Source organism: Sphingopyxis sp. GC21 (assembly GCF_025727575.1).
Classification (GTDB): domain Bacteria; phylum Pseudomonadota; class Alphaproteobacteria; order Sphingomonadales; family Sphingomonadaceae; genus Sphingopyxis; species Sphingopyxis terrae_A.
The window spans coordinates 738787-854129 of the sequence record NZ_CP095845.1; the positions used below are offsets into that span (position 1 = coordinate 738787).

Sequence of the window (115343 nt, forward strand, 5' to 3'; positions counted from 1 at the left end):
ATCGGCATTTTCGGTACGGTGCAGGATGTCACAGCAACGGTCGAAAATGCCCGCAGCCTGGAAGCCGCGCGCAGCATCGCCGAGGAAGCCGCGAACACCGACATGCTCACTGGGCTGCCCAACCGGCGCTCGACACTCGCGCTGCTCAATCGCGCCTTGCTGGCGGCAGGCGAGGGGCGGACGCAGCTCGCGGTGGCGATTTTCGACATCGATCATTTCAAGCAGATCAACGATCATCACGGTCACGCAGTGGGCGACGAGGTGATCCGCTGGGTCGGGCAGCGCGCGAAGGCGACGCTGCGCGAGGAAGATGTCGTTGGCCGTTATGGCGGCGAGGAATTTGTGTGCATCTTTCAGGGGCCGAGCGCCCGGTCGGCGGAACTGGTCGCCGAGCGCATTCGGGCATCGATCGAAAAGGCCGATGTCGATGCCGAAGGGCCGGCGCATGTCACGATCAGCATCGGCCTTGCGGCCTATGCCGCCGACGCCAGCGTCGAGGAATTGCTGCACCGCGCCGACAAGGCGCTCTATCTCGCCAAGCGCGAAGGGCGCAACCGGCTGCGCATGGCGGCCTGATCCGCGGACAAAAAGAAGGGCACGAGGGATGTCCCTCGCGCCCACCTTTAATCAATCGCGCTGCGATCAGTTGGCTTCTTTTGCCGTCGCTTCCGCGGGCGCCGGATCGGCTGCCGCTTCGGCGGTCGCCGCGGGCTGCGCTGCAGCCTTGGCTTCGGCAATCGCCGCCGCAAACTGCTCGGCGGTGAAGCTCGTGGCCAGACCCTGCTGCGACTGGAAGAAAGCCGACTTCGGCAAGCGCATGTCGCCTTCGGCGGTCGTCAGCACGACGGCGTCGGCTTCAACAACCTTGACCTTGCCAACGATAGCGGTGCCCTTGGCGCTGCGGATGTCGGCGCCGGGGACGAGCGCGGCGTTCAGCGCCGCGGTGGCGGCGGCGGCCTGCTGGTCGAGCCAGGCGGTGAGCTGTTCGAGGGTCAGCGTGATCGCCGGGCCCTTGTCGGTTTCCATGAACGACGTCTTGGGCAGTGCGACCGACTTGCCATCGACAGTGATGACGACGTTGGGGTCGGCGACACTGGCAATCGGGCCGATCGCCTTGCCGGCCGAGTCATAGACCGTGGTGCCGGGCGCGAGGTTGATGGTCGGCGCCGCGGCGGGCGCGCTCTGCGCGAATGCCGGCGCGCCGGCGGCCATTGCGAGGCCGAGAGAGAGGGACGTGACAATGCCTGCGATCTTGCGCATAGCTTCTTTTCTCCTTGGTGGTTTTCGGATTGACATGGACCTTGAACGCATGCCGCGACGCGAAGGTCATGCCAAAGCTGCCGAACCGTGGCAGAGCCGCGACGAAGCGAGCCGCGGCGCGCAATCGGCACGGAATATTCGCTGCGGGACGACGTCATGGAGCCGGCGGGCCTGATGCAAAGCTTATATTGAGGGACGACAATTGACAGTGGCGGGCCCCGATCCTATATCCGCCTCACACCTTTCCGTCCGGGAAGCGGCCTGACTTTGCGCAGCAGGCGGCACGAATAGGGCGGTCGGGATTTCGAGATGCGTTGGAAAGCTGCGGTAAACCGGCAACGGTTGCCTGCGGCTTTTTTGCGTGTCTATCGCGCTCGCGAGTCGAATTTTTACAGGCGAGACAATCCTTTATGGCGACCAAGGCGAAGTCGGTGGGCAAGGCCCTCGAAGCAACCGCAACCAAGCGAATCCGCAAGCTGTTCGGCAATATCCACGAAGCCGTGGAAATGCCCAACCTCATCGAGGTGCAGCGCGAATCCTATGAACAGTTCCTGCGTTCCGATCCGTCGGTCGGTTACGTCTCGGGCCTTGAAAAGACGCTGCGCAGCGTGTTTCCGATCCGCGACTTTGCCGGGACCGCGGAGCTGGACTTCGTCCATTACGAGCTCGAAGAGCCCAAATATGACGTCGAGGAATGCCGTCAGCGCGGCATCACCTATGCAGCGCCGATGAAGGTCACGTTGCGCCTGATCGTCTTTGAAGTCGACAGCGAAACCGACACGCGTTCGGTTCTCGATATCAAGGAGCAGGACGTCTACATGGGCGACATGCCGCTCATGACCGAGAACGGCACCTTCTTCATCAACGGCACCGAGCGTGTCATCGTCAGCCAGATGCACCGTTCGCCGGGTGTGCTGTTCGACCATGACCGCGGCAAGACCCACTCGTCGGGCAAATATCTCTTTGCCGCGCGCGTCATTCCGTATCGCGGTTCGTGGCTCGATTTCGAATTCGACGCCAAGGACATCGTCAACGTCCGTATCGACCGCAAGCGCAAGCTTCCGGTGACCAGCCTGCTGTATGCGCTGGGCATGTCGGGCGAAGAAATCCTGAACTTCTTCTACGACCGCATGATCTTCGAACGTGCGGCCGATGGCTGGAAGATTCCGTTCGTCCTCGAAAACTGGCGCGGCGCGAAGCCGGCGTTCGATATCGTGGACGCCAAGACCGGCGAAGTCGTGTTCGCCGCTGGGCACAAGATCAGCCCGCGCCTCGCCAACAAGGCGGCTAAGGACGGTCTTGAAACGCTGCTGATCCCGACCGAGGAAATCTTCGGCCGTTACAGCGCCTATGACCTGATCAATGAATCGACCGGCGAGATCTACATCGAAGCCGGCGACGAAGTGACCGCGGAAAATCTGGAAAAGATGGACGCCGCCGGCATCGACAAGCTGGTGCTGCTCGACATCGACCACAACAACACCGGTCCGTGGATCCGCAACACGCTGAAGGCCGACAAGGCCGAGGATCGCGATCAGGCGCTGAGCGACATCTATCGCGTCATGCGCCCCGGCGAACCGCCGACGCGCGAAACCGCCGACGCGCTGTTCGCGGGCCTGTTCTTCGATCCCGAACGCTATGACCTGTCGGCGGTGGGCCGCGTCAAGCTCAACATGCGCCTCGGCCTCGACGCAGAGGACACGGTGACGACGCTGCGCAGCGAGGACATCCTAGCCGTGGTCAAGGAACTGGTGAATCTGAAGGACGGCAAGGGCGAGATCGACGATATCGACAATCTCGGCAACCGCCGCGTCCGTTCGGTCGGCGAACTGCTCGAAAACCAGTATCGCGTCGGCCTGCTGCGCATGGAGCGTGCGGTCAAGGAGCGCATGTCGTCGGTCGACGTCTCGACCGTGATGCCGAACGATCTGATCAACGCGAAGCCGGCGGTTGCTGCGGTGCGCGAATTCTTCGGCTCGTCGCAGCTTTCGCAGTTCATGGACCAGACCAACCCGCTGTCGGAAGTCACCCACAAGCGCCGCGTCTCGGCGCTCGGGCCGGGCGGTCTGACCCGCGAACGCGCGGGCTTCGAAGTCCGCGACGTCCATCCGACGCACTATGGCCGTATCTGCCCGATCGAAACGCCGGAAGGGCCGAACATCGGTCTGATCAACAGCCTCGCGACGTTCGCGCGCGTCAACAAATATGGCTTCATCGAAACCCCGTACCGCCGCGTCGTCGACGGCAAGGTGACGAGCGAAGTCGTCTATCTGTCGGCGATGGAGGAATCGAAGCACACGGTCGCGCAGGCGAACGCCGATCTCAACCCCGACGGCAGCTTCGTCGAGGAGCTGATCTCGGCGCGTGAAGCCGGCGAATTCCTGATGGCGCCGCGCGAACAGATCACGCTGATGGACGTGTCGCCGAAGCAGCTCGTTTCGGTTGCGGCCTCGCTCATTCCGTTCCTGGAAAACGATGACGCCAACCGCGCGCTGATGGGATCGAACATGCAGCGTCAGGCCGTGCCGCTGCTGCGGGCCGAAGCGCCCGTCGTCGGTACCGGCATGGAAGGCACCGTCGCACGCGATTCGGGTGCGGCCATCGCGGCACGCCGCGGCGGCATCATCGACCAGGTCGATGCGACGCGTATCGTCATCCGTGCGACCGACCTTGTCGAACCCGGCAAGTCGGGCGTCGACATCTATCGCCTCCAGAAGTTCCAGCGGTCGAACCAGAACACCTGCATCAACCAGCGTCCGCTGGTGAAGGTGGGCGACGTGATCCGCACCGGCGACATCATCGCCGACGGTCCGTCGACCGAGCTTGGCGAACTGGCGCTCGGCAAGAATGTGCTCGTCGCGTTCATGCCGTGGAACGGCTACAATTATGAGGACTCGATCCTCATTTCCGAACGCATCGTGAAGGACGACGTCTTCACCTCGATCCACATCGAGGAATTCGAAGTCACCGCCCGCGACACGCGCCTCGGGCCGGAGGACATCACGCGCGACATTCCGAACGTCGGCGAAGAAGCGCTCCGCAACCTCGACGAAGCGGGCATCGTCTACATCGGCGCCGAAGTCGGCCCGGGCGACATCCTGGTCGGCAAGATCACGCCGAAGGGCGAAAGCCCGATGACGCCGGAAGAAAAGCTGCTGCGCGCCATCTTCGGCGAAAAGGCCAGCGACGTGCGCGACACCTCGCTTCGCTTGCCGCCGGGCGTGTCGGGTACGGTCGTCGAAGTCCGCGTCTTCAACCGTCACGGCATCGACAAGGACGAACGTGCGATCGCGATCGAACGCGAGGAAATCGAGCGTCTGAAGCAGGACGCCGACGACGAGCGCGCGATCCTCAACCGCGCGACCTTCTCCAGTCTCAAGGAACTGCTGGTCGGCCAGGCTACCAGCGCAGTGCCCAAGGGCATGAAGAAGGGCGACGTGCTGACCGAAGATCAGCTCGCCGAACTCGATCGCGGCGACTGGTGGAAGCTCGCGGTCGTCGACGACAAGGCGCAGGCCGCACTCGAAGCGATCAAGGCGCAGTATGACGACGCGATCAAGCGGATCAACGCGAAGTATGAAGACCGCGTCGAAAAGCTGCAGCGCGGCGACGAACTCGCGCCGGGTGTGCTCAAGATGGTCAAGGTCTTCGTTGCCATCAAGCGCAAGCTGCAGTCGGGCGACAAGATGGCCGGCCGTCACGGGAACAAGGGTATCATCAGCCGCATCCTGCCGATCGAGGACATGCCGTTCCTCGAAGACGGCACGCATGTCGACGTGGTGCTCAACCCGCTGGGCGTGCCGTCGCGTATGAACGTCGGTCAGATCCTCGAAACGCACCTCGGCTGGGCATCGCGCGGTTTCGGCCGCCAGATTACCGCGGCGCTCGAAGATTGGCGTGCGGCAAACCCGAACCCCGAAGCGGGCGCGCCGCCCGAAGCGGTACGTGAGGCGCTGCTCACCGCCTATGGCGACGATTATGCCGAAGACATCAAGGGTCGCAGCAATGATCAGATTGTCGAGATGGCGGGCCACCTGTCGCTCGGTATTCCGTTCGCGACGCCGGTGTTCGACGGCGCGCGCGAAGGCGATGTGTCGACGATGCTGGAACGTGCCGGTCTCGACCGGTCGGGTCAGGTCGATCTGTACGACGGCCGCACGGGCGATCGTTTCGACCGCAAGGTGACGGTGGGATATATGTATATCCTGAAGCTCCATCACCTGGTCGACGACAAGATCCACGCGCGCTCGATCGGGCCGTACAGCCTCGTCACCCAGCAGCCGCTGGGCGGTAAGGCGCAGTTCGGCGGCCAGCGCTTCGGTGAAATGGAAGTGTGGGCGCTCCAGGCTTATGGCGCCGCCTACACGCTGCAGGAAATGCTGACGGTGAAGTCGGACGACGTGATCGGCCGCACCAAGGTTTACGAAGCGATCGTCAAGGGCGACGACACCTTCGAGGCCGGCATTCCCGAAAGCTTCAACGTGCTCGTCAAGGAAATGCGCTCGCTGGGCCTCAACGTCGAACTGTCGTCCTATACGGACGAAGACGATAAAGATGGTCCGGACGCTCTTCCCGAAGCCGCCGAATGATTTTCCTCACCCCCTTCCGCCGGCGGTGGAGGGGGAAGAGTGGAGCTAGAATATGAACCAGATTACCAACTTCATGAACCCGGTCGCGAAGCCCGAAACCTTCGACATGATCAAGATCGGCATCGCGAGCCCGGAGCGCATCCGCTCGTGGTCGTTCGGCGAAATCAAGAAGCCCGAAACGATCAACTACCGCACGTTCAAGCCCGAACGCGACGGCCTGTTCTGCGCGCGCATCTTCGGTCCGATCAAGGATTATGAATGCCTGTGCGGCAAGTACAAGCGCATGAAATACAAGGGCATCGTCTGCGAAAAATGCGGTGTCGAAGTCACGGTGACCAAGGTCCGCCGCGAACGCATGGGCCATATCGAGCTCGCCGCGCCCGTCGCGCACATCTGGTTCCTGAAGTCGCTGCCCTCGCGCATCGGCCTGCTGCTCGACATGCAGCTCAAGCAGCTTGAGCGCGTCCTCTATTTCGAAGCCTATATCGTTCTCGAACCCGGCCTGACGCCGCTCGAGAAGTTCCAGCTTCTGACCGAGGACGAACTGCTCGACGCGCAGGACGAATATGGCGAGGACGCCTTCTCGGCCGGCATCGGCGCCGAAGCGATCCGCGTGCTCCTCGAAGGGCTCGACCTCGAACAGGAACGCGTCGATCTGATGGAAGAGCTGGCGACGACCAAGTCGGAGCTGAAGCCCAAGAAGATCATCAAGCGTCTGAAAGTCGTCGAAAGCTTCATCGAATCGGGCAACCGTCCCGAGTGGATGATCCTCGAAGTCATTCCGGTCATCCCGCCCGAACTGCGCCCGCTGGTGCCGCTCGACGGCGGCCGCTTCGCGACGTCGGATCTCAACGACCTGTATCGCCGCGTCATCAACCGTAACAACCGTCTGAAGCGCCTGATGGAGCTGCGTGCGCCGGACATCATCGTCCGCAACGAAAAGCGCATGCTGCAGGAAGCCGTCGACGCGCTGTTCGACAACGGCCGCCGCGGCCGTACGATCACCGGTGCCAACAAGCGTCCGCTGAAGTCGCTCAGCGACATGCTCAAGGGCAAGCAGGGCCGCTTCCGTCAGAACCTGCTCGGCAAGCGCGTCGACTATTCGGGCCGTTCGGTCATTGTGACCGGTCCGGAACTCAAGCTGCACCAGTGCGGCCTGCCGAAGAAGATGGCGCTCGAACTGTTCAAGCCGTTCATCTATGCGCGCCTCGACGCCAAGGGTCTGTCGATGACCCTCAAGCAAGCGAAGAAGTGGGTCGAAAAGGAACGCAAGGAAGTCTGGGACATCCTCGACGAAGTCATTCGCGAGCACCCGGTCCTCTTGAACCGCGCCCCGACGCTCCACCGCCTCGGCATCCAGGCGTTCGAACCCGTGCTGATCGAGGGCAAGGCGATCCAGCTTCACCCGCTGGTCTGCGCCGCGTTCAACGCCGACTTCGACGGCGACCAGATGGCCGTGCACGTCCCGCTGAGCCTCGAAGCGCAGCTGGAAGCGCGCGTGCTGATGATGTCGACCAACAACATCCTCAGCCCCGCGAACGGCAAGCCGATCATCGTTCCGTCGCAGGACATGGTCCTCGGCCTCTATTATCTGTCGATGGAACGCGAAGGCGAACCGGGCGAGGGCATGCTGCTGGCCGACATGGCCGAAGTACACCAGGCGCTTTACACGGGCGCGGTTACGCTGCACTCGAAGATCACCAGCCGCGTTCCGCAGACCGACGAAGCCGGCAATGAATATCTGCGCCGCTTCGAAACAACGCCGGGCCGCATGCTGATCGGCGAATGCCTGCCGAAGTCGCACACCGTGCCCTTCGACGTCGTCAACCGCCTTCTGACCAAGAAGGAAATCGGCGACGTGATCGATCAGGTCTATCGTCACACCGGCCAGAAGGAGACGGTGCTGTTCGCCGACGCCATCATGGCGCTGGGCTTCCGCCACGCGTTCCGTGCCGGCATCTCGTTCGGCAAGGACGACATGATCATCCCCGACGCCAAGGAAAAGCTGGTCGACGAGACCCGCGCGCTGGTGAAGGATTTCGAGCAGCAGTATCAGGACGGCCTGATCACGCAGCAGGAAAAGTACAACAAGGCGATCGACGCCTGGTCGCAGTGCGGCGACAAGGTCGCGAACGCGATGATGGACGAAATCCGGGCGACGCCGAAGCTCGACGACGGCCGGCTTGCTCCGGTCAACTCGATCTACATGATGGCGCACTCGGGCGCGCGTGGTTCGCCGGCGCAGATGAAGCAGCTTGCCGGCATGCGCGGCCTTATGGCCAAACCGTCGGGCGAGATCATCGAAACGCCGATCATCTCGAACTTCAAGGAAGGCCTGACCGTTCTCGAGTATTTCAACTCGACCCACGGTGCCCGTAAGGGTCTGGCCGACACCGCGCTCAAAACTGCGAACTCGGGTTACCTGACCCGCCGTCTGGTCGACGTGTCGCAGGATTGCGTTGTGATCGAGGATGATTGCGGTACGACCCGCGGCATGGAAATGCGCGCGATCATCCAGGGCGGTTCGACGATCGCCTCGCTGGGCGAGCGTATCCTGGGCCGCACGACGCTCGAGGATGTTGTCGACAAGGACGGCAATGTCATTGCCCCCGTCGGCACGCTGCTCGACGAACCCACGGTCGCCAAGATCGAGGAAGCCGAAGTGCAGGCGGTGAAGATCCGCTCGCCGCTGGTCTGCGAAGCCAGCCTGGGCGTCTGCGCCAAATGCTACGGCCGCGACCTTGCGCGCGGTACGCCGGTGAACATCGGCGAAGCGGTCGGCGTCATCGCGGCGCAGTCGATCGGTGAACCGGGCACGCAGCTGACGATGCGGACCTTCCACATCGGCGGTGCTGCGCAGGTCAACGAACAGTCGAACCTTGAAGCGATTTCGGACGGCACGATCGAATATCGCGACATGGAAACGATCGTCGACCAGCGCGGTCGCCGTCTGGCGCTGTCGCGTTCGGGCGAAATCGCGGTCATCGACAGCGAAGGCCGCGAACGCGCGACGCACAAGCTGCCCTATGGTGCGCAGATCATGCACAAGAATGGCGAGAAGGTGAAGAAGGGCGACCGGATTGCCGAATGGGATCCGTTCACCATGCCGCTCATCACCGAAAAGAACGGCATCGTGAAATATCAGGATCTGGTCGATGCCAAGACACTGACCGAACAGGTCGACGAAGCGACAGGTATCGCCCAGCGCGTCGTGATCGAATATCGCACCACCGGTCGCGGCAAGAAGGAAGACCTTCAGCCGCGCCTGACCCTGCTCGACGATGCTTCGGGTGAAGCCGCGCGCTATCTGCTCGCGGTCGGCACGATGATCTCGGTCGAAGACGGTCAGGAAGTGAAGGCGGGCGACGTTCTGGCCCGTGTCACCCGCGAAGCGTCGAAGACGCGCGACATCACCGGCGGTCTGCCGCGTGTTGCCGAGCTGTTCGAAGCGCGCATTCCGAAGGACAATGCGGTCATCGCAAAGCTTTCGGGCCGCATCGAATTCGTCAAGGATTACAAGGCGAAGCGCAAGATCGCGATCGTTCCGGAAGAGGGCGATGCGGTCGAGTATCTGATCCCGAAATCCAAGGTGCTCGAAGTGCAGGAAGGCGACTATGTGAAGCGCGGCGACGCGCTGATCTCGGGCTCGCCGAACCCGCACGACATCCTCGACGTGATGGGTGTCGAAGCGCTGGCCGAATTCCTCGTCGCGGAAATCCAGGAAGTCTACCGACTGCAGGGCGTGAAGATCAACGACAAGCACATCGAGGTGATCGTTCGCCAGATGCTGCAGAAGGTCGAGATCACCGACGGCGGCGACACCACGCTGCTGCCGGGCGAACAGCTCGATTATCTGGAGATGATGGAATATAACGCCAAGCTGCCGAAGAACGGCAAGCCCGCCGAAGGGCGCCCGGTTCTGCTGGGCATCACCAAGGCGAGCCTGCAGACGCGCAGCTTCGTCTCGGCGGCATCGTTCCAGGAAACGACCCGCGTCCTCACCGAAGCGTCGGTGCAGGGCAAGGTCGACTCGCTGATGGGCCTCAAGGAAAACGTCATCGTCGGCCGCCTTATCCCGGCGGGTACCGGCGCGGCGATGAACCGCATCCGCGTCACCGCCTCGTCGAAGGACGCGGCGCTGCGTGCCGCCATGCGCGCCGCCAATGAAGCGCATCTCATCGCGCCGCAGACCGCGGCCGAAGAGCATGCCGCCGAACTGGCGCAGGGCCCCGAAGCGGCGATGGGCGACGATCCGCTCGGCGCGGTCGAAGGGGAAACCCACGGCACCGACGCCGATGCCGGCGATTATCTGATCCAGAGCGACGAGGACTAAGTCCTCGCGCCCCGGGGCCGCAGATACGCCACCGAAGAAAAGCCCCACCGGAGCGATCCGGCGGGGCTTTTTCTTTATCCTTGAGGGTTTCTGCGGGGATGCCGCCTGCGCCGCTATCAGCTCGCGCCGACCTCCAGCCCGCGCTGGACGGCCGGGCGCGCAAGGCCGCGGTCGAGCCATGCCTGCACATGTTTGAAGCGATCGAAACCGACGATGTCGGCCGCGTCATAGAAACCGATCAGGTTGCGCACCCAGCCAAGCATCGCGATATCGGCGATGCTGTAATCGGCGTCCATCACCCAGTCCCGGCCATCGAGCCGCGCGTCGAGGACGCCCAGCAACCGCGCCGATTCCGCCGCGTAACGATCGCGCGGGCGCTTGTCCTCATAGTCGCGACCCGCGAATTTGTGGAAGAAGCCGAGCTGGCCGAACATCGGTCCCATGCCGCCCATCTGCCACATCACCCACTGGATCGCTTCGTAACGCCGGTTCGCCTCGGCGGGCAGGAACTGGCCGGTCTTGTCGGCGAGATAGATCAGGATCGCCCCCGATTCGAACAGCGCCAGCGGGGTGCCGTTCGGTCCGTCGGGATCGTAGATCGCGGGAATCTTGCCGTTCGGATTGAGCGAAAGAAAGGCCGGGTCGTGGCTTTCGTTGGCCATGATGTCGATGCGATGCGCTTCATAGGGCAGGCCGCATTCCTCGAGCATGATGCTCGGCTTGACCCCGTTCGGGGTCGGCGCGGTGAAAAGCTGCAACCGCTCGGGATGCTGGGCCGGCCATTTGGCGAAGACGGGATGCACCGCGGTCATGCGCCGGCCTCCCGCTTCAGATGTTCGTGGTGGCGGATCACCTCGTCGATGATGAAGCGCAGGAATTTCTCGCTGAATTCGGGATCGAGGTCGGCCTCGCGCGCCAGCGCGCGCAGCCGTTCGACCTGCCGTGCCTCGCGGTCGGGGTCGGCGGGGGGCAGGTCGATCTTCGCCTTGAGTTCGCCGACCGCCTTCGTCACCTTGAACCGTTCGGCGAGCATGTAGACGAGCGCTGCGTCGATATTGTCGATGCTCTGGCGGTAGCGGCTGAGTTGATCGTCCATGCGCGGCTCCTCTTGCGTCGGGCACGCTTGGCACCGGCGGGGGGCGGGTGGCAAGCCGAAAGTCGTTGCAAAATTGCAGGCGCACGGCCAAGGCAGCCCGTGTCATGACTGCCGAAATCCATCAGCTCCACGGCGACCGTCCGCCCTCGCTCGATCCGATGATGGCGCTTGTCGCCGCCGACATGAACGAGGTGAATTCGGTCATCCTCGACCGGATGCAGTCCGAAATTCCGCTCATTCCCGAACTCGCCGGACATCTGATCGCGGGCGGTGGCAAGCGGATGCGCCCGATGCTGACGCTCGCCTGCGCGCAGTTGCTCGACTATCCCGGGCGCCGCCATTGCAAGCTCGCCGCCGCGGTCGAATTCATCCATACCGCGACCCTGCTCCACGACGATGTCGTCGACGGATCGGACCTGCGCCGCGGGCGCAAGACCGCGAATATCATCTGGGGCAACAGCGCGTCGGTGCTCGTCGGCGATTTCCTGTTCGCGCGTTCGTTCGAACTGATGGTCGAGGACGGCTCGCTCAAGGTGCTCAAGATCCTCAGCCATGCTTCGGCGGTGATCGCGGAAGGCGAAGTGAACCAGCTTTCGGCGCAGCGCCGCGTCGAAACCAGCGAGGACCAATATCTCGCGATCATCAACGCCAAGACCGCCGAACTGTTCGCCAGCGCCTGCAAGATCGCCGCGGTCGTTGCCGAGCGGGACGAGGCGACCGAGGCAGCGCTCGACGCTTACGGCCGCAATCTGGGCATCGCCTTCCAACTCGTCGACGATGCGATCGACTATGTTTCGGACGCCGAAACGATGGGCAAGGGGGTCGGTGACGATTTCCGCGACGGCAAGGTCACCCTGCCGGTCATCCTCGCTCACGCGCGCGGTAGCGCCGAAGAACGCGAATTCTGGAAGCAGGCCATCGTCGGCCACCGCGCTTCGGACGACGATCTCGCCTATGCGACCTCGCTCCTGCTCAAGCACGACACGATCGCCGACACGCTGGCGCGCGCGCGGCATTATGGTCAGCGCGCGGTCGATGCCATCGGGGGCTTTCGCAGCAGCCAGGCCAAGGCGGCGCTGACCGAAGCCGTCGCCTTTGCGGTCGCCCGCGCCTATTGAGGCGGCGATGACGACCGCCGGGCCCTTCCTGCCCATCGACGCGGTGCTGCCCGACATCATGGCGGCGCTGCTCTTGAAGCCCAACGCCGTCGTCGTCGCGCCGCCGGGCGCGGGCAAAACGACGCGCGTCGCGCCGGCCCTGCTGCGCGAGCCATGGTGCAAAGGCGCGGTGTGGCTGCTCTCGCCCCGGCGCCTCGCGGCGCGGGCGGCGGCCGAGCGCATTGCCGAGGAAATGGGCGAAGCGGTCGGCGGGACGGTCGGCTATGCGACGCGGCTCGACAGCAAGCAGTCGGCGGCGACGCGCCTTCTGGTGATGACGCCGGGGCTGTTCCGCAACCGCATTCTTGCCGATCCCGAACTCAAAGGCGTGTCGGCGGTATTGTTCGACGAAGTCCACGAACGCAGCCTCGACGGCGATTTCGCGCTCGCGCTCGCAATCGATGCGCAGCAGGGGCTGCGTGACGATCTGCGGCTCGTCGCAATGTCGGCGACGCTCGACGGCGCGCGCTTCGGAGCGCTGCTCGGCGATGCGCCGGTGGTCAAGAGCGAAGGCAAGAGCTGGCCGCTCGATCTGCGCCATATCGGGCGCCGCGCCGAGGATCGGCTGGAAGCGAGCGTGCTTGCGGCGGTGCGTCAGGCGCTGGCCGACGAGAAGGAAGGCGACATGCTCGCCTTTCTGCCCGGCGCCGCGGACATCGAGCGCGCAGCGGCGGCGGTCGAGGCGGCGGGTCTGCCACTCGTGGTTCATCGCCTTCATGGGCAGATCGACCCCGCGATGCAGCGCAAGGCGCTGGTCCGCGACCCCGGCTGCGCGCGCAAGCTGATCCTCGCGACGAGCATTGCTGAAACCAGCCTGACCATCGACGGCGTGCGAATCGTGATCGATGCCGGCCTGTCGCGGCGTCCGCGCTTCGACAAGGCGGCGGGTATCGCGCGACTGGTCACCGAACGCGCGAGTCAGGCGTCGGCGACGCAGCGCGCGGGGCGCGCGGCGCGGCAGGGGCCGGGGGTTGCCTACCGGCTGTGGGAGGCGGCGGCGACCGCCGGGATGCCGCCCTTCGATCCGCCCGAAATCCACGAGAACGACCTGATGCCCGTGGTGCTCGACTGCGCGAGCTGGGGGATCGTCGACCCGCGCCAGCTCGGTTGGCTCGATCCGCCATCGCCCGCTGCGATCGCAGAGGCGAAGGCGCGGTTGCAGGCGATCGGTGCGCTGGGCGAGGATGGGCGGATTACCGCGCATGGCAAGGCGCTTGCGGCGGTGCCGCTACCGGTGCCCCTCGCGCATATGCTGCTCGACGCGGCGGCGGCGGGCGACGGCGATCTGGCAGGGGAACTGGCGGTCCTGCTGACCGAGCCGGGCCTCGGCGGCCGCGGCGCCGATGTCGAGGCGCGGCTGGGGCGGTGGCGGGGCGTCAGGGGCGAGCGTGCCGAGGGTGCGCGGCGGCTCGCGCGACGGCTTGCCGGGGTTGGCGAGCGATTGGCGTCCGGCCCGCGAACGGACGAAACACGCTCGATCGGCGGCTGGATCGCCACCGCCTGGCCCGACCGCGTTGCGCGCCAGCGGGCCGGCCAGCGCGGCGAATATCTCAGCGTCGGGGGAAGGGCCTACAAGATCGATCCCGTCGATCCGCTTGCTAATGCCGAATGGCTCGCCATCGCCGATGCGCAGGGCCATGCCGCCGGCGTCCGCATCCTCGCCGCTGCGCCGATCGCGGCGGCCGAGGTCGAGGCGATCTTCGCCGATCGCATCGTCCAGCAGAGCGCAAGCGTCTATGATGCCGCGAGCGACCGCGTCGATCACCGGCGCGAGCGGAGACTGGGCGCGATCGCGCTGTCAAGCGGCAAGGCCGGGCGCGATGCGGGGGCGGAGGATGATGTGGCGGTCCGGCTTGCCGCGGTTCGCGACAAAGGGCTGGGGCTGATCGGCTGGGGGCCGGCGGCGCAGGCGCTGCGCCAGCGCGCGTCCTTTGCCGGGCTCGACGCGTTGTCGACGGGCGCGCTCGCCGACAGCCTCGACCTGTGGCTTGAACCGTTGCTCGATGGCGCGCGCGGGCTGCGCGATATTGGCGATCGTCGGCTTACCGATGCGCTGATGGGGTTGCTCGACTGGCCGGCGCGGCAATTGCTCGAAAAGCTCGCTCCCGCCGATTACACCACCCCCGCAGGCAGCCGTCACGCGATCGATTATGGCGCCGAGGGCGGCCCGACGGTCAGCGTGCGGGTGCAGGAAATGTACGGGCTGGCGCGCCATCCGACCGTCGGCGATCCGCCGATACCGCTTGTCCTGGCGCTAACCTCGCCCGCGCACCGTCCGATCCAGACGAGCCGCGACATCGCGTCGTTCTGGAGCGGAAGCTGGCGCGAGGTCGCGAAGGAAATGCGCGGCCGCTATCCCAAGCATAGCTGGCCCGACGATCCGGCGACCGCGCGCCCGACGTTGCTGACCAAGGCGGCGCAGGCGCGGCGCGATGCGCAATAGCCCCCTTTTCGCGGCGCGACAGAGCCGCTAAGGCGACGGCATAGCAATCCAGTCAGGGACTCTCCGATGAAAGCGCGTATTTTCCAGAAGCCCAAGAATGCGATGCAGTCGGGCCGTGCCGGCACCCACCGCTGGTTCCTGGAATATGCCCCCGCCGAAGCGCGCAAGGCCGATCCGCTGATGGGCTGGGCGGGTAGCGGCGATACGCAGCGGCAGCTTCGTCTGAGCTTCGCAACGCGCGACGAAGCGATTGCCTATGCGGCGAAGAACGGGATCGAGGTCGAAGTCATGCCGACTCCGGTGCGCACGCTCAAGATCCAAGCTTACGCCGACAATTTCCGTTGATTGATCGTCGTCCCCGGGTTTGCGGGGGCGACGCGGGCCATTCGCCTGTCGGCGCTTATTCCGCGTCGGGCTGCAACAGCTTGTGCAGGTGGACGACGACATATTTCATCTCGGCATCGTCGACCGTGCGCTGCGCGGCGGCGCGCCAGGCCTTTTCGGCCGACTTGTAATCGGGAAACAGGCCCACGACGTCGAGGTTCGACAGGTCGACGAAATCGAGGCCCTGCGGATCGCTGACGCGCCCGCCGAACACCAGATGCAGTTTGCTCATTTTCAGGTTCCTTGCCGCTACGGCGTGGGGAAGGGAGAGGCCGAGGCCCCTAACAGCACCGCGCCGTCCGGGCAAGTAGGCCCGGCATAGGCTTTAGTCGGATTTGCGACCCTTCGGAAGCAGCGAACCGAGCAGTGCGCCGATCGCGGCGGCACCGGCGAGCAGCGTCAGCGGCTGGTCCTTCGCGATGTCCTTGAGCTTGCCGTTGGCGCGGGTCGCCTGCGCCTTGCCCTTTTCATAGGCGTGACCGGCGGCTTCGCGCGCGGCGTCGGCCTGTTCGCGTCCCTTTGCGGCAAGCTCGCTCGACGCAGCGCGGGTGCGGTCTGCGAGGTCGCTGGTCGCGGCGCGGGCGCGGCCATAGCCTTCCTGGATGCGCGCCTTGGCCGCCTCGGCGGTGGCACGCGCATTTTCCGCGGTTTTCTCCGCAAGTTCACTCGCTTTTGCCTGCGCGTCGCGGGCGGTTTCACCGAAGGGCTTCATCATCTTCCTCCATTTGTTCGATATCTTCGGCCGCGCCCGCGGTAGCGGGACGCAGCCGGTCGGCAAGATCGCTCGCCACATTCTGGATGCGCCGCGCGAGGCGGGGGGCATGCTCCTTGATCGGCTCGCGCAGGAGCCACAGCGTACCGGCGACCGCGGCCAGCGCGATCGGCAGGCGGTTGCTGCGAAATTCATCGCGGACCGCCTGCGCGGTGTCGTCGACCTTTGCCTGCAAGCGATATTTGCCGCGATCGATAAGCGCGCTCGGTTTCAAGGCGGCGCGCACCGTGTCGGCCTGACGCCGCAAGGCCGTGCGCTGCAGCATCGACCGGCGCAGCGCGTTGACGAGGCGGTTGCGGGCGGCGGACATCAGTCGTCACTCCCTTGCGGTGACAGGTCGCTGCGCAGGGCAAGCTTCACATCGCCCGCACTTCGCTTTGCGCGCCAGCCGGCGAAGCCCGCGAGCCCGATGAGCGCCGCGACCACGATCAGCGTCGCGAGCAGCGGGCCGACGTGCGGCGCGAGCACCAGGATCGCGCCGAAGGCAACCGCGAGCAATGCCACGAGCAGCGCGCAGGCCGCGACGAAGCCCCACGCCGACGCCCATTTGACCCCGTGCGAGGCCAGCGCACCGCGCGCTTCGAGAAGCGCCAGTTCCGCCTGCACCGTCTGCTTGGCATCGTCGACGAGCTCGCGGACGATATCTTCGAGCGGTACCGGCGGCGGCGTGCTGGGCGGCCCGTCGGGCGCATAGCCGTGGCTGACGCCGCCGAAGCCGTGCGGATCGGACGCCGATGCAGAGGTCGGTGGAGGGGTCGGTTTCTGTGCGGGCAAGGGGCGATCAGTCGTTGCTCGACCCGCCCTTGAGCATACGGGCCAGCACGAAGCCGATCACCGCCGCCGCACCAACCGCGACCGCCGGGCTCTTCTTGACGAAATCGCGGGTCGCACCCGCCAGTTCGTCGAGATCCTTCTGATCGAGGGACGAGGCAAGGCCGGCCACCGTGGTCGCGGCGGAGCGGGCATAATCGCCATATTGCTTGCCGAATTTCGAATCCACCGTGTCGGCGCTATCCTCGAGCATCTTGGCGAGGCTGCCGACGGTTTCGGCCGCCTTGTCCTTGCCCTTGGTCGCGGCTTCGCGCGCCTTTGCCGATGCCTGATTGGCAAAGCTCGTCGCATCTTCCTTGATCGATGCGGCCTTCTTCGACGCTTCGGCCTTGATCGTGTCGCGGGTCACGGCGAGCTGGTCGCGGATCGGATGATCCTTTGCCGCCGCCTTCGCCTTCGCGGCCGGCGCTGCCTTGGTGGCGGCGGGCTTTGCGGGTGCCTTGGGGCGGGGAGCTGCCTTCTTGGTCGCGGGAGTAGCGGCTTTGGCCATCACATCGTCCTCTTCATTCTTGTTGGGGGCGCGCACGCGTCGCGCCGTCCGCGGTCCTACCTCAATCTATATAGCAAGCGCGGCGATTTGGTTCCATAGCGCGCCGAAAATCCCGTGAAATTCCTATGCGACGTGTTGCTTTGGCGGCGGGGCGCCGATAACAGGCGGGCGCCTTTCCAATCGGCCGCCCTTTGGCCCCGCAGCAGGACCCGACCCATGACCGCCATCATCGACATTCACGGCCGCGAAATTCTCGACAGCCGCGGCAATCCGACCGTCGAAGTCGACGTGCTGCTGGAAGACGGCAGCTTCGGCCGCGCCGCGGTTCCCTCGGGCGCCTCGACCGGCGCGCACGAGGCGGTCGAACTGCGCGACGGCGACAAGGGCCGCTATCTGGGCAAGGGCGTGACGAAGGCGGTTGCCGCCGTAAACGGCGAGATTGCCGAGACGCTGATCGGCCTCGATGCCGAAGATCAGCGTGAGCTCGACATGGCGATGATCGACCTCGATGGCACGCCCAACAAGGGCCGCCTCGGCGCCAATGCGATCCTGGGCGTCAGCCTGGCGGCGGCAAAGGCCGCGGCCGATGCGCGCGGCCTGCCGCTCTACCGCTATGTCGGCGGCGTGTCGGCGCGCACGCTGCCGGTGCCGATGATGAACATCATCAACGGCGGCGAACATGCCGACAATCCGATCGACGTCCAGGAATTCATGATCATGCCCGTCGGCGCCGGCAGCATCGCCGAAGCCGTGCGCTGGGGCAGCGAGATTTTCCACACGCTGAAAAAAGGCCTGTCGGCGAAGGGCCTCGCCACCGCGGTTGGCGACGAAGGCGGCTTCGCCCCGAACCTCGCGTCGACGCGCGCTGCGCTCGACTTCATCGCTGCGTCGATCGATCAGGCGGGCTTCAAGCTTGGCAGCGACGTGGTGCTGGCGCTCGACTGCGCCGCGACCGAGTTCTTCAAGAACGGCAAATATGAGATCAGCGGCGAAGGCCTGTCGCTCAGCCCCGAACAGATGGCCGACTATCTTGCCGCGCTGGTCAAGGATTACCCGATCAAGTCGATCGAGGACGGGATGAGCGAAGATGATTTCACCGGCTGGCAGGCGCTGACCGACCTGATCGGCGACAAGTGCCAGCTCGTCGGCGACGATCTGTTCGTCACCAATCCGGTGCGGCTGGAGGAGGGCATCAAGACCGGCCTCGCCAACTCGCTGCTCGTCAAGGTCAACCAGATCGGCACGCTGTCGGAAACGCTCGACGCGGTCGATATGGCGCACCGGGCGCGCTACACCGCGGTGATGTCGCACCGTTCGGGCGAGACCGAAGATGCGACGATTGCCGACCTCGCGGTCGCGACCAACTGCGGCCAGATCAAGACCGGCAGCCTCGCGCGTTCGGACCGGCTAGCAAAGTACAATCAGCTCATCCGCATCGAGGAAGAACTGGGCGACATGGCACGCTATCCGGGGGCGGCGATTTTCGGGTAAAGGGAGCCCGATCAGTCACCAGTCACGCGTCGTCCCGATTTTTGTTGGGATGGCGCGCCGGGACGACGCGAATGCGGCGATGCCGCCTTGACGCCGCGAATCAACTCTGATTCAAGAACCGAAATGACGCAGCGCCACAAATTCCGTAAATCGATAAGCCGGGCGGTTGGGCCGACGGTGGCGCTGATCGCGGTGCTGGCGATGATCGGCTATATCATTTTCGGGCCCACCGGCCTTTATGCGTGGGGCGATTACGGCCAGTCGGTCGAAAAGAAGCGCGTCATCCTGTCCGAGCTCACCAAGAAGCAGAACGAGCTGCAGAACCGGGTGAACCTGCTCGGGCGACAGCGCGTCGATCCCGATCTGGCCGACGAATATGTTCGCGAAAAGCTGGGCGTGATGCACCCCGACGAGATCGCCATTCCGATGGACCCCGCGGAAAAGCCCGCGGCCCCCGCGCCCAAGGCCGACGGCCAGCGCTGACCGGCGCTTTCCCACCGATAAATGCATAGGTAGCCACGCAGTCGCGCCATGCCCGCGGGGCGTTGCCAAGCGGGGCGTCGCTCTCCTATAGGGGCCTTGCCGTAACGGCCAAACGCAAAGGATATCGCCTTGGCAAAAGCACCCGCGCGCAAGACTGCCGCGCCAAAAAAGACTGCATCCACCCCAGCTGCCGCGAGCAATCGCGAAACCCCGCGCGAGCCCGTCCCCTATGCGGCGACGCCCGAAGAGCTCGAGAAATTCTATCGCGAGATGCTGCTCATCCGCCGCTTCGAGGAAAAGGCGGGCCAGCTTTACGGCCTCGGCCTGATCGGCGGCTTCTGCCACCTTTATATCGGGCAGGAAGCGGTGGCGGTCGGTCTGCAGTCGGCGCTCGATGGCGACAAGGACAGCGTGATCACCGGCTATCGCGATCATGGCCATATGCTCGCCTATGGCATCGATCCGAAAGTCATCATGGCCGAACTGACCGGGCGCGCGGCCGGCATCTCGAAGGGCAAGGGCGGCTCGATGCACATGTTCAGCGTCGAGCATAAATTCTACGGCGGACACGGCATCGTCGGCGCGCAGGTCGCGCTGGGCACCGGGCTTGCCTTCGCGCACAAATATCGCGGGGACGGCGGCGTTGCGATGGCCTATTTCGGCGATGGCGCTGCGAACCAGGGCCAGGTGTACGAAAGCTTCAACATGGCCGAGCTGTGGAAGCTGCCGATCATCTTCGTGATCGAGAATAACCAATATGCGATGGGCACCAGCGTCAACCGCTCGTCGGCCGAGGACCAACTCTATCGCCGCGGCGAGAGCTTCCGCATTCCCGGTATGCAGGTCGATGGCATGGACGTGCTCGCGGTGCGCGGCGCGGCCGAGGCGGCGCTCGAATGGGTGCGCGCGGGCAAGGGACCGATCCTGCTCGAACTCAAGACCTATCGCTATCGCGGCCATTCGATGTCGGACCCCGCCAAATATCGCAGCCGCGAGGAAGTGCAGGCGGTGCGCGACAAGAGCGACGCGATCGAGCATCTGAAAAAGGCGATGATCGACGCCGGCATCGGCGAAGATCGCATCAAGGACATCGACAAGGAAATCCGCGCGGTTGTCGCGGAATCGGCTGACTTCGCTGAAAGCGCGCCCGAACCCGATCCGTCCGAACTTTATACCGACGTGCTGGTGGAGCAATATTGAGATGGCCATCGAATTGAAGATGCCGGCGCTGTCGCCGACGATGGAAGAAGGCACGCTCGCCAAGTGGCTCGTCAAGGAAGGCGACGCGGTCAAATCGGGCGATATTCTCGCCGAGATCGAGACCGACAAGGCGACGATGGAATTCGAAGCGATCGACGAAGGCACGATCGCGCAGATTCTGGTTCCCGAAGGGACCGACAATGTGAAGGTCGGCACCGTGATCGCGACGATTTCGGGCGAAGGCGAAGAAGCGGCTCCGGCGCCCGCGCCTGCCGCCGCTCCGGCACCCACCGAGGCTCCGGCTCCGGCCGCCACTCCCGCTCCGGCGGCCGAAAAGCCGGCGCCGGCCATGCGCGCCGCCGATCCGTCGATCCCCACGGGCACGGCGATGGTCAAGCTGACCGTTCGCGAGGCGCTGCGCGATGCGATGGCGGAGGAAATGCGCGCCGACGACCGCATCTTCGTGATGGGCGAGGAAGTCGCCGAATATCAGGGCGCCTACAAGGTGACGCAGGGTCTGCTCGACGAATTCGGCCCGCGCCGCGTGATCGATACGCCGATCACCGAATATGGCTTTGCGGGCCTTGGCGCCGGCGCGGCGATGGGCGGGCTGAAGCCGGTCATCGAATTCATGACCTTCAACTTCGCGATGCAGGCGATCGACCACATCATCAACTCGGCGGCCAAGACCAATTATATGTCGGGCGGCCAGATGCGCTGTCCGATCGTCTTCCGCGGCCCCAATGGCGCGGCGAGCCGTGTCGGGGCGCAGCACAGCCAGAATTATGCGCCCTGGTATGCCAGCGTTCCCGGCCTGATCGTGATCTCGCCCTATGACGCCGCCGACGCCAAGGGGCTGCTCAAGGCGGCGATCCGCAGCGAAGACCCGGTGGTATTCCTTGAAAACGAACTCCTTTACGGCCGCAGCTTCGAGCTTCCCGACGTCGAGGATTATGTCCTGCCGATCGGAAAGGCGCGGATCATGCGCGCCGGGACCGACGTCACCATCGTCAGCTATTCGATCGGCGTCGGGCTTGCGCTCGAGGCCGCCGACGCGCTGTCCGGTGAGGGGATCGAGGCCGAGGTGATCGACCTGCGCACGCTGCGTCCGCTCGACACCGAAACCGTGCTCGCCAGCCTCAAGAAGACGAACCGCATGATCGTCGTCGAGGAAGGTTGGCCGACCTGCTCGATCGCCAGCGAACTTGCGATGGTGGCGATGGAACAGGGCTTCGACGACCTGGATGCGCCGGTGTTGCGCGTGACCGACGAGGACGTTCCGCTGCCCTATGCTGCCAATCTCGAAAAGGCGGCGCTGGTCGATGTCCCGCGCGTGATCGCGGCGGTGAAGACGGTTTGCAATCGCGGCTGACATCTCGAACCTGCCCGAACTCCGCTCGTGCTGAGCCTGTCGAAGCACCGTTCTTCGTTCGCAACGTCGAAGTGAAGAACTGCCCTTCGACAAGCTCAGGGCGAGCGGTTCTTATTTGGCGCCGTCTGTTCTATCGCGCGATCGCATGACGGCCGAAACCTCGCCGATTCTCTACGGCTACCCCGACATCCGCGACCCGCGCGTGATGGTCGCGGTGCCGCGCGCGCGGCGCGAGGCGCTGGCGGCGCTGTGGGCGCTCGCGGAGCGGTTGACCAAATTGCTGGCCGATGCGCGCGAGCCGATGATCGGCCAGATCAAGCTCGCCTGGTGGCGCGACATGGCGGGGTTGCTTGCGTCCGATCCCGCCGCGCTGCCGAAGGGCGAGCCGCTGCTCGCCGAATTGCAGCAGAGCTGGGCGGGGCAGGACGGGCTCGATGCGCTGGTCGATGCCGCCGAAGCGGTGCTGCTTGCCGAAGACGCCGCCGCACGGATTGTGGCAGGTGCAGCGTTCGGTGAGGCGCTGTTCGCGCTGTCGGACGGCGCGGGCGGGGCGCGTTGGGGGCTGGTCTGGCTGGCCGGGCGGCAGGAAACGGCGGACGCCGCGGCACAGCTTTTTCGCGATGCCTGTAACCGGGCGGCACCGCCGCGCGGATTGCTCGGCAGCAAGGCTTTGCTGATGCTCGATCGCTGGTCGGCGGCCATCGCGGCGCGCGGCGGCGAACGACGCTGGCGCAGGGAAGGCTTGCTGCTTTTCCGGATCGGCCTGACTGGCCTTTGACGGGCCTTACCGGCCTTTGACCGGAAAGTGTTGTGGCGGGGGTGGAAATGCCGCCCCCGAGCCTCTATCTTGGCGCAAACGAGATAGGGTCGCAGGGGAAATTGCGATGTTTAACGGGCTCGTCGCCTATCTGGACTCGATCAAGGCGCGCGATCCCGCGCCGCGTTCGCGCTGGGAAATTCTGCTCTATCCGGGGCTGCTCGCCGTCGGCATGCACCGCATTGCCCACTGGTTGTTCGAGGCGGACCTGTTCTTCCTCGCGCGCTTCGTCAATCATCTGTCGCGCTGGCTGACGGGCATCGACATCCATCCCGGCGCCACGATCGGCCGCCACCTGTTCATCGATCATGGCTTTGGCGTCGTCATCGGCGAAACCGCCGAGATCGGGGACAATGTATCCATCTATCAGGGCGTGACGCTGGGCGGCACCGACCCCGCGAACGGCATCGGCGGCAAACGCCACCCGACACTGTGCGACGATGTGATCGTCGGGTCGGGCGCGCAGATCCTGGGCCCGGTAATCGTCAACCCGCGCGCGCGCGTAGGCGCCAATGCGGTGGTGACCAAGGATGTGCCCGAAGGCGCGGTGATGGTGGGCATCCCGGCGCGGTCGACCTTGCTCGACGCGACCGAATATGCGCGCGACTTCGTGCCCTATGGCACCCCGTGCAATGAAGCCTTCGACCCGGCGACGCAGAAGCTCGAAATCCTGCAATGTCAGCTCGAAGTGTTGCAGAAGCAGCTCAAGACGCTGCTCGATGAGCGCGCCGCATCGGGTGAGGGCGATGATGCGCCGCGCCGCAAGGGAGGCCGGAAAAGCGCCTGATGGGGACGGTGACGCCCCTTCCATATGCGGGGCGGGCATTGCCGCAACAGACCGGCTTCGACCGCGACGAGCTGATGCGCATCCTCGATCTCTATGGCCGCATGGTCGCAGCGGGGAAGTGGCGCGACTATGCGATGGATTTCCACCGCGACGTCGCGATCTTCTCGGCTTTTCGACGCACAGCCGAACGTCCCGAATATCGCATAGAAAAACGCCCCGCCTTGCGGAGCCGTCAGGGCATGTGGGCCCTTGTTTCCGAAGGCGGGGCAGTGCTTAAGCGCGGGGACGAGCTTTCTAACGTGCTCGCCCCCGTCGAGCGCAAGCTTATGAAGCTGGTTGGGGACGGATCGTAGCGGGCAACTGGTTCGCCACGTCCGCAGGCAGCATGCCGACAACCACCGCCCGGGCATTCTGCCAGAAGGCCGACAGCATCAGCAGCGCCGAACCGATGACGAAGGCCGTGAGCGCGACGTTGAGTTCGACCGCGCCGAAGGTGCGGAACAATTCGGTCATTGCGAACAGCACATAGGCGAGTGCCGAGACGAGTAGCGCGCGGCGATCGATCGCAAGCGCGATCAGCCCGAAGACGATATAAATGCCCACGACCATCACCGCGGCGCCGCTGGTGATATTGTCGCCGCTCGTGACGCCGAGCAGATGGAACACCGGGTGCGCGATCATCGGCGCGGCGAGCAGGTGAAGCCAGAAGGCAACGTCGCTGCGCCGCGTCGTGCGCGTCCGATCGCTGCGGTCCCACCACATGGCGAGCGTAAAGACGCCGACACCGGCGACGAGGATCAGTGCCATCAACAGCGTCTGCGACGGATCGGGCATTCCGACGGCCGAGAGGATCAGCCCGACCGCGGTGGCGGCAAGCGCGGCGGTGCCGGCGGCAATCGTCACGGGTACCATGAACCGCCTCCAGTGCAGCCATGTCGCGCCCGCGGTGACGAAGGCGATGACGCTGGCGATCAGCGCGCCCGTGGTTTCGTTCACATGATTGCCGAAGATCGCCTCGCCATGCTTGACGAGGAAGCCGATCATCGTCGCGGCGACGCCGCCTGAAAAGGCGAGGACGAGCAGGATGCTGGGCAGAGCCATGCGGCGGCGGCGGGTGAAATATTCGGCGAGCAGCCACGCCGACCCGGCGACGAAGACCCCCGCGAGCGCCGGATGGATCGATTCGCCGATCCACGCCACGGCGACCAGCAGGATCACCGCGGCAATGCTGACGAAAATATCGTTGAAACCGGTAATGAGCCGGAAGGATTCCTCATCCGCTCCGGGGGCGTCGCGCAGCGATGCAATATGCGTCCGAAAGGCGGTGGCCGCCTCCGGCGTCAGAACTTTTGCATCGACCGCAGCTTGCAGGTCGCTTTCGCTATACATCGGGGTCGTCCTTCTTAGACCGATCCCCTTGCCCCACGCAGGGTATAGCAAAAGCGTATTGCTGTGTCAATACAGTGGGGCGCCATATCCTCCCTGTCGCGAAGCGATGGGGAGGGGGACCGCCCGAAGGGTGGTGGAGGGGCCGAGCGCAAAAAGCCCGCTACGTTCCCCGCCCCTCCGTCAGCCCTGCGGGCTGCCACCTCCCCACCGCTGCGGGGCAGGGAGGAGCAACCATTCAGCCGAGCGCCTGCAAGGCCTTCATCACCACCATCGACTGTTCGCTGCCCGACTGGGGCACGATTTCGCCGGTACGGTCGATGATCTTGTCCCACGCGGCGGCGACGCCTTCGGGCGTGCGCTGGTCTTCGGGCAGGGCGACGCCCGGGGTCGCCGTGATATAGGCGGCGTGATAGGCGCCTGCGCCCGCGCCGACGATCATGTTCGACGGCGCATCTTCGCTCACCAGGAACAGCGCGGCCGGCGCGACATTTTCGGGGGTGAATTTTTCGAACAGTTCAGGCGGGAAAATGTCTTCGGTCATGCGCGTGCCCGCGACCGGCGCGATCGTGTTGCAGCGGATGTTATATTTCGCGCCTTCGAGATGCAGCGTCTTGGTCAGACCGGCAAGGCCGAGCTTCGCCGCGCCATAATTGGCCTGGCCGAAATTGCCGTAGAGGCCGGTCGACGAAGCGGTCATCAGGATGCGGCCATAGGCCTGGTCGCGCATCAGATCCCAGCACGCCTTGGTGACGTTGGCGCTGCCGAGCAGATGGACCTGCACGACGAGGTTGAAATCCTCCATCGTCATCTTGGCAAAGCTCTTGTCGCGCAGGATCCCGGCGTTGTTGATCAGGATGTGGACGCCGCCCCATTCCTCTTTCGCCTTGGCCACCATTTCGACCATATGCTCATATTCGGTGACGCTGCCGCCGTTCGACATGGCGGTGCCGCCCGCGGCGCGGATTTCCTCGACGACCTGCAGTGCGGCGTCCGAATGGCCGGTGCCATCGCGCGCGCCGCCGAGGTCGTTGACGACGACCTTTGCGCCGCGCCGGGCGAGTTCGAGCGCATAGGCGCGGCCCAGGCCGCCGCCGGCGCCGGTGACAATGGCAACGCGGCCGTCAAATTTGATCGTCATGCTGATCTCCCATGAGGGGCGTCCCGCGAAAGGTTGCCCAAGAAAACTGGCACGTCCTTAACCGCTCGCGGCGGGCAGACAAGGGGGGAGGGGCAATTTTGGCGGATGCAACAAAATGCCGACTGTCATCGAAATGTAACGGAAATGACGTGCGACTGTCATCTGATCGTCATAACAGCGCCACCGGATCGTCACCTTTTCGCAATGGAGCCTTCTGCATGCGTCCGACCCTGACCGCCGCCCTGTTGGCGACGACGATGTTCTGCATCCCCACGACCGCGCATGCGCAGGCGATGAGTGCGGAGGAAGCCGCAGCGCTGCGCGCCGAACTGGCTGCCCTCAAGGCCAAGGTCCAGACGCTCGAAGACCGGCTCGATGCCGCGACCGCGCCGGGCGCCGTTCCATCGGGCACGGCGACCGCAGCAACGCCTGCGCCTGCCCCGGCAACGGCCGCGGGAGCCCCTGCGAAACCCGGCGCCGACATCGCGTGGAAGGGCGCGCCCGAGATCAAGACCGCCGACGGCTGGAGCTTCAAGCCGCGCGGCCGCATCCAGCTCGATCTTGCCAGCCTCGACGCGCCGCCGGGGGTCACCGACACGCATGGCGGCCTGGCGACCGAATTCCGCCGCGTCTATCTGGGCGTCGACGGCAAGATTCCGGGCGGAATCAGCTACCGCGTCGAGGCGGATGTCGCGAACAGCTCGGTCGAACTGACCGACGTCTATCTGACCTATGGCACCGGCCCGCTCTCGATCACCGCCGGGCAGATCAAACCTTTCTGGTCGCTCGAGGAAATGACGAGCGATCTCTTCACCAGCTTCGCCGAACGCGCCGCCTTTACCCAAGCCTTCGGTTTCGAGCGGCGCGTCGGCCTGTCGGGCCAGTACAAGGGCAAAGCGCTGCTCGTGCAGGGCGGGGTGTTCGGCGACAATGCCAACGACCTGCTGAGCGATTCGGACAATAGTATGAGCGTCGACGGCCGGTTGGTGTGGATGCCCCGCTTCGGCGATACCCAGCTTCACCTCGGGGCGTCGGCGCACTGGCGCAAGGCGAATGACGGGCCGAGCGCGGTGCGTTACGCCGCGCGGCCCTTTGTCCACACGACGAACAGCCGGCTTGTCGACACCGGCACATTCACCGCGACGAGCGAGCGCGGACTGGGGCTTGAGGGCGCATTGATCGCCGGCCCCTTCCACGTCGCCAGCGAAGGCTTCTGGCAGACCTCGCGCCGCCCTGGCCTTGCCGACCCGACCTTCTTTGGCGGCTATGCCGAAGTCGGCTATGTGCTGACGCGCGGCGATCGCCGCGGTTACAAAGACGGCAGCTTCGACCGGCTCGTGCCGTCGCGCCCGATCACCGCGGGCGGCCCCGGCGCGATCGAGATCAACGCCCGGTACGACCATCTCGACCTCAGCGATGCGGGGATCACCGGAGGGCGCCAGCGCACGCTGGGCGTCGCGGTTGTGTGGGCACCGATCCCCTATCTGCGCCTGACCGCCAATTACGGCCATCTGATGTACGACGATGCCGCGATCGGCAGCACGAGCGGCGACCGCAACTATTCGGCCGACGCCTTCGGCCTGCGGACGCAGATCGACTTCTGATTGGGGGAGTCTGCTTTGGGGCGGGGAGCTGACCTTGCGCCTTGTGTAATCCTCGGCCAGAATCCACGAATGACAGAGGATCGGGTTCGCTTGCGAGCAAGCATTCAGTTTCTTTCGATGGAAGAAGGCGGTCGAAGTTCACCGCTGTTGGGCGGTGGCAGCTACAGGCCTAACCACAACTTCTTCGGCCCGGACGACCGCGAGATGTGCATGGGTTTCATCGAGTTACCTGAGGGCCAGCAAGTAGCGCCTAACGATACCATCCAAACAGAAATGACACTCCGGATTTATCCAACTGTTAAGCCCGAAATTAGCGTCGGTCGGCAGTGGCGCATTCAAGAAGGCGCTAGGCTGGTGGCGGTGGGCACCATACTTGAGATACTGGATCTCGTCGCGTGAATGTCCGCAACCGGTCGATACTGTTGAAAAAGTCGACCGCCGCACGGCGCCCGTCGAATTACAGTAATAATGATTCATGAAGTCTCGGCTGCGCGAACGATCGATGCGCATAAGCAACTAGCTTGATTCTAATATTGCTCGCCAAAACCCCTTTCGGACTTTTTCAACAGCATCGGTCGGAAGCCGTCAATTACAGAGCCGCCCCGCAAGCGAATCTTCTGCCCGATCAGACGCTTTTCCCCGCGTCGAGCGCATAGCCTGCGGATCGCACGGTCCGGATGATGTCGGCGGTGCCGGGCAGGTTGATCGCCTTGCGCAGGCGCCGGATATGGACGTCGACGGTGCGCAGTTCGATGTCGCTGTCCTGGCCCCAGACGCTGTCGAGCAATTGTCCACGCGAAAAGACGCGGCCGGGATGCTCCATGAAGTGGCGCAGCAGGCGAAATTCGGTCGGCCCCATGCTGACCACCTGACCGCCGCGGACCACCTTGTGCGCCACCGAATCGAGCTCGATGTCGGCATAGGCCAGGATCTCGCCGGCCAGCGCCGGGCGCAGGCGGCGCAGCACCGCGGAAACGCGCGCCACCAGTTCGCGCGGGCTGAACGGTTTGGTGACATAATCATCGGCACCGGTTTCGAGGCCGCGGATGCGGTCCTCTTCCTCGCCGCGCGCGGTCAGCATGATGATCGGCACATTCGCCGATTTCGGGTTGCGGCGCAGGCGGCGGCACACCTCGATCCCCGGCAGGCTTTCGATCATCCAGTCGAGCAGGACGATGTCGGGCACGCGTTCCTCGACGAGGACGAGCGCCTGCTCGCCGTCGGGGGTCTGGCGGACCGAAAAACCTTCGCGGGCGAAATGCCAGACGATGAGTTCGGCGATCGCCTCGTCATCCTCGATCAGCAGCAGGTCGGGCTGCGGCATCAGCCTTGCTCCTTCTCCGCCGTCGCGCTGTCTTCGGGCGTTTCGCCGCGTTCGCGCTCCTCCATCCGCTCACCGGTGACGACATAATAGACCATCTCGGCGATGTTGGTCGCATGGTCGCCCATGCGTTCCAGATTCTTGGCGACGAACAGCAGATGCGCGCTCTCGGTAATATATTTCGGATTTTCCATCATGAAGGTGACAAGCGTGCGGAAGATGCTGTTGTAGAAATCGTCGACATTCTTGTCGCGCACCGTGACCCGCACCGCGAGGTCGGCGTCGCGCGCAGCGAAGCTGTCGAGCGCGTCGTGGATCAGCTCGGCGACGATCGCCGACATCGACATCAGCACCGGGATCGATTCGATCGATCGCGTCTGGTCCATCAGCGCAACGCGCTTGGCGATATTCTTCGCATAGTCGCCGATCCGTTCGACGACCGACACGATCTTGAGCGCCGCGATCATCTCGCGCAGATCGTCGGCCATCGGGGCGCGGAGCGCGATCGTCTGCACCGTGAGCTGTTCGACTTCGGCTTCGAGAGCGTCGATCTTCTTGTCGCCCTCCACCACTTGCGCCGCGAGGGCGAGGTCGCCCTTGCTGAGCGCGGTCATGGCCTGGAGCAGCGCCTGTTCGGCGCGCCCGCCCATTTCGCTGATCAGGCCGCGGAGGCGATTGATGTCCTCGTCGAACGCCTTGACCGTATGATCGTTCACAACTGCCATCGTTCTCGTTCCTGTCCTTCTTCGCCCGCGCCTTAACCGTAGCGGCCGGTGATATAATCCTTGGTGCGTTCCTGCTTCGGGTTGGTGAAGATGTCGGTCGTCTTACCGTATTCGACCAGCGTCCCGAGGTGGAAAAAGGCGGTGCGCTGCGACACGCGGGCCGCCTGCTGCATGTTGTGCGTGACGATCACGATAGCATATTTTCCGCGCAGTTCGTGGATCAGCTCCTCGATCTTGGCGGTCGCGATCGGGTCGAGCGCCGAGCAGGGCTCGTCCATCAGGATGACTTCGGGGTCGACCGCAATCGCCCGCGCGATGCACAGGCGCTGTTGCTGGCCGCCCGACAGCGCGGTGCCGCTTTCACCCAGCCGGTCCTTGACCTCGTCCCACAGGCCGGCGCGGGTCAGCGCGCGCTCGACGATGACGTCGAGGTCGGCCTTGTTCGCGGCAAGCCCGTGGATGCGCGAGCCATAGGCGACATTGTCATAGATCGACTTGGGAAAGGGATTGGGCTTCTGGAACACCATGCCGACGCGCGCGCGCAACTGCACAACGTCCATCGACGGCGCGTAGATGTCCTCGCCATCGAGTTCAATCCGGCCGGTGACGCGCGCGCTGGCGACGGTGTCGTTCATGCGGTTGAGCGACCGCAGAAAGGTCGACTTGCCGCAGCCCGAGGGGCCGATGAAGGCGGTGACTAGGTCGGTGCCGACGTCGATCGACACGTCCTTGATCGCCTGCTTGTCGCCGTAGAAGACATTGACGCCCTCGGCGCGCATCTTGGGATCGGCGATGATCAGATCGTCGTTGGTCATGGTCAGGGAGCTCATTTTCACCAGCGTTTTTCGAACTTGTTACGGAGATAGATGGCAAGGGCGTTCATCGACAGCAGCACGAACAGCAGCACGATTATCGCCGCCGACGTCTTTTCGACGAAGCCGCGATCGACCTCGTCCGACCAGAGGAAAATCTGCATCGGCAGCACCGTCGAGGGCGAGCAGAGGCCGCCCGGAACGTCGCCGATGAAGGCGCGCATCCCGACGAGCAGCAGCGGCGCCGTCTCGCCCAGGGCGCGCGCCATGCCGATGATCGTGCCGGTCAGGATGCCGGGCAGGGCGAGCGGCAGGACATGGTGGAACACCACCTGCACGGGACTGGCCCCGACCCCCAATGCGGCGTCGCGGATGGACGGCGGCACCGACTTGATCGCGTTGCGGCTGGCGATGACGATCACCGGCATCGTCATCAGCGCCAGCGTCAGCCCGCCGACGAGCGGGCTGGCCTGGCAGAGGCCGAACCAATTGATGAACACGGCGAGCGCGAGCAGGCCGAAGATGATCGAGGGCACCGCGGCCAGATTGTTGATCGACACTTCGATCAGGTCGGTCCAGCGGTTCTTCGGCGCATATTCTTCCAGATAGAGCGCCGCGAGCACGCCGGTTGGAAAGGCGATCAGAAAGGCGATGAAGATCGTCATCAACGATCCCTTGAGCGCGCCCCAGATCCCCGCGACGGCAGGATCGGTCGCGTCGGCATTTTTGAAGAAGGGCGTGTGAAAGCCCGTCGACAGCTTGCCTTCCTTTTCAAGCGCATCGACCCGTTCGCCCAGCGCGCCTTTCGCGCCTTCCTTGGCGGCGATGTCGACCGCGCTCGATGCGGGGAGTTCGAACAGCGACTTGCCGTCGAGCAGCTCGGGATCGGCCTTGATCCGGGTGCGGACTTCCTTCCACGCATTTTCGCTGATCAGCTGCGACCCGTCCTTGCCCAGCGCCTCGTCCGCGGCAAAGGCGACGATGTCGGCGAGCCCGGCGTTGGCGATCACCTGATCGGCGTCGGCGTCCGACAATCGCGCCTTATCGACCGTCAGCGGCATCGCCTTGAAGTCGATCGGCACCGCGACATGGGTGTAGGTAAATCCCCGCGCGCCGTTGCCGACCATCACGAACAGCAGGAAGGCGAGGAAAAAGCCCGACAGCAGCACCGCGCCCAGCCCCATCGCCTTGAACCGGCGTTCGGCGGCGTAGCGGCCCGCGATGCGCTTTTGCATCGCCGCGCCTTTCCAGTCGGTCGGGGCGGTGTCTCTATTCATAAGCTTCGCGATACTTTTTGACGATGCGCAGGGCGACGATGTTGAGCAGCAGCGTGACGATGAACAGCACGAGGCCGAGCGCGAAGGCCGCGAGCGTCTTGGCGCTGTCGAACTCCTGGTCGCCGGTCAGCAGCTTGACGATCTGCGCCGTCACTGTGGTGACGCTGGCGAAGGGGTTGGCGGTGAGGTTGGCGGAGAGGCCCGCGGCCATCACCACGATCATTGTTTCGCCGATCGCGCGGCTGACCGCGAGCAAGATGCCGCCCATCACGCCCGGAAGCGCGGCGGGGATCAGCACCTGGCGGATCGTTTCGTTCGGCGTCGCGCCGAGCGCGAGGCTGCCGTCGCGCATCGCCTGCGGCACCGCGTTGATGCTGTCGTCGGCCATCGACGAGACGAAGGGGATGATCATCACCCCCATCACGATACCCGCGGCGAGCGCGCTTTCGGTGCTCGCATTCGGCACGCCCAGCATCACCGCAAAATTGCGCAGCGCGGGCGCGACGGTCAACGCCGCGAAATAGCCGTAAACGACGGTCGGCACGCCCGCCAGGATCTCTAGGCACGGCTTCACCCATTTGCGCACCGTCGGCGCCGCATATTGGGTGAGGTAGACCGCGGTCATCATCCCGATCGGGATCGCGACAATCATCGCGATGATCGCGCCGATCAGCACCGTGCCCCAGAACAGCGGGATGCCGCCGAAGGTGCCGGGCTGCGGCGAGCCGCTCTGCGGGTTCCAATAGGTGCCGAACAAAAGCTCGGTCGCGGGGACGAGGCGGAAGAAGCGGATCGATTCGAAGAGCAGCGAGAGCACGATGCCGAAGGTCGTCAGGATCGCGACGAGCGAGGCGATGAGCAGCAGCGCCATTACGATCCGCTCGACCCGCGTCCGCGCCCGGAAATTGGGCTTGATTCGCGTGAAGGCGTAAAGGCCGCCGGCGAGCGCCAGCGCGAGCATCGCCGCGATGCCGATCCACGCAAAACGGTGCGTCGCATCGGCATAGGGTTTGACGAGCGGTGCCGCCTCGGCGATGCGCACGGCGGCCTGCTTGCCCTGCGCGACGGCGCGTGCGTCGGACAGCATCGCGCCGCGTTCGAAGCCGAAGGCTGGCAGGCTCTGCGCCTCGGGACTGGCGAGCACCGCATTGGTGATCAGCGCCGGCGACATGCTCGACCAGACGGCAAGGAAGATCGCGGCGGGGGCGAACAGCCACAGCGCGACGTACCAGCCATGATATTGCGGCCGCGAATGCAGCCGGGTGCCCGCGCGGCCGGCGAGCAGCGCCGAGCGCGCCCGGCCGGCCAGCCAGCCGATCAGCGCAAGCCCCGCGATCAGGAGCAATAAAGCGGCGGCGTTGAAAGTCACATCGTCCCCGTTATCGTCTGGCCCGCCGCAACCCAAAGCGGCCGCGCGTGGCAATTTGATGACTCGGCGTCATAATTTCCGCCGTCATCGAACATGGCGTCATTGCGAGAAGCGAAGCGACGAAGCAATCTCCCGCCATCGGCATGGCGGTGCGCCGGCTGGAGATTGCTTCGCTTCGCTCGCAATGACGAAATCCCCGCAAAAAGCGGCGGCCGGGGCAGGGGGATGTGGCCCCCCGCGTCCCGGCCGCCGGCGGGGGAGATTATTTAAGCTCCGAACCGTCGAGCGGCGTCATGCCCTTCGCCGCGGCGGCGGCCTTCGCCGACACGTCGGGGGGCGAGATCACCAGGCCCTTGGCGGCCAGATAGCCGTCCTTCGCCGCACCCTTCAGGAATTCGGCGACATATTCGGCCAGGCCGGGGATCACGCCGACATGCGCCTTCTTGATATAGATGAACAGCGGGCGCGCGCCGGGATAGCTGCCGCCGGCGATCGTGTCATAGGTCGGGCTGACGCCCTGCACCGGAACCGCCTTGATCTTATCCTTGTTCGCATCGAGGTACGAAAAGCCGAAGATGCCCAGGCTGTCGGGGTTCTTGTCGAGCTTCGAGATGATCAGATTATCATTCTCGCCCTGTTCGACATAGAAGGGCGCGCCGCGCAGGCCGGTGCACACCGCTTCATGCTTGTCCTTGTCGCTGTCCTTCAGCGCCTTCATCGCGGGGTCGGCGTCACAGCCCTTGCCCATGATCAGTTCCTTGAACGCGTCATAGGTGCCGCTGGTCGACGGCGGGCCGAAGACCGAAATGCCGACAGCGGGCAGCGCCGGGTTGACGTCTTTCCACGTCTTGGCGGTGTTGGGCTTGCCATATGGGTTGGCGGCCAAAGCCTTATAGACATCTTCCTCGGTCAGCTTGAAGCCGGGGCCGCGCTGCGCTTCGCCCAGCGCGATGCCGTCGATGCCGACCTGGATTTCGACGATGTCCTTGACGCCATTCTTGACGCAGGTGTCGAATTCCTTCTTCTTCATGCGGCGCGAGGCGTTCGAGATGTCGGGGGTGTCACCGCCGACACCCTGGCAAAAGCGTTCGAAGCCGCCGCCGGTGCCGGTCGAATCGATCTTCGGCGTCTTGTTGCCCGTCGCTTCGGCGAATTTTTCGCCGACCGCAGTGGCAAAGGGATAGACGGTCGAGGAGCCGACGGCGCTGATATAATCGCGCGCGGCGCCGCCCGAGGAGGCCTGATCCTGACACGCCGAAAGCGCCAGCGCGGCGGTCGCGGCGCAGGCGAGCAGGCCGGTGGTGCGGGCAAATTTCTTCACCATGAAATGATCCTGTCGGGGGTCGTTACCGAACCAAGCCGCCACCCCCGCGGCGACTCGCTGAGGGCCATTTGGGGGTTTTGTGTGACGCGTTTGTGACAGGGAGTGTCATGGAAGTGTCATGGATGGCTATGCATTCTCGATCACGAGTATCGCATTGTGCAGTGCGGTATACGGTGTCTTTGTTTCGCCTTTCTGAGATCTAGGCCGTGTCGACAAAAGGGATTCCCAAACGCGCGTTTGGGAGTCCCTTTTGTCAACACGGCCTGGACAACTAGAGATAGGTCATTTCTGTATGGCAGGAAAGGTAACATGATCCTCATCACCGGCCACGTCATCCTGACCCCCGAGCATGGCGAGCGCATGATTGCGTTCGGCGCCGAGCATAGTGCGCGATCGCGGGGCGAGCCGGGGTGTCTGGCGCAACATTGCCATATCGATGCCGTGCCTCGACAGGCTGGGGATGGCTCGGCTTATGAATGTCTGACGTTCGTCGAGGAGTGGGAGAGCGTCGATGCGGTGCGCGCCCATTTCGCGCTGCCCGCCTCGCGCGCCTTCGTCGCCGACATGCGCGCCCTCTCGCCGCAACCGCCCGCGATCCGCATTTATGCCGCCGAGGATATTACGGCGAAGCTGATGGGGTAAATCTCCCCTCCCGCTTGCGGGAGGGGTTGGGGGTGGGCCGCGCGCCGGTGCGCGCATCCGATGTTGATTGCCCACCCCGCTGCGACTAGCGAACGGGTTCGCAAATCTCGCAGCCCCTCCCGCATGCGGGCGGGGAGAGATCAGGCCGGGGGCATATGACGGGGTTCGAATTCAGCTTTTCCTTTTTCGGCCTGATCCTGGGCCTCGCGCTGGCCGAGGGGCTCGGCGGGCTGGCGCGCGCGCTCAAAGCCAGCCACCGCGTCCGCATCGGCTGGCCGACCGCGCTGCTCGGCCTGTTCGTGTCGTGCGACGTGGTGACCTTCTGGATGTTCGGATGGAATCTGCGCGAGCTGTTGCCGCTGAACTGGCCGATCCTGTTCGGCGGCTTCGTCGTCACCGCGGTCTATTTCGTCGCGGCGAGCCTGGTCTTTCCCGACGATCCGGAGGCGTGGGACGACCTCAACGCCCATTTCGACAAACAGCGGCGGCTGGTGATCGGCGGCGTCTTGCTGGCCAATATCGCGCTGGTCGCCGTCACCTGGGCCTTTGTCGGACTCCCCAGGGCGGGCTCGTTGCGTGCCTTCATCCTCGCATGGTCCTTCTTCCCCGTCGCCGCGCTCGCGATCGCGGCAAAGGACCGCCGTATCGTCGTCGCCTGCCTGATCTGGCTCCTCGCGCTCTATCCGCTGTCGGCGGTGTGGCATTGATCCTTTAAAAATCATCACCCCGGACATGCTCGGCGGTCATGGCCTTGGGACAGGTGGGCAAGTGTTCCCCGGCGAAAGTCGGGGCCATGACAGGGTGCGACACGTCATCTGGGCCCCGGCTTTCGCCGGGGATCACAATATCGATGCGGGCTTGCCCCGCGTTCGTCGGCCCAGACCTGATCCTGGATGACAGGAGAGGGGGCCGCGCCCTATCTCTCCAGCAACGGCGCCAGATACTGCCCCGTGAAGCTGCGCGGTTCCTTCACCACCTGTTCGGGGGTGCCCGCCGCGACGATCTCGCCGCCCTTGACCCCGCCTTCCGGGCCGAGGTCGACGATCCAGTCGGCGGTCTTGATGACGTCGAGATTATGTTCGATCACCACCACGCTGTTGCCCTGATCGACGAGCGCCTGCAGCACTTCGAGCAGCTTGCGCACATCCTCGAAATGGAGGCCGGTCGTCGGTTCGTCGAGGATGTAGAGCGTCTGTCCGGTCGAGCGGCGCGAGAGTTCCTTGGCGAGCTTCACCCGCTGCGCCTCGCCGCCCGACAAGGTCGTCGCCTGCTGCCCGACCTTGATATAACCGAGACCGACGCGGACGAGCATCTCCATCTTGTCGCGGATCGCGGGCACCGCCTTGAAGAACTCCGCCGCATCCTCGACCGTCATGTCGAGCACGTCGGCGATGCTCATCCCCTTGAATTTCACCTCGAGCGTTTCGCGATTGTAGCGTTTGCCGTGGCACGTCTCGCACGTAACATAGACGTCGGGAAGGAAGTGCATCTCGATCTTGATGAGGCCGTCGCCGGTGCAGGTTTCGCAGCGCCCGCCCTTGACGTTGAAGCTGAAGCGGCCGGGCTTGTAACCGCGCGCCTGCGCCTCGGGCAGCCCCGCGAACCAGTCGCGGATCGTCGTGAAGGCGCCGGTGTACGTCGCGGGGTTCGAGCGCGGGGTGCGGCCGATCGGCGACTGGTCGATATCGATCACCTTGTCGCAATGCTCAAGGCCGGTCAGGCTGTCGTGCGGCCCGGCGACGAGCCGCGCGCCGTTGAGCGTCCGCGCCGCGCTGGCATAGAGGGTGTCGATGACGAGGCTCGACTTGCCGCTGCCCGACAGGCCGGTGACGCAGGTGAAGGTGCCGAGCGGGATCGTCGCGGTGACATTCTGGAGGTTGTTGGCGCGTGCGCCCTTCAGCACCAGGTCGAAGCCGTTACCGGGGCGGCGGTGCGTCGGCACTTCGATCTTCTTCGCGCCGGTGAGGTAGGCCGCGGTCAGGCTCTTCTTGTTCGCCAGCACCTGTTTCAGCGTGCCTTCGGCGACGATCTCGCCGCCGTGGACGCCCGCGCCGGGGCCCATGTCGACGACATAATCGGCGTGGCGGATCGCATCCTCGTCATGTTCGACGACGATGACCGTGTTGCCGAGGTCGCGGAGGCGCTTCAGTGTCGCGAGCAGCCGGTCGTTGTCGCGCTGGTGCAGGCCGATGCTCGGTTCGTCGAGGACGTAAAGCACGCCGGAGAGGCCGCTACCGATTTGTGACGCAAGACGGATGCGCTGGCTTTCGCCGCCGCTCAGCGTGCCGCTGGTGCGGTTGAGGTTAAGATAATCGAGCCCGACATTGTTGAGGAAGCCGAGCCGCTCGTTGATCTCTTTCAGGATCGCCTTGGCGATCTGGCGCTGCTGATCATTGAGCTTCTCGTCGAGCGTGCTGAACCAGGCTAGCGCGTCGGCGACCGAGCGCTGCGCGGACATGCTGATGTCCTCGCCCGCGATCTTTACCGCGAGCGGTTCGGGACGCAGGCGCGCGCCGTGGCACGTCTCGCATGGCTGTGCGGTCTGATATTTGCCCAGTTCCTCGCGCATCCACGCGCTTTCGGTCTGGAGCATCCGGCGGTTGAGGTTGCCGATCACGCCCTCGAACGCCTTGTGCGTCGTATAGGTGCGCCGGCCGTCCTTGAAGGTCAGCTCGACCGGTTTGCCGCCGCTGCCATAAAGAATAATGAGCTGCACCTCGCCGGGCAGATCCTGCCACGGCGTGTCGAGGCCGAATCCATAGGCTTTGCCCAGGCTTTCAAGCACCTGCATATAATAGGGCGAGGGCGGGTTCGATTTCGCCCACGGCACGACGGCGCCTTTTTTCAGGCTGAGCGCATGGTTGGGAACGACGAGTTCGGGGTCGAATTCCAGCCGTTCGCCGAGCCCGTCGCATGCGGGACAGGCGCCCTGCGGCGCGTTGAAGCTGAACAGCCGCGGTTCGATCTCGGCGATCGTGAAGCCCGAAACGGGGCAGGAAAATTTCTCGGAAAAGATGATGCGGTTGGCCGGGATGCCGGCGCCTTTCATGGCGCCGCCGACTTCGCCGTCGCGCCCCGGAACGTCGCCGTCGGCAAGGTCGACATAGGCGAGCCCTTCGGCGAGTTTCAGCGCCGTCTCGAAACTGTCGGCAAGCCGCGTCGCGATCCCCTCGCGTACGACGATGCGATCGACCACGACCTCGATGTCATGCTTGTATTTCTTGTCGAGCGCCGGGGCGTCCTCGATCTCGTAAAACTCGCCGTCGATGCGGACGCGGGTGAAGCCGTCCTTCTGCCACTGCGCGAGTTCCTTCTTATATTCGCCCTTGCGCCCGCGCACGACGGGCGCGAGCAGATAGGCGCGCGTGCCCTCGGGCAGGTCCATCACCCGATCGACCATCTGGCTGACCGTCTGCGCCGAGATCGGCTCGCCCGTTGCGGGCGAATAGGGAATGCCGACACGCGCCCACAGCAGGCGCATATAGTCATAGATTTCCGTGACGGTGGCCACCGTCGAGCGCGGGTTACGGCTCGTCGTCTTCTGTTCGATGCTGATCGCCGGCGACAGCCCGTCGATATGTTCGACGTCGGGCTTCTGCATCATTTCCAGGAACTGGCGCGCATAGGCCGACAGGCTCTCGACATAGCGCCGCTGACCCTCGGCATAGATGGTGTCGAAGGCGAGGCTCGACTTGCCGCTGCCCGACAGGCCGGTGATGACGATCAGCGCATCGCGCGGCAGATCGACGTCGACGCCCTTCAGATTATGCTCGCGCGCGCCGCGCACCGAAATATGGGTGAGACTCATGGGGAGGGTATGTTCCAGATTTGTTCCGGCCGCGCAAGAGGGCGCCGCTCGCTCGAACGCCTAGATAGGAAGCGGCTGCTTTGCGCGCAACGGGGCGGCGATTCCACCAACGAACGAGTGCGTTCGACCAGCGGCCTGCATCTTGCTTGACCTGCGATTGGCGCGGGCGGACAAGTCGCCATGGCCTGCGGCGGATCGGCCCTTGAACCGTGCGCGGGGGTAGGAGACTGGGGAATGAAGATGTTTTTGGGCGGCACCGCTGCCGTCGCTATCGCCGCCGCGCTGATCGCAGCACCTGTTCTGGCCCGCAATGCTGGCGCCGACGCTTCCTTGGTCGCTGCGACCGATGCTGCGGCCGGCGCCGAAGACGGGTCGCTCAAGCCGCTGACCTTCGGAAGCTGGGGCGTCGATCTGGGCGCGCGCGACACGTCAGTAAAGCCGGGCGACGATTTCGACAAATATGCCAATGGCGCATGGTTCGCGCGCACCGAAATTCCGGCCGATCAGGCATCGGCCGGCGTCGATTACGCTGTCTATAATCTGACGCAGCGTCAGCTCCGCCAGCTCGTCATCGGCGCACCCGCGACCAGTCAGGTCGGCGGGCTTTATCAAAGCTTCATGGACGAAAAGCGCGTCGCACAATTGGGCACCAAGCCGCTGATGGCCGACATCGCTGCCGTCGCGGCGATCAAGGACAAGAGCGAAATGGCGCGCTTCATGGGCGCGTCGCAGGGAAGCTTCGGCGCCTCGATCGTGGGCGGCGGCCCCTATGCCGATCCCGACACGCCGACGGTCAACGTGCTGTGGCTCGGGCAGGGCGGGATCGGGCTTCCCGACCGCGATTATTATCTGAACGAGAGCTTCAAGCCGCAGCGTGAGGCCTATCGCGCCTATATCGCGCGGACGATGAAGATGATCGGTAACCCCGATCCCGAAAAGGCCGCCGATGCGGTGCTGGCGTTCGAGACCGAGATCGCCAAGGTGAGCTGGGCGATCGCCGAGCGCCGCGATCTGGGCAAGATCAACAACCCGATGTCGTCGGAGGCGCTGGCCGCCTATGCGCCCGGGCTCGACTGGAGCGCCTGGTTCGCGGGCGCCGACATTCCGGCGCAGAAGCGCATCATCGTCAACGAAAATACCGCGATCCGCGACATCGCAGCGCTCTATGGCAAGACGCCGCTCGACACGCTGAAGCTGTGGCAGGAATTCCATGTCGCCGACAATGCGGCCAATTATCTGTCCGACGACTGGGTCGACAGCCGCTTCGAATTCTCGAAGGCGCTGAGCGGCGTGACCGAGATGCGGCCGCGCTGGAAGCGCGGGCTGCGCCTTGTCGATAGCAGCCTGGGCGAGCTGGTTGGCGAGGAATATGCGAAGCAATATTTCCCGCCGAGTGCCAAGGCGAAGATGGAAACGCTCGTCGCCAATCTGAAGCTGGCGATGGGCGACCGCATCCGCGGCAACAGCTGGATGGCGCCCGCCACCAAGGAAGCCGCGCTCGCCAAGCTGGACAAGATGGACGTGATGGTCGGCTACCCCGACAAGTGGCGCGACTATTCGGGGCTCAAGATCGATCCCGCCGACCTCTACGGCAATGTGAAGCGCAGCGCGGCGTTCGAATATGCCTATCAGCTCGCCGACCTGGACAAGCCGGTCGACCGCAAGAAATGGTCGATGAACGCGCAGGAAGTGAACGCCTACAACGGCGGGCTTGAAAACAAGATCGTTTTCCCGGCCGGTATTCTGCAGGCGCCCTATTTCAGCGAGACGGTCGACGATGCGGTCAACTATGGCGCGATCGGCGCCGTGATCGGCCATGAAATCACTCATGGTTTCGACGATCAGGGGCGCAAGATCGATGCGAGCGGCGCCGTGCGCGACTGGTGGACCAAGGAAGATGCCGCGCGCTTCGATGCGCAGGCCAAGGGCTTCGGCGCGCAATATGCGACCTATGAGGCGGCGCCGGGTGCGTTCATCAACCCCGATCTGACGATGGGCGAGAATCTCGCCGACCTTGCGGGGCTCGAGGTCGCCTATGACGCCTATCACCGGTCGCTGAACGGCAAGGAAGCGCCAGTGATCGACGGGCTGACCGGCGATCAGCGCTTCTTCCTCGCCTTTGCGCAGGCGTGGCGTGACAAGGCGCGCGAGGATGCGACCAAGCAGCAGGTAGCGAGCGACCCGCACAGCCCGGCGCGCTGGCGCATCATCGGTCCGCTGCGCAACGTCGATGCCTGGTACAAGGCGTTCAACGTCGCGCCGGGGACCAAATATTATCTGAAGCCCGAGGATCGCACGCGCATTTGGTAAACCGGCGGCGCCCTTTTATCCCCTCCGCGCAATGCCGCTGGTCGCGGAACGCAACTTGCGGCAAAGCGTTGGACGGGCAGGGAGCTCGGTTTAAGGAGATTTCTTGATGACCAGATCGATTTTTGCCGCCGCGGTCGTCGCGGCGCTGATGAGTTCCGCGCCGGCGATGGCTCAGAAGCTGCCAGACGGCACGACCGCTCAGGAACGCGCGGATACCGCGAAGCTGAATGCCGAGCAGCTCGCGAAGGCCGATGCCGAAACCGCGCGCTATCAGCAGAGCGTTTCGCAATATGAGCAGCAAAAGGCTGCGATCGCCGAGCAGGCGGCCGCTGCGCAGGCGAAATATGCCGACGAAACCGCCGCTTATGAAGCGGAAAAGGCTCGCGTCGCGGCGATGGCCGCCGAAGAACGCCAAAAATGGGAAGCCGATGTCGCGGCATGCAAGGCGGGCGACACCAGCCGCTGTGCCAAGCCGCAGCCCAAGGAATAGTGCTGCCAATCGGCACGCGATCCCGTGAGATTAAAGGGGCTCCGACGACAGGTCGGGGCCCCTTTTTATTGGCGCGCTTCCGTTCGTCCGTTGGTCGCCCTTTGTAGGCGCTTCATCTTTCAATCGACTCGTCGCTGGGGCTGATCGAAGCGCGTATGAATGGCGCGAAAAATTGGCGCATTCCGTGGGTTGCGGGATGCGAGGCGACCAGACTTCCCCGGTTACGGCGCAGCGTGTCCCGCATCCCATAACGGATGAGAGGACTCTCCCATGTCACACCGTATTGCCAAATATTTGCTCATGACAGGCGCCGCTGCATTGTCGGCAGGCGCCGCCGCCCCGGTCGCGACTGCCGCCGAGGCGCGCGTCGCGGATACCGATGATGCGCCGACGGTCATCGTGCCGTACGGCGATCTCAATCTGAGCAGCGTCAAGGGCCGCGCTCGGCTGGAAACGCGCGTACGCATCGCCATTCGCGGCATGTGTCGTACCGATCCCCGAGCGACGCTGTCTCAGCGGGCGCAGGAACGCGACTGCATTGTCCATGCGCGTCGCAGCGCCGAACCGCAGATGGCGGCGTTGTTCGGTGGCAGCGATATGAAATTGGCACTTGAACGTCCGGCGGAGGTTGCCGTCCGCTAACCGGCGGTAGAGGCGGTCATGCGCCGTGCATGATCGCCTTTACGTCGTGCAGGTAAGTGCGACCGATCCGGTGTTGGCCGCCTTCGCCCAGGTCCACACTCCACGCGCCGTCGCCATGATGCTTGAGGCCGACGATGCCGTCGCGCCGGACCATTTTGGACCGGTGAATGCGCATGAACTGATCGGGGTTCATCCGCTCTTCCAATGATTTGATCGTCTGATGAATTAGCCAGCTGCGGCTGCCGACATAGAGGCGCATATAGTCGCGTTCGGCCTCGATCAGATCGACTTGCGCCGCATCGATGCGCAGCATTTCGCCGCGGTTCTGGACCCAGAATTCGTTGATCCACCGGCTCTTCGGCGGGGCGGCTCGCCCGGCGCTGCGCCATTCGCGAACGCGCGCGAGGGCTTTGGCGAGGCGATCGGGTGATACCGGCTTGAGCAGATAATCGACTGCGGCGACGTCGAAGGCTGCGACAGCATAGCGATCGAACGCCGTGACGAAGACGATGGCTGGCGGACAATCGAGCTTTTCGAGCGCGGTCGCCACCTCCAGCCCGTCGAGGTCGGGCATGGCGATATCGCAAAGCAACAGATCGGGCGCGAGCGCCTCGACCATGCGCAGCGCCGATGCGCCGTCGCTGGCGGTACCGACGAGCGAAACCCCGTCCTGCTGCCCCGCCAGAATCTGAAGCCGTTCGATCGCCAGCGGCTCGTCATCGACGATCAGGGTGCGCAGCGTCTGCAGCATGTCAGTGTCCTTCGCCCGCGATCGGCAGCCACAGCGATACCGCGAAGCCGCCGCTGTCCGACCGTCCCCATTCGCAGCCTGCCACCGGGCCGTAGCGTGTGATCAGCCGTTCGCGGACGTTGCCGAGCCCGAGGCCGGTGCCCGATTCGGGGGTCGGTGCGGCGGGGTCGATGTCATTTTCGATCCGGATCACGAGCAGCCCATATTCGCTGCTCGCCGACAGGCGGATCGCAATCCTTCCCTTGCTGGGAGCAACGCCATATTTGATCGCATTTTCGATGATCGGTTGCAGGATCAGCACGGGAACGCGCGCATTCTCCAGCGCTTTCGGCATCGTCACCTCGACCTGCAGGCGGTCGGGAAAGCGCGCCTGCTCGATCTGGAGATAAAGGCGCTGGAGCGCCATTTCCTCGTCGAGGCTGACGAGCTGTTCGGGATCGATCGCGAGGCTCGATCGCAGGAAGGACGACAGATTCATGATCATCGTCTCGGCCTCCGCCTGCGATCCGCGCATGACGAGCGTCGACAGCGAATTGAGCGTGTTGAACAGGAAGTGCGGGTTCACCTGATAGTGGAGCGCGCGCAGCTGCGCCGCCTGCGCCTCGACCCGGTAGCTGTTGGCGCGGCGCTCGACCGCGCGCATTTCGTTGGCATAGCCGAAGGCGACATAGAGCGCTGCCCATACCGCGAAGAAGAAATACCAGCGGATCGAGCTGTCGAGGATCAGCACCGTTTCCCAGGCAATGGGGAATTTGGACTGCACCTCTTCGATGATCTTCTGGGTATCGCCTGATGGAAACCAGTAGAAGAAGACGAGCAGATTGATGCTCGCGTAAATGACGACAAGCGGCACAGCGGCGCCCATCGCGACGGCAAGCCGCGCGCCAAAGCTTTTCGGCTGAACCCGCTGGATCAGCTGATAGAGGGTGAAGGTGCACAGGATACCGGCGATGACGACGATCGCGCGGCGGCCGATCGCACCCCATTGCTCGGCGGCCCCGGCCAGCAAGGCCAGCCCGGTCGTGATCAGGAAATAGATCAGCCACATCGCGATGATCGAACCGATCGCGACGCGGGGATTGACGCGGGCGTCCGACGCGCGCCAGCCCGGCGATGCGGCCAGCATGTGCGCACGCTGGTCGCGCAGCGTCTCTTTGCGGATGGTCATGTTCATTGCCGTCGCTTTTGCGCGAATATGGCGCAAAAAACTAGGTGCGCGCGCTGCGTCAGTCGAAGCCGCGCGCCTTTTGGTCGAAACGCGGCCGGTCAGGCGACGCGGGGTTGCGGCAGCGTGCGGCGCCAGTTGCCGCGGCGATAGACGATCCACGCCATCGTCAGCGACGCGAACGAGGAGAGCGGAAAGCTCCACCAGATCGCATCGCCGCCGAGCGCCGGGTAACCCAGATAATAGATGCCGAGGCGGATCGGGAACATCGACAGGAACAGGATGACGAGCGGTGGCACGACCGATCCGTTGGCGCGGAGCGTTCCGATCAGCACGATCGTCGTGCCGAAGGGCAGGAAGGTCCAGGTCGCGAGCAACTGGATATGGCGCGCGGCATCGATTGCCGCGGTATCGCCGCCGAGGAAAAGGGCGAGCGCAGCGCGGTCGAAAAGCAACAGCAGCGCGATCAGCACCCCGGTCATCATCAGGTTGATGGCGATGCCGCCGTTGGTGATCGTGGTGACGCGGTTCCACTTTGCAGCGCCGATATTCTGCGCGACCATGGCGCTGACCGCCGCGCCGACCGCGAGCGCGGGCATCTGGACATAGTTCCACAATTGCAGCGTCGCGCCATAGGCCGCGGCGGTGACGAGCCCTTCGCGATTGACCAGCCCGACCATCACCAGCCCGGCGCCCGAAATGACGAGCATCTGCGCGCCCATCGGCAGCCCCTTGCCGATGATGAAGCGCAGTTCCTCCATATTGGGGAGGAGGTATTTGAGCTCGGGTCCGCGCAGCCGCAGCACATGGTCGCGGGCATAGAACCAGCCGAGCATCGCGATCAGGCTGATCGTCCCGGCAATCGCCGTCGCGAGCGCGCTGCCCGCGATGCCGAGGCGCGGGAAGGGGGCGATGCCGAGGATCAGCAGTGGGTTGAGCGCGATGTCGAGAACGACCGACAACAGCATGAAGCGGAGCGGCGTCACCGCGTCGCCGGCACCGCGCGACGCCATCATCAGCGTCACCGCCAGCATGCTCGCCGGGATCGCGATGAAGGTCACGCGCAGATAATCATGTGCAAGGTCAAAGGCTTCTGGCGGGGTCTTGAGCCAATGCAGGATGGTGGTCGAGGCGAACCAGCCGACGATGGCGATGACGAGCGAGAAGATCAGCGCGAGGCCGACGACGGCACCGGTGGCGCGGCGTGCCGCGTCGGTATCGCCGCGCCCGATCGCCTGGCCGATCAGCACCGTCGCGGCCATTCCGAAGCCGAAGAAGGTCGCGAACATCAGGAACATGATGATGTTCGCATTGGCGGTCGCGGCGAGCGCGCTGCCGCCGAGGAACTGGCCGACCCACACCGAATTGATCGACCCCGACAGCGTCTGCAGCACGTTTGATGCGAGCGTCGGCAAGGCGAAGAGGATCAGCGTCTTCGCGATCGGCCCTTCGGTCAGGTTCATGCGTCCGGCGCCGCGCGCGGTCTGGCGCGGCGGAACCGGCGCGGCGGCGGGATCGGCAGCGGCGGCTACCGGCGTAACGGACGCGTCTTCGCTCACCCCAGCCGCGCCAGCGCGGCGGTCAGGCGGTCGGCCTCGGCCTCCTTGGCGGCATGGTCGGCGCGCGCCTTGTCGACCGCTTCGGGCTTGGCGCGTTCGACGAACGAGGGGTTGTTCAGCCGACCCGCGAGGCTGTCGCGTTCCTTGGCCGCGGCGGCGAGCGCCTTGGTCAGCCGCTCGCGCTCGGCGGCGATGTCGATCACGCCTTCGAGCGGGACGGTGATCGTCTCGCCCTCGACGACGAGCTGTGCCGAGGCACCAGCCGGAGCGGGATCGAAGCTGATCGCTTCGAGCCGCGCGAGGCGGTCGAGCTGCGCCGATAGCTTGTCGGTACGGCCCTTGAGCGATGCCGGAAAATGCGCGGTCAGGCGCGCGCCCGGCGGCAGGCCGAGCTCGGCCTTGGCGGTCCGCAGCTCGCTGACGAGCTTGATCAGCCAGTCGATGTCGGCGCTGGCGCCGGCGTCTTTCTCGGCCGCCGGAGCGGGCCATTTGGCGGTGATCAGCGGATAGTCGGCGCGGTCGCCGAGACCCGTCCACAGCTCTTCGGTGATGAAGGGCATGAAGGGGTGGAGCATGACGAGAATCTGGTCGAGCACCCAGCCGGCAACGGCCTTTGTCTCGCCGTCGATCGCGCCTCTCTCGACTTCGCTCGAGACAGGCTTGATCAGTTCCAGATACCAGTCGCAGAAACGGTCCCAGGCAAAGCTGTAGATCGCGTTCGCGGCCTCGTCGAAGCGATAGGCGGCGAAGGCGCTCTCCATCGCCGCGACGGTCGCGGCGACCTCGCCGATGATCCAGCGGTTGACCGGCAGCGTTGCGGCGGGGGCTTCGAAGCTGGTCGAGGCCGAAATGCCATTGGCTTCGCAGAAGCGCGCGGCGTTCCACAGCTTGGTCGCGAAGTTGCGATAGCCCGCGAGGCGCGCGTCATCCATCTTGATGTCGCGGCCCTGGCTTTCCATCGCCGCCATGAAGAAGCGCAGCGCGTCGGCCCCATACTGGTCGATGAGACCGAGCGGGTCGACGACATTGCCCTTCGACTTCGACATCTTCGCGCCGTCGGGCGCGCGGACGAGGCCGTGGAGATAGAGCGTCTTCCACGGCACGTCGCCCATGAACTCCATGCCCTGCATCGCCATGCGCGCATCCCAGAAGAAGAGGATGTCGAAGCCCGAGATGAGGACGTCGTTGGGGTAGTGGCGCTTTAAAAGCTCGGTGTTTTCAGGCCAGCCGAGCGTCGCGAAGGGCCAGAGCGCGGAGGAGAACCAGGTGTCGAGGACGTCCTCGTCTCGGGTCAGAGCGACGTCTGTGCCAGCCTGTGCCTGCGCTTCCTCTTCGGTCTCGGCAACGAAGATGCGGCCATCCTCGGCATACCAAGCCGGTATCCGGTGTCCCCACCAGAGTTGGCGCGAGACGCACCATGGCTGGATATTCTCCATCCAGTTAAAGAAGGTCTTTTCCCACGTCTTGGGCACGATGTTGATGCGGCCGTCGCGAACCGCCTGCATCGGCGGCTGCGCCAGCGTTTCGGCGTCGACATACCATTGGTCGGTCAGCCACGGCTCGATTACCACGCCGCCGCGGTCGCCGAAGGGGGTCTGGATCGTGCGCGGCTCGGCGTCATGTTCGTTGCCGTCCTTGTCGACGTGCGGGATCAGGAAGCCGGCTTCCTTCATCCGCGCCACGACCAGTTCGCGCGCGCCGTCTACGCCATCGCGCTTGAAGCGGTGGAGGCCGAGATATTCGTCCGGGATCAGGCCGTCGGCCGTCTGGATGACGTTCGCATCGCCATCGAACATGTTGAGCATTTCGCCGGGCTTGAACCCCGCGCGCTTGCCGACCTCGAAGTCGTTGAAATCATGCCCCGGCGTGATCTTCACCGCGCCCGAACCCAGTTCGGGGTCGGCATGTTCGTCGGCGACGATTTTGAAACGGCGGCCGGTGATCGGCTGGAGGATGTCCTTGCCGATCACGCTCTTGTAGCGCGCGTCATCGGGATGCACCGCGACCGCCATGTCGGCGAGCATCGTTTCGGGGCGTGTCGTCGCGACCTCGATATAATCGCGCCCATCGTCAAGCGTCACGCCGTCGGCAAGCGGATATTTGAAGTGCCAGAAGCCGCCCTGAACCTCGTGCGTTTCGACCTCGAGGTCGCTGATCGCGGTCTTGAGCTTGGGGTCCCAGTTCACCAGCCGCTTGTCGCGGTAGATCAGACCCTTTTTGTGCAGGTCGACGAACACCTTGACCACGGCGCGGGTGAAGTGCGGGTCCATCGTGAACTGCTCGCGCGACCAGTCCATCGAGCAGCCGAGGCGGCGGAGCTGGCCAGTGATCTGGCCGCCGCTTTCGGCCTTCCACTGCCAAACCTTTTCGACGAAGTCCTCGCGGCTGTAGTTGGTGCGCTTGTCCTGCCGCGCTTCCATCTGGCGTTCAACCACCATCTGCGTCGCGATGCCGGCATGGTCCATGCCGACGACCCACAGCACATCCTTGCCGCGCAGCCGCTCATAACGGACGAGCACGTCCTGCAGCGTGTTGTCGAGCGCATGGCCGATATGCAGCGCGCCGGTGACGTTCGGCGGCGGGTTGACGATCGTGAAGGGTGTCGCGTCGGGACGCGCGGGGCGATAGAGCCCGCGGCTTTCCCATTCGTGGGACCATTTCGCCTCGATAGCGGCGGGATCGAAGGTTTTTTCCATCGGCATAGCCGGGCGCCTTTGCCAGTCGGGGGGCGCAGCGGCAAGGGGGGACACGCATTTGCTGCAAGCCATCGCGTGTCCCCGCGAAGGCGGGGACCCATCTTCTGCCGGTTCCAACTTGCACCGGCCGGTGATGGGCTCCCGCCTTCGCGGGAGCACGCGGTCTTGCCTATTTCTTCAGATAGCTGTCCAACCAATTAAACACGGTCTGGTGCCACTGGACGCTGTTCGCGCCCTTCAGCACCCAATGGTTTTCGTCCGGAAAGACGAGCAGCTGCGACGGAACGCCGCGGCGCTGAAGCGCGGTGAAGGCGGCGAGGCCCTGCGTGTAGGGGATGCGGAAATCCTTCTCGCTGGTGATCACCAGCATCGGGGTTTTCCATTTGTCGACATGGTTCACCGGGTTCCATTTTTCATATTCTTCGGGAACCTTGAAATAGGGGCCGCCATGCTCCCATTCGTCGAACCACAATTCCTCGGTTTCATACGCCATCGCACGCGCGTCGAAGACGCCGTCGTGCTGGACGAGGCATTTGAAGCCGTCGGTCCACTGGCCGGCGATCCAGTTCATCATATAGCCGCCATAGGACGCGCCGAGCGCGCACGCGTTGGCGATGTCGAGCTGTGCATCCTGCTTGCCCGCCGCCGCGAGGCCGAGCTTCAGATCTTCGAGCGGCTTGCCGCCCCAATCCTTGTTGATGCTGTCGGTGAAAGCCTGCCCGTAACCCGTTGATCCGTGGAAATCGACGGTGACGACGCCATAGCCCTGCTGCGCGAACAGGCGGGGGTTCCAGCGCGTCGACCAGCTGTTGCCGAAGCTGCCCTGCGGACCGCCATGGACGATGAAGGCGACCGGCAGCTTCGCGGCGGCGGCGTTCGCGGGCTTCAGGATCATCCCCCACACCTTGTCGCCATTGGCGCCGGCGAACTGCATGCGATCGAGCCGCACCGGGTCGAATTCGGCCATGCGGTCGGCGTTGACCGCGGTGAGCTGCGTCACCTTGCCCTTGGCATCGCGGACATAGACGTCGGTGGGGGCTAGGGCGGTGTTGCGCGCATAGAGCAGCGCGCCGCCGGGCAGCACGCTGACGTCGCCGATATTGCCGTCGAAGGCTTCGTTCGACGCCTTCAGCCGTTCGACCTTGCCGGTCGCCGCGTCGACGCGGAACACCGGGTGATCGAGGACATCGTCGGCGGTGACGTAGAGCGCTTTGCCGTCGGGCGCCCAAGCGATCGAGGCGACCGAGCGATCCCACGCATCGGTCAGCTTCTTCGTCTCGCCGCTATCGAGGTTGCGGAGCATCAGCACCTGCCGGTCAGCCTCATAGCCCGGCCGCGCCATCGCGACATAGGCCAGCCATTTGCCGTCGGGCGACGGGGTGGGCAGGGTGTCGGTCGCCTGGTTCGCCTCGGTCAGATTGACCGGCATCATGCGGCTGTCGACCAGCCAGCTATAGATGTCGAGGTTGGTCGAGGTCGGCTCGTGGCGATCGGCCTTGCGCAGCGTGAAATAGACGGTGCGGCTGTCGGCGCCCCAGGCAAGCTCTTCGCCGCCGCCAAAGGGTTTCGACGGCGTGTCGCCGACCAGTCCGGCCGCGACCGGCCGCGCCGCGCTCGCCTTGCCGTCCGCCAGATTGAAAACGAAGGGGCGGCTGTGGGTGCCGGGGGTTTCCCATGTGTCCCAGTGACGGACGAAGCCGGTGCCGTCCTTGTAGAGCCGCCCGCTGCCGGGGCCGACGAGCGCGCCCTTGTCCTTTACGTCCTTCGCATCGCAGCCGAAATCGGCGCACTCCATCGGGATGTCGCCCCATGCGAGCAGGCGCGCGCCATCGGGCGAAATCTTGAAGCCCGCGACATCGGCCTTGGTATCGGTAACCTGCGTCGCGGCGCTGCCTGCGCTAGGATTTATCCGCCAGATCTGATCGCTGCCCGAGGCGTTCGAGAGGAAATAAAGGCTGCCGTCGGGCGCAAATGCGGGCGACGATTCATTCTTGCCGGGGGTATCGGCGATTCGTGCGGGCTCGGCGTCCTTGGCCTTGCGATCGACGAGCCAGAGCCCGGTCGAGCGCTTGTAGGTTTCGGGCGCTGTCTCGGTCATCTGGAACACGACCCACCGCCCGTCGGGCGAAGCCGTGGGCGCAGCGACGCGGCTGAGCGTCGCAAGATCGACCTCGGTCATCGGCCGGGCGAGAGCGGGCGTGCAAAGGGCGGCGGCGAGCGCGAGCGCGCTAGGGACGAGAATGTTACGCATGCCGTCGGTGTAGCGCTGCGGCGGGAAGGTTCAAGCCCCGAAGGCGGGTTTCAATATCTGCAATAAAATCCTCATGATGATCAAGGAGCATAAATAGAAAAGTAGCAATAATTTCCCAAGATAAACTATAAAATTATTCTTGCGCCGTCATTTTCTCTTCTATGTTAAATTTATAAATATCATAACTCATATAAAAATTTATTCTGCGGTATTTCTGATGAAGTCGGCGAATTAAACATGTCTGCAAGTGCAATCTTCATCTGTTTCAATGCGAGCAATGCGCTTGCGCAATAAGCTTTGAAGCGGTTCAGACAGATTGAATCGCAGATTTTCACTTAAATCCGTAGTGTCTGCCGCAATCCGAACGATTGGCGGAGCAGGCGCCTCGCCTGCTCTTCTAAGCATATGTTCTGCATCGACCGCGAGAATAAGCGCAGCTGCGGAGGCTAGAGCCGGCAGCGTCGCGGGATTTACATGGCCGCTGGCTCGGCAAATTTGAAGATTGGAGAAGCGGGTGTGCAGCGTCCAGTGCGACGAGCTGATCTCGATTTCACGGTGAAGGATAAGGCCAGTTTTCAGCCGTTCGGTTGCGTTGACAAGCGCGACGGCCTTTCGGCCATCGAGTCTCGGTCTTTTCAAAAGCGCCGGTACCGACGGAGAGTGAAGCAAGGCGTCATCATCGGCGACAATGCGCAGGCCGTCAGGAAAGCGGGGGAACAAGGCGCGCGCGTCGCGCGTCCAGCCTCGGAATATATGATATGGCGAAACCATGCCTGTTTCCGAGAAACCCGCAACCCAACGCGCGTCCATGGGTTGGATGGGGGCAGGCTCAAGATTCGGCATCTCAAATGGCGGACTGACATTATTGCTTCGACCGAGAGATTCAGGATGTCTGGCAAGGACGGGATCATCAACTCTTCCGCCTCGCGCTCGATCGTAGATCAGGCGGCAGGGTACCCCCAATGCCTGCAGATCGGCGGTACCGTATTGCGCTCCGGCGAGAAGGGGATGGCGCATTGCGCCATAGATCGCCCGCTTGAACAGCCACTCTTCCTTCGACCATGGCCCAGCCCAGTCGTGGGGGGCATCAGACATTTTTGCCACGAGCTGATTAACATGCCTCTGCCTGCCGTCATGATCATTCGCAAAATGGGGGCGGCGCGACCTCGTCACCGCCACGTCAATGTCGCCAACGCTATCCGCGCCTCGCATGAGGCTGCCAAATAGCCAGACTTGATCGACGTCCTGCACGCCATCCGGATTGCACCTGAGGGCTTCTATCCGATCCAGAAAGCTGTTCAGAACTGCCTGCGCCTTCGCCAAGGGCGTTCGCGGATTAGCCTTGGCAAGGGCGAGCGCCTCGCCGGTCTCGGTAAGTTTCGTTATCGTGGGATCGATCAACCCTCTGTCGAGGCATTCCTCGAATACGATGGCACCGTCGCTGCGTTCGGGAAACACGGTCTTCAGATCTATTGTCTTGCCTGGCGAGCGTGTTCGCGAGAAGCTGAGCAGCGCGCGCTTGAAAACCGAGGGCCGATAACCTGCTATCCGTGCGCTCCTGTCAAAGCTAATCCCCATGTCTTCAACTCCGGAGCTGCAACGCGTTCAGGGCAGATTGTTTTAACGATGGTCGCAAGGTGTTCGACCTGTCGCCGACGTGACGGCTGGAAGCATTGCCGTCCCGTCCGCCTGATTATCCAGAACTGCGCTGGGCCTTTCCACACGACGTTTGTACGCCAAGGCCTGTTTTTCTACGCCAGTCTGCCGCAACTCGGCCCAGTGGAGGCTCTGCGTCGTGACCGGCCGGCTCAGCATGCGGGAGTATGGCCACGCGTTCTCAAACGCCGGCGGTGTGTCGAGAGATGTCGGCTATCACCCGGAGCGCGGGTCTACACGTCACCCCGACACCGGTTCAGCGCTTCCATTTTGCGCTCGACCGATCTGCCGCTCACGTCATTTTCGTCCGCCATATTCTCATCCGTTAAGAGGGCGGTGCGCTGCCTCGAGAAGTGTTAGATAGTCAGGGGCGAACTGAGGCGTTGGCTTCGAGTTCGGCAATCCGCTCCGAGCAAACCGCGTGAACCGCGCGACCGAGTTCCTCGACGCAGCCGCCGAGCCATGTCAGCTCCTCTTCGGTGATGCGGTAATGCTTCGAGTAGCGCGCCTTCACATAGGCTTCCTTGAGCTTCTCGAAGCGTGAACGCTCGGCTTTCAGCTCGCGCGGCCAGGCATCGACCAAACGCATATCGATGCGCTCGGCCTGGGTACGCAGGAACCCGAGGTTGTGAACGTGCGGAGTGTAGAAGGTGCAGACCAGAAGGACGCAGTGGTAGAGACGCTCAGACGCCTGATGGAGATTGAACGCGGCGTAATTCTTCTGGCCGTCGCGTAAGCTGTAACCTGCCAACGTGCGAGCATAGAGAGCCGAGGGCATCCACTCGTCAAAATACTCCTGCGCCATTGCCAGCGCCTGCTGCGGCGTCTTGGGTTTCGGGGTGTGGAGCGGCTTGTCGTCGCTCTCGTAAAGCGCGATCCCGTCGCGCGCGACGTCCATGAAGAAATAGCGGCCGTGCGCGAGCCCGTCGTTCACCTCCTGCAGGGTGTGAACGATGAAGTTCACTGGCGTTTTGAGGGTCTGGTCGATCAAAATCTCACGGGCGAACCGGTCGTCGAGCTTCGACCAGACATCGACCTTGTCGATGAGCCGCTTGTCGCTGACGATGATGAGCAGGTCGAAGTCGGATCGATAGCCCTTGGCGGTGTGCGGTTCGTCGACCCAGCCCCCACGGGCATAGCTGCCATAGAGGATGATCTTGTCGATCCGCCCCTTCTTCTTCCAGCTCATCGTGCCGAGCGCCAATGCATCCTCGAACTCTTCGAAGATGATCGCCTTCACGCGCTCCAGCTCGCGCTGCTTATTGGCTGGAAGATGGTCGAGATCGGTTTTCATCGCTGGCGGCACCCTGTCGGTGCGGCGGCTGCTTGGCAAGGTCGAAGCGGCGCTAACGCCGACAGAATTGTCACCACCTGCGGTTCTTTCTATCGACGGCCTGCGCGATGACCCGCAGACTGAGGTTCATCGCTTGCGCGCGCGACCTCGGCAACATCGCTCGGGCGGTTGGTTTCTTCGTTCACCCGATCCTGGAAGGACAAGCGGATACGAAGCGCCCTTCAACCCGCAGCTAAGCTGGGACTTTGGGGACAGTTCGGGAGAGAGTGGGATTAGAACTTGGCGGTGCAGGTACCAGACCATCTGGGACCCGACTTGTTGCGGCATCCCAAATTGCCGTTATCTTGGCAGGAGCAGCTGAAGTTTTTGGCCGTAACGGCGCATAAAAACTAATTAAATCAAAGACTTGGCGGAGCGGGAGGGATTCGAACCCTCGATACGCTTTTGACGTATACTCACTTTCCAGGCGAGCGCCTTCGACCACTCGGCCACCGCTCCGCATATTGCACTGGAAGGCGCGCCCTAATCGCTTGGCGGGGCTTTCGCAAGTCGCATGGCCATGGCAGACAGGCGGCATGAAATATCTTCTGCTCGCCGCGGCTGCGGCATCGCTCGCCAGTCCCGTTCAAGCCCAGGAAGCGACTGAGGTGCCGTCGCCGGGCGAGATTGCGGCCGCGGCGCCCGCGAAGGACTGGGTTGCGATCCCGACGTCGGATCTGCTCGTGATGGACCTTGCGCCCGACGCCAAGGGCAAGGCGCGCCGCGTAGTCCTCCAGCTGATGCCCGCGCCGTTCAGTCAGGGTTGGATCGGCAATATCCGCAAGCTCGCCGCCGCTCACTGGTGGGACGGCACCAGCGTCAACCGAGTGCAGGATAATTATGTCGCGCAGTGGGGGGACGCGACCGAGAAGAAGCCTTTGCCCGAGGGTTTGGTAACGGTACCGGAGAGTGAATATTCGGTACTGCCCCACATCTTGGTGGCTCATGAAACCCGTAGTCCGGCCTTGCCGCCGTCCCCGCACCGATCGCGCGGCGATGCGTACGCAGAATTCACCGGTTTTGTCGCAGGCTGGCCTGTCGCCTATGATCATCAGAGCGAATGGCCCATTCATTGCTATGGGATGGTTGGCGTCGGCCGCAACATGTCGCCCGATACCGGTTCGGGCGCCGAGCTTTATGCCGTCATCGGCCACGCGCCGCGCCACCTCGACCGCAATATCGCGCTCGTCGGCCGCGTGATCAGCGGGATCGAGTATCTGTCGAGCCTGCCGCGTGGCACCGGGCCGCTCGGCTTTTACGAGGATGAAGCCGAGCGCGTCGGGATCCGCTCGATCAGGCTTGCCAGCGACCTGCCGGCGGCGGAGCAGCCGCGCTTCGAATATCTGTCGACCGACAGCGATGCCTTCACCGACTATGCCGACGCCCGCGCGAACCGCCGCGATCCCTTCTTCATCCGCCCTGCGGGCGGCGCTGATATCTGCAATATCCCCGTGCCGATCCGGCCCATCGCGGCGAAATAGGCGCGCGTGGAAGATTTCACCGTCACGACGCCGCTCTGGCGCTGGCAGTCGGCGACCGCGCCCGCAGCCTGGTTTTTCCTGACCATCGCGGGTGAGGCGGCAGACGGGATCCGCTTCGCAGCGATCGGCGGACAGTGGCTCGACGGCCGCAAGGGATTCGGGTCGGCAAAGGTCCGCGCGACCGTCGGTGATACCTGCTGGAATACGTCGGTCTTCCCGCACAAGGAAAGCGGCGGCTGGCTGCTGCCGGTCAAAGCGGCTGTGCGCAAGGCGGAGGGCTTGGCGGAAGGCGACGCGGTAACGGTGACGGTCAGTCTTTAAGTGCGTCGCCGGACTTTTCGTCGTGCGTCCGGGCTTCGCGCGTCTGCGCCTTGCGCTTGCGCAGGTTCGCGCGCAGCGCTTCCGCAAGGCGGCGTTCGCGCTCCAAATCGGCGGGGGAAGGCGTCTTGGACATTGCTGCGTCCATGCCCGCGAATTCGGCAAAAGGTCAAGCCTCGCACCTTGACAGGCGCGGGCCGCCCCGCCATAGGCCGCGCCTGCCCAGCGAGTGCGACGCCGCTCCGGGCCCGGATGCTGCTGTAGCTCAGTGGTAGAGCGCACCCTTGGTAAGGGTGAGGTCGAGAGTTCAATCCTCTCCAGCAGCACCATTCCCGATCTGACGAATGAGAATGGTTGTGATTGCCGGCATCCTTGCCGGACCGCCGGAGCGTGACTTGCAATGGCGGTTGCGACCCGCCAAGACGTTGCGATGGTCGATCAAATATTCGCGCCCGAAAACGCCGTATTCAGTGCAGCGCTCCTATTGATGCTTCTCGTCGGCGCCATGCAGGTAACTGGATTGGTCGGTGACCTCGATGCTGCGGACCTGGACGCCGACGGCGATGTGGGGCTGGCCGACGCCGTTCTGGCATGGGCGGGTATCGGCCGGGTGCCGCTATTGATGTGGCTGGTGATCTTTCTGGCGCTGTTCGGAGGTCTGGGGCTTGGGCTGCAGCAGTTGATGACGGCGCTAACCGGAGGCCCGGGTGACAATTTTCTCATGGTGCCGATTACGGCCGTCGCTGCCTTGCCGCCTACCGGAGTCGCGGCGCGCTTGGTCGGTCGGATATTTCCGTCCCTGGAAACCACAGCGATCGACCGCGACGAGCTTGTCGGCCTTTACGCTGAAATAAGCATCGGAACAGCCCGCGCGAGCAATCCCGCACGGGCACGCGTTGTCGATGCGCACGGGCAGGCGCATCAGATCATGGTCGAACCGGATACCGACGATCAGAAATTCGAGACGGGGGAAACCGTCCTGCTGGTAAAGCGCGACGGTGAAATATTTAAGGCCTATTCCCGGGGCGATTTTTATTTACCGCGGCTCGACTGATCGTAAAGTCCCGTGAGGGGCCTTCCGCTTTCGGAAAGCGAATCAACAGCAACGGGTGCTTGAATGATCGAAATTGCTATTTACGCGGGGATCGGCTTTGCCGTTCTACTGATCCTTGGATTGATCATTACGCGGCTCTATCGCCGTGCAACCAAGGAAATAGCCTTTGTCCGGACCGGGTTCCGAGGCGAGCGTGTTGTTATGAACGGCGGCGCTCTGGTTTTACCGGTGCTGCACGAAACCATGCCGGTCAACATGAACACCGTCCGGCTTGCCGTGGAGCGCAAGAATTCCGACGCGCTGATCACGCTCGATCGTTTGCGGATTGACGTGAAAGCGGAATTCTATGTCCGGGTCAGGCCCGACGCGGGGTCGATTGCGATGGCGGCGCAGACGTTGGGATTGCGCACGATGCAACCGGAAGCGCTGAAGGATCTTGTCGAAGGCAAGTTCGTCGATGCGCTGCGTTCGGTTGCGGCGGGCATGACGATGAATCAGCTGCACGAACAGCGCGCAGATTTTGTGCAGAAGGTGCAGCAGGTCAGCTCGAACGATCTTGCCATGAATGGCCTTGAACTGGAATCGGTGTCGCTGACTGGCCTCGATCAAACTTCGATCGAGCATTTCAATGCGAATAATGCCTTCGATGCCGAGGGCCTGACAAAGCTGACCGAGCAGATCGAAGCCCGGAAAAAGACGCGCAACGACATCGAGCAGGATACGCGCGTCCAGATGGAGAGTAAAAATCTGGAGGCTGAGCAGAAATCGCTCGAAATTCGCCGCGAAGAGGAATTCGCCAAGCTGGGGCAAGCGCGTGAAATTGAAATTCGCCGGGCCGAACAGGCGGCCGAAATCGCGCGCGAGCAAGCCCAGCGCAATCAGGAATCCGAAAATGCGAGGATTCAGGCGAAGCAGTTGATCGACGCCAAGCAGATCGAAGCGGATCGTGCCATCGAGGAGGCGCGGATTGCGCAGGAACAGGCTATCGAACTGGCGCGGCAGGAGCAGCAAATCCTGATCCAGAACAAGAGCCGCGAAGAAAGCCAGGCGCGGGCCGAAGCTGATGCCGCGCGTGCGCTCGCGGTGGCGGCGGAGGAACAGGTCGCGACGTCCCGTGAAACCGAGGTCGCGGAGCGTTCGAAGCGGATCGAACTGATTGAGGCGGCGAAAGAGGCCGAGCGTCAGGCCATTTCGGTAAAGGTGGAAGCTGAAGCCGAGAAGGAAGCCGCCGCGAACCGCGCGGCTGCATTGCGGCTGGAGGCCGAGGGTGAGGCCGAAGCCGAAAAGCTGCGTGCGGAGGCTGCACGCGTCCGCTTCGAGGTCGAGGCGGCGGGTCAGCGCGCAATCAACGAGGCGGCAAATATTCTCTCGTCGAACCAGATATCGCTTCAGACCAAAATGGCATTGCTCAAGGTGCTGCCCGAAGTGGTCCGCGAGGCCGCTAAGCCAATGGAGGCGATCGATTCGATCAAGATCGTACAGGTCGATGGTCTTACCCAATCGGGAGGTGCCCCGCTGGCCGGCGATGGGCCGACGGGCGGGAGCGGCAACCTGGCAAGCAATGCCGTCTCAGCAGCGCTCGCCTATCGGGCACAGGCACCGGTCATTGACGGTTTGATGAAGGAACTGGGCTTCGATGGCGGTTCGCTCGATGCACTGGTTAAGGGTGCAACCGAGCTTGAAGAGAATCCGGCGCCGTCGCCAGCGCGTTCGAACCGGAAGGGATCGCCTAGCCGCACTGCGGCGGGCGATGGAGGCGATGAAGGCTGACGGAGCGAAGACGCCCGCCGTCGGGCCTAATGGGGGTTGGACACATGCCGCTGTTCGGATCGGCGTATCGTCGCTAGGGAAGGGGAATTGCTGCTGGGAGTGACGGATCATGGCGAGTGAGGGTGAAGGGCGGGGCGCGGACGGGCGTTGGTCCTTTCTGGTCATCCTGATCGCCATCTCGGCTGCTTTTGCGCTCGTTCTGTGGCCATTTCTGACGGCCATCCTCTGGGCGGTGATCGCGGCGATTCTGTTCACGCCGGTCTATCGCCGCTTGCTCGCGCGCATGCCCCGCTGGCCGAACAGCGCCGCCTTGCTGACCCTGCTACTGATCGTTGGGATCGTCATCCTGCCGGCGGCGATCCTGAGCGTGGCGCTGGTCGGGGAGGCGACGACGGTCTATCTGCGCATCCAGTCGGGTGATATCGACATTGCGCGTATTTTCGCGACCTTGTTCGCCGGACTGCCGGGTTGGGCGACGACCCTGCTTGCCAATCTGGGAGTCAAGGATCTCGCCGACGCGCGCGACATCTTCGGATCGGGCGCGGCCGACGGCGTGCGCGCGGTGCTGGGGCAGGCGCTGCTGTTCGGCCAGAGCATATTCGGGTTGCTCGTGAAGTTGAGTGTCGTGCTCTATCTCTCCTTCTTCCTGCTGCGCGACGGCGATGCGTTGCAGCGCCGTGTTGCGGCCGCCGTGCCGCTGCGCGCCGACCAGCTTGGCCTCCTCGTCGACCGTTTCATCGTGGTGGTGCGCGCGACGATCAAGGGCAGCATCGTTGTCGCGATCATCCAAGGGATGATCGGCGGGACGGTGCTGTGGACGCTCGGGGTTGAGGCGCCGCTGCTCTGGGGCGTGCTGATGGGCGCGGCATCGTTGATTCCCGCGGTGGGAACCGGACTCGTCTGGGTACCGATGGCGCTCTATCTCTTTTTCAGCGGGGCAATCTGGCAGGGAGCGGTGCTCGTTTTTTGCGGCCTCTTCGTCATCGGCATGGTCGACAATCTGCTGCGCCCGATCCTGGTGGGGCGCGAGACGCGCATCCCCGATTATGTCGTGCTGATCACGACACTGGGCGGCCTGCAATTGTTCGGGTTTCACGGCATCGTCATCGGGCCGGTGATCGCGGCGATGTTCATCGCGGTTTGGGATATAGCTGCGCAGATGCGCGGCGAAGCCCTGTCGCCGCCGGCCTAGCGTCCTGACCCTAGATCTTCGCTTCGAGCAGCCAGTCGTGAAACAGCTTGACCGCGGGCTGGCGCAGCGCGCGGGGGCGGCAGACGAACCAGTAGCTGTAAGGGCTGTCGACGTCGAAATCGAACAGACGCACTAGCCGCGGATCCTGCGCGTCGTCGAAATGATGACCGTGCATGAAAGCGACGCCGATGCCTTGTGCTGCAGCCTCTAGCATCAGCGGTCCCGAATCGAAGAAATCGGTCCCCATCGGTTCGAGATACGGCATGCCGATCGCATTGCGCCATTCGTTGAAGGTTTCAGGCATTTCGCGGTGCAGCAGGATCGTCGCGCGCTGCAGCTGTTCGGGCACCGCGATCGGGCGCTCGCCATCGGTCAGCCCCCGTGCAGCAATCGGGAACACCTTGTCCTGATCGAGCCGGGCGGCATAAAGTGCGGGATCAATTGCGCGGGCAAGGGCTATCGCAGCGTCGATGCCTTCGCCGAGCCGCGCTTCACCGTGCGACAGCGTGTCGATGTCGATGTGCAGTTCGGGATGCGCGCGGCGCAGTTCGGGCAGGCGCGGGAACAGGCGCTGCTGCGCAAAGAGCGGAAGCACGTTGAGGTGCAGGCGGACCGACGCGTCGGGGCTGCCGACCTGGCCGATAACGCTGCGTAGTTCGTCGAGGATGGGCGACAACTGGTCCTGCAGGTCGCGCCCTGCCTCGGTCAGTCGCAGCCCATGATGATGGCGGTCGAACAAAGGTCGACCGACGGCATGCTCTAGCGTCTGGATACGGCGCGATAGGGCAGGCATCGAAAGGCCAAGCTCGCTCGCGGCGGCCTTCACCGTGCCATGACGGGCAACCTCCAGAAAGGCTTCCATACTGCTGAGGGGAGGAAGGCGTGGCATGATCTGTCTCGATGGCGATGATGACATGCGTGTCAATCCCGCGCCAGACTTTTGTGCAGTGCGGCATGATTGGTCGGCGGTCCGAGGGTCGCAAATCGGGAACTGCCGTCCTATCTCTGCCGTTCTGAACTCTTTGTGGGAGATTGGCGTTGGCCGACGCACCGGTAAAAGAAAAGCAGGTCAAGCTTCAGGTGGCGACTCTGCGCGCAGAAGAAAGCGGCGCGGGGATCGCCCGGATTCCGCGCACCGCATTGGTCGAACTCGGCGTGACCGAGGGCGATGTCATCCAGATCAGTGGCAAGCGCGACACCGCGGCGCGTGTGGTCGCACCGTACGCCGAGGATGAGGGGATCGAGGTGATCCGCCTCGATGGTCTGCAACGCGCCAATGCGGGCGCCGGCGCGGGCGATATGGTGCACCTGAGCCGGGTCGAGATGCGGCCCGCGACACGCGTCGTTTTCGCGCCTGCACAGGAAAATCTGCGGCTGCAGGGCTCGGCCAATGCGCTCAAGCGCAGTTTCTTCGGCCGTCCGCTGGTCGCCGGCGATACGGTCGCGACCGCCGGGCAACAGCGCGTTCCCGCAGGCGATATGCCGCCGCAACTGCGCCAGATGCTCAACGCGCCCGCTTATGCGCTCGCCGAGGTGCGCCTGCTTGTTGTCTCGGCGAACCCGAAGGGCGTCGTGTTCATCGACGAAAGCACCGAAGTCGAGCTGCTGCCCGAATATCAGGAACCGCAGGACGCGCGGCGCACCGACGTTACCTATGACGATCTGGGCGGGCTTGGTGACACGATCAATCAGCTGCGCGAGATGGTCGAGCTGCCGCTGCGCTATCCCGAACTTTTCCAGCGGCTCGGCGTCGATCCGCCGCGCGGCGTACTGCTCCACGGCCCGCCGGGAACCGGCAAGACGCGGCTTGCGCGCGCTGTTGCGAACGAAAGCGATGCGCAATTCTTCCTGATCAACGGGCCGGAGATCATGGGCAGCGCCTATGGCGAGTCCGAAAAGCGCCTGCGCGAGATTTTCGAGGCCGCGACCAAAGCCGCGCCGTCGATCGTCTTCATCGACGAGATCGACTCGATCGCGCCGAAGCGTGGCCAGGTAACCGGCGAGGCCGAAAAGCGCATCGTCGCGCAGCTTCTGACGCTGATGGACGGGCTCGAACCGCGCACCAATCTGGTGGTCATTGCGGCAACAAACCGCCCCGACGCGATTGACGAGGCGCTGCGTCGTCCTGGCCGCTTCGACCGCGAGATCGTGATCGGTGTGCCCGATGAGAGCGGGCGCCGCGAGATACTCGCGATCCATACCCGCGGCATGCCGCTGGGTGACGACGTCGATCTGGGCGAGCTTGCGCGCACGACCTTTGGTTTTGTCGGGGCGGACATGGCCGCGCTGACGCGCGAGGCGGCCATCGAGGCGGTGCGGCGGATCATGCCCAAGCTGAACCTTGAGGAAGGAACGATCCCGCCCGAAGTTCTCGCGGAATTGCGCGTGACGCGCGACGACTTTCTGAATGCGCTGAAGCGCGTCCAACCGTCGGCGATGCGCGAGGTGATGGTGCAGGCGCCGAAAACGCGCTGGAGCGACATCGGAGGGCTCGACGCGGCGCGCGACAAGATGATCGAGGGCATCGAACTGCCGCTCAAACATCCCGAAGCGTTCCGCCGGCTGGGTATCCGCGCCGCCAAGGGCTTTCTGCTCTACGGCCCGCCAGGCACGGGTAAGACCTTGCTGGCAAAGGCGGCGGCGCGCGAGTCGGATGCGAATTTCATTGCGATCAAATCGTCCGATCTGCTGTCGAAATGGTATGGCGAGAGTGAGCAACAGATTGCCCGGTTGTTTGCACGCGCCCGCGCCGTCGCGCCGACGATCATCTTCATCGACGAACTCGACAGCCTGGTGCCGGCGCGCGGCAGCGGAACGTCGGGTGAGCCGCAGGTGACCGAGCGCGTCGTCAACACGATCCTGGCCGAGATGGACGGAATCGAAGAGATGCAATCGGTGATCGTCATCGGCGCGACAAACCGCCCGAACCTGATCGATCCCGCGCTGCTCCGCCCGGGACGGCTCGACGAATTGATCTATGTCTCGGTTCCGAATGCCGAGGGACGGAGGCGCATTCTAGAGATCCATACCGCCAAAATGCCGCTCGCCGACGATGTGTCGCTCGACGCCCTCGCCGAGCGCAGCGACCGCTTTACGGGCGCCGATCTGGAGGATCTGGTGCGCCGGGCGGGGCTTGCCGCGCTCAAGCGATCGATCGCGAGCGATCTCGTCACCATGGCCGATTTCGAAGCTGCGCTGAAGGATACCCGAGCTTCGGTCACGGAGGCGATGGAGCGCGACTATGAAAAAATCCAGGGCGAGATCAAGCAGCAGGCGATGAGCATCGACCCGATCGGCTTTTTCGCGCCCGGCATGCTGAAACCCGTTCGCGAGCAGAAGCACGCCGATGATGCGAAGGGCTGACGCGAAGCGCTAATGCTCAGTTTGTGGGCTGGTCCTGTCGTAAGGCGGACCAGCCCCAGAGGACGAGCCATCCGCAAAAAGCGGCCATCAGTCCGTAGCTGATCATCGGGTGCCAATTGTAGAGCAGGACGCCGATGGCGGGCGAGATGATATAGGCCGATCCATTGATCGACGCCGTCATCCCGGCGACGCTGCCTTGGTCGCGGCGCGGGACCGAGAGCGAGGCGCCGGCGGTAAATCCGGGCCGGAACAGTCCGAAGCCGAGCGAGGCGAGGGCGAAACCGATGACGATCGCGTGCAAATCCTGCGCCAGCCCGGTCATGAGGATGCCGACGCCCCCAAAAGCGGCGCCGTACAGGACGGTGGTGCGCGGGGTCATCTTGAGCAGCGGGATCAGCCCCCATTGCGAGAGCAGCGTCGCAAAGGCGCCGGCCATCAGCACGATACCCGTAATCGCTGCGCCTTCGTCGGGCCTCAGACGCAGATGCAGCCGGTCGAGAATGAGAAAGCCGATGACGCCGAGCATCATCGCCTGCGCCTGACCGCCGAAAAATCCCGCGAGCAGCCATGGGCGCACGCGCCGGTCGCGCCAGCCGAGCGATTCCTGCTCGGCGGGGTCGAGTTCATTCTCATCCTCGGCGGTCGGTTCGCCCGGTCCTGCGGAGAGCGGATAGGAGGCGATCGCACCGCGTGCCGCGAAGCGCGGCATATCGTCGGGAAGCCGCCAGCGCAGCATCACAAGCACCGTGAGGCCGATCAGGGCAAAGACGAGCAACGGCCCTGCAAGGCCGAAGATCGGGAGGATGAAGAAGGGCGCAACCGCGGGGCCGATCACCGTGCCGAGCCCGAAGGAGGAGGAGACCAGCGACAACGCCTGCGTGCGCTCCTCGGGATCGGTGCGTGCGGCAACATAGGCCTGGACCGCGGGCGGCGCGGCCGATCCAAAGCCGCCATAAAGACTGCGGAACAGCGCGAAGAGAATGAAGGTCGCGCCGGCGGCGAGCCAGCCCTGGAGCCCGGCCCACAAGGTCACGCCGCACAGCGCCATCGACAGGAAAAAACCGATGATTCCGCGCGCCATCAGCACCTTGCGCCCGCGCTTGTCCGACTGGCGCGCCCAATAGGGAGCGGTAAGCACCCAGAGCAAGGCCGACCAGCTGAACGCCAGGCTGACCCAGACATCGGGGATGTGAAGCTTGGCGCCGATGGCGGGAAGGATCGACTGCATTGCGGTATTGCCCGCGGCGGCGACGAGCATGATGGCGAAGAGGACAGCCATGCGATCGGCCGGAATCGAGCGCGTCATATTGCTCAATTCGTCCTCCCCCTGTTTTCCAACCATTTACCGCAAGTGCCTGTTTCCCTACACGCCGCCGGGCGTCTGTCCAGTGTCAAGACAGACTCTTTTCTTGCGCCGCCGCCACGATTTTGCCACTCCACCAAGAACCGCAACAACGCGAAAGCCATCATGACCAATCCGCGGGCGCAGGCCCAAGAATCGAAAATCGCGATGTCCCGTCGGATCCGCGAGAGGCTGAAGCGATTTTTTGGCCCTTGGGGTATGTTCGTGAAGGGATTCATCAAGCATCCCGTCATGGTCGGGTCGATCGTGCCCTCGTCACCGACGCTGATCCGCCACATGCTGCGGCCCGTCGACTGGAAGAATACCAAGCTGTTCGTCGAATATGGCCCCGGCGTCGGCACCTTTTGCCGCCCGGTGCTCGAACGGCTGGCGGGCGATGCGATGCTGATCGCGATCGACACGAACGAGGATTTCATCGCCTATCTGCGCAAGGAGATCCGCGACAGCCGCTTCGTTGCGGTGCATGGCTCCGCGGCAGACGTTGAAGAAATCGTCAAGGCGCACGGTTTCGACAAGGCCGATTATGTGCTGTCGGGTCTGCCCTTTTCGACGCTCCCGGCAGGCGTCGGGCCGGCGATCGCGGCAGCGACGCACCGCGTGCTACGCCCGGGCGGGGCCTTCCTCGTCTATCAGTTCCGCGCCCGCGCCCGCGATTTTCTCGCGGCACATTTCAAGCGTATCGACAATGCCTTCGAATGGGTCAATGTCCCGCCCTGCTTTCTGTTCTGGGGCTGGAAAGACTGAGCGCTGTCAAAGCTCGGGATCGGGTTCGGCGAGCCCGAAATTCAGCCGCCGCGATACCGTATAATCGGCCACACCGACCACGAACCAGGCAAGCGTCCAGCGCAGCCGGGTCAGCCAGCCAGCGCGGGCCTTGTGCGTTTCGGCGGTGATCACGTCGCAATCCTCTTCGAGTCCTGCGACGAAACCGCGCATGCGCTGTGCAAAGTCCGCATCCGCGATCCGCACCATGATCTCGACATTCACGAACAGGCTGCGCACGTCGAAATTGGCCGATCCGATATAGACGATGTCGTCGATGACGATCAGCTTAATGTGCAATTTGCACGGCCGATATTCCCAAACCGCCCCGCCTTTGCGCAGAAGATAGCCGTAGAGAAGGCGCGAGGCGCCGATCGTTGCGGCATTGTCAGATTTGCTCGCCATGACGAAACGTGCGCGCCCGAAGCGCGCGACGCGCCCGAGCCGGCGCAACATCCCCTGCGTCGGCGAGAAATAGGCCATCGCCATGTCGAGTTGCCGCGCCCCCTCGAGATCGGCGCGCACGGCGCGCGCCCATGGTGAGAGGCGCTGCGTCGGTCCGCCGACAAGCCAGGTCACGGCGCCATTTTCGACCGGCCATTCGCGGATCAGCCGCCGGAGCATGAGAAGCTTTCCGTCATGATGGACGGCATAGTCGCGGATTTGCGCGAACCACTGGACGGCGCGCGCGACGCTCGGCCCGCGCAGGACCATCCCCAGATCGAACCAGCAGTCGGGGCGCGGTGCGCTCAGATAGTCGTCGGATATGTTGAAGCCGCCGGTGATCGCGATATCGCCGTCGATCAGGATCAGCTTTTGGTGGTTGCGGATCAGATAGCTCGATCGCCAGCGGCGGGAGAAATAGGTCACTTCGCCGCCTGCGTCGCGCAGCGGCACGAAGATGTTGTCGGACGTGTTCGACGATCCGAAACTGTCGATGACCGCGCGCACGCGGACGCCGCGCCGCGCCGCGCGGGCAAGGGCTTCTAGAACGTCGGTCCCTGCGCCGTCGCCCTCGAAGATATACATGACGAGATCGATGCTGCGGATAGCGCCATTGATCAGGGCGAGCAACCGGTCGAGCCGCGCGGCGCCGTCGAACAGCAGCTCGATCCGGTGCCCCGCCACATCGGCGCTCCAATGCAATCGCTCGCGGGCGGGGGCAGGGGGTTCGGTCATCGTGCCCCTGTCATAAGCAGGAGCCTCGAAGCGCCGCAAGCACCCCGGTTTTGTTGACATATCGGGTGCCGCCTGCTAGCGCGCAGCGCTTGCCGCCATGCCCATCGGGCTGGCCTCTCCTCATCTAAGGAAACAAGATGGCCCGCGTTACCGTCGAAGATTGCGTCGACAAAGTTCCCAACCGTTTCGATCTGGTGCTGCTTTCGGCGCATCGCGCCCGCGAAATTTCGGGCGGCTCGGAGCTGACCATCGATCGCGATCGCGACAAGAATCCGGTCGTCGCGCTGCGCGAGATCGCCGAACAGACGATTCGCCCCGTCGACCTCAAGGACGCGCTCACCGGATCGCTGCAGAAGGTTGTCGTCGACGATGACGATACGCCCGATGAAATCAGCTCGATCGCGCGCTCGGCCGAGGCGCTTCGCCTCACCGCCGCTGCGCCGCCGCGCAGCCCTGCGGGCGGCGGTGCCGATTTCGACTGAGGTCGACGAATGCATCACCGGAGGGGGCCGCGGGAAACCGCGGCCCTTCTTCGTTGGCGCGGCGTCTCGGTCGGGACGCTCAGGGAAGCTGCGCAAGCTCGGCGACACGGATCGCGCGCGAGGCGAGCATCGGTTCGATGATGATGCCGATGCGCCGTGCACGCGGTGACGCGACCTCGACATTATAGAGGCTGTTCGCGACGACATCGGCGATCTGCACGCCGTCCGAGCGGCGGCTGTCGGCGAGCGACGCGCGGCCCCAGCCGCCGAGCCCGGTCTGGATCGCCTCGCGGACATTTTCGAGAATTTTGGGATCGTAGCGGCCGTCGTCGATCACCACGTCGCTGCACACGCCGCCGGTTTCGGGAAGCCAGCTTCCGATCGCGAGATCAAGAAGCGCCGCGTAGAGCGCCAGATCGCTTGTCGGCTGGCCGTTGGCCGGCGGCTGGAGCCGCGCGCGTTTGGCGACGGCCACCCAGGCGCGTCCGCCGGCCCGGTCGAAAAGTTCGAGGAGATAGGCGCGCTCGGTCAGGCTGATACGGCTGCCCTTGAGTTCGCCGCGCAGGCCCGTCACGGCGCGAAAGCGCGCATGGATTTGCGCCGCGGCTTCGGGGGTAAGCATCACAGCGGCAAAGGTCATCGCACCGGCATTGAGGCCGCCCGATTCGTCGCAATAGATGGTCATGCCTGCGCCGCGCCCCGTACGTCGATCATTTGACGCGGCCGAAAAAGGCAACCGAGCGCGATCCGCCTGCCGGTACGGCGGTGCTCCAGAGCCAGCGGACGTGGGTCACGTCGGCATCGGTCGCCGCGCGCGGCGTTCCATCGGCGCCCGGGAGGGTGAGTCCCGCAAGATCGCCGAAGCTCTTGCCGCCGTCGACCGAGACACTGAAATCGGCGCGGTCGTTGGTGCCGTCGAAGGCCAGCCCCGCGGGGATCGGGTTGACGATGCGAACCCCCGTCGCCGGGCTGGGCCCGGGATTGGCGAACAGCAGCGTGACGCGCACGCGGTCGCCGGGAACGACCACGTCCGGGGCGACATAGGATTTGACGGGCTTGCCGCTGGCGACGCCGCTGATCTTCTCGAGTTCCACCGTAGAGGTCAGCGCACCCTTTTCCTGCGCGGCGACCATGGGCGCCGCGGCGCCAAGGCCCGCCGCGAGAATATATGCGATAAGCCTGCCGCGCATCATCTGGTCCTTCGAAAGGTGAAAATTGATCTGCTCAAGCAGGGCAGGGATAGCGTTTCCGCATCAGCCCGTCGAACGCCATGTTGATCGTCGTGCGGCTGCGGCTCTGCGGCGGATAGGTGCGAAGATGCGCGAGCCATTGCTCGGGGGTCAGCGTGCCGCTCTTGGGCGGGCAACTTGCCGATTTGCGCCCCGCTTTGCGGTCGGCCTCGATCCGCGCCTGATAGCGTTTGCCCGCCGCGATGACTTCGCTCTTGAGCCGGTCCGCCTCGGGCATGGCAAGCGCAAGCGGACCCAGCCGCTGCAGCGCTTCGGCGCGCTGGAGAAAGGCCGCTACGCTCATGTCGCCGGGCGACGCCGCGGTCAGAGCCAGCCAGGCGGCCAAGGCCGAAGCCATTTCGATGCGCTGCGTCCTGCCGTTCATCATGCCGCCGAAATCTCTCCCGCGCCCTGAATGCCGGCTGAATCGGCGATCGTCACGCGCCTTGTGGATGCGTGTCGCCAAAGGGGCGCGGTTTGCGCTTGATCTGCGGCAGGCCGCCAGCGTGCCCTTGAATGGGGGCGCCGGGCTTGTTCGCGTCGCTGTCGCGGCCAATGTCCTCGCCCTTGATCGCGCGGCGCGCCTCCTCGCCCGACAGCGTCTCATATTCGAGCAGCGCTCCTGCAAGCAGATGCAGCTCGTCGAGATGGTCGGTGAGCACCTTGCGCGCCGTCTTCTCGCCGTCCTCGACGAGGCGGCGGACTTCGGCGTCGATCAGCTTGGCGGTCTCCTCGGACATATTCTGCGCGCGCGAGACGCTGTGGCCGAGGAAAACCTCGTCCTGATTGTCGCGGTAGCGCAGCCAGCCGAGCTTGTCGGACATGCCATATTCCATGACCATCGAGCGCGCCATGTCGGTGGCCTGCTGGATGTCGTTCGACGCACCGGTATTAAGCTCGTCCTTGCCGTAGATGAGCTGTTCGGCGATGCGGCCGCCGAAGCAGAGCGCGAGGCGCGCCTTCATCTGCTTCATGCTCATCGAATAGCGGTCGCGTTCGGGAAGGTTCCACGTCACGCCCAGCGCGCGGCCGCGCGGGATGATCGTCACCTTGTGCAGCGGATCATTATGCTCGACATGGATCGACACGAGTGCGTGGCCCGCCTCGTGATAGGCGGTCGCCTTCTTTTCGTCCTCGGTCATCACCATCGAACGGCGTTCGGCGCCCATGAGCACCTTGTCCTTGGCTTCCTCGAACTCGCCCGACGCGATCAGGCGCTTGCCCTTGCGCGCCGCAAGCAGCGCGGCCTCGTTGGCGAGGTTGGCAAGGTCGGCGCCCGAAAAGCCGGGCGTGCCGCGCGCGATGCGGCGCAGGTCGACGTCGGGGGCGAGCGGCTTCTTGCGCGTATGGACCTCGAGGATCTTCTGGCGGCCTTCGATGTCGGGGCGCGGGACGACGACCTGGCGGTCGAACCGGCCCGGACGCAGCAGCGCGGGATCGAGAACGTCGGGACGGTTGGTCGCGGCGACGATGATAATGCCCTCGTTCGCTTCGAAGCCGTCCATTTCGACGAGCAGCTGGTTGAGCGTCTGTTCGCGCTCGTCATTGCCGTTGCCGAGGCCGGCACCGCGATGGCGGCCGACCGCGTCGATTTCGTCGATGAAGACAATGCACGGCGCGTTGCGTTTCGCCTGCTCGAACATGTCGCGGACCCGGCTGGCGCCCACGCCGACGAACATTTCGACGAAGTCTGAACCCGAGATGGTGAAGAAGGGGACGCCCGCCTCGCCCGCGATCGCGCGAGCGAGCAGCGTCTTGCCGGTCCCCGGCGAGCCGACGAGCAGTGCGCCCTTCGGAATCTGACCGCCAAGCTTTGAAAATTTGGTGGGGTCCTTCAGGAATTCGACGATTTCCTGCAACTCCTCGCGCGCCTCGTCGATGCCCGCGACATCGTCGAAGGTCACGCGGCCCTGCTTCTCGGTAAGCATCTTCGCGCGGCTCTTGCCGAAGCCCATCGCGCCCGACCCGTTATTTTTCTGAACCTGGCGGAAAACGAAGAAAGCGATGCCGAGGATCAACATGAAGGGCAGCGCCTGGATCAGCAGATAGACCCAGATATTGCCCTGATCGGTCGGCTTGCCGTCATATTTGACGCCATTGTCGTTGAGCAGCTTGAGCAGTTCGGGATCGCGGACGATATTGGCCGAAAAGCTTTCGCCGCTGTTCAGCTTGCCGGAAACGCGGTCGTCGGAGAGGACGACTTCCTTCACCGCGCCTTCCTGAACCTTTTGACGGAACTCCGAATAAGCCATCGGAGAACCCGTGCCCTGCGAGGCGCCGCCGAACATCGACGCGACGAGGAGCATGGCAAGCAGAATGCCGCTCCAGATCATCACGCTCTTCATCCAGGGGTTGCCCTGCGGTTCCTTGTCGTCCTGCATTCGGAGAATATCCCAATCAACGCCAGCATCGCGAGAAGCCGCGACCATAGGCTGCAAGATAGGAATATCCGGTTAAATGACAATGCGCCAAGCGCGATAAATTCAGCTTTTCCGCCGCGGCGCCGAGGAAATGCGCCAGATTGAGCCGTCGCGCTCGCCCGCGGCGTCGATCAACAGGCTGCCGACCATTGCGCGCCGGCCCTCGCGCATCGCCGCGATGACCGTGTCGAGGGTGACGCCCCGCAGCACGAGTCGCGGGTCGGCATGCGAAAGGCGGCGCATGACGATGCGGCGGAAAAGCTCGGGCGGATAGCCGAGATCGCGGATGACGGCCGTGTCGTCGACCTCGGGCCAGCTCGTGATCGCCTGGTCGACAGCCCAGTCGAGCGCCTCGTCGGCTTCGGCGAGCCAGCGCGCCGAGCGCGCGGCGGCTTCGGCGTCGATCGTGGACTGATAGCGCAGCGCATGGCGCAGCCGCGCCCGGTCGAAGCGCTCGTCACTGTTCGACGGGTCGTCGACGAACGGAATGTCCTGGTCGAGCGCGAGCCGCGTCAGGTCCATGTGCCGCCAGCCGAGCAGCGGGCGCAAAACCTGGCCGTTGCGGGCGCGGATCGAGGCAAGGCCGCCGACGCCGCTGCTGCGGTTGAGCCGCATGATCATCGTTTCGAGCTGATCGTCAGCATGGTGCGCGGTGACGATGAAGTCGATTCCCTGTTCGCGGCGCCAGCCGTCGAGCAGATCATAGCGCGCCGAGCGCGCGGCGGCCTGCAGCGAGCCCGCAATTGGACTATCCGGCGTCAGCGTCGCGTGGGGAATATGTTCACGCGCGCAGAAGGCCGCGACCATGCGCGCCTCTTCGGCCGAACCGCTGCGCAATCCGTGATCGACCGTCGCCGCCCGGACCTGCCCGGGCAGCAGCGAAGCCATCAGCCAGAGCAGCGCCATGCTGTCCGGGCCACCCGATACGGCGACGCCATAGTCACGGCGATGCCAGTCGGCGCCGACGAGCGCGGCGAGTTCGCCGCCGAGCCGCTCGACGGCGTCGCTGTCAACAGCCTGCTTTTGCTTTTGCGGCGGCAGCATCGTCGCGGACATCCTTCGGTGCCTTGTCGCCATAGACCTCATCCAGTTCGCGGAAGGCCTTGCAGGCGTCGGCTTTGCGCCCGAGCTTGTCGAGCGCTACTCCCATATACATCAGGCTGTGCGGCGCGCGGGGCCCGCTCGGCCGATCCTTGTAATTATTATAGAAAGCGACGGCGGCAAGGCTGGGCTTGCCTTCATCGAGATAGGCGCGCCCGAGCAGGTTCTGCGCATAGCTTGCCTGGTTGCTCTTCGGCCATTTTGCCACGACCTGTTTGAGCTGCGCCTGCGCCTCGGGATAGAGTTTGGCATCCCACAGGCGGAAGCCGTAGGTATAGGCATCTTCGGCTTCGTTGCCGGTCGCCGGAATTTCGACCTTCTTGACGAGCGCGAGCCGGTTGGCGTCGGGTTTGCTCGCGGCGGGCGTCGTCGTCGAGGGCTTTTTGGTGGTCGTGGTCGTCGACGCCTGCGTCACCGTGGCAGGCTTGGTCGCCCCCGAACCCGATGCAAGCGGCAGACTTGCCGGGGTTTCACCGCCAATGGCGGGGGCGGCAAGGCGTTTTTCCATTTCGGCCTTATAGGCGGCGAACTGCTTTTCGAGTTCGCGTAGCTGATAGCTGTTCTGCTCGGTCTGGCCGGTGAGGGTCTGAAGCTGGGCTTCGAGCGCATCGACGCGCGCGGTGAGGTCGATGACCGGGGCATTGCCCTTCGCGCGCTCGCCGGGCGTGTTGTCGGGTGCGATCTCGCCCTCGAAGAAGGCGGGGCTGCCGCCGGGGAAAACCGAGCGCTGGACCGCCCGCATTTCCTTTTCCAACCGCTCGACGCGCTTGTCGATCCCGGCGTCCTGCGCCTGTGCAACAGGCGCCGCTGTCAGCGCGATCATTGCCGCGCCGATCAAAGACCCTTGTAACTTCCTCATCTGCCGTGCGGCCCCCACCAGTTAACTATCTTGTCTCTATGCTCTCATAACGCCGCAAACGGCGGATACGCAAACCCATTTCGGCGCGCGGCCGCGTCGATCCGTCGGGAACGGAGACGAATCAGGGGCGCGCGGAGGCGCCTTTCGCCTTGGGCAGCGGCACCGTCGCGGTACTGCCGCTTCCTTCGGCGCGCGCCACGAGGTCGGCGGGTTTGAGCGAGATTCCCTTGACGAGCGTATCGGCGGGGCCGGTCGCGCCGACGTCGCGGCCGCCGACGGTGATCTTGAGCGCCTGCGGGCGGCTCGTGCGCAGCGTGAACTGCTCGATATAGGCTGCGGGAACCTCATAGGTTTCGCCGGCGTCGAGCGTCCGCCAATTCTCGGTCTTGCCGGTCGCATCGTCGAACCCGATCCACACTTCGGAAAGGCCGGTAAGCACGACGGGGGCGTTTGCCGGCACTGCCGCGTTCGGCGCGCCCGCCTTGGGGGTGCCTGCCGCCGGGGTGGCGGCAGCAGGGGCTTCTGACGCGTCGGCGTCGGCATTTTGTGCCGCGATCAGCGCCTCATCGGGTTCTACCGACAGGAAGCGCCACACGCCATAGGCCGAGACCAGCAAGAGCGCGACGATGACGAGCGTCCAGGTCAACCGTGCGGTCGGCAGGCGGGCGGGGTCGGTCGGCTCATAAGCTTCGTAGAGCGGCCGCGCGCCATATTCATCCTCGTCGAGTTCGCGGCGAAGCTCGGCGGCGATTTCGGCTTCGGGCAGATCGAGCGCGCGGGCATAGGCGCGGGCGAAGCCGGTGACATAAGTTCGGCCCGGAAGTTCCGAGAATTCCGAGTTTTCTATGGCCTGAAGATGCCGCTGGGTCACACGCGTACGCGTCGCGATGTCGGCGAGCGAAAGCCCCGCCGCCTCGCGCGCTAGGCGAAGCCGGTCGCCGGTGCGCGTGATCGCCAACTCGCCCTGCTGCGGGGCGACGTCCTCATCTGCCATTGCTGTCTCCGTGCCGGTCGCTTGCAACCCGTTTCGACCGTGTCGCCTCGTTCTCGCATTGTGGACGCGCGAAAGTCAAATGAAGTTCCGCAAACAACAGGCCGAAAGGAAGCGGATTCCGGACTGCCGGAAAAGCCGACTTGCCGAGACGAGGGCAGGGCAGGGAACATTCGCCGCCGCTCATCCGTTCCATTCTCAGTTCCCGCGAAACAAAGCGCGCGAATCCGGATGATTAGGTGTCGAAAGGAATTCATCATGTTCAAATGGGCGTTGATCTTCGCCGTGATCGCATTGCTCGCGGCCGTTCTCGGCTTTTCCGGCGTGGCCGGCGCGGCGGCCGGGATTGCCAAAATCCTCTTCTTCGTCGGCTTGGCCCTGGTTGTTCTCTTCCTCGTCCTCGGTTCGGCCGCGGCGAAGAAGATCAGCTGACAGGTCGCGACATAAGCGACGAAAAAAAGCGGGCGGCTTCAAGTCGCCCGCATTTTTTGTGCGCAATCGGGGGGGCGGCTCCTGCCGCCATCCGGCGATGGGGCGCTAGCTGTCAGAGCACATATTTGCTGAGATCTGTGTCCCCCACGACATCGGCGAGTTGCTTGTCGACATAGGCGGCGTCGATTTCGAGCGTCGTGCCGGGCATATCCTCGGCAGTGAAGCTCACTTCCTCGACAAGCCGCTCCATGATCGTCTGGAGCCGGCGGGCCCCGATATTCTCGACCTTTTCGTTCACCTCTGCCGCGAGCCGGGCGACGCGTGCGATCGCATCGGCGGTGAAGCTGAGCGTGACCCCTTCGGTCCCGAGCAGCGCGGCATATTGCTCGGGCAGGCCCGCCTTGGTTTCGCTGAGGATGCGAACGAAATCCTCCTCGCTTAGCGCCCCCAGTTCGACGCGGATCGGCAGGCGACCCTGCAATTCGGGGAGCAGGTCGCTGGGCTTGGCGACGTGGAACGCGCCGCTGGCGATGAAGAGGATATGATCGGTCTTCATCGGCCCATATTTGGTTGCGACGGTCGTCCCTTCGATGAGCGGCAGCAGGTCGCGCTGGACGCCCTCGCGGCTGATCGAGCCGCCGCGCACGTCGCTGACCGCGATCTTGTCGATCTCGTCGAGGAACACGATGCCATTGGCTTCGGCATCGGCGAGCGCGACGCGCGCGACATCGTCCTGATCGAGCCGCTTGTCCTGCTCTTCCTCGATCAGCCGCGTCGCAGCGTCTATGACCTTCATCTTGCGGCGCTTCTTGGGCAGGCCGCCCATCGCCTTGCCGAGCATGTCGGAGAGGTTGATCATGCTCATCTGGCCGGGCTGTCCGGGCAGATCGAACGGCATGCCGGGGGCGTCGGAGACCTCGATTTCGACCTCGCTATCGTCGAGATGACCTTCGCGGATACGCTGGCGGAAGCTCTGGCGTGTAGCTTCGCTGGCGCCCTTGCCCGTCAGGGCGTCGAGCAGCCGCTCCATCGCAGCTTCTTCGGCGGCCGCGCGCACCGCGCCGCGGCGGCGATCTTTCTCGAGGCGCACCGCTTCCTCAACCAGGTCGCGGGCGATCTGCTCGACGTCGCGGCCGACATAGCCGACTTCGGTGAACTTGGTCGCCTCGACCTTGATAAAGGGGGCGTCGGCAAGCTTGGCCAGGCGGCGCGAAATCTCGGTCTTGCCGCAGCCGGTGGGGCCGATCATCAGGATATTCTTGGGGCTGACCTCATCGCGTAAGTCGGGCGCGAGCTGCTGGCGGCGCCAGCGATTGCGGAGCGCAACGGCGACCGCGCGCTTGGCGTCCTTCTGGCCGATGATGTGCGTGTCGAGTGCGGCGACGATCGCCTTCGGAGTCAAATCCTTGTTCATGATATTATGCCTGAATTTCGATGGTTTCGAGCGTGGTCTGGTCGTTGGTGTAGACGCAGATATCGGCGGCGACCTGCATCGCCTTTTTCGCCAGCACCTCGGGGTCCTTTTCATAATCGGCGAGTGCGCGCGCCGCCGACAGCGCGAAATTGCCGCCCGAGCCGATCGCGGCGATGCCGCCGAGCGGTTCGAGGACGTCGCCGTTGCCGGTGATGACGAGCGTTACTTCCTTGTCGGCGACGATCATCATCGCTTCCAGATTGCGCAGATATTTGTCGGTGCGCCAGTCCTTGGCGAGTTCGACGGCCGCGCGCAGCAACTGTCCATTATGGCGTTCGAGCTTGGCTTCGAGCCGCTCGAACAGGGTGAAGGCGTCGGCGGTCGCACCCGCGAAGCCGCCGATTACGCTGCCGTCGTGAAGGCGGCGGACCTTGCGGGCGTTGGGCTTCATCACCGTCTGCCCCATCGACACCTGACCGTCGCCGATTACGACGACCTTGTCTGCGTTGCGGGCGGAGAGGATGGTGGTTCCGTGCCAGGGCGCGTCACGGTGCGCGGTCGATTGGGTCATGCGGCGCGATATGGGTAAAGCGGCGCCGAGCCGCAAGGGGAGGTGCCGATCAGGCGGCCCAGCAGAGCAGCGCGCGGGCGCCCGGCGCCATTTCAAGCGAAGATAAGTCTTCGAGCAGGCCGACTGCGCCGAACGGCAAAGGGTCGTCTCCGATGCTGCAGCCGTCGGCCAGCGGAACGAGTGTCAGGCTTTGCCCGGTCGGTCCGACAAGGTCGCGATCGAAAGGCGCCGCCAGATGCAGGAGATGGAAGTGGGGCCCATCTACAAGGCGCTTGTTCGCCGCCGGGTCGATCGCGCAATGCGGCGCGCCGTGCGACGGCGCACCGTCGACAACCGCCAGCCCGTCATCAAGGTGCAAATCGCGCGGCCGGCCATAGTCGAAGAGGCGGTAGGTGCAGTCCGCATTCTGCTGCACCTCCACCAAGGTCAGCCCGCCGCCGATCGCGTGGATCGTGCCCGCCGCATTATAGAAGAATTCGCCCGCCTGCGCCGGCCGCCAATCGACCATGTCGACGATCGATCCATCCTGCGCCGCGGCGCGAAGTGCGGCCACGTCGGCGGGGGCTTTCAAGCCGAGGCCAAGTTCGGCCTCCGGTTCGGCGTCCAGGATCAGCCAGCATTCGTCCTTGCCGCGCGCATGTCCGGCGGCGCGTGCGCGGACATCGTCGGGGTGAACCTGAATCGACAGCCGCTCGGAGGTGAACAGGAATTTGATCATCAGTGGCGCGGCATCGCCGTCGGGATGCGCGAACCATATCTCGCCGATGCGCCTTTCGCCGAAGTCGCCGAATGCCGCGGGAATGTCGGTCCGTCCCCACGGCTTTTCGACGATATGCGGGGGAAGGCGGGTCAACATCGCAATGTCATGTGTCGCGTGCGCGAGGACGTCAAGCGACCGCGCGCATCAAGCGGCGCGATTGAGCCGGTTGGGGGTGCTCCCGCCGGGCTGGTCGAGCCAGAGACCGCGCGTGTCATAGACAATCTTGTCCGATCGTTCTTCGAGCGGGATCGATTTGAACAGGTCGTGATCGACGAGCACGATCAGCAGGTCGCACTTCGCGAGTGCGGTATCGAGGTCGATGAGTTCGGATCCGGTACCGGCGAATTCGGCCGGTAGGCCGCGCGCATAGGGCTCGACGATGTCGACCTGCTTGCCGAAGCGGCGAGCGAGGGCGACCGCCACCTCGACCGCGGGACTTTCGCGGAAATCATCGATGTTCGGTTTGAAGGCGAGGCCGAGGCAGGCGACGCGCGCCTGCGGGTGCTGCGACACCAGCATTTCGGCGGCGCCGATGACATGCGCGGTCTTCGCGAGATTGACTTCGCGCGCGGTACGGATCAGGCGGCTGTGATCGGGCGCCCCATGAACGAGGAACCAGGGATCGACGGCAATGCAATGGCCGCCGACGCCGGGGCCGGGCTGAAGGATGTTGACGCGCGGGTGGCGGTTGGCGAGGCGGATCACCTCCCAGACATCGACGCCCATTTCCTCGGCCATCATCGACAATTCATTGGCGAAGGCGATGTTGACATCGCGGTAGCTGTTTTCGACGAGCTTGACCATTTCGGCGGCGCGCGCCGAGGTCGTGATGCAGGCACCGCGCACGAACTGGCGGTAGAAAGTCATCGCACGGCGCGCACAGCGCGGCGTGATACCGCCAATACAGCGGTCATTATCGACCAGCTCGACCAGAATGCGGCCCGGGAGGACACGTTCCGGACAATAGGCGATGAAGATCTCGGCGGCACCGGCGCACGCGCCTGGCACCTTAAGGTCGGGTCGCAATTCGGCGATCAGCGCGGCGACCATTTCGGTCGTGCCGACGGGCGATGTCGATTCGAGGATGACAAGATTGCCGGCTTGCAATTTGGGCGCAATCGCGCGGGCTGCCGCCAGCACATAGCTGATGTCGGGGCGATGATCGGCGTCGTGCGGCGTCGGCACGGCGATCACGAAGCTGTCGGCGGGCGCGACTTCGGTCGAAGCGGTGAGCGCGCCGCGCGCGACGACGCCCTGGACGAGCCCGTCGAGATCGACCTCCTCAATATGCACCTTGCCGCTGTTGACCGTTTCGACGACCTTCTCGCTGACATCGACGCCGGTGACGCGGCAACCCGACCGCGCGATCAGCGCCGCGGTTGGCAGCCCGATATAGCCGAGGCCGAGGACGGTAACTTGCTGGTCGGTATCAATGGGCACGCGCGACAATCTCCGCAATTCGCTGGGCGGCGAGGCCGTCGCCGAACGGATTGTGCGCGCGGGCCATCGCCGAATAGGCTTCGCTATCGTCCAAAAGGCTGAAAATTTCGGTAACGATACGGTCCTTGTCGGTGCCGACGAGCTTTGCCGTGCCTGCCGTAATGCCTTCGGGTCGCTCGGTCGTCTCGCGCATGACGAGCACTGGTTTGCCGAGAGAAGGCGCTTCCTCTTGCACGCCGCCGCTGTCGGTCAGCACGAGATCGGCTTCGGCGAGCAGGCGCACGAAATGCGGATAATCGAGCGGGTCGATCAGCGCGACGTTGGAAAGCGCGGCGAGCAGCGGCTCCATCGCGCTGCGGACCTGCGGGTTCGGGTGGACGGGAAAGATCACCGCGACGTCGGGGCGCGCGGCGATGGCTGCGATCGCCTCGGCGATCGCGCGCATCCCCTCGCCGAAATTCTCGCGCCGATGCGAGGTGACGGCGATGATCCGCTTCCTCGCATATCGTTTTACCAGCGGATCGAGGCCAGCTGCGAGCGACGGGTCTTCGTTGATGCGCGCGTTCGTTGCGAGCAGGGCATCGATGACGGTGTTGCCGGTGATGTGAATCCGCTCGTCCGGCACATTCTCCGAACGCAGCGCAGCGGCGGCGGTCTCGGTCGGGGCGAAATGCAGGTCGGCGACCGAGCCTGTGACCTTGCGATTTACCTCCTCGGGCCAGGGATGATAGATATCTCCGCTGCGCAGCCCCGCCTCGACATGGCCGACAGGTATCTTGCGGAAATAGGCGGCGAGCGTTGCTGCCATTGTTGTCAATGTATCGCCATGAACGAGAATGCGGTCCGGCCTTTCTGTGTCGAAAGTCTCGCCGAGTCCGGTGACCAGTCTCGCGAGAAGGGCATCGAGCGACTGGCTCGGGGTCATGATGTCGAGATCGACGTCGGGAATGATTCGGGCTATTGCAAGAACCTGGTCGAGCATCTCGCGGTGCTGGGCGGTCACGCAGACACGAACGTCGATGCCGTTGGTGCGCTGAAGCGCGTGAATCACGGGAAACATCTTGATAGCTTCGGGTCGTGTGCCGAACACGACAACGATTTTTCGCGCCGCTGAATGCTGTGATGAACGCAATTCCGGACTCATAAGGCAAAGGCTTTCTCGGCGATTCCTTCGCCCGCCTTAGCGCAAAGCTCTTGCCGCTGGCTTAACTTGCCACTATTCGCCCGGCCGTTCGCGGAATTCTGGTTCGAAACGATCGGATACGCCTCCCGTGGGCCGTAACACATGCCGTCGAGGGGGGCGGCAGGTGATGCATTTGTCTGTAATTTCAGAGTTCTACTCGTAAAGCCCCATATGTCCTTACTTGGTTTTCTGAAGCGCCGGCGAGGCGAAGAGCGCGGTTCGCGCGCGGCGGAGCCGCGTGTGCCCGCTGGCGAGCGAGTTTATGCGATCGGGGACATTCATGGTCGTGACGATCTGTTCGAGCAATTGTTGGCGAAGATCGAGGCCGACAACGCCGGCCGAGGCCAGGCGAAAACGACGCTAATCCTGCTCGGCGACCTCGTCGATCGCGGACCCGATTCTGCATCTGTCATCGAGCGCGCGATCCGCATCGGGGCTCCGTTCGACAAGGTGACTCTTCTCATCGGAAATCATGAGGAATGTTTTCTGTCCGCGCTTTCGGGCGACTTGCGGCGCGTGCGCTATTTTATCCGGATCGGCGGCGATGCGACCATAAGAAGCTATTGGTGCGACGATGCCGCCTATGCCGCAGCGGACTTTGAAGAGGTTGCCGAGCGCCTGCCGCATCTGGTTCCCCAATCGCACATCGATTTTCTGGGGCGCGGCGAAGATATGGTTCAGATCGGAGATTATGTGTTCGTCCATGCCGGCGTCCGGCCTGGCATCCCGCTCGATCGGCAGCAATTGTCGGATTTGCGTTGGATTCGTGACGAGTTTATCGATGGCGAGCATGATCATGGCGCAACCGTAGTTTACGGCCATACGATTTCGGATGGCGTCGATGAGGCGCGTGGACGCATCGGCATCGACACCGGCGCATATCTAACGGGCCGCTTGACAGCCGTTGGACTGGAGGGAAGCGAACGCTGGTTTCTCGACACGGCGGACGCTGAGCCCCAATAGGAGAAGCTCATTGCCGCCTTCGTCACCTCGATCCGGGCTTGGCTTAGCTGGCTCGAGCGCGTAGCTGATACCAAATCTGAATTTTGAATGGACGCATTGATGAAGCCGAAGACGAAGATGGCAAGGCTGGATGATCTGACCATTCGCCGGGCTATCTGGATGGTTGGCGCCTTTGTGGCGATCGTCGCCCTGATGGGGGGAGGGTCGCGTTATGACATCTCCTCGGCACCGCTTCTTCGCGCCGCGTCGATTTTGTTCGCGGCCGTGTCGATCGCGCTGATGCCGTCCCGGGCCTTGACCGGCCTTCGCGTTCCGCTTGCGCTGATCGCGGCGCTGGCGGTGTGGATGGGCATCCAGCTGACGCCTCTTCCGCCTAGCCTTTGGGCATCGCTGCCGCTGCGTGGGCCGATTTGGGAGATCGACCAATTGCTTGGCGCGCCCGAGCACTGGCGCCCGATCAGCATGGCGCCTTCGCTGACGATGAACAGCTTGCTGTCGCTGTGTGTTCCCTTTGCCGCATTTCTGGTGGCCGCGGCGCTACCGGCAGCCGAGCGAGTTCGGCTGTGGTGGGCGATCTGGGCTTTTGGTCTCGCGTCGGTGGTGTTCGGGCTGTTGCAGATTATGGGCGGACCGCGCAGCGTTTTTTATCTGTATCGGATTACTAATGACACGTCGCCGGTCGGCCTTTTTGCCAATCGCAATCATCATGCGCTTCTGCTTTCTATATCAATCCTCGCAGCTGGATGGCTGATATCGAACGAGATATTGCGCCGAAACGGACGCCCGCTCGTTGTCCCCGCGTTGGCCGCCAGCATAGTGCTTTTCTTACTGTTCACGCTGGTAATCGGCTCGCGGATGGGATTGATATGCGGTGCCGCCAGTACGATCATGGCTTATGCCGTCGTCCGCTGGTCCTATCGCTTTCGGGCCAAGCCGATCAATCAGGCCCGCACGCTGCAGCGGGGGCGTCATCGATCTTCGGATCGTTTCGGCGTTGCGCGGCGGATTGCTCTCAATGTCCTGCCGCTCGTACTTATTGTCGGCCTCGGAATTCTCTTCTACTTTTCCGGGCGCGACAATACGGTTGGGCGACTGTTCCAGGGTGACGGCGTCGAGGAGTTTCGCATTGCTACACTGGCGACGGTCACGGCACTGATGAAGCAGGTCTGGCTGCTCGGCGCGGGTTTCGGATCGTTTGCGCGCGTCTATCAGATCGTCGAGCCCGACGCGCTGCTGCGCGAAGCCTATTTCAACCAAGCACACAATGACTGGTTTCAGATCGTCATCGAGGGCGGCCTGCCTGCCGTGCTGATATTTGCCGGCGGCGCGATATGGATCTTGCTACAATTGGTTTCAGCCGCGCGCGCCCGCGGAGTGCCGTTGCGCGGGGAGATGGCCGAGACAGTGACGGTGGCGGCCACATTTGCTGTACTCATCTCGGGTGCGGCGGTCGATTATCCTCTTCGCGTGCCGTCTATTATGATGGTCGCGGCCATTCTTATCGTCATCCTTGTGCGTCACCGCGAGGAGGCTTTCAATACCAACCGCGGCACTAAAGCTGCTTTCGCCACCTGATGTTTCGCCCTATGGGCGAACGACTTTACCGAAGATTCTCGGCTTGAAAGAAGAATATGCCTCGTTTGCATCGCCTAATCGCATTAACTTTGCTCGGGTTGGCGGCCTGCGCTGGAAAGCAGCCAGTGGCGGTTGTCCCCGCCAGCGGGGTGACGCTTCTGGACGCGCTTCCTCAGCCGACGAGCCGCGATGCGCAACAGGCAACCCGACAGACCTTTGTTGGCTCCTTTACGGAGCTTTCGGTCGACGTGTACGGCATTCCCGATCTTCAGCGCGAGATATTGACCGACGGCGAGGGCAAATTCTCGTTCCCGTTGATCGGAACGCTAGACGGCGCTGGCAAGTCGCCCACGCAACTGGCTGGAGAGATCGAGGATAGGCTGCGTGGGCGGTTTGTTCGCGATCCTCAGGTTACAGTCAACTTCAAGGCCGCGACCAGCCCGCTTCACCTACTGTCGCAGGCCGTCACCGTCGATGGCCAAGTACAGCGCCCAGGCCAGTATCCTCTCGTTGGTCGACAGACCCTGATGCGGGCGGTATCGCTGGCGGGCGGGCTGACCGAGTTGGCCAAGCGGGACGACGTGCTGGTGTTCCGCAAGGTCGAGAACCAGCAGTATGTCGGGATCTATAACTTGCAGGCAATCAGGCGCGGCAATTACGCCGACCCCGAGATTTTTCCGAACGATGTGATCGTGGTCGGCGATTCTTCGCAGCGCCGCCTTTTTGAGGATGTGATCAAAGCGGCCACGCTTCTCAGCACTCCGCTCATTGTCCTGACCAATCTCACCAACAACAATTGATCGCGCGATCGTATTTTCTGAACGGATGATAGCGAAGATGGATACCCCAAACACCGCGCGCTCGATCGGAAGTTCGGCGAGTCCCGCCGACCGGCGAGGTGAGGCTGAGCCATATCGCGGCGGGCTTTTTGACATGCATATGGTCGAAAGAGCCTTTGTCGCCCTATTGAATCGTAAGGCTTGGGTCATCGGCAGCATTCTGGCCTGTCTAACGATTGGCTTGGCCATCACTTTCCTGATGACGCCGTTATATACTAGCACGTCGCGGATCGAAATTTCTCCCCAAGCTCCAGTGGAAACCGACGTCGAGGGCGCGCGCGAAAAGACGATTTCCAATGAGATCGCCTTTTTCAATACTCAGTACAGCTTGCTGGAATCGCGCTCGCTTGCGGCTCGTACAGTCCGAGCCGGAAACCTTCTAAACGACAAGGATTTCCTCGCCCAATACGATCTCACCGGGGGTGAGGAGGGCACACCCAACAGTGCCCAGCGCGCGCGTATGGCTGAACGAGCGGAAAAGATTTTGCTCGACGCAGTGAGCATCGAGCCGGTGCGCCAGTCGAGTCTTGTCGATGTGTCCTTCTCGACGCCTTCGGCAACGCTTTCCGCGAAGTTGACCAATCTGTGGGTCCAGCAGTTCGTTGCAGCTAATCTCGATCGCCGTTTCTCTGCAACGAGTGACGCGCGGCGGTTCTTGGAGCAACGTATCGGTTCGCTGCGCCGCAATCTTGAGGATTCGGAGCGCGAGCTGATTACCTATGCGGCGAACAACGACATCATTACGCTCGAGACCCGCAGCGACCCAGGAACAGGACGGACGATCGGTGACCGAACACTTGTTGCAGCCGATGTCGAAAAGATCAGCACCGCGCTTTCAGTTGCGCGCGACGCTCGCATTGCAGCCGAAAGCCAACTGAGCAGTTCAGTTTCGTCGACGGATCTGTCGAGCAACGCCGCAGTGAGCGCCCTTCGTCAGCGGCGCGCTGAATTGATGGCAGATCTTGCCCGTCTGCGGAAGATTTTCGGTGAAGAGTATCCCGAAATTGTCGCCAAAAAGGAACAACTTGCAGCGCTGAATCAGTCCGTGTCGACTGAAACGCAACGCTCGCGTGCGCTCAATCAGGAGAGCTATGCGAGCGCATTGAAGCGCGAGAAAGAGTTACAGGCGGAACTCGACCGGCTGACTGGCAAATATCGTGACCAGCAGCGCCGGTCGATCGAATATGCCATCCTCCAACGAGAGGTCGATACCAATCGCCAGCTTTATGACGGCCTGTTGCAGCGTTACAAGGAAATTGGCGCCGCCGGCGTCGGGACGAATAACATTGCAGTAGTCGATACGGCAACGCCATCGCCTGGTCCGTCGAGTCCCAAGCTAATCCTCAATGTTGCGCTGGCGTTGATCGCCGGGTTCGGACTGGCCGGGGCGCTGGTTTTCCTGCTCGAACAGCTCGATCAGTCGATCCGCGACCCGAGCGAAGTGAGCGACCGATTCGGCCTGCCGCTGCTGGGTTCGATTCCCAAGGTCGACGCGGACACCTTCGAAGAGCTGCTCCTCGACAAGAAGTCGATGATCTACGAAGCCTATTTCGCTGCGCAGACCAACTTGACGTTCCTTACCAATCATGGCGCGCCGCGCAGCTTCATGCTGACTTCCACGCGACCTGCCGAAGGAAAAAGCAGCTCGGCGCTGAGCTTAGCCAGCGTATTCGGTCAAACGGGCAAGAAAGTCATGTTAATCGACGCTGATATTCGCAGCCCCTCGCTCAACGAATTGCTCGACGTCGATAACCGTAATGGCCTGAGCAACTATCTGACTGGATTTGACAAGGTGAGCGAACTGATTGCTTCGTCGCCTGAATTTGGCTTTGACTATATTCTCGCCGGGCCTATGCCGCCGAACGCCGCCGAACTATTCAGTTCGTCGCGGCTCAGCGAGCTTGTCGAGCTATTGCTGCGCGATTATGACCATGTCATTCTCGACGCGCCGCCGGTGCTCGGCCTTGCCGATGCGCCATTGCTCGCGCGGCCGGTGGAGGGCGTCATTTTCACGATTGACGCCTCGAGTAGCAGCGCCCGCGCGATCAAGTCGGCGCTCAACCGCTTGCGGCAGACCGACGCACAGATTTTTGGAGCGCTCGTTACCAAGGTCGGCAGACGCAACGAAATCTACGGCTATGGCTACGGCTACGGCTACGGCTACGGCTACGGCTATGGCTATGGCGCAGACAAAAGCCGCGGCAACAGCGAGTAAACGGAGCGAACGGCGAAGCGCGGCGATTAATTATGAAGATGTCGGCTAAATTCTCTCTGCTGATCGGTTCCGGCCTGCTGGCGGCGGGCGTGGTCTGGGCTCAGTCGACTGTGATCGTCTACGAGCGTCGGGCGCCCGGCCGCGCGGCTATGATTGGTATTCCGCCGCAAGGATGGACAAAGGCGTCGCTTAGCCACGCGCTGCAGGGGGCACGGCTGGTCAAGAATCCTGAATCCGCTCCAGGGTCGTTAGAGCGCCAGTTAGCGCAGGAGGCGTTTGCCGCTGAACCGCTTGCCACGCCCGCGCTGTCGGTCCTGATCCAGTCGCTGGCTGCGGACGGGACGCAGCGCAAGTCCGAGCGACTGATCGAGCTCGCGGCGGAACTCAGCCGGCGCGACAATCTCGTTAATGCGATGCAGATTGACGAGGCGTTGAAGCGGAAGCAGACCCAACGCGCGATGGGCCTTCTCGGGCGCGCGATGTCAGTCGATTACGAAGTCCGTTATATGTATCTTGAGCGAATGGCTGCCGGCACTGCCAGCGCTGGGGCTTCCGATGTTCTAGTGCCAATGCTCGGTCGTAACCCGAAATGGAGCCTGGACTATTGGAATGCGGTTCTGAGGGTGCCAAACGCGCTCGTGCGTGCGGGCGAAATTCGGCGTCGGATCGCCGGGACCCCTTGGAATGTCAATAATCCGAGCAAGACTGATTTCGAGTTGATCGCCGAGTTGGCGAAGCGGGGCCACCCGGCGCTCGCGCGTGATATTGCAAGCAGTCTCGGCATGTCGGTGACGTCGAGCGGCGAATTGTTGGCCGGTTCGATGTTCAACCATCAGCCCCGCTTCGTTCCGTTCGAATGGGAATTGCTTCAGACCGGTGACGTGGGGGCGACGATCGACTCCAAGGCGGGCACCTTGGCGATATCCAGCCTGCCGGGCGCATCGGGCGTGGTAGCGCGCCAGCTGATAGAAATTTCCGCTCCCGGCGTCTATCGCTTGCGATGGAGCTTAGCGGGCTTGGCTGCCAATCCCGATGCGCTGCTGAAGTTTCGCCTGACCTGCGCCGAACCGACCCGAGCGGGTCCGCCGATCCCCCCCATCACGATCGGCGAAGGTAACGGCAGTGCTGTTTTGACGATCCCGACCAGCTCATGCGCATGGTATGGCGCGACGTTAGAATTCGGAGCCCAGAGTAGCTCGGTCGGCACGGACATTGCGATAGAGCGGCTCAGCCTGCGCCGTGAGTGAAGCGACTTTGGCAAAAAGGCGCAACCCAGTTCTATCTGATACCCACCCCCATGGAGAATTGCATGCGCCGTAAAATATTCGTGACCGGCACCGCCGGCTTCATCGGATTTCACTTGGCGAAACTGTTGCTCGCCGAGGGGTTTGAAGTCGTCGGGTTCGACGGGATGACCGATTATTATGACGTGGAGTTGAAGCGCCGACGCCACCAGATTTTGCTGCAGAATCAGCATTTCTCCGCTGTCGAGGCGATGCTGGAGGATCGCGAGCGGATTGACGAGTCGATCGATCAATTCAGGCCTGATGTGATCGTGCACCTCGCCGCGCAGGCGGGAGTGCGCTATTCGCTCGAAAATCCGCACGCCTATCTGTCGGCGAATGTTATCGGAACCTTCAATGTTATGGAAGCGGCACGGCGCAACCAGGTCGGTCACCTGCTGATGGCTTCGACCTCGTCGGTCTATGGCGCAAACGACGACATGCCTTTTCATGAAAATGAAAAGGCCGACACGCAGCTGACCATCTATGCCGCGACCAAGAAGGCGACCGAATCTATGGCGCACGCCCATGCACATTTGTGGGACGTGCCGACGACGATGTTCCGGTTCTTCACCGTCTATGGACCGTGGGGACGCCCCGACATGGCGTTGTACAAGTTCGTCGATGCGATCCTCGATGACCGTCCAATCGACCTTTATAATGGCGGCGACATGTATCGTGACTTCACCTATGTCGACGATCTGGTCCGCGGCATCCGGCTACTGATTGACGCTGTGCCCGAACGTCCTGCTTCAAAGGTGGAGATCGAGCCGGGAGACAGCCTGTCGCCGGTCGCGCCCTTCCGCATCGTCAACATTGGCAATAACGACAAGGTGCGGTTGCTCGATTTCGTCGCCGCGATCGAGCATTCGCTCGGGAGGAAGGCCAAGAGCAATCTGATGCCGATGCAGATGGGCGATGTTCCAGCGACCTGGGCCGATGCCAGCCTGCTCGAACGGCTGACTGGATATCGTCCGCAAACGGACTTCCGCGACGGCATTGAACAATTCGTCACCTGGTACAGGGAATATTTCCGCAAATGACGTCCGACCAGATTGCACCGCTTCCCGAATTCGACACTGCGTCCATCGCCGTCATCGGCTTGGGCTATGTCGGCTTGCCACTCGCCGTCGAATTCGGACGCGTCCGGCCAGTCGTCGGTTTCGATATAAACCGGGACCGCATCGCGGCGCTCCGCAATGGGCGCGACGACACGCTGGAGACGACTGCGGACGAGCTTGCTGCAGCAACCGAGCTGGTGTTTTCTGACGATATCGCAGAGCTTGCGCAGGCGCGCGTTTATGTCGTGACAGTACCAACGCCAATCGATGCGCATAAGCGCCCCGATCTGACCCCTCTCGTCAAGGCTTCGGAAACGGTCGGCCGCGTTCTGAAGCGCGGCGATATCGTGATCTACGAAAGCACGGTCTATCCAGGCTGCACCGAGGAGGATTGCGTGCCGATCCTCGAACGGGTCAGCGGCCTTGTCTTCAATCGCGATTTCTTTGCCGGCTACAGTCCTGAGCGGATCAATCCGGGCGACAAGGAACACCGCCTGCCGACGATTCGCAAGGTGACGAGCGGGTCGACCCCCATTGTGGCCGAATGGGTCGACCGACTTTATGCGCAGATAATCACGGCGGGCACGTTCCGCGCCGAAAGCATCAAGGTCGCCGAAGCGGCGAAGGTGATTGAAAACACGCAGCGCGACCTCAACATCGCCCTCATGAACGAGCTGTCGATCATCTTCGGCCGGCTCGGCATCGACACGCACAGCGTTCTCGAAGCGGCCGGGACCAAGTGGAACTTTCTGAAATTCACGCCGGGCCTGGTCGGCGGCCACTGTATCGGGGTGGATCCCTATTATCTGACGCACAAGGCGCAGGCGGTCGGCTATCACCCCGAGGTGATCTTGGCCGGGCGGCGCGTCAACGACGGCATGGGCGGCTATATCGTCAGCCAGGTCGTGCGGTTGATGATAAAGCGCGGGCTGCCGGTTCAGGGCGCGCGCGTTCTGGTGCTCGGGCTGGCCTTTAAGGAAAACTGCCCCGATATCCGCAACACCCGGGTCGTTGATGTCGTCAGCGAGTTCCAGGAATATGGCGTCAAGGTCGACGTCCATGATCCGTGGGTCGACGCGGCCGAGGCGCAGCGCGAATATGGGATCGCGCTCGCTGATCCGGCCGTGGGCGATTATGATGCGGTCATTCTAGCGGTATCGCATCGTCAGTTCCTCGACGCCGGCGCAGAAGCCCTGCGCAAGTTGGGCAATGCTTCGTCAGTGCTCATCGATGTCAAGGGCACGTTAGGATTTGGTGAGAGCGATTTGCGCATCTGAATTGTGAACCGGGTCAGGGGAAGCGATGCAGCTCCGCAGTCTCATCCAGCTAACCGCGAGCGTCGGCGCCATAGGCCTGCTCGACCGCGTTGTAGCAGTCGGTCTCGGCATCATCTTTGCGCGCTGGCTAGGCCCCGACGAGTTTGGGACTTATGCCTTTGTCGTCACCGCAATCGCCCTGCTGTGCATTCCGGCGAAGCTCGGTATCCCTGAGCTATTGACGCGCGATATTGCCGCAGCGCGCGGTGGCGCCGAGCCGCTGGCGCTGGCCGGCTCGATCGTCAAAGGGTTTGCCATCGTCGGCATCGCGGCGATCGCGATCGTGGCGGTCGGGCAACTAGTCTTGCAGTTCACGGCCGATACGCCGATTAGCCGCCTCATGAGGATAGGCCTGTGGATGGTCATCCCTTCCGCCTTTTTTGAGGTTGCGGCGGGCATAATTCGCGGGTTTGGCCGGACTATAGCGTTTCAGCTCTATGGGTCGGTCTTACTGTCGGGGGCGACCCTAGGCATTGGCGCCTCGGCGATGATACTGCTCGACCAATATACCGCAAGAATCGCGATCGAAACACGCTTTGCAGCCTTTACTTTGTTGTTGATGACATGCTGTGTCCATCTCATTCTGATCCTGCGGCGGCTATCATCTGCCGATGGCGGCCGCATCCTCGGGACGGGAGAAATCTTGTCCACCGGATCGCGCTTCATGTTCAATTCGGTTATCAATATGGCGCTGATGCGGGTCGACCTGCTGGTCCTTGGCATTCTCGCAACCGAGAAAGCCGTTGGTCTCTATCGCGTTGCTGCCGAAGGCGGGTTGTTGGTGGCGTTTGGCTATACGGCCGTGACCACGGTCCTAACCCCTGAATATGCGCGGATGCACAAGGCGGGCGATCGCGAGCAGCTTCAGAAGACTGTGCGCCACGCAACATGGTTGATCCTCCTTATTGGGGGCTTGATTGCGCTTCCCTTGATCTTCGGATCGCACCTAGTCATCGGACTGGTGTTCGGCGAATCCTACACCCCGGCAAGTTTCGCACTGTCGATCATCGCGGCAGGATATCTGGTTTCGTTCCTGTTCGGCGACCCGATCTATATATTGAACATGACCGGCCATCACGACAGAGTGACTCTGCTCGTCGCGATCAGCTTGGTTGTTTCGTTGGTGCTGTGCCTGGTCCTGATTCCGTCGCTAGGTGGCACCGGGGCAGCAATCGCGGCATCGGTGGCGTTAATCTGCTATCGTTACCTCGCCTGCCGTGCCGTCTATCGGTGGCTGGGCGTGAATTGTGCGGTGTTTGGCGGCATGGTGAGCTTTGGTAAGGCCTGTGGCGGCCGGGCATGAGGCGGCTGCCCACAGCCTGAATAGAATCGCGGCAGCAGTCCCGTTCAATGTACCGTTTCATTAGAGGATTAAATGTGACCAAGTCGCTCCACAGTTTCCGATCGTCGAGCCAAGGATTGGCGAAAGTATCGCGTTTCGTGACCAATCGGAAGCTGCACAAACTGGCGCGCGAACATCATACTGCGGGCTATCCGCAGATGGCGATCTTTTCGCACGACCATATCGGGCACGTCATCAACATTGATGGTCGTTACGAGGATGACTATCTGTGCGCAGCTTTCGGGTGGCTTGGCGGTTTCGTGGAGGATATGGGCGAATCGGTGGCGCTTGACGTCGGTGCGAACATCGGCAACCACTCGATCTTCTTCGCAAGATATTTCCGCGAGGTTCATTCATTCGAACCCAATCCGCGGACGTTCGAACTTCTGAAATTCAACGCGGCGCAGGCGGCAAATGTTATTCCGCACCGGCAAGGCCTGTCGGACGCCGACGTCGTCGGAACGCTTCACGAAAATCCGACCAATATGGGCGGCACTTTCATAGAGGTCTGTGGGCCGGATACCGTGCCGGGCACAGGCGTGCCGCTGGCAACGCTCGACAGCTTCGTGCTCAACCGGACGCTCGGCCGTATCGGTTTCATCAAGATCGACACCGAAGGGTTCGAGGCACGGATTCTTCGGGGCGCGACGGCGGTCATCGCGGCGAACCATCCCGTCATAATGTTCGAACTGTCGCCGAGCGATTTCGGACCCAAGGGATCCGAGGTCGCCAATCTCTTGGCCGGTATGGGCTATGATTTCGTTTCGGTCGAAAGAAATTTCGAATTCGGCGAATCGCGGCTTGGCCGTTATTCAGGATTTCTGTTGCGGACACTTTTCGGCGAACGACTCGAAGTGCGACCGGTCGCGCGGTTCAACCCTGGCTTTTATCAGATGATCGTCGCGGTGCATCGCGATGTGAAAGTGGCCTGAGCCACGCCGTGCCGAACCCGCGTTTCACCATCTTCACTCCCACCTACAATCGCGCGCATACGCTGCCGCGGCTATATGCCAGTATCGTCGCGCAGGAGTTTCGGGATTTCGAATGGGTGATCGTCGACGACGGATCGATCGACTATACGCGCGAATTGGTGGAAGGGTGGGCGTGCGAGGCCGATTTCCCGATTCGCTATTTTTATCAGTCGCACGGCCACAAAAAGACCGCCTATAACTATGGCATTCGCGAAGCGCGCGGAGAGTTGTTGGCTTGCTGGGATAGCGATGATGCCGCGTTGCCGCAAGCATTGCGGATTCTTCATGAGGAATGGCTTGCAATCCCCGATGCAGAACGGACCGCCTACGTCGGCATAACGGGGCTATGTGCCTATGAGAACGGAACGGTCTTTGGCGACATTTACCCCCGCAGCCCCTATGACAGCAATCCCGTGGAATCGACACTATGCGACGGTATCCGGGGCGACAAGTCGGGCTTCCAGCGCGTCGATGTCCTTCGTCAATTTCCTTTTCCCGAATTTATCGAGGGCCTCGTTCCCGAAGGCGTCGTCTGGAACGCGATCGCGCGCCATTACAAGACGCGCTATATCAACAAGGCCGTTCTGACCTATCATGTCGAACAGGATTCGATCATCAACAGCCGCAATACGGTGACGAAGATGCGCAGCATGGCGGTCGGGCGCGGCTATTACACTGCGGAGTTTCTGACGCACGACTGGCGCTGGTTCTTTCGGGCGCCGATCGAGGTTCTCAAGATCGCGGCGAACCATACGCGCTATGCTTGGCACATACGGCGGGGCGGACGAAAAGATGGCTTTCCGCCGAAGAGCGTCGGGGGATGGCTGTTGAAACTGCTCGCATGGCCTGCCGGATTTCTCAGCTTCCTTTATGACGAGTGCTGGTCGCCGCGGACTTGATCGCCCGTGACGCCCGCGAGCAACTCCGCCCACTGGGCCAGAATTCGGTCGAGCGAGTAGGTAGTTGTGACCTCGCGGGCGCGGTCAGACAGGTTTTTGCGTTGGCCCGCGTCGGCCATGAGTGATCGCAGCGCGCTCGAAAGCCGCGCGGTCTGATCGTTGTCGGGAAGCAGCAGAAGACGTTGGCCATTATGGCTGAGCTCCGCGGGGCCGGTCGGAACATCGAACGCCACCGAAGCCAAGCCGTGCGCCATGGCTTCGAGAAGGCTGTTGGGAAACCCTTCGAAGCTCGACGACATGATATAGATGTCGGCGCGCTCGTACCAAACGCCGAGATTGCCGGCGAACCCAGGCAGATATATCCTTTCCTCCAATCCCCTCGCCGAAACCGAGGCCTGCAACGCTGACTTCAATTGGCCGTTGCCTAACATGACAAGTGTCCAATCGGGATATTGATCCGCCAGCGAAGCAAAGGCGTCAATTGCGAGCTCGGGCCGTTTCCCGGCGTCCATTCGACCAACCCAGAGAAGTATGCGCGTGGATGTGTCGGCCAGCAATGACGGCGGAACAGCAGGCTCCGCGTCCGTCATCGGCAGCAGCACTGGGTTTGCGATAATCGCTATCTGACTCCGCGGTACGTGTCGTCGCAGCCAGTCCGCCGTACCCTGCGTTTGCGCGACCAGCGCCGCAGCGAACGGGTAGGTCAGGCGACGCAAAAGGCGATAGGAGCGGGGTAGAGGCGGCGCGAGAAGGGGGGGGTAGGTCCGTTCGCAAGCGATGACGGGCACCCGGGTTCCCATCGCGGCCAGAATCGCCGCGACGTTCACATGAGGTAGAAATGAAACAATGACATCGGGGCCGAGGCTCCTTATAAACCGGCGCAACATCATGAGCCGGCTTAGCCGTCCGGCGGCCGGCTCGCAATGATCGGAGAGAAAATCGAGTTGAACTGCCGCTGACAATGGATAGACGCACTCCCCGCGCGCCGAAAAAGTCGGCATCAAGGTAACGCCGTGTCCGCGCGCCGTCCACGCATTAGCGAGCAGCGCCGCCACCCGTTCTGCACCGCCTCCCTGCATTGAAGATACCAGAAATAATATTTTCATTTCAGTGCCTTGGGTTATAAATAATTAATTGGTAGTCCTCATATGAACAATCGATCACATTATCAAGGGACTCTTCCGACTGATTACCGATACTATATTCTACCCCTCATATTGGCAGTTATAATTTCCTTGCTACCATGGCCGGACATTATTCTGTCTGGAACGCGCGGCGTTCTTATTGATAGGGAGGTCTATATTCAAAAGATTATTTATAGAGATAATCTTTTGAACTATTTTCATTTCAATAGTTACGTCGACTATTTCACGTCCGAATATTCTTGGTGGTTTCTGATGAAGCTTCTGGAAGACGGCCGACTCCCTGTTGACTATGAAATTATTTTTCAGATCATATCGACGCTTTTTCTCGTCACAGCGGCATTAATTGTCTACCGCCGCGGCGGGCTGCTTCCGTTGGTCTTCTTGGCCAATCCTCTCGTTTTCGAACTGGCCTATTCGCAGCTTCGTTCCGCGTTGGCGATCAGCATCCTTTATCTCGTCTACCTGTTTTTCCGGCGGTCGACCTATATCGCGATCGCGCTATGCCTTTTTGCCGCGACGATCCACACGACAATGGTCATTTTTCTGGCAATCTACATTCTATGTATCATGACCGCTGACGAAGGCGGGCGTTTGTCGCGCTGGCCGCTGGAAGTTCGCCTTGCCCTCGTCTTGGGCGCCGGCGTCGTCATGGGGCTGGCGATCGGGCCGTTGCGGGAAACTCTCCTCAACCTGATCGGCGACCGCCGCGCCGAGTATCTCGACCTTGCGGCCAGCCCCCTCTATCTCAGCTTCTGGGTCGGGCTCCTCGGCCTGTTTCTTCTCGATTTTCGGCACACCTTCCGTTCGGTCGAAGGCCGGTTTTCGCTATTCATTCTGTCGTTGGTGACGGTGAATGTGTTTACCGGCGGCTATTCCCAACGCTTTCTGGCCCTCGGATACCCCTTTGTCATCGCCACGATTTTCCTTGCTCGACCGTCGTTGAAGTCATTCGCGATTCCGGCGCTTTCCATCTACATGGTCGCGCAATGGATCTATTATTTCAACGGCTTTGCGGGGTAATCCTGCCCGGTGCGACATGTGCTTCACATCATCACCGGCCTCGGATCCGGGGGGGCCGAGCGGTCGCTGTTCAACCTGGCCGCGGCGGGTCCGGATGCCGGATTTGTCCATAGCGTCGTCTCGCTCGCGGACCACGGTCACTACGGGCCGCTGCTGAGGCAGCGGGGCGTCGCCGTCGCGGCGTTCGACATGCCGGGCGTCGCCGGACTTCCCGGCGCACTCGTCCGCATTCGGACCCTGACACGGCGCAAGCGTCCCGACATCGTCCAAGGATGGATGCCGCACGGCAACCTGATTGCAACGGCCGCCGCCGCGATGGCGGGCCGGCCGGTCGGCCTGGCGTGGAATATCCGCCAGTCGCTTTATGATTTGCGGGACGAAAAGCTGGCAACGCAATGGATCATTCGGGCCCTGAAAGGGCTGTCCGGCCGACCCGATGCGATCCTCTATAACAGCCATCAGGCGCGTGCGCACCACGAGGCACTCGGGTTCGCCCCAGCGCACGGCCGCGTAATTCCTAACGGCTTTAATACCGGGCGATGGAAACCCGACGTGCATCGCCGCGCGGCGCTGCGCTCCGCGCTCGGCATTGGCGATGCCGCGCCGCTGGCGGGATTCGTTGGGCGGTTTCACGCGCTCAAGGATGTGCCCGCCTTCATGGAAGCGGCCGCGATCGCGATGGCAGAGAATCCGCAGTTGCATTTCGTCATGGTCGGCGACGGACTGGCACGCGACAATGCAGCGCTGACACCGCTGTTCGCCGCGCTGCCGCCGCAGCGGTTTCATGCGCTGGGGCCGCGCGACGATATAGAGGCGATCTTGCCCGCGATGGACTTTTTCTGCCTGTCGTCGATAAGCGAGGCGTTTCCGAACGTGGTGGGGGAGGCGATGGCGAGCGGCCTGCCGTGCATCGCCACCGACGTTGGTGATTGTGCGCGGCTGATCGATGGACATGGGCGGATCGTCCCGCGCGGCGACCCTGCGGCGATGGCCGCGGCGATAAGCGACCTGGCGCGGATGGATGTTGCGCGCCGCGCTGAAATCGGCAAAGCGGCTCGGGCGCGGATCGAGGCCGGCTACAGCCTGCGGGCTACTGTCGATGCCTATACCCAACTCTATGATTCGATGATGAAAAGAGACGTTTGATGTGTGGTTTTGCGGGGTTCCTCGACCGGGGCGGATTTGCCGACGGCGAGGCGGTGCTGCGGCGGATGGCCGATACGATCGCGCATCGGGGCCCCGACAGCGATGGCTATTGGGTCGATGGCGAGGCGGGGATCGCGCTGGCGCACCGCCGGCTCGCCATCATCGACCTGTCGCCCGCGGGACATCAGCCGATGGCGAGCCACGACGGTCGCTATGTCCTAAGCTATAATGGCGAGATTTATAACCACCTCGACCTCCGTCGCGAGTTGGAGGCGGCAGGCCCGATCGCATGGCGCGGCCATTCGGATACTGAGACGCTGCTCCAGGGTTTTTCCAAGTGGGGCGTTGTCGGCACCCTCGAGCGCGCGAACGGAATGTTCGCGCTCGCGCTGTGGGATCGGGGCGAACGCAAGCTGTTCCTCGCGCGCGACCGCATGGGCGAAAAGCCGCTTTATTACGGCCTGCAGGGTGGGACGCTGCTGTTCGGTTCGGAGCTTAAGGCGCTGCGCCAGCATCCCGCGTGGCAGGGCGAGGTTGATCGCGACGTGTTGACGCTTTTCCTGCGCCACAATTATGTGCCCGGCCCCTATTCGATCTATCGCGGGATCGCCAAACTGCCGCCTGCGCACTATCTGGAAATCGGCCTCGACGACGACCAGCTGCCCGACCCGGTCGCCTTTTGGGACATTGCCGAAAAGGCGCAGAACGGGCGCGCGCAGCCATTTGCGGGGGCGCCCGACGCCGCCGTCGACGCGCTCGAAGATTTGCTGCTCGACGCGGTCGGCATGCGGATGGCGGCCGACGTTCCGCTCGGCGCCTTTCTATCGGGCGGCTATGATTCGAGCACGGTTGTCGCGTTGATGCAGCGCCAATCGGCGCGCCCGGTAAAGACGTTCTCGATCGGCTTTTCCGAAGAGGAGTATGACGAAGCCCATCATGCGAAGCGGGTCGCGGCGCACCTCGGCACCGATCATACCGAACTTTATGTAACGCCGCAGGACGCGCTCGACCAGATCCCGATACTGCCTCACCATTGGGACGAGCCCTTCGCCGATTCCTCGCAGATGCCAACGCTGCTGGTCAGTCGACTCGCCCGGTCTGAGGTCACGGTCAGTTTATCGGGCGATGGCGGCGACGAACTTTTCTGCGGTTATACGCGCTATACGCAGGGCTACGACATATGGCGGCGCCTCGGCCGAATGCCACGCGCGGTTCGCAAGCTGGCCGCGGGCGCGCTGCGCCTGACCCCGGCGGATCTCATCGACGGCACCATGAAGATGGCCCCCGCGCGGCTGCGCAAGATGGCGGTCGGCGACCGGTTGCTGAAGGTGGCCGACATTCTGGATGTCGAACAGGCTGAGGATTTCTATCGCTCGCTCGTTTCGCATTCAAAGGACCCGGCCGCGCTGGTGCCGGGCGCGCATGAACCACCTACAATTCTCACGACGCCCGACCACGATTGGCCCGCCCAGGGCGATTTTCGCGACCGGATGATGTATCTCGATATGCGCTCCTATCTTCCCGACGACATTTTGGTGAAGTTGGATCGAGCTAGCATGGCGGTCAGTCTGGAATCGCGCGTGCCGCTGCTCGATCATCGCGTCGTCGAATTCGCGCTTTCCCTCCCGCTGAAATACAAGCTGCGCGGCGGTGAAGCGAAGTGGCCACTTCGCCAGTTGCTTTATCGTTATGTCCCGCGCGAAATGATGGAGCGGCCCAAGATGGGATTCGGTGTTCCGATCGAACACTGGCTGCGAGGCCCGCTTCGATCGTGGGCCGACGACATGTTGGCGCCCGACCGCCTGAAGCGCGAAGGTTATTTCAACGCCGATGCGATCGGCCGCCTATGGTCCGATACGCGTAGCGGCCGACGCCGAATGCACTATTATGTGTGGGACATATTGATGTTCCAGGCGTGGCTGGACGCTCAATCGACCGCTTGAAATTCGGTGTGGCATCGTCCGGCTGCATATCCAAACGTTCAGCGGCGGCGATTTTCGGTTTCGCGGTAGATTTCAAGATGCCGCATGGTCACATCGCGGATGTCGAAGAAGGCCTCAGCGTGTTGTCGAGCGGCTTTTCCCATAGCAACACAGCGATCGCGGTCGAGAATCAGCCGTTCGAGCGTGTTTGCAAGCGCCGCGGCATCCTTGGCCGGACTAAGAAGTCCGGTAACCCCGTCGATGATCGCATCGCGGCATCCCGGAACATCGCTCGTTACCGACGCGCGCCCCGCAGCCGATGCATCTATGATCGTCTTGGGAAATCCCTCGCGATAAGAGGGGAGGGCGACGATGTGGAGCGCCGCCAGCATCGACGCAATGTCTCGCGTATAGGGCCGCCATTCAATCGCGCCGTCGGCAACCCAGGCATCGAGTTCAGCCGGCGTCACCGAGGTCGGATTGATCGGGTCGGGATCGCCGATCAAAATGAAACGGGCATTGTGGCCGCGGTCGCGAATTTGCGTGGCGGCTTCGACAAATTCATATACACCTTTGTCGCGGAGCAGGCGGGCCGGGAGGCCCACGATGGTGGTTGAGTCAGCAGGATGAGGGTGCATTGGGATCGCGCCAAGATCAACGCCGGAGCCGCCAATCATGTAAATGGTCGCCTTGTCGAGTCGTGCAAATTGGACCATCCGGGCGTCGTCGCGGTTCTGAAAGATGAAGCTGGCGTCGCGGCGGTTGAGTCCGAGGTTCATGAACCGGTTGATAAGGCGGCGCAGCATCGCCTTCGACCGCGTTGTCGCACCCGTATAGACATAGCCGAGCCCCGACACGGCACCGACGATCGGAATACCAAGAATCCGCGAGGCGATTCCCGCATGGAGGATACATTTGAGCGCGATCGCGTGGATAACCGCAGGGGCTGTGCTCCGAGCGATATGAAATGCGCTGGTGAAGGTTCGAATTTCGGCCATTATCGCCATACCGCTGCGATCGATCTTCCACTCGACCCAGCGGGCCCCGCACGCCTCGATCGTCGCCACCGCCGGTGAGGCGGGACAGGCAACGACCGCCTCATAGCCGGCCGCGATCGCGCCTTCGACCAGATTCAACCGGTGCGACACGAAGAAGGGGGCGTCGCCGACGAAGAAGAGGATCGTATTGCGGAGGGGTGTCATCGGGTCAGGGCCGATCAGGCGCCGCGACACGGTCGCCGCCGCCGCGTCCGCGCGCAGTCGCAAGGATGATGCGAAGATCGAGCAGCAAAGATCGCAGCATCTTGTATCGATAGTCGGCCCGCGCCAGCACAAGCGGCTGACTCATATCGATTGCACGTATCTGGGCATAGCCGGTGATACCGGGCTTTAATGTGTAAACACCGAGCGCTTCGCGCGCTTCCACGAGCTCGGTCTGTGAGTAAAGGCAAGGGCGGGGCCCCACGAGCGTCATCGTTCCGCGCAGCAAGTTGATGGCCTGCGGCAGCTCGTCGAGCTTCGTCCTGCGGAGGAAAGCGCCAAGCCGGGTAACCGCGCTCGCGCTGACCTCGTGCGTTCCGGCCGAGGCGGTACCGTGTTTCATCGTCCGGAACTTATACAGGGTGAAAGGTGCTTGCGCGGCGCCAACGCGCTCCTGCGCGAAAATTGCGGGACCCGGGCTATCGAGTCGGATGGCGACCCAGATCGCAGCAAAAACCGGAGCCAAGAGCAGCATGATTGCCAGCGCTACGCCAATGTCCAGCATGCGGGTCAATGCGCGATAGAGCAAAGCATCCGAAAGATCGTCGGTCAGGATTTCGGGATGAGGCAGAGCATGCGCCGGCCCGAGTGCATAATCCGCGAGGCTTTGTGCCGAGGTGGTGGGCTTGAGCATCTTGAACATTGCGAAAAAGGCGCTGCCCACCGCGGGACCGAACGCTGCGAGCATGCGCAGCTTTTCGCCAAAATAGCCGCCATCGTGGAAATATCCGATGTGGACGTTGTCGAGCCGCTTCCCGACCAACTCACGGATCGCCTGTACTCCCATCGCTTTACTCACCGCATAGGGCGACTGGTCGTCTTCGTCGAGCGAGAGGATTGATGCAATATTGAGAAAGCGACGGCCGTTCATGCGTTTAAATTCATTTGCGATCCGCATCGCGAAATCGACGTTTACCTCGATGAAATCGGCGAGCGATCCACGCGTGTCGTTGTTGCGGACGGCGAGATGGACAAGGGTGTCGCACGCAGTCAGTCCCGCGAGCGCGTCATAGCTAGCGACTTCCACGTGAGGCTGATCGGTAAACAACTTACGCAGCGTATCGAGGTCGCGACCGACAGCGAGCACAGTACGGCCCCCGCGTGCGAGTAACGGCACAAGATGCCGACCCACATTCCCAGAGGCTCCGGTGACAATGAAATCATAGGGACGCAAAGAGGCGATTGTCATTATGCTTCTTCGAAGGCTGGACGATCGGAACGGCAGCCGAGGTGACGGGCAATGGGCGTCCAACCAGCCGTGCCGCGGCGTGTCAACCGCTATCGCCTGGCCCGACTATTCGACGCTTTTGACATGATGATCGCCAAGGAGAGTAGCCCACTGGCCGCCTGCGGCGTATTCTGGAACAAGACGACCGATAATCTGCATCGCCGCAACGGCGTCGCCGGTCCCGCGAATGGTGGTGTCGAGTTCCTTCAGCATCGCGTCGAGTTCGGGCCATTGCAGCAATCGCTCGCGCGCCCGCATGATCCGGGGGTGGTTCGTAGGTTCGGGATTATTGCCGATCAGTAGCTCTTCATAAAGCTTCTCACCCGGCCGCAGCCCTGTCTCGACGATCTCGATGTCGCCATCGGGGTGATCGGCGTCGCGTATGTTGAGCCCCGAAAGCCGGACCATCGCGCGCGCCAAGTCTGCGATCCGAACCGGTTCCCCCATGTCGAGTACAAACACCTCGCCCCCCTTTGCCATTGCGCTCGCCTGAATGACGAGTTGCGCGGCCTCAGGAATAGTCATGAAATAACGCGTGATTTCGCGGTGCGTCAGCGTCAGCGGTCCGCCAGCTGCAATCTGCGCTTTGAATAACGGTACGACTGACCCGCTGGAACCCAGAACATTGCCGAATCGCACCATGCTGAAGATCGTCCCCACGTCCGGGTTGGCGGCGCGCGCCTGCAGGATCAACTCGCAAACGCGCTTCGACGCACCCATGATATTCGTCGGCCGCACCGCCTTGTCCGTGCTTATCAATGTGAAATTGGTCGCCCCAAATTCTTCGGCCGCCTCGACGCTGTACAGCGTTCCCATAATATTGTTACGCAAGCCCGAAATCGGATTCGCCTCGACGAGGGGAACATGCTTGTAGGCGGCAGCATGGAACACTGTTTCGGGGCGATGCCGATTGTATACGCGACGCATCGCCGAGCGTTCGGAGACGTTCGCCAGTTCAAGCTCGAGCGGAACAGTTTCGCCCAGTGCGCGCATCATCGCATCGAGCTCGCGTTCTATTGAATAGAGTGCGAACTCGCTCTGCTCAAGAAGCACAAGCCGCGCCGGGCGACAGCGAACCATCTGACGACAGAGCTCGCTGCCGATCGAGCCACCGGCACCCGAGACGAGAACGCGTTTCCCAACAATTGTCCGACTCATAAGCAATTCGTTTGCCGCCACCGCTTCGCGGCCCAGCAGTTCCTCTATCTGGATCTCGCGCAGATCGCTGACGGTGATGCTGCCATCGATGACGTTGGTCAGGCTGGGGAGCGACCGGACATAGACGTCCTCACCCTGCAACTCTTCGATAATCTCGCGCCGTCGCGCGCGCGACGCGCTGGGAATCGCCAGCAGAACTTCGTCGGCGGCGGTATCCTGGAGCACTTGGCGCAGCCGGAAAGACCCAAAAACCCGTACGCCGTCGAGCCGCTGGCCGTCAAGCCGGGCGTCGTCATCGACGAAGCCGACAAGATCCACCTTCGGCTCGTGGCGCAGCGACAGCGCCAGCTGCTGGCCGGCGCGCCCCGCGCCGTAAACGAGCATGCGTCGCGCATTAACATCGACGACCTTCAACAAGTCAAGCAATGCGAATCGAATGGCGATGCGGCTTGCGGCGAGCAGCAGCAGGAAGATGATCGGATGCAACACGCTGAGCGTACGCGGCACGTCGGGGAGTCGGAACAGCACGCACACCACGAGAAGCGGAATCATCAGGAGTCCGCACGCGACCGCGAGGTCCGCCACCGTACGCGAGCCCGAATAGCGGATCAGCGAACGATACACGCCCGATCGCCACGCGATAGGATACCAAAAAAGCAACGCGCAGGCGGCGAAGCTCGCAATCGGACGCGAGAACAGTTCCCACACGCCGAGCCGGAGCGAAAAGGCGATCCACACGGCCATGAGGCAAAGTACGCCATCGATCATGACAGCTGCAGCCTGGCGCTGGACGCGCGGACGATCACCGATGAAATTCAGGGTCTGCTTCCGCAGGCGGCGCCAATAGTCATAGTCTCGAAATGTCATCGTACGGGCAAATCCTCGCAGGCGCGATCTCGGGGGGCTGCCAGAGAGGCCCCGACAAAGGTTGCGCGCCGCAAGCAGAACGGCACGACAAATACTTTGGTTCCTGTAAAAGCAATGCCATAGACGTTCAACAAGTGATGCGTTCAATCCACCCTTAGCTCTTTGGAAACTATCGCGTCTGTTCAGGGGGGCGTACGCGATCGGCGCGCGACATGGGCGTTTCCCGAGGCAAGGCGAGGTATGCCACGCGAATCAAATAGGCGGTCGCTCATACTGTTGATGACCTTGGTGCCCATCACCGTTGCGTTTTGCCCGACCGAAATGCTCTTCGCCGCAACAGGCTTGTCGAATTCGATCAGATTCTCGCGCAAATCTGGCGCAGTGGCATCCCATGCGGAGATGACATAGACGGTTGGCGTCGCTACGCGCACAAAAAACTTGTTATTTTGGATACGCGGCGCCTTGCCGCCAAAGTAGGCAGCGCTTTCATAAACGCCAAGTAGCATCATGTGTTCGAACACCGCATAGTCGCCCAAGAAGACAAAAGCGTTGGGGCGGTTGGCCGCATGCAGGTCGATTACGCTATGGCTGACTTGAATCTGCGGCGCATGAGCACCGCAGATGAAGGATGCGCTGCCGTCTGATCGGATCCCGCGGATCACGATGCCCGCGGCGGCACCGCCGTGGACATAGATGCACGGGTGACGGTCGGACGCGCCATTGTCTACGCACTCGAATGCCGGATCGACGATTCGCGTCGGACCGGCGCCATAGCCGATATCGATCGATCCGCGCTTTGGCGGGGCGTCGGCGCGACTCGTGTAGGGTTGGCCCGACCAATTACGGATTTTCGGCCTCATGATTGCCACATCGTCGCCGAAAGATTCGATCGCGGCCCTTTTGTTGTCATCGAATATGCAATCGACGACGTCTATCTCTCGCACCCCGTTGACGCGTGTGATCAATAGTCCCGGTCCCTGATTGCCATCAAAGAGTACATTGCGTATCGCGATGTTGCGTATGCGATCGCGGGGACGCGACGGCAGGTCGTCGGGTTCAAGGTTTATGCCTGCGCAGGGGCCGTTGCCGCTGTCCCAAAGTCCGTGGGTCAGGCCAAAGCGACCGCCCTCGATTGAGGCTTCGACGCTTTCGATAACTGAAAGTCCCTGCCTGAAATTATTCAGCGCCGCACAGTTTTCGAGGCTCCAGCGAGACGGGACGTCGGCCGTGGAGAACGCGCCGTTCGGACCGGTGCCGTTCCCCTCGGTGCCCGCGTAGATCAGGAAGCCGTCGCAGGTTCCATTGACTGCCTGGACATTCCGGAAAGTCCAGCGATGGCATTTGTCGACCACGATCACATGCGCTGGATCTTCCGCCGGGATCCGCTTATCTCGATTTCCGTCGCAGATCATGTCCACAATCAGGAAGTCGTGGCATCCGACGACATAAAGTGCTGATCCGCCCCATCCGGTTGCCGCGCCGTCTGCAAGAGTAATCCGGTAACCGTTGCCGTTCAGCGTGAAGTTCGATTTCCAACGAAGCAGCAATTGTGACGGCACGACATAGTCGCCGTCTAGCTCGCCATCGATGCCATTGCCGAGCGCGTCGAGAAAGCGCTGCAAAAGCTGGAGCGAAGTGTCGCCCCGCTGGCGGAAGTCCGTGGGCCGTATCATCTGTGCGGGTATGCCTTTTGTGGCGTCATAGCGGAGCACGATAGAACTGGCGAGACTGCGGGGTATGGAAACACCGCAGGTTTGACCTTCCTGAGTCGCAGGATTGCCGCTCCCGACGCTGGTATGCTCCGCGCGAAATGGTTTGACATGCATTTCTTTTCAGCGTGATCGCTCGCGAAGGGCGGGCACATCGTCCTTCGCGAACGGATCCTGGACGACATCGCACAACATTATGATGGCGGACAGCGGCGACAGGCTTCAAAGTCTCGCCAAACGAAGCGAAACGCATTCCGCCGAACGAGCTTCTTGTAAAGGTTTAGCTGCTCGACGCAGGTCGGCGGTACGAGCAAATATCGTGACCAAGGGCATATTGCGGCGGAGGGGTGCGCTATCTCGCCCAACGGCGGCTCCGTCATGTCATCAGGTGAGCGCTTGATCCAATCGCATTTAGCCGGCCGACGCGTCGCCATAGCCTTCAATATTGTTAGATTGCCATCGCCAGCTACTGGTGCACATCGCGTCGATATCGAGCGCTGCTCGCCAGCCCAGGAGTCGTTCGGCCTTGGCCGTTGCTGCATAGCTGCTTGCGACATCGCCTGGGCGGCGGGGAGCGATCTGCGCTGGAATATTTCGTCCGCAGGCACGCTCATATGCAGCGACCAACTCCTTTACCGTGATACCGCGACCGGTTCCAACATTGACCACCTCGCAGCATGGTCCCTTCTCGCTGTAGTCGAGAGCGGCCAAATGGGCGTTAGCGAGATCAACGACATGAATATAATCGCGCTCGCCGGTACCATCGCGCGTATTGTAATCGTCACCAAATATTGCCAGGCTGGCCCGGCGTCCGACCGCAACTTGCGCAACGAACGGCATCAGATTGTTCGGTATGTCTCTCGGATCTTCTCCGATTAGGCCAGAATCATGGGCGCCAACCGGATTGAAATAGCGAAGCAGAACCGCCGAGGCGGTGGGGTGCGCTGCTGCCCAGTCCCGGATCAACTCCTCCACTATCGCTTTCGTGCGGCCATATGGATTGGTGGGATGCACAGGATGCTGTTCGTCGAAGGGGAGATACTGGGCCCTGCCGTAAACTGTTGCGGATGAAGAAAAAATAATCCTGTGGCACTCAGCAGCGTCCATGGCCGCGAGAAGGTTCACTGACCCTGCAACGTTGTTAGCGTAATATAGCAACGGGTTTTCACTTGATTCACCCACTGCTTTGAGGCCCGCAAAATGTATCACGGCGTCTGGTCGAAATTCTGTAGTCGCTTGCATCAACGCGTCCCCGTTGCAGATATCTGCTTCTACCAGGCGGATATCGCGATTCGTCAGTTGGCGTACGCGGGCGAGCGCGACGGGCGAACTGTTCGAAAAATTGTCGAAGACGCAGACTTCATGACCCGCCGCCAGGAGCGCGACAAGTGTGTGGCTGCCGATATAACCCGCCCCGCCGGTGACCAACACTTTCATCGGAATTGTTTACCCTCAACATTTAGGTGGACATATAATTCCATCGGCAAAATCGTCGAGTCAACTGCCTGGCTTTCGCTGCGGTTCTCCAGGCGATGAATATATTCGACTTCAGCGAGAGCTTATTCGCCTGAGCCGCCGCGCTGGACAAAACCCGGGCGGGATGGGACAGCGGCAAGAGAATCAAGTGTCATATTAGAGGACAGGCCGACGCAAATGATAACGCATCAAATTTTGAAGCATTTAAATTTTTCTTGGCGCTCAAGATGTGCTGCGTTTTCGTCGCCCCCAAAAGGCTTTGCGCACGCCGCCTCGATTCTGGAGTTCTCTTGCTGATGCCTAAGCATTTGTCTGCGCAGAATATTGACCAAAAAACGGTTGAAGGGTTTGGAGAAGAATGGGCGGCTTTCGATCAGACGGCGCTAGACGAGGCAGAATGGCGTCAACTCTTTGAAGGATATTTTGCCATTTTTCCGTGGGAGGCGCTTCCCGCTGATGCTTCTGGCTTCGACTTGGGGTGTGGGTCTGGTCGGTGGGCGAGGGGCGTTGCGACCCGGGTAGGAACGCTTCATTGCATTGATCCGTCCAAAAAGGCGTTGCACATCGCCAAGCAGGCCCTTGGCGCATTCATCGGTGTCGAATTTCACAATGCTGGCGTAGATAATATCCCTTTACCTGACGCGAGCCAAGATTTTGGATATTCTCTTGGTGTGCTTCATCACATCCCTGATACCGAAGCCGCAATGCGCTCTTGCGTCGCAAAACTGAAAACGGGAGCGCCGTTTTTAGTCTATCTATACTATGCGTTTGACGATCGTCCGGTTTGGTTTAGAGCTATTTGGAGGGTGAGTGACTTTGCGCGCCAAATTATAAGTAGAATGCCGTTTATGGTGCGAAAGTCTATGACTAATATTCTCGCATGCATTGTCTATTGGCCGCTGGCCCGTATCGCCATGATAATGCAGAAGATGAATTTTGATGTGGAGGCGATGCCTTTGAGCTTTTATCGCGACCAGAGCTTTTACACCATGCGCACCGATGCACTTGATCGATTCGGGACTAGGCTCGAGCAAAGGTTTTCGAGATGTCAAATCCAGCAGATGATGGAGGCGTGCGGTTTGTCAGACATTCGTTTTCGAGAAACTGCTCCATTTTGGGTTGCTTGTGGCATTAAGAAATAAAACGTTCTAATGGCCGTGCTATCGAATTTCAGCTCGTTCTGAAAAATAGATTGTTTTGCAACTCTCATTTGCAAACGAAGGTGTTATCGAAAACACTTCGGGCACATGTTTTATAAATGCCTCGCGAGTGGTGCTCGTTTGCGCTACCATGGCGCCGCTGACCAACCACATTAACGTGTCGGCAAATTGCGCGACCAGCGACAGGTCGTGGAGCACCGCGACGACCGTGCGGCCGTCGGCGGCGAGCGAGGCAAGGCATTCCATCACGCGATATTGATTGGCGGGATCGAGCGCCGCGACCGGTTCGTCGACGAGCAGGACCGGCGTTTCGGCGGCAAGGACGCGTGCGAGGCAGGCGAGAGCCGCCTCGCCGCCCGACAGGCTGGTAACGCCGCGGTGGGCCAGATCGGTGCAGCCGGTGGCGGCCATTGCGCGGTCGACGGCTGCCTTGTCCTCGGCCGAGAGTCGGCCCGGCGCAGCGCCATAGGAAAAGCGGCCGAGCGCGACCATATCGGCGACGCTGATATCCCAGGCGAGTTCGTGCACCTGCGGCAGATAGGCAAGCCGCCGCGCACGTTCGGCGGGGCGCAGTGCGGTGAGGTCGGCGGTGCCCATGCGAATCGTGCCCTGCGTCGGCACGACGCCCGCCATCGCGCGAAGCAGCGTCGATTTGCCTGCGCCATTGGGGCCGACGATCGCGGTCAACTGTCCCGGTGCGAAGCGGGCGCTGATGTCGGCGATGAGGGGGGTACCCTGCGCCTCGACGCGCAGCGCCTCGATGATCAGATCGTCAGTCATGCGCACCTCCACGGCCGCGGCGCAGCACGATGAGCGTGAACATCGGCGCGCCCGCGAGCGCGGCGACGACGCCGAGGCGCAGCTCATTGTCGGTTGGCAGAATACGCACGACGAGATCTGCAAGCACGAGGAGCAGCGCGCCCAGCCACGCCGAAGGCGCCAGGGTCCGCCCCGGATCGTGCCCCGTCCACGGGCGAACCAGATGCGGCGCGACGATCCCGACGAAGCCGACCGCGCCGGCGAGCGCCACCGCAGCGCCGGTCGCGATTCCGGTTCCGGCGACGATCGCGATGCGGGTGCGGCGGGCGTCGAGGCCATGCGCGGCGGCAGCGGTCTCGCCAAGCGTGAGTAGCGACAGGTTCGCGCGCTGGGCGAACAGGAATAGCGCGCCGACGAGGATCAGCGGCGCTGTCATCGCGAGATCGGCGAGCGACCGGTTGGCGACCGACCCGAGCGTCCAGTTGACGAGATCGGAGAGCGAAAAGGGGTTGGGCGCGAAGTTGAGGATCAGCGCCATCAGCGCGCCCGCGAGGCTCGAGAGGCCGACGCCGACAAGGATCAGGCTCGCCATGCCCTGCGTCCGCACCGCCGCCGAGGCGAGGAGCAGGGTCGCGAGCGCGGCGCCCGCGATGGCGCCAAGGGCAAGCGCCCAGGGAAATAGCGCCGCGAGCCCGAAATAGAGCGTCAGCGTCGCCCCGAGCGTCGCCGCCGCCGAGACGCCGAGGATTCCGGGTTCGGCGAGCGGGTTGCGCGTCAGCCCCTGCAGCGCGGCGCCGCAGAGGCCGAGCGACGCGCCGACGACCGCGGCGCTGAGCACGCGCGGCAGCCGGATGTCGGCAAGGATGATCGTCGCGGCGGGGTCATGCCCGCCGAGCCAATCGGCGAATAGCGTCGGCGACACGCCATCGGGGCCGGTTGCCAGCGCGAGCAGTGCGGCGAGCAGCAGCAGCGCGGCGAGGGTCAGGTTGAGGCGCGTCATCGCATATCCTTTCGCGCATCGGCGAGCGCCTTGACCGCGTGCCCCGTCAGCCAATTGCCGCACGAGAGCCAGCCACCGGGCACCTCGACATCGCGGGCATGGCGCGTGGCTTCGGCCACGACGGGGTGGCGCGAGGCGGTCCAATAATCCTGCCGATAGCGCGCGCTGTCGAAAAAGGCACGGAACACGAGATCGGGCGGGCGGCGCACCATCTCCTCGATCGGCAGGCTGCCCCAGCCGGGGCGGGTGCGATAGGGGGTGAAGCCCGCCGCTTCCATGACCTCGGCGACCAGTGAACCGGGGCCGGTCGTGACGTCGCCGGGGGTGATGTAAAGCGCGGTGCCCGCGTGCCCGCCGCCCTGGTGCGCGGCGGCGACCTCGGTATCGAAGGCCTTGACCAGCGCCGCGGCGCGCGGGCCGGCGCCGAGCGCCGCGCCTGCCCGGAGCATCTGGCTTCGGACATCGGCGAGCGTGCCCGCATAGCCGAGCTGCACGACCTTTATCCCCATCGCTTCGAGCTGGCGGTCGAGCTTCGCGCTGCCGCCATAGGAGCGCACGACTACCGCGGGGCGCAGCATCGCAATATCCTCAAGCTGCGGGCGTAGCCGCGGCAGACCCGCGGCGCGCGGTGCGGCAAAGGCGCTGTCGCTCGCCGCCTCGAAGGATATGGCGCGGATGCGCTCCTTGGGCACCAGGCCGAGCAGCATCTGGTCGGCGCAATAATCGATGCTGACGATGCCGTGACGGGCGGGGAGCGGCGCGCGCGGCTGGCAGGCCGAAAGGGCCGCCAGCATCGCGAGGGCCGCTCCCGCGCGCATCAGAAGGCCCAGCGGACCCCGACATAGGCCGAGCGGCCCGCAGTGCCATAGCCCGCCACCGTGTGATAATCGGTGTCGAACAGATTCTCGATGCGGCCATAGACATCGATTCCCGCGAAGAGCGGGTAGCTCGCGCGCAGATCGACCAGCCAATAATCGTCCAGCGTCACATTGTTCGCGCGATCGTCGAAGCTCTTGCCGGCATAGCGCGCGGCGACCGACAGGTCGGCGCCAGCAAAGGCGCCGCCGGGCGTCCAGCCGAGTTCGGCATTGGCAAGATGCTTGGGGCGCCGCGCCAGCCGATTGCCCTCGTAGACCGAACCGGGGGTGCGGTCGGTCGCGACGACGAGGCTGTAGTTGGCGCTGAAGCGCAGGCCCGGCGACAGCTGCACCGCACCCTCGACCTCGACTCCCTGGCCGCGCGCGCGGTTGATATTGTCGTAAGTGCCGAAGGGACGGTTGCCTGTCGCGCAGATCGGGGGCAGGGGATTGGGACCGGCGGGACAGCTCACGAAATCGATAAGATTGCGCGTGTCGCGGCGATACCAGGCGATGTCGATGAACGCGCGCGGTGCGGCAGCGATGCGGACCCCGACTTCATAGGCGCGGGCGCGCTCGGGCTGCAGATCGGGATTGCCGTAGGCGCCTGCGGTATCCGAAAGCTGGAACAGCGTCGGCGCCTTGAAGCCTTCGCGATAGCTCGCGCGCAACGTGACATGATCGCCGAGCTTCTGCCCCGCATCGAAGGCGAGGCTCGTCGCGCCGCCGAAGTCGCGGTGATTGTCGCGGCGCACCCCCGCGGTCAGCGACAACGTCTCGGTCGGCTTCCCGACGATCATCGCCCACAGTCCGGTGGTCGCGGTGCGGCCGCTGTCGCTCGAAAAGGCGTCGGCGGTCAGCGAGCGCGTCCATTCGCGTTCGGCGCCCGCGATCAGCCGCACTTGCTGTCCGCTTGCATTGCCCGCGGTCAGCCAGTCGATGCTGTACGAAAGCCGCTCGCTGCGCCCGCGCGCCTTGAAGCTCGGATCGCTGCCCGCCGCCGGGTCGAAATTGTCGCGGTTGATGTCGGCAAAGCCGAAGGCGAGCTTGTGCGAGAAGCCGGTCGTGCTGTCGTTGCCGCCGGGGCGGTGCTCGACCGAGGCGGCGGCATAATGTTCGCGCGTCTTTTGATATTCCGCGGTGTCGCCGAAGCTGTAGGTCGGCGGCGCGAAGCCGTCGAGGTCGACGCGGCTGTCGGCATACAGGCCGAAGGCGCGGAAGGTCAGCGTATTGCCGATCTCGGTCCGGTTGGTGAGGTTGAGCGCATATTGGCGGTATCCGTCGCGCTCGGTGCCGACCGCGGCATTGCTGATCCCGTCGGTGCGGACATAGCCGCCGCCGAGGCCGAATTGCGACGCGCCGAGATCGGCGCGGAGCTGGCCGTTGACCCGCGCCGTATCGCGCGCGCCATATTCGGCGCCGATCCGGCCGCTCGTGCCGCCGCCGACCACGTCGGGCTCGGTGGTCGAGATGGCGACAACCCCGCCGATCGCCTGGCTGCCCCACGGCAGGCTGTTCGCGCCGCGCAGCACCTCGATGCGGTCGATCGCGCCGAGCATCAGATTGGCGAAGTCGAAGCCGCCGCCCGGCGAGGAGGGGTCGCCGACGCGCACCCCGTCGATGACGACCAGCGTCTGTTCGCCCTCGGCGCCGCGGATGCGCACATTCGATACGCTGCCGAGCGTACCATATTGGGTGATGCTGACCCCGGGCAACCGCGCGATCAGATCGGCGGCGGTGCCGTTCTGGGCGCGGCGGATGGCGGCGGCGTCGATGATCGAGACCGAGGCGTTGCTTTGGTCGGCGCCGAGCAGATCGCCGACGACGGTGATCGTCGAACCATCGGGATCAGCGTCCTGCGCCGATGCGGGCGAGGCTGCGGCAACGGCCACGAGCGACAAGGTGGATTTCCAGAAAAATGACTTCACGAGTACCTCCAGCGTAACGGCTTGCCGTCACGCGAGGATCCTCGCCTGCGCCCGGTGCACCCCGCCCGCGTGCAGATAACGGCGACGCCCTGGCAGGTCTCCTGGCTCGCCGGGTCAGCGGTGGGATGCGGCCTTCCCGGAAGACAAGCTTCCAGTGGCATGATTGCATCCACCTCGCCGGACTACAGTTGCGGGGGCAGCGCCGGATCGACCGGTCTTCCCTTTTCATGCCCGTCACCGGGCAACCCGAGGTCACGGTGCGGGCCGCTAGCAAATGCGGAAGCGCGCTGCAATCGCCAATTCGCGGGCCGGGCTTGGACCGGCGCGCCGTGTTTCAGGTAAAGTCGGGGTTGGCCGCGGCTGGCTCAGTGACTGGCTCGGCTGGGGCTTTCTTGTCGGCGGCGGCAGAACGGCGGCCCCGAACGGTCCGGGCGACGAGGAGGGTCGCGAGCGGCCAGACGATCGTGTTGAACAGGTCCATACGCGTGTCGGGCCAGTTCCAGTTACCGAGATTGATCCGGTCGAGCACCTCATTGCCGCAGGCGGCGATGATGACGATGCCGAGCGGCAATATGTCATGCAGGCCCCGGCGCACCACGAGCGCGGTCGCGAGGAAGATGAGCATTCCTGCATGCAGGTGCAGCATCGCATCGGGGAGGCCCGTCGCCGCGCCTATATCCAGAATGAGGCCGTGATAATCGGCGGCGGCTTGCTGCAGAATTTGCATTGATCACTTTCGAATCGCGCGGCGCTCGGGATCGGGCTGCTGCCCTTTGGTGCGCGCTGTCTGAACCTTGCTTGTATGCCCGGGCTTTAAAAAGTTGAAGGCCCCGCCAGACTGGCGGGGCCTTCGAGGCTGGTGCAATCCTATCCACTGGAGGTGCCCGGCCCTATCCAAATCTTGATCGTGTCATTCCATCTCGCCACTACAAGTATTTGTCAACGAATGATAATCCAATTCTTTCATATTGGATGTTGTTCTGCTTGTAGCATTCAGCCTTGGGACGGCGTCATCTATACGCAGGGGGTGACCAAACGATGACTGTTCCATGACGTTTGGATTGATCGCCATGCCCTATCATATATCTCGGGAACTGAAATGGATGACGCGGCGAACGGACGCGGCTTCGCGACATAATGCAGGATGGTGACGACTGTGCTGCGGCTTGCAATCGTTGGCGCTTCGACCGACATTGCTGCCTTAGGGAGCCGGGCATGGATTTTGCGTTCGACAATAGTTTTCACGACGCGATGCCGGGTTTTTATGCGCCCGCGGAGGCGGCGAAGCCGTCGGCGCCGACGCTCTTGATCTTCAACCATGCGCTTGCCGACCGGTTAGGGATCGATGCGGCGGGCGCAAGCGATGCACAGCTCGCCCGGATATTTTCGGGCGAGGAAATGCCCGGCGGCGCCAACCCGCTGGCGCTGGCCTATGCGGGGCATCAATTCGGGCATTTCTCACCGCAACTGGGCGACGGCCGCGCGCTGCTGCTCGGCGAGATCGTCGCGCCCGACGGGGCGCGGTTCGACGTGCAGCTCAAAGGGTCGGGGCCGACGCCTTTTTCGCGCAACGGCGATGGCAAGGCGGCGATCGGCCCCGTGCTGCGCGAGTTCCTCGTGTCCGAGGCGATGGCGGCGATGGGCATCGCGACGACGCGCGCGCTTGCCGCGGTGGCCACCGGCGATCGCGTCCAGCGCGAGCAGGCGCATCCCGGTGCCGTGCTGACGCGCATTGCGAGCAGTCATATCCGCGTCGGCACCTTTCAGTTCTTCGCCGCGCATTTCGGCGCCGACCATGTCGTTCAACTGTCGGACTATGCCGTGCGCCGGCATTTTCCCGAGCTTGCCGAGGCGGCCAATCCGCATCTGGCGCTGCTCGACCGGGTGATCGGCCTGCAGTGCGATCTCGTCGCAAGCTGGCTTGGCGTCGGCTTCATCCACGGGGTGATGAACACCGACAATGTCGCGATCAGCGGCGAGACGATCGATTATGGCCCTTGCGCCTTCATGGACCGCTTCGCGGTGAACACGGTCTTCAGCTCGATCGACGCGAACGGACGCTATTCCTACGGCCGCCAGCCGCAAATCTTGCACTGGAACATGGCGCGCTTCGCCGAAGCGCTGCTCCCGGCCATCCACGCGGTAAGGCCGGACGATGTCGAAGAGGCGAAGGCGCTTGCCAACGCCATTCCCGAACGCTTTCGCATGGCCTGGTTCGCACGGATGCGCGCCAAGCTCGGGCTGACGCAGCCGGGCGATGGCGATGCCGAGTTGATCGACGGCTTGTTTGATCAGCTCGAGACGCATCAGGTCGATTTCACGCTGTTCTTCCGCGCGCTCGCCATGCTGCTCCGCGGCGAGGGCGATATGTTGCAGGCGCTGCTCCCGGCGCCCGACGCCATGGCGCCGTGGATCGCCGAGTGGTGGGCGCTGATCGAGCGCGAGCCCGCAGGGCCGCTCGAATGCGCCGACGCGATGGACCGGGTCAACCCGCTCTATATCCCGCGCAATCATCTGGTCGAGGCGGCGCTGGTCGATGCCGAGGCCGGCGGTATGACGGCGTGGCTCGAACTGCTCGATGTCGTGCGTCAGCCGTTCGTGCCGCGGGGCGAGTGGGAGGCTTTTGCCCACCCGGCACCCGAAGGCTTCGGACCCTATACGACCTTTTGCGGAACCTGACCGGCGTGCCGGGCGCTGTTGAGCGGCCGCCCGGCACTTGCTAGAGCGGCCGCCAACCCAATCGAGGATCGCATCTTTGTCCCAGACCGAATCGGCGGCAGCCAGCTCGCCCAAAATCACCGTGGTCGGTACCGGCTATGTCGGCATATCGAACGCGGTGCTGCTCGCGCAGCGCAACCGCGTCGTCGCGCTCGATATCGATCAGCAGAAGGTCGACCTCATCAACGCCCGGACCTCGCCGATCGCCGACCCGGAGATCGAGGAGTATCTGGCGAACCGTCCGCTCGATCTGGTCGCGACGACCGACAAGCAGGACGCCTATCGCGACAGCGATTTCGTGATCGTCGCGACGCCCACCGACTATGATCCGGACAATAATTATTTCAACACGAGCACGGTCGAAGCGGTCATCGCCGATGCGCTGGCGCTCGCGCCGCGCGCGCTGATCGTCATCAAATCGACGATTCCGGTCGGCTTCACCGACCGCATGCGCGCCGAGTTCGGCAGCGACAATATCGTCTTCTCGCCCGAATTCCTGCGCGAAGGGCGCGCGCTATACGACAATCTCTACCCCTCGCGGATCATCGTCGGCGACACGAACCCGCGCGCCGCCGATTTCGCGCGGCTGCTCGAGCAGGCGTCGCTCAAGGACAAGACCGATGTGCTGCAAACGGGCAATACCGAGGCCGAGGCGATCAAGCTGTTCGCCAACACCTATCTTGCGATGCGCGTCGCCTTCTTCAACGAACTCGACACCTATGCCGCGATGCACGGAATCGACAGCCGGCAGGTGATCGACGGGGTAGGGCTCGATCCCAGGATCGGGCAATTCTACAATAACCCGTCCTTCGGCTACGGCGGCTATTGCCTGCCCAAGGATACCAAGCAGCTGCTTGCCAATTATCAGGACGTGCCGCAGAATCTGATCCAGGCGATCGTGGCATCGAACACCACGCGCAAGGATTTCATCGCCGCCGAGGTCGTTCGCCGCAAGCCGCGCGTTGTCGGCATCCACCGGCTCGCGATGAAGGCGGGATCCGACAATTTCCGCGCGAGCAGCATCCTGGGCGTGATGAAGCGCGTCAAGGCCAAGGGGATCGAGGTTATCGTCTATGAACCGCTGATCGAGGAGGATCGGCTGTTCAACTCGCGGGTCGTGCGCGATCTTGATGCCTTCAAGGCCGAGGCCGATGTGATCATCGCCAATCGCGTCGCCGACGAACTCGCCGATGTGGCCGACAAGGTCTACAGCCGCGATCTGTTCGGCGCCGATAGCTGAGCGGTTGCCACGGGGCCGCCTTTTCGACGGACCGAGCCGGTTTCCCCGAAAACCGGGTTGCGTGCGTGCGGCGGGCAAGCCACAAGTGCGCATCGGTTGTGGACAGATGGCCAGCGAAAAAAAGCGTCACGAATTGAACGGCTTTGGCGTCGATGCTCGGCGGCGGTGGGGGCTATTGTCCGCGTCGCTGCTCTCGCTCGCCTGCGCCCATGCGGTCGCCGCGCAGGAGCGCGAACCGGCCGCGCCGCCGGCTGCAGAGGCTGCGACCGCGGAGCCCGCCGCGGCCGATACGCCGCCTCCCGGCGATGATACCCCGATCGCGAGCCCGTCGCCGCCGCCCGAGGGCGCGGTCTTGCCCGAGGTGGCGCCGATCATTCCCGATGACGAATTCAGGAAGGCGATTCCTCCGATCAGTGCGGAGGACGATCCCGAGCTCGACAAGCCGCTCGAATCGATCGCCGATTTCGAAAAGCGCGTCGCCGATGCGGCGAAGCAGAAGGCGAACGGTACAGCCGACGCCGTGCCGCAGGTCGATGGCACGCCCGTTCCCGCGCTCGCCGACGGGCAGACGGTCGAGCCGATCGGCGATGCGCCGATAACCGATACCGAGCTCGCCGCGCCCTTGCCGCCGCTCGAAAGCTTTGACGTTCAGCCGGTCCAGTTCGTCGATGCCGAGCCCGAGGGCGAGAACCGGCAGGTCGCCTATTCGGTGCAGGTCAATGGTCTTGCCGCAGCCGACGACAGCACCGATGCCGACCTCTCCGGGTTGTTCGGCGACCTGTCGGCGCTCTATGACGGCGATGGCAAGGCCGACAATTTCGCGATGCTGCGCGCCCGGCTGAGCAATGATGCGGAGCTGATGCAGCGCATCTTGTCGTCCGAAGGCTATTATGACGGCAGCGTCGATACGCGTATCGATCGCGCCGGCCGCGAGCGCGGGCAGCCGGTTTCAGCGGTGATCGATGTAAAGCCGGGTCCGCGCTACAGCTTTTCGGACATCATCCTCGATGCCAAGCCGACGGTGCCGCCGGGGCTGATCGCCGACAATTTCCCGCTCGCTATCGGCGAGCCGATCGTCGCCGAACGGGTTCAGGGCGCTGAAGCGGCGATCTCGCTCAAACTTCCCGAGGAAGGCTATCCCTTTGCCAAGGTCGGC

The 115343-nt window shown here is 63.3% G+C and carries 98 protein-coding genes, 2 tRNA genes and 1 riboswitch (2 of these 101 only partly in view); of the genes, 47 read left to right on the top strand and 53 right to left on the bottom strand.

All coding sequences use genetic code 11. From position 1 onward, the window contains the following. On the top strand, nt 1-576 hold the end of the coding sequence (locus MU856_RS03535; protein WP_263588383.1) for a sensor domain-containing diguanylate cyclase. 1224 nt of this gene lie to the left of the window's left edge; 576 of the gene's 1800 nt are visible here — the last part of the coding sequence; the start codon falls outside the window, past its left edge; its stop codon occupies nt 574-576. 66 nt (nt 577-642) lie between these two features. Here MU856_RS03535 and MU856_RS03540 read toward each other — a convergent pair whose 3' ends face one another. Beyond that, entirely contained in the window at nt 643-1260 is a 618-nt protein-coding gene (locus MU856_RS03540) for a hypothetical protein (protein ID WP_003039148.1), read from the bottom strand. Between the two features lie 410 nt (nt 1261-1670). Here MU856_RS03540 and rpoB point away from each other — a divergent pair, with 410 nt between their 5' ends. Together rpoB and rpoC are read left to right on the top strand one after the other, a co-directional pair. Beyond that, complete coding sequence (gene rpoB / locus MU856_RS03545) at nt 1671-5849, top strand: DNA-directed RNA polymerase subunit beta (RefSeq protein WP_062769249.1); 4179 nt, start codon at nt 1671-1673, stop codon at nt 5847-5849. 52 nt (nt 5850-5901) lie between these two features. Beyond that, nucleotides 5902-10182 carry a DNA-directed RNA polymerase subunit beta' gene (gene rpoC, locus MU856_RS03550; RefSeq protein WP_058812020.1) on the top strand — a complete coding sequence of 1427 codons (4281 nt, stop codon included), beginning with the start codon at nt 5902-5904 and terminating at the stop codon, nt 10180-10182. A gap of 116 nt (nt 10183-10298) precedes the next feature. Here the strand turns inward: rpoC and MU856_RS03555 are convergent, their stop codons facing one another. After that, nucleotides 10299-10994, bottom strand: a complete 696-nt coding sequence (locus tag MU856_RS03555; RefSeq protein ID WP_263588384.1) for a glutathione S-transferase N-terminal domain-containing protein — start codon at nt 10992-10994, stop codon at nt 10299-10301. Then, on the bottom strand, nt 10991-11332 hold the full coding sequence (locus MU856_RS03560; RefSeq protein ID WP_255265974.1) for a chorismate mutase: 342 nt from the start codon (nt 11330-11332) through the stop codon (nt 10991-10993). The genes MU856_RS03555 and MU856_RS03560 overlap by 4 nt, the downstream gene beginning before the upstream one ends. A 50-nt stretch (nt 11333-11382) precedes the next feature. Here MU856_RS03560 and MU856_RS03565 point away from each other — a divergent pair, with 50 nt between their 5' ends. From MU856_RS03565 to MU856_RS03575, 3 genes are all read left to right on the top strand, one after another. Then, nucleotides 11383-12396, top strand: a complete 1014-nt coding sequence (locus tag MU856_RS03565; RefSeq protein ID WP_263588385.1) for a polyprenyl synthetase family protein — start codon at nt 11383-11385, stop codon at nt 12394-12396. Nucleotides 12397-12403: 7 nt separating this feature from the next. Beyond that, entirely contained in the window at nt 12404-14878 is a 2475-nt protein-coding gene (gene hrpB / locus MU856_RS03570; RefSeq protein ID WP_263588386.1) for an ATP-dependent helicase HrpB, read from the top strand. 66 nt (nt 14879-14944) lie between these two features. Continuing rightward, nucleotides 14945-15223: an ETC complex I subunit gene (locus tag MU856_RS03575; RefSeq protein ID WP_263588387.1), complete on the top strand. Its 279-nt coding sequence runs from the start codon at nt 14945-14947 to the stop codon at nt 15221-15223. 55 nt (nt 15224-15278) lie between these two features. Here MU856_RS03575 and MU856_RS03580 read toward each other — a convergent pair whose 3' ends face one another. The 5 genes from MU856_RS03580 to MU856_RS03600 all read right to left on the bottom strand — a co-directional run bounded on the left by MU856_RS03580 (nt 15279) and on the right by MU856_RS03600 (nt 17391). Next, nucleotides 15279-15494: a DUF4170 domain-containing protein gene (locus tag MU856_RS03580; RefSeq protein ID WP_003039127.1), complete on the bottom strand. Its 216-nt coding sequence runs from the start codon at nt 15492-15494 to the stop codon at nt 15279-15281. A 93-nt stretch (nt 15495-15587) separates the two neighbouring features. Next, nucleotides 15588-15977, bottom strand: coding sequence for a hypothetical protein (locus MU856_RS03585; RefSeq protein ID WP_231292842.1), 390 nt, complete (start codon nt 15975-15977; stop codon nt 15588-15590). Beyond that, complete coding sequence (locus MU856_RS03590; protein ID WP_263588388.1) at nt 15958-16344, bottom strand: hypothetical protein; 387 nt, start codon at nt 16342-16344, stop codon at nt 15958-15960. Before MU856_RS03590 ends, MU856_RS03585 begins: the two co-directional genes overlap by 20 nt. Beyond that, complete coding sequence (locus MU856_RS03595) at nt 16344-16808, bottom strand: phage holin family protein (protein WP_263588389.1); 465 nt, start codon at nt 16806-16808, stop codon at nt 16344-16346. Before MU856_RS03595 ends, MU856_RS03590 begins: the two co-directional genes overlap by 1 nt. Before the next feature lie 7 nt (nt 16809-16815). Further along, nucleotides 16816-17391, bottom strand: a complete 576-nt coding sequence (locus tag MU856_RS03600; protein WP_040589091.1) for a hypothetical protein — start codon at nt 17389-17391, stop codon at nt 16816-16818. A gap of 180 nt (nt 17392-17571) precedes the next feature. Between MU856_RS03600 and eno the strand changes: the two genes are divergently transcribed. The 7 genes from eno to MU856_RS03635 all read left to right on the top strand — a co-directional run bounded on the left by eno (nt 17572) and on the right by MU856_RS03635 (nt 23858). Next, complete coding sequence (gene eno, locus MU856_RS03605) at nt 17572-18846, top strand: phosphopyruvate hydratase (protein ID WP_062902136.1); 1275 nt, start codon at nt 17572-17574, stop codon at nt 18844-18846. A 123-nt stretch (nt 18847-18969) separates the two neighbouring features. Next, nucleotides 18970-19329, top strand: coding sequence for an FtsB family cell division protein (locus MU856_RS03610; RefSeq protein WP_058812028.1), 360 nt, complete (start codon nt 18970-18972; stop codon nt 19327-19329). A 129-nt stretch (nt 19330-19458) separates the two neighbouring features. Then, nucleotides 19459-20529: a pyruvate dehydrogenase (acetyl-transferring) E1 component subunit alpha gene (gene pdhA / locus MU856_RS03615; protein ID WP_003039108.1), complete on the top strand. Its 1071-nt coding sequence runs from the start codon at nt 19459-19461 to the stop codon at nt 20527-20529. A gap of 1 nt (nt 20530) precedes the next feature. Beyond that, nucleotides 20531-21901, top strand: coding sequence for a pyruvate dehydrogenase complex E1 component subunit beta (locus MU856_RS03620; protein ID WP_263588390.1), 1371 nt, complete (start codon nt 20531-20533; stop codon nt 21899-21901). A 145-nt stretch (nt 21902-22046) separates the two neighbouring features. Further along, nucleotides 22047-22679 (top strand): hypothetical protein, encoded by a 633-nt coding sequence (locus tag MU856_RS03625; protein ID WP_263588391.1) that lies wholly within the window; start codon nt 22047-22049, stop codon nt 22677-22679. A 106-nt stretch (nt 22680-22785) separates the two neighbouring features. Then, the gene (gene epsC, locus MU856_RS03630) at nt 22786-23505 is read left to right on the top strand and encodes a serine O-acetyltransferase EpsC (RefSeq protein ID WP_263588392.1); all 720 of its coding nucleotides are present in this window, start codon (nt 22786-22788) and stop codon (nt 23503-23505) included. Continuing rightward, nucleotides 23505-23858: a DUF2794 domain-containing protein gene (locus MU856_RS03635; protein WP_003039097.1), complete on the top strand. Its 354-nt coding sequence runs from the start codon at nt 23505-23507 to the stop codon at nt 23856-23858. The genes epsC and MU856_RS03635 overlap by 1 nt, the downstream gene beginning before the upstream one ends. Here MU856_RS03635 and MU856_RS03640 read toward each other — a convergent pair. Then, nucleotides 23830-24894 carry a hypothetical protein gene (locus MU856_RS03640; RefSeq protein ID WP_062902138.1) on the bottom strand — a complete coding sequence of 355 codons (1065 nt, stop codon included), beginning with the start codon at nt 24892-24894 and terminating at the stop codon, nt 23830-23832. The genes MU856_RS03635 and MU856_RS03640 overlap by 29 nt on opposite strands. 235 nt (nt 24895-25129) lie before the next feature. Next, the gene (locus tag MU856_RS03645) at nt 25130-26032 is read right to left on the bottom strand and encodes an SDR family oxidoreductase (RefSeq protein WP_003039091.1); all 903 of its coding nucleotides are present in this window, start codon (nt 26030-26032) and stop codon (nt 25130-25132) included. A 218-nt stretch (nt 26033-26250) separates the two neighbouring features. Between MU856_RS03645 and MU856_RS03650 the strand changes: the two genes are divergently transcribed. Both MU856_RS03650 and MU856_RS03655 read left to right on the top strand, forming a co-directional pair. Next, nucleotides 26251-27636, top strand: a complete 1386-nt coding sequence (locus MU856_RS03650) for an OprO/OprP family phosphate-selective porin (protein ID WP_263588393.1) — start codon at nt 26251-26253, stop codon at nt 27634-27636. A gap of 69 nt (nt 27637-27705) precedes the next feature. Then, a complete protein-coding gene (locus tag MU856_RS03655; protein ID WP_202988262.1) occupies nt 27706-28035 on the top strand; it encodes a hypothetical protein in 330 nt (109 codons plus the stop codon). Nucleotides 28036-28261: 226 nt separating this feature from the next. On the opposite strand, the gene phoB is transcribed toward MU856_RS03655, so the two are convergent. The 6 genes from phoB to MU856_RS03685 form a co-directional block, all read right to left on the bottom strand. After that, complete coding sequence (gene phoB / locus MU856_RS03660; protein WP_003039086.1) at nt 28262-28960, bottom strand: phosphate regulon transcriptional regulator PhoB; 699 nt, start codon at nt 28958-28960, stop codon at nt 28262-28264. Further along, nucleotides 28960-29673 carry a phosphate signaling complex protein PhoU gene (phoU, locus tag MU856_RS03665; protein WP_003039083.1) on the bottom strand — a complete coding sequence of 238 codons (714 nt, stop codon included), beginning with the start codon at nt 29671-29673 and terminating at the stop codon, nt 28960-28962. Before phoU ends, phoB begins: the two co-directional genes overlap by 1 nt. A gap of 41 nt (nt 29674-29714) precedes the next feature. Next, complete coding sequence (gene pstB / locus MU856_RS03670) at nt 29715-30497, bottom strand: phosphate ABC transporter ATP-binding protein PstB (RefSeq protein WP_058812153.1); 783 nt, start codon at nt 30495-30497, stop codon at nt 29715-29717. Between the two features lie 17 nt (nt 30498-30514). Beyond that, the gene (gene pstA, locus MU856_RS03675; protein ID WP_058812039.1) at nt 30515-31771 is read right to left on the bottom strand and encodes a phosphate ABC transporter permease PstA; all 1257 of its coding nucleotides are present in this window, start codon (nt 31769-31771) and stop codon (nt 30515-30517) included. Next, nucleotides 31764-33140: a phosphate ABC transporter permease subunit PstC gene (pstC, locus tag MU856_RS03680; RefSeq protein ID WP_062902141.1), complete on the bottom strand. Its 1377-nt coding sequence runs from the start codon at nt 33138-33140 to the stop codon at nt 31764-31766. Before pstC ends, pstA begins: the two co-directional genes overlap by 8 nt. A gap of 262 nt (nt 33141-33402) precedes the next feature. After that, nucleotides 33403-34464 (bottom strand): substrate-binding domain-containing protein, encoded by a 1062-nt coding sequence (locus MU856_RS03685; RefSeq protein WP_062902142.1) that lies wholly within the window; start codon nt 34462-34464, stop codon nt 33403-33405. A gap of 309 nt (nt 34465-34773) precedes the next feature. On the opposite strand from MU856_RS03685, the gene MU856_RS03690 reads away from it, so the two are divergent. Together MU856_RS03690 and MU856_RS03695 are read left to right on the top strand one after the other, a co-directional pair. Beyond that, entirely contained in the window at nt 34774-35106 is a 333-nt protein-coding gene (locus MU856_RS03690; RefSeq protein WP_263588394.1) for a putative quinol monooxygenase, read from the top strand. 155 nt (nt 35107-35261) lie between these two features. After that, nucleotides 35262-35813, top strand: a complete 552-nt coding sequence (locus tag MU856_RS03695; RefSeq protein WP_062902144.1) for a hypothetical protein — start codon at nt 35262-35264, stop codon at nt 35811-35813. A 209-nt stretch (nt 35814-36022) separates the two neighbouring features. Here MU856_RS03695 and uvrA read toward each other — a convergent pair whose 3' ends face one another. Beyond that, a complete protein-coding gene (gene uvrA, locus MU856_RS03700; RefSeq protein WP_263588395.1) occupies nt 36023-38914 on the bottom strand; it encodes an excinuclease ABC subunit UvrA in 2892 nt (963 codons plus the stop codon). Between the two features lie 234 nt (nt 38915-39148). Between uvrA and MU856_RS03705 the strand changes: the two genes are divergently transcribed. From MU856_RS03705 to MU856_RS03715, 3 genes are all read left to right on the top strand, one after another. Then, nucleotides 39149-41224 (top strand): M13 family metallopeptidase, encoded by a 2076-nt coding sequence (locus MU856_RS03705; RefSeq protein ID WP_263588396.1) that lies wholly within the window; start codon nt 39149-39151, stop codon nt 41222-41224. Nucleotides 41225-41330: 106 nt separating this feature from the next. Beyond that, complete coding sequence (locus tag MU856_RS03710) at nt 41331-41714, top strand: hypothetical protein (protein WP_062770740.1); 384 nt, start codon at nt 41331-41333, stop codon at nt 41712-41714. A gap of 270 nt (nt 41715-41984) precedes the next feature. Next, nucleotides 41985-42356: a UrcA family protein gene (locus tag MU856_RS03715; protein WP_082819927.1), complete on the top strand. Its 372-nt coding sequence runs from the start codon at nt 41985-41987 to the stop codon at nt 42354-42356. A 16-nt stretch (nt 42357-42372) separates the two neighbouring features. Here MU856_RS03715 and MU856_RS03720 read toward each other — a convergent pair whose 3' ends face one another. The 8 genes from MU856_RS03720 to MU856_RS03755 form a co-directional block, all read right to left on the bottom strand. Then, nucleotides 42373-43107, bottom strand: a complete 735-nt coding sequence (locus tag MU856_RS03720; RefSeq protein WP_062902148.1) for a LytR/AlgR family response regulator transcription factor — start codon at nt 43105-43107, stop codon at nt 42373-42375. A gap of 1 nt (nt 43108) precedes the next feature. Further along, nucleotides 43109-44275, bottom strand: coding sequence for a sensor histidine kinase (locus MU856_RS03725; RefSeq protein WP_231737217.1), 1167 nt, complete (start codon nt 44273-44275; stop codon nt 43109-43111). Between the two features lie 98 nt (nt 44276-44373). Further along, a complete protein-coding gene (locus MU856_RS03730; RefSeq protein WP_238929657.1) occupies nt 44374-45831 on the bottom strand; it encodes an MATE family efflux transporter in 1458 nt (485 codons plus the stop codon). Further along, the gene (locus MU856_RS03735) at nt 45828-48533 is read right to left on the bottom strand and encodes a valine--tRNA ligase (RefSeq protein WP_062902149.1); all 2706 of its coding nucleotides are present in this window, start codon (nt 48531-48533) and stop codon (nt 45828-45830) included. Before MU856_RS03735 ends, MU856_RS03730 begins: the two co-directional genes overlap by 4 nt. 163 nt (nt 48534-48696) lie before the next feature. Beyond that, nucleotides 48697-50778: an alpha/beta hydrolase family protein gene (locus MU856_RS03740; RefSeq protein ID WP_062902150.1), complete on the bottom strand. Its 2082-nt coding sequence runs from the start codon at nt 50776-50778 to the stop codon at nt 48697-48699. Between the two features lie 231 nt (nt 50779-51009). Beyond that, complete coding sequence (locus MU856_RS03745; protein ID WP_263588397.1) at nt 51010-52356, bottom strand: nucleotidyltransferase domain-containing protein; 1347 nt, start codon at nt 52354-52356, stop codon at nt 51010-51012. A 442-nt stretch (nt 52357-52798) separates the two neighbouring features. Further along, the gene (locus MU856_RS03750) at nt 52799-53728 is read right to left on the bottom strand and encodes a nucleotidyltransferase and HEPN domain-containing protein (protein ID WP_062902152.1); all 930 of its coding nucleotides are present in this window, start codon (nt 53726-53728) and stop codon (nt 52799-52801) included. Between the two features lie 407 nt (nt 53729-54135). Continuing rightward, nucleotides 54136-54226: transfer RNA gene (locus tag MU856_RS03755), tRNA-Ser, on the bottom strand. Nucleotides 54227-54303: 77 nt separating this feature from the next. On the opposite strand from MU856_RS03755, the gene MU856_RS03760 reads away from it, so the two are divergent. Beyond that, nucleotides 54304-55248 (top strand): peptidylprolyl isomerase, encoded by a 945-nt coding sequence (locus MU856_RS03760; RefSeq protein WP_062902153.1) that lies wholly within the window; start codon nt 54304-54306, stop codon nt 55246-55248. A 6-nt stretch (nt 55249-55254) separates the two neighbouring features. Beyond that, on the top strand, nt 55255-55569 hold the full coding sequence (locus MU856_RS03765) for a DUF1905 domain-containing protein (protein WP_058812060.1): 315 nt from the start codon (nt 55255-55257) through the stop codon (nt 55567-55569). Here the strand turns inward: MU856_RS03765 and MU856_RS03770 are convergent. Further along, the gene (locus tag MU856_RS03770; protein ID WP_202988500.1) at nt 55559-55702 is read right to left on the bottom strand and encodes a hypothetical protein; all 144 of its coding nucleotides are present in this window, start codon (nt 55700-55702) and stop codon (nt 55559-55561) included. The two genes, MU856_RS03765 and MU856_RS03770, sit on opposite strands and share 11 nt — an antisense overlap. Before the next feature lie 118 nt (nt 55703-55820). Between MU856_RS03770 and MU856_RS03775 the strand changes: the two genes are divergently transcribed. The 4 genes from MU856_RS03775 to MU856_RS03790 all read left to right on the top strand — a co-directional run bounded on the left by MU856_RS03775 (nt 55821) and on the right by MU856_RS03790 (nt 59582). Next, nucleotides 55821-55895: transfer RNA gene (locus MU856_RS03775), tRNA-Thr, on the top strand. A gap of 71 nt (nt 55896-55966) precedes the next feature. Then, entirely contained in the window at nt 55967-56620 is a 654-nt protein-coding gene (locus MU856_RS03780; protein ID WP_263588398.1) for a YqiJ family protein, read from the top strand. 63 nt (nt 56621-56683) lie between these two features. Further along, nucleotides 56684-58390 carry a flotillin family protein gene (locus MU856_RS03785; protein ID WP_062902154.1) on the top strand — a complete coding sequence of 569 codons (1707 nt, stop codon included), beginning with the start codon at nt 56684-56686 and terminating at the stop codon, nt 58388-58390. Between the two features lie 109 nt (nt 58391-58499). Beyond that, nucleotides 58500-59582 carry an AI-2E family transporter gene (locus tag MU856_RS03790; RefSeq protein ID WP_263588399.1) on the top strand — a complete coding sequence of 361 codons (1083 nt, stop codon included), beginning with the start codon at nt 58500-58502 and terminating at the stop codon, nt 59580-59582. A 10-nt stretch (nt 59583-59592) separates the two neighbouring features. On the opposite strand, the gene MU856_RS03795 is transcribed toward MU856_RS03790, so the two are convergent. Then, nucleotides 59593-60471 carry a LysR substrate-binding domain-containing protein gene (locus MU856_RS03795; RefSeq protein WP_040590058.1) on the bottom strand — a complete coding sequence of 293 codons (879 nt, stop codon included), beginning with the start codon at nt 60469-60471 and terminating at the stop codon, nt 59593-59595. 143 nt (nt 60472-60614) lie between these two features. Between MU856_RS03795 and MU856_RS03800 the strand changes: the two genes are divergently transcribed. Next, nucleotides 60615-62945, top strand: a complete 2331-nt coding sequence (locus tag MU856_RS03800) for a CDC48 family AAA ATPase (protein ID WP_412072814.1) — start codon at nt 60615-60617, stop codon at nt 62943-62945. 16 nt (nt 62946-62961) lie between these two features. On the opposite strand, the gene MU856_RS03805 is transcribed toward MU856_RS03800, so the two are convergent. Beyond that, on the bottom strand, nt 62962-64251 hold the full coding sequence (locus tag MU856_RS03805; RefSeq protein WP_263588951.1) for an MFS transporter: 1290 nt from the start codon (nt 64249-64251) through the stop codon (nt 62962-62964). Nucleotides 64252-64455: 204 nt separating this feature from the next. Between MU856_RS03805 and MU856_RS03810 the strand changes: the two genes are divergently transcribed. Then, nucleotides 64456-65052, top strand: coding sequence for a class I SAM-dependent methyltransferase (locus MU856_RS03810; RefSeq protein WP_051066408.1), 597 nt, complete (start codon nt 64456-64458; stop codon nt 65050-65052). A gap of 6 nt (nt 65053-65058) precedes the next feature. Here the strand turns inward: MU856_RS03810 and MU856_RS03815 are convergent, their stop codons facing one another. After that, nucleotides 65059-66249, bottom strand: coding sequence for a phospholipase D-like domain-containing protein (locus tag MU856_RS03815; protein WP_263588401.1), 1191 nt, complete (start codon nt 66247-66249; stop codon nt 65059-65061). Nucleotides 66250-66386: 137 nt separating this feature from the next. Here MU856_RS03815 and rpoZ point away from each other — a divergent pair, with 137 nt between their 5' ends. After that, nucleotides 66387-66731 (top strand): DNA-directed RNA polymerase subunit omega, encoded by a 345-nt coding sequence (gene rpoZ, locus MU856_RS03820; protein WP_003044837.1) that lies wholly within the window; start codon nt 66387-66389, stop codon nt 66729-66731. Between the two features lie 79 nt (nt 66732-66810). Here the strand turns inward: rpoZ and MU856_RS03825 are convergent, their stop codons facing one another. The 7 genes from MU856_RS03825 to MU856_RS03855 all read right to left on the bottom strand — a co-directional run bounded on the left by MU856_RS03825 (nt 66811) and on the right by MU856_RS03855 (nt 73334). Next, complete coding sequence (locus tag MU856_RS03825) at nt 66811-67416, bottom strand: DUF3800 domain-containing protein (protein ID WP_062902158.1); 606 nt, start codon at nt 67414-67416, stop codon at nt 66811-66813. 25 nt (nt 67417-67441) lie between these two features. Further along, nucleotides 67442-67924, bottom strand: a complete 483-nt coding sequence (locus MU856_RS03830; protein WP_062902159.1) for a DUF11 domain-containing protein — start codon at nt 67922-67924, stop codon at nt 67442-67444. A gap of 31 nt (nt 67925-67955) precedes the next feature. Beyond that, a complete protein-coding gene (locus tag MU856_RS03835) occupies nt 67956-68348 on the bottom strand; it encodes a hypothetical protein (protein ID WP_062902160.1) in 393 nt (130 codons plus the stop codon). Between the two features lie 49 nt (nt 68349-68397). After that, the gene (gene ftsH / locus MU856_RS03840) at nt 68398-70341 is read right to left on the bottom strand and encodes an ATP-dependent zinc metalloprotease FtsH (protein WP_062766467.1); all 1944 of its coding nucleotides are present in this window, start codon (nt 70339-70341) and stop codon (nt 68398-68400) included. 102 nt (nt 70342-70443) lie between these two features. After that, nucleotides 70444-71436, bottom strand: a complete 993-nt coding sequence (gene tilS / locus MU856_RS03845; protein WP_062902161.1) for a tRNA lysidine(34) synthetase TilS — start codon at nt 71434-71436, stop codon at nt 70444-70446. Continuing rightward, nucleotides 71390-72304: a tetratricopeptide repeat protein gene (locus tag MU856_RS03850; RefSeq protein ID WP_051066407.1), complete on the bottom strand. Its 915-nt coding sequence runs from the start codon at nt 72302-72304 to the stop codon at nt 71390-71392. The genes tilS and MU856_RS03850 overlap by 47 nt, the downstream gene beginning before the upstream one ends. A 157-nt stretch (nt 72305-72461) precedes the next feature. Then, entirely contained in the window at nt 72462-73334 is an 873-nt protein-coding gene (locus MU856_RS03855) for a helix-turn-helix domain-containing protein (protein WP_062902162.1), read from the bottom strand. Nucleotides 73335-73589: 255 nt separating this feature from the next. Here MU856_RS03855 and MU856_RS03860 point away from each other — a divergent pair, with 255 nt between their 5' ends. Beyond that, on the top strand, nt 73590-73763 hold the full coding sequence (locus MU856_RS03860) for a DUF1328 family protein (RefSeq protein WP_003044814.1): 174 nt from the start codon (nt 73590-73592) through the stop codon (nt 73761-73763). 112 nt (nt 73764-73875) lie between these two features. On the opposite strand, the gene hslU is transcribed toward MU856_RS03860, so the two are convergent. The 5 genes from hslU to wecB are packed head-to-tail and all read right to left on the bottom strand — an operon-like array spanning nt 73876 to nt 79008. Beyond that, complete coding sequence (gene hslU / locus MU856_RS03865) at nt 73876-75177, bottom strand: ATP-dependent protease ATPase subunit HslU (protein ID WP_003044812.1); 1302 nt, start codon at nt 75175-75177, stop codon at nt 73876-73878. 4 nt (nt 75178-75181) lie between these two features. Beyond that, nucleotides 75182-75748: an ATP-dependent protease subunit HslV gene (gene hslV / locus MU856_RS03870; protein ID WP_058812084.1), complete on the bottom strand. Its 567-nt coding sequence runs from the start codon at nt 75746-75748 to the stop codon at nt 75182-75184. A 49-nt stretch (nt 75749-75797) separates the two neighbouring features. Continuing rightward, nucleotides 75798-76604 carry a class I mannose-6-phosphate isomerase gene (locus MU856_RS03875; RefSeq protein ID WP_062902163.1) on the bottom strand — a complete coding sequence of 269 codons (807 nt, stop codon included), beginning with the start codon at nt 76602-76604 and terminating at the stop codon, nt 75798-75800. A 48-nt stretch (nt 76605-76652) separates the two neighbouring features. Continuing rightward, nucleotides 76653-77948: a UDP-N-acetyl-D-mannosamine dehydrogenase gene (gene wecC, locus MU856_RS03880; RefSeq protein WP_062903165.1), complete on the bottom strand. Its 1296-nt coding sequence runs from the start codon at nt 77946-77948 to the stop codon at nt 76653-76655. Beyond that, a complete protein-coding gene (wecB, locus tag MU856_RS03885) occupies nt 77938-79008 on the bottom strand; it encodes a non-hydrolyzing UDP-N-acetylglucosamine 2-epimerase (RefSeq protein WP_275261199.1) in 1071 nt (356 codons plus the stop codon). The genes wecC and wecB overlap by 11 nt, the downstream gene beginning before the upstream one ends. A gap of 225 nt (nt 79009-79233) precedes the next feature. Here wecB and MU856_RS03890 point away from each other — a divergent pair, with 225 nt between their 5' ends. The 10 genes from MU856_RS03890 to MU856_RS03935 all read left to right on the top strand — a co-directional run bounded on the left by MU856_RS03890 (nt 79234) and on the right by MU856_RS03935 (nt 91595). Further along, nucleotides 79234-80094, top strand: coding sequence for a metallophosphoesterase family protein (locus MU856_RS03890; RefSeq protein ID WP_318153199.1), 861 nt, complete (start codon nt 79234-79236; stop codon nt 80092-80094). Between the two features lie 87 nt (nt 80095-80181). Then, nucleotides 80182-81669, top strand: coding sequence for an O-antigen ligase family protein (locus MU856_RS03895; RefSeq protein WP_062902165.1), 1488 nt, complete (start codon nt 80182-80184; stop codon nt 81667-81669). A 125-nt stretch (nt 81670-81794) separates the two neighbouring features. Further along, nucleotides 81795-82469: a polysaccharide biosynthesis/export family protein gene (locus MU856_RS03900; protein ID WP_062903167.1), complete on the top strand. Its 675-nt coding sequence runs from the start codon at nt 81795-81797 to the stop codon at nt 82467-82469. A gap of 25 nt (nt 82470-82494) precedes the next feature. After that, nucleotides 82495-84723, top strand: coding sequence for a GumC family protein (locus MU856_RS03905; RefSeq protein ID WP_263588402.1), 2229 nt, complete (start codon nt 82495-82497; stop codon nt 84721-84723). Between the two features lie 32 nt (nt 84724-84755). Beyond that, nucleotides 84756-85970, top strand: a complete 1215-nt coding sequence (locus MU856_RS03910; protein WP_062902167.1) for a hypothetical protein — start codon at nt 84756-84758, stop codon at nt 85968-85970. A 62-nt stretch (nt 85971-86032) separates the two neighbouring features. Further along, nucleotides 86033-87049, top strand: a complete 1017-nt coding sequence (locus MU856_RS03915; RefSeq protein ID WP_238929660.1) for an SDR family NAD(P)-dependent oxidoreductase — start codon at nt 86033-86035, stop codon at nt 87047-87049. Further along, nucleotides 87046-88344: a Vi polysaccharide biosynthesis UDP-N-acetylglucosamine C-6 dehydrogenase TviB gene (tviB, locus tag MU856_RS03920; RefSeq protein WP_062902169.1), complete on the top strand. Its 1299-nt coding sequence runs from the start codon at nt 87046-87048 to the stop codon at nt 88342-88344. Before MU856_RS03915 ends, tviB begins: the two co-directional genes overlap by 4 nt. 25 nt (nt 88345-88369) lie before the next feature. Then, nucleotides 88370-89686, top strand: coding sequence for an oligosaccharide flippase family protein (locus tag MU856_RS03925; RefSeq protein WP_263588403.1), 1317 nt, complete (start codon nt 88370-88372; stop codon nt 89684-89686). 74 nt (nt 89687-89760) lie between these two features. Beyond that, nucleotides 89761-90657: an FkbM family methyltransferase gene (locus MU856_RS03930; RefSeq protein ID WP_202988264.1), complete on the top strand. Its 897-nt coding sequence runs from the start codon at nt 89761-89763 to the stop codon at nt 90655-90657. Nucleotides 90658-90665: 8 nt separating this feature from the next. Then, nucleotides 90666-91595, top strand: a complete 930-nt coding sequence (locus MU856_RS03935; protein WP_062902172.1) for a glycosyltransferase family 2 protein — start codon at nt 90666-90668, stop codon at nt 91593-91595. On the opposite strand, the gene MU856_RS03940 is transcribed toward MU856_RS03935, so the two are convergent. After that, a complete protein-coding gene (locus MU856_RS03940) occupies nt 91565-92701 on the bottom strand; it encodes a glycosyltransferase family 4 protein (RefSeq protein WP_082819932.1) in 1137 nt (378 codons plus the stop codon). The genes MU856_RS03935 and MU856_RS03940 overlap by 31 nt on opposite strands. Nucleotides 92702-92926: 225 nt before the next feature. Between MU856_RS03940 and MU856_RS03945 the strand changes: the two genes are divergently transcribed. From MU856_RS03945 to asnB, 3 genes are read left to right on the top strand one after another with little or no spacing between them, the layout of a single operon-like run. Then, nucleotides 92927-93760: a hypothetical protein gene (locus MU856_RS03945; protein ID WP_263588404.1), complete on the top strand. Its 834-nt coding sequence runs from the start codon at nt 92927-92929 to the stop codon at nt 93758-93760. Nucleotides 93761-93769: 9 nt separating this feature from the next. Further along, nucleotides 93770-94906, top strand: a complete 1137-nt coding sequence (locus MU856_RS03950; protein ID WP_082819933.1) for a glycosyltransferase — start codon at nt 93770-93772, stop codon at nt 94904-94906. Next, nucleotides 94906-96849, top strand: coding sequence for an asparagine synthase (glutamine-hydrolyzing) (asnB, locus tag MU856_RS03955; protein WP_263588405.1), 1944 nt, complete (start codon nt 94906-94908; stop codon nt 96847-96849). The genes MU856_RS03950 and asnB overlap by 1 nt, the downstream gene beginning before the upstream one ends. A gap of 38 nt (nt 96850-96887) precedes the next feature. On the opposite strand, the gene MU856_RS03960 is transcribed toward asnB, so the two are convergent. The 5 genes from MU856_RS03960 to galE form a co-directional block, all read right to left on the bottom strand. Continuing rightward, nucleotides 96888-98030 (bottom strand): glycosyltransferase family 4 protein, encoded by a 1143-nt coding sequence (locus tag MU856_RS03960; protein WP_202988265.1) that lies wholly within the window; start codon nt 98028-98030, stop codon nt 96888-96890. A gap of 4 nt (nt 98031-98034) precedes the next feature. After that, nucleotides 98035-99276 carry a sugar transferase gene (locus MU856_RS03965; protein WP_082819934.1) on the bottom strand — a complete coding sequence of 414 codons (1242 nt, stop codon included), beginning with the start codon at nt 99274-99276 and terminating at the stop codon, nt 98035-98037. A gap of 105 nt (nt 99277-99381) precedes the next feature. Beyond that, nucleotides 99382-101487, bottom strand: a complete 2106-nt coding sequence (locus tag MU856_RS03970; protein ID WP_263588406.1) for a polysaccharide biosynthesis protein — start codon at nt 101485-101487, stop codon at nt 99382-99384. A gap of 35 nt (nt 101488-101522) precedes the next feature. Further along, complete coding sequence (locus tag MU856_RS03975; RefSeq protein WP_202988267.1) at nt 101523-103052, bottom strand: hypothetical protein; 1530 nt, start codon at nt 103050-103052, stop codon at nt 101523-101525. 408 nt (nt 103053-103460) lie between these two features. Further along, nucleotides 103461-104486 (bottom strand): UDP-glucose 4-epimerase GalE, encoded by a 1026-nt coding sequence (gene galE / locus MU856_RS03980; protein ID WP_263588407.1) that lies wholly within the window; start codon nt 104484-104486, stop codon nt 103461-103463. Nucleotides 104487-104740: 254 nt separating this feature from the next. On the opposite strand from galE, the gene MU856_RS03985 reads away from it, so the two are divergent. Beyond that, entirely contained in the window at nt 104741-105667 is a 927-nt protein-coding gene (locus MU856_RS03985; protein ID WP_202988268.1) for a class I SAM-dependent methyltransferase, read from the top strand. An 18-nt stretch (nt 105668-105685) separates the two neighbouring features. Here the strand turns inward: MU856_RS03985 and MU856_RS03990 are convergent, their stop codons facing one another. The 6 genes from MU856_RS03990 to MU856_RS04015 all read right to left on the bottom strand — a co-directional run bounded on the left by MU856_RS03990 (nt 105686) and on the right by MU856_RS04015 (nt 111301). Continuing rightward, nucleotides 105686-106465 (bottom strand): ABC transporter ATP-binding protein, encoded by a 780-nt coding sequence (locus MU856_RS03990; RefSeq protein WP_202988269.1) that lies wholly within the window; start codon nt 106463-106465, stop codon nt 105686-105688. Then, a complete protein-coding gene (locus MU856_RS03995; protein WP_062902182.1) occupies nt 106458-107444 on the bottom strand; it encodes a FecCD family ABC transporter permease in 987 nt (328 codons plus the stop codon). Before MU856_RS03995 ends, MU856_RS03990 begins: the two co-directional genes overlap by 8 nt. Then, nucleotides 107441-108238: an ABC transporter substrate-binding protein gene (locus MU856_RS04000; protein WP_202988270.1), complete on the bottom strand. Its 798-nt coding sequence runs from the start codon at nt 108236-108238 to the stop codon at nt 107441-107443. The genes MU856_RS03995 and MU856_RS04000 overlap by 4 nt, the downstream gene beginning before the upstream one ends. A 23-nt stretch (nt 108239-108261) precedes the next feature. Further along, on the bottom strand, nt 108262-110229 hold the full coding sequence (locus tag MU856_RS04005; RefSeq protein ID WP_082819937.1) for a TonB-dependent receptor plug domain-containing protein: 1968 nt from the start codon (nt 110227-110229) through the stop codon (nt 108262-108264). Between the two features lie 73 nt (nt 110230-110302). Beyond that, nucleotides 110303-110494: riboswitch (cobalamin riboswitch) on the bottom strand. Nucleotides 110495-110563: 69 nt separating this feature from the next. Continuing rightward, nucleotides 110564-110956 carry a hypothetical protein gene (locus MU856_RS04010; RefSeq protein ID WP_062902185.1) on the bottom strand — a complete coding sequence of 131 codons (393 nt, stop codon included), beginning with the start codon at nt 110954-110956 and terminating at the stop codon, nt 110564-110566. Nucleotides 110957-111139: 183 nt separating this feature from the next. Beyond that, the gene (locus tag MU856_RS04015) at nt 111140-111301 is read right to left on the bottom strand and encodes a hypothetical protein (protein ID WP_263588408.1); all 162 of its coding nucleotides are present in this window, start codon (nt 111299-111301) and stop codon (nt 111140-111142) included. Nucleotides 111302-111444: 143 nt separating this feature from the next. Here MU856_RS04015 and MU856_RS04020 point away from each other — a divergent pair, with 143 nt between their 5' ends. The 3 genes from MU856_RS04020 to MU856_RS04030 all read left to right on the top strand — a co-directional run. Then, the gene (locus tag MU856_RS04020) at nt 111445-112908 is read left to right on the top strand and encodes a protein adenylyltransferase SelO (protein ID WP_062902186.1); all 1464 of its coding nucleotides are present in this window, start codon (nt 111445-111447) and stop codon (nt 112906-112908) included. Nucleotides 112909-112984: 76 nt separating this feature from the next. Then, nucleotides 112985-114187 (top strand): nucleotide sugar dehydrogenase, encoded by a 1203-nt coding sequence (locus tag MU856_RS04025; protein ID WP_058812115.1) that lies wholly within the window; start codon nt 112985-112987, stop codon nt 114185-114187. Between the two features lie 106 nt (nt 114188-114293). Beyond that, nucleotides 114294-115343 carry the 5' portion of an autotransporter assembly complex protein TamA gene (locus MU856_RS04030; RefSeq protein WP_263588409.1) on the top strand. It continues 1287 nt past the right edge of the window, so 1050 of the gene's 2337 nt are visible here — the first part of the coding sequence; its start codon is at nt 114294-114296; the stop codon falls past the right edge of the window.

Coding starts and splice junctions, on each gene's coding strand:
- MU856_RS03540 (WP_003039148.1), bottom strand. CDS start 1,260: ATGCGCAAGATCGCAGGCATTGTCACGTCCCTCTCTCTCGGCCTCGCA.
- rpoB (WP_062769249.1), top strand. CDS start 1,671: ATGGCGACCAAGGCGAAGTCGGTGGGCAAGGCCCTCGAAGCAACCGCA.
- rpoC (WP_058812020.1), top strand. CDS start 5,902: ATGAACCAGATTACCAACTTCATGAACCCGGTCGCGAAGCCCGAAACC.
- MU856_RS03555 (WP_263588384.1), bottom strand. CDS start 10,994: ATGACCGCGGTGCATCCCGTCTTCGCCAAATGGCCGGCCCAGCATCCC.
- MU856_RS03565 (WP_263588385.1), top strand. CDS start 11,383: ATGACTGCCGAAATCCATCAGCTCCACGGCGACCGTCCGCCCTCGCTC.
- hrpB (WP_263588386.1), top strand. CDS start 12,404: ATGACGACCGCCGGGCCCTTCCTGCCCATCGACGCGGTGCTGCCCGAC.
- MU856_RS03575 (WP_263588387.1), top strand. CDS start 14,945: ATGAAAGCGCGTATTTTCCAGAAGCCCAAGAATGCGATGCAGTCGGGC.
- MU856_RS03580 (WP_003039127.1), bottom strand. CDS start 15,494: ATGAGCAAACTGCATCTGGTGTTCGGCGGGCGCGTCAGCGATCCGCAG.
- MU856_RS03585 (WP_231292842.1), bottom strand. CDS start 15,977: ATGATGAAGCCCTTCGGTGAAACCGCCCGCGACGCGCAGGCAAAAGCG.
- MU856_RS03590 (WP_263588388.1), bottom strand. CDS start 16,344: ATGTCCGCCGCCCGCAACCGCCTCGTCAACGCGCTGCGCCGGTCGATG.
- eno (WP_062902136.1), top strand. CDS start 17,572: ATGACCGCCATCATCGACATTCACGGCCGCGAAATTCTCGACAGCCGC.
- MU856_RS03610 (WP_058812028.1), top strand. CDS start 18,970: ATGACGCAGCGCCACAAATTCCGTAAATCGATAAGCCGGGCGGTTGGG.
- MU856_RS03620 (WP_263588390.1), top strand. CDS start 20,531: ATGGCCATCGAATTGAAGATGCCGGCGCTGTCGCCGACGATGGAAGAA.
- MU856_RS03625 (WP_263588391.1), top strand. CDS start 22,047: ATGACGGCCGAAACCTCGCCGATTCTCTACGGCTACCCCGACATCCGC.
- epsC (WP_263588392.1), top strand. CDS start 22,786: ATGTTTAACGGGCTCGTCGCCTATCTGGACTCGATCAAGGCGCGCGAT.
- MU856_RS03635 (WP_003039097.1), top strand. CDS start 23,505: ATGGGGACGGTGACGCCCCTTCCATATGCGGGGCGGGCATTGCCGCAA.
- MU856_RS03640 (WP_062902138.1), bottom strand. CDS start 24,894: ATGTATAGCGAAAGCGACCTGCAAGCTGCGGTCGATGCAAAAGTTCTG.
- MU856_RS03645 (WP_003039091.1), bottom strand. CDS start 26,032: ATGACGATCAAATTTGACGGCCGCGTTGCCATTGTCACCGGCGCCGGC.
- MU856_RS03650 (WP_263588393.1), top strand. CDS start 26,251: ATGCGTCCGACCCTGACCGCCGCCCTGTTGGCGACGACGATGTTCTGC.
- MU856_RS03655 (WP_202988262.1), top strand. CDS start 27,706: ATGACAGAGGATCGGGTTCGCTTGCGAGCAAGCATTCAGTTTCTTTCG.
- phoB (WP_003039086.1), bottom strand. CDS start 28,960: ATGCCGCAGCCCGACCTGCTGCTGATCGAGGATGACGAGGCGATCGCC.
- pstB (WP_058812153.1), bottom strand. CDS start 30,497: ATGACCAACGACGATCTGATCATCGCCGATCCCAAGATGCGCGCCGAG.
- pstA (WP_058812039.1), bottom strand. CDS start 31,771: ATGAATAGAGACACCGCCCCGACCGACTGGAAAGGCGCGGCGATGCAA.
- MU856_RS03685 (WP_062902142.1), bottom strand. CDS start 34,464: ATGGTGAAGAAATTTGCCCGCACCACCGGCCTGCTCGCCTGCGCCGCG.
- MU856_RS03690 (WP_263588394.1), top strand. CDS start 34,774: ATGATCCTCATCACCGGCCACGTCATCCTGACCCCCGAGCATGGCGAG.
- MU856_RS03695 (WP_062902144.1), top strand. CDS start 35,262: ATGACGGGGTTCGAATTCAGCTTTTCCTTTTTCGGCCTGATCCTGGGC.
- uvrA (WP_263588395.1), bottom strand. CDS start 38,914: ATGAGTCTCACCCATATTTCGGTGCGCGGCGCGCGCGAGCATAATCTG.
- MU856_RS03705 (WP_263588396.1), top strand. CDS start 39,149: ATGAAGATGTTTTTGGGCGGCACCGCTGCCGTCGCTATCGCCGCCGCG.
- MU856_RS03710 (WP_062770740.1), top strand. CDS start 41,331: ATGACCAGATCGATTTTTGCCGCCGCGGTCGTCGCGGCGCTGATGAGT.
- MU856_RS03715 (WP_082819927.1), top strand. CDS start 41,985: ATGTCACACCGTATTGCCAAATATTTGCTCATGACAGGCGCCGCTGCA.
- MU856_RS03720 (WP_062902148.1), bottom strand. CDS start 43,107: ATGCTGCAGACGCTGCGCACCCTGATCGTCGATGACGAGCCGCTGGCG.
- MU856_RS03725 (WP_231737217.1), bottom strand. CDS start 44,275: ATGACCATCCGCAAAGAGACGCTGCGCGACCAGCGTGCGCACATGCTG.
- MU856_RS03735 (WP_062902149.1), bottom strand. CDS start 48,533: ATGCCGATGGAAAAAACCTTCGATCCCGCCGCTATCGAGGCGAAATGG.
- MU856_RS03740 (WP_062902150.1), bottom strand. CDS start 50,778: ATGCGTAACATTCTCGTCCCTAGCGCGCTCGCGCTCGCCGCCGCCCTT.
- MU856_RS03745 (WP_263588397.1), bottom strand. CDS start 52,356: ATGGGGATTAGCTTTGACAGGAGCGCACGGATAGCAGGTTATCGGCCC.
- MU856_RS03750 (WP_062902152.1), bottom strand. CDS start 53,728: ATGAAAACCGATCTCGACCATCTTCCAGCCAATAAGCAGCGCGAGCTG.
- MU856_RS03760 (WP_062902153.1), top strand. CDS start 54,304: ATGAAATATCTTCTGCTCGCCGCGGCTGCGGCATCGCTCGCCAGTCCC.
- MU856_RS03770 (WP_202988500.1), bottom strand. CDS start 55,702: ATGTCCAAGACGCCTTCCCCCGCCGATTTGGAGCGCGAACGCCGCCTT.
- MU856_RS03780 (WP_263588398.1), top strand. CDS start 55,967: ATGGCGGTTGCGACCCGCCAAGACGTTGCGATGGTCGATCAAATATTC.
- MU856_RS03785 (WP_062902154.1), top strand. CDS start 56,684: ATGATCGAAATTGCTATTTACGCGGGGATCGGCTTTGCCGTTCTACTG.
- MU856_RS03790 (WP_263588399.1), top strand. CDS start 58,500: ATGGCGAGTGAGGGTGAAGGGCGGGGCGCGGACGGGCGTTGGTCCTTT.
- MU856_RS03795 (WP_040590058.1), bottom strand. CDS start 60,471: ATGCCACGCCTTCCTCCCCTCAGCAGTATGGAAGCCTTTCTGGAGGTT.
- MU856_RS03805 (WP_263588951.1), bottom strand. CDS start 64,251: ATGACGCGCTCGATTCCGGCCGATCGCATGGCTGTCCTCTTCGCCATC.
- MU856_RS03810 (WP_051066408.1), top strand. CDS start 64,456: ATGTCCCGTCGGATCCGCGAGAGGCTGAAGCGATTTTTTGGCCCTTGG.
- MU856_RS03815 (WP_263588401.1), bottom strand. CDS start 66,249: ATGACCGAACCCCCTGCCCCCGCCCGCGAGCGATTGCATTGGAGCGCC.
- rpoZ (WP_003044837.1), top strand. CDS start 66,387: ATGGCCCGCGTTACCGTCGAAGATTGCGTCGACAAAGTTCCCAACCGT.
- MU856_RS03825 (WP_062902158.1), bottom strand. CDS start 67,416: ATGACCATCTATTGCGACGAATCGGGCGGCCTCAATGCCGGTGCGATG.
- MU856_RS03830 (WP_062902159.1), bottom strand. CDS start 67,924: ATGATGCGCGGCAGGCTTATCGCATATATTCTCGCGGCGGGCCTTGGC.
- MU856_RS03835 (WP_062902160.1), bottom strand. CDS start 68,348: ATGATGAACGGCAGGACGCAGCGCATCGAAATGGCTTCGGCCTTGGCC.
- ftsH (WP_062766467.1), bottom strand. CDS start 70,341: ATGCAGGACGACAAGGAACCGCAGGGCAACCCCTGGATGAAGAGCGTG.
- tilS (WP_062902161.1), bottom strand. CDS start 71,436: ATGTCCGCGACGATGCTGCCGCCGCAAAAGCAAAAGCAGGCTGTTGAC.
- MU856_RS03850 (WP_051066407.1), bottom strand. CDS start 72,304: ATGATCGCGCTGACAGCGGCGCCTGTTGCACAGGCGCAGGACGCCGGG.
- MU856_RS03855 (WP_062902162.1), bottom strand. CDS start 73,334: ATGGCAGATGAGGACGTCGCCCCGCAGCAGGGCGAGTTGGCGATCACG.
- MU856_RS03860 (WP_003044814.1), top strand. CDS start 73,590: ATGTTCAAATGGGCGTTGATCTTCGCCGTGATCGCATTGCTCGCGGCC.
- hslU (WP_003044812.1), bottom strand. CDS start 75,177: ATGAACAAGGATTTGACTCCGAAGGCGATCGTCGCCGCACTCGACACG.
- hslV (WP_058812084.1), bottom strand. CDS start 75,748: ATGACCCAATCGACCGCGCACCGTGACGCGCCCTGGCACGGAACCACC.
- MU856_RS03875 (WP_062902163.1), bottom strand. CDS start 76,604: ATGTTGACCCGCCTTCCCCCGCATATCGTCGAAAAGCCGTGGGGACGG.
- wecB (WP_275261199.1), bottom strand. CDS start 79,008: ATGTTTCCCGTGATTCACGCGCTTCAGCGCACCAACGGCATCGACGTT.
- MU856_RS03890 (WP_318153199.1), top strand. CDS start 79,234: ATGCCGTCGAGGGGGGCGGCAGGTGATGCATTTGTCTGTAATTTCAGA.
- MU856_RS03895 (WP_062902165.1), top strand. CDS start 80,182: ATGGACGCATTGATGAAGCCGAAGACGAAGATGGCAAGGCTGGATGAT.
- MU856_RS03905 (WP_263588402.1), top strand. CDS start 82,495: ATGATAGCGAAGATGGATACCCCAAACACCGCGCGCTCGATCGGAAGT.
- MU856_RS03910 (WP_062902167.1), top strand. CDS start 84,756: ATGAAGATGTCGGCTAAATTCTCTCTGCTGATCGGTTCCGGCCTGCTG.
- MU856_RS03915 (WP_238929660.1), top strand. CDS start 86,033: ATGCGCCGTAAAATATTCGTGACCGGCACCGCCGGCTTCATCGGATTT.
- tviB (WP_062902169.1), top strand. CDS start 87,046: ATGACGTCCGACCAGATTGCACCGCTTCCCGAATTCGACACTGCGTCC.
- MU856_RS03925 (WP_263588403.1), top strand. CDS start 88,370: ATGCAGCTCCGCAGTCTCATCCAGCTAACCGCGAGCGTCGGCGCCATA.
- MU856_RS03940 (WP_082819932.1), bottom strand. CDS start 92,701: ATGAAAATATTATTTCTGGTATCTTCAATGCAGGGAGGCGGTGCAGAA.
- asnB (WP_263588405.1), top strand. CDS start 94,906: ATGTGTGGTTTTGCGGGGTTCCTCGACCGGGGCGGATTTGCCGACGGC.
- MU856_RS03960 (WP_202988265.1), bottom strand. CDS start 98,030: ATGACACCCCTCCGCAATACGATCCTCTTCTTCGTCGGCGACGCCCCC.
- MU856_RS03965 (WP_082819934.1), bottom strand. CDS start 99,276: ATGACAATCGCCTCTTTGCGTCCCTATGATTTCATTGTCACCGGAGCC.
- galE (WP_263588407.1), bottom strand. CDS start 104,486: ATGAAAGTGTTGGTCACCGGCGGGGCGGGTTATATCGGCAGCCACACA.
- MU856_RS03990 (WP_202988269.1), bottom strand. CDS start 106,465: ATGACTGACGATCTGATCATCGAGGCGCTGCGCGTCGAGGCGCAGGGT.
- MU856_RS03995 (WP_062902182.1), bottom strand. CDS start 107,444: ATGACGCGCCTCAACCTGACCCTCGCCGCGCTGCTGCTGCTCGCCGCA.
- MU856_RS04000 (WP_202988270.1), bottom strand. CDS start 108,238: ATGCTGGCGGCCCTTTCGGCCTGCCAGCCGCGCGCGCCGCTCCCCGCC.
- MU856_RS04010 (WP_062902185.1), bottom strand. CDS start 110,956: ATGCAAATTCTGCAGCAAGCCGCCGCCGATTATCACGGCCTCATTCTG.
- MU856_RS04015 (WP_263588408.1), bottom strand. CDS start 111,301: ATGGCGATCAATCCAAACGTCATGGAACAGTCATCGTTTGGTCACCCC.
- MU856_RS04020 (WP_062902186.1), top strand. CDS start 111,445: ATGGATTTTGCGTTCGACAATAGTTTTCACGACGCGATGCCGGGTTTT.